Origin of the sequence: Egbenema bharatensis FJBBOT/2019 (assembly GCF_048077055.1) — a bacterium.
GTDB classification, from domain to species: domain Bacteria; phylum Cyanobacteriota; class Cyanobacteriia; order Elainellales; family Elainellaceae; genus Egbenema; species Egbenema bharatensis.
In genome coordinates, this window is sequence record NZ_CP182236.1 from 7,337,349 (window position 1) to 7,452,691 (window position 115,343).

General features: G+C 50.7%; 87 protein-coding genes, 1 tRNA gene and 8 pseudogenes (1 of these 96 only partly in view). 45 read left to right on the forward strand and 51 right to left on the reverse strand.

Features of this window, described 5'->3' with window-relative positions:
• On the forward strand, positions 1-717 hold the 3' end of the coding sequence (locus ACM1PF_RS34115) for a type I restriction endonuclease subunit R (protein ID WP_416671001.1). The gene continues 2,274 nt to the left of window position 1, outside the view; only the last 717 of its 2,991 coding nucleotides appear in the window; its start codon lies beyond the left edge, outside the window; the stop codon is at positions 715-717.
• 124 nt (positions 718-841) lie between these two features.
• Here ACM1PF_RS34115 and adhE read toward each other — a convergent pair whose 3' ends face one another.
• The 3 genes from adhE to petB all read right to left on the reverse strand — a co-directional run bounded on the left by adhE (position 842) and on the right by petB (position 5,768).
• Positions 842-3,529 (reverse strand): bifunctional acetaldehyde-CoA/alcohol dehydrogenase, encoded by a 2,688-nt coding sequence (gene adhE, locus ACM1PF_RS34120; protein ID WP_416671003.1) that lies wholly within the window; start codon positions 3,527-3,529, stop codon positions 842-844.
• Positions 3,530-4,479: 950 nt separating this feature from the next.
• Positions 4,480-4,962 carry a cytochrome b6-f complex subunit IV gene (gene petD / locus ACM1PF_RS34125; RefSeq protein WP_416671004.1) on the reverse strand — a complete coding sequence of 161 codons (483 nt, stop codon included), beginning with the start codon at positions 4,960-4,962 and terminating at the stop codon, positions 4,480-4,482.
• Positions 4,963-5,099: 137 nt separating this feature from the next.
• Positions 5,100-5,768, reverse strand: a complete 669-nt coding sequence (gene petB, locus ACM1PF_RS34130) for a cytochrome b6 (RefSeq protein WP_106175020.1) — start codon at positions 5,766-5,768, stop codon at positions 5,100-5,102.
• Between the two features lie 282 nt (positions 5,769-6,050).
• On the opposite strand from petB, the pseudogene ctpA reads away from it, so the two are divergent.
• Positions 6,051-7,285 (forward strand): annotated as a pseudogene (gene ctpA, locus ACM1PF_RS34135) (carboxyl-terminal processing protease CtpA).
• A pseudogene (locus ACM1PF_RS34140) lies at positions 7,275-8,535 on the forward strand (HD domain-containing protein). Before ctpA ends, ACM1PF_RS34140 begins: the two co-directional pseudogenes overlap by 11 nt.
• Positions 8,536-8,546: 11 nt before the next feature.
• On the opposite strand, the gene ACM1PF_RS34145 reads toward ACM1PF_RS34140, so the two are convergent.
• The 4 genes from ACM1PF_RS34145 to murG form a co-directional block, all read right to left on the reverse strand.
• A complete protein-coding gene (locus tag ACM1PF_RS34145; RefSeq protein WP_416671006.1) occupies positions 8,547-9,935 on the reverse strand; it encodes a bluetail domain-containing putative surface protein in 1,389 nt (462 codons plus the stop codon).
• A gap of 1,004 nt (positions 9,936-10,939) precedes the next feature.
• Entirely contained in the window at positions 10,940-12,745 is a 1,806-nt protein-coding gene (locus ACM1PF_RS34150; RefSeq protein WP_416671009.1) for a sensor histidine kinase, read from the reverse strand.
• Positions 12,742-13,767, reverse strand: a complete 1,026-nt coding sequence (locus tag ACM1PF_RS34155) for an ABC transporter substrate-binding protein (protein WP_416671012.1) — start codon at positions 13,765-13,767, stop codon at positions 12,742-12,744. The genes ACM1PF_RS34150 and ACM1PF_RS34155 overlap by 4 nt, the downstream gene beginning before the upstream one ends.
• Positions 13,768-13,944: 177 nt before the next feature.
• Positions 13,945-15,048, reverse strand: a complete 1,104-nt coding sequence (murG, locus tag ACM1PF_RS34160; RefSeq protein ID WP_416676931.1) for an undecaprenyldiphospho-muramoylpentapeptide beta-N-acetylglucosaminyltransferase — start codon at positions 15,046-15,048, stop codon at positions 13,945-13,947.
• A gap of 551 nt (positions 15,049-15,599) precedes the next feature.
• Here murG and ACM1PF_RS34165 point away from each other — a divergent pair.
• Positions 15,600-16,436 (forward strand): nuclear transport factor 2 family protein, encoded by an 837-nt coding sequence (locus ACM1PF_RS34165; RefSeq protein ID WP_416671015.1) that lies wholly within the window; start codon positions 15,600-15,602, stop codon positions 16,434-16,436.
• Here ACM1PF_RS34165 and ACM1PF_RS34170 read toward each other — a convergent pair.
• From ACM1PF_RS34170 to hpnH, 5 genes are all read right to left on the reverse strand, one after another.
• Positions 16,384-17,139, reverse strand: a complete 756-nt coding sequence (locus ACM1PF_RS34170; protein ID WP_416671017.1) for a cysteine hydrolase family protein — start codon at positions 17,137-17,139, stop codon at positions 16,384-16,386. The genes ACM1PF_RS34165 and ACM1PF_RS34170 overlap by 53 nt on opposite strands.
• A 59-nt stretch (positions 17,140-17,198) precedes the next feature.
• Positions 17,199-18,338 (reverse strand): glycosyltransferase, encoded by a 1,140-nt coding sequence (locus ACM1PF_RS34175; protein WP_416671020.1) that lies wholly within the window; start codon positions 18,336-18,338, stop codon positions 17,199-17,201.
• Between the two features lie 355 nt (positions 18,339-18,693).
• A complete protein-coding gene (locus ACM1PF_RS34180; protein ID WP_416671021.1) occupies positions 18,694-19,515 on the reverse strand; it encodes a calcium-binding protein in 822 nt (273 codons plus the stop codon).
• A 459-nt stretch (positions 19,516-19,974) separates the two neighbouring features.
• The gene (locus ACM1PF_RS34185; protein ID WP_416671022.1) at positions 19,975-21,222 is read right to left on the reverse strand and encodes an HlyD family secretion protein; all 1,248 of its coding nucleotides are present in this window, start codon (positions 21,220-21,222) and stop codon (positions 19,975-19,977) included.
• A 224-nt stretch (positions 21,223-21,446) separates the two neighbouring features.
• On the reverse strand, positions 21,447-22,469 hold the full coding sequence (gene hpnH, locus ACM1PF_RS34190; RefSeq protein WP_416671024.1) for an adenosyl-hopene transferase HpnH: 1,023 nt from the start codon (positions 22,467-22,469) through the stop codon (positions 21,447-21,449).
• Positions 22,470-23,020: 551 nt separating this feature from the next.
• Here hpnH and ACM1PF_RS34195 point away from each other — a divergent pair.
• Positions 23,021-23,959, forward strand: a complete 939-nt coding sequence (locus ACM1PF_RS34195; protein ID WP_416671025.1) for a hypothetical protein — start codon at positions 23,021-23,023, stop codon at positions 23,957-23,959.
• Here ACM1PF_RS34195 and ACM1PF_RS34200 read toward each other — a convergent pair.
• Positions 23,877-25,036, reverse strand: a pseudogene (locus tag ACM1PF_RS34200) (cysteine desulfurase family protein). The gene ACM1PF_RS34195 and the pseudogene ACM1PF_RS34200 sit on opposite strands and share 83 nt — an antisense overlap.
• A 239-nt stretch (positions 25,037-25,275) precedes the next feature.
• Here ACM1PF_RS34200 and ACM1PF_RS34205 point away from each other — a divergent pair.
• Positions 25,276-26,025: a lysophospholipid acyltransferase family protein gene (locus ACM1PF_RS34205; RefSeq protein WP_416671027.1), complete on the forward strand. Its 750-nt coding sequence runs from the start codon at positions 25,276-25,278 to the stop codon at positions 26,023-26,025.
• Positions 26,026-26,110: 85 nt separating this feature from the next.
• Here the strand turns inward: ACM1PF_RS34205 and ACM1PF_RS34210 are convergent, their stop codons facing one another.
• Together ACM1PF_RS34210 and ACM1PF_RS34215 are read right to left on the reverse strand one after the other, a co-directional pair.
• Positions 26,111-27,469: a glutamine synthetase family protein gene (locus ACM1PF_RS34210; RefSeq protein ID WP_416671029.1), complete on the reverse strand. Its 1,359-nt coding sequence runs from the start codon at positions 27,467-27,469 to the stop codon at positions 26,111-26,113.
• A gap of 4 nt (positions 27,470-27,473) precedes the next feature.
• Positions 27,474-27,968, reverse strand: coding sequence for a hypothetical protein (locus ACM1PF_RS34215; protein WP_416671030.1), 495 nt, complete (start codon positions 27,966-27,968; stop codon positions 27,474-27,476).
• Positions 27,969-28,169: 201 nt separating this feature from the next.
• On the opposite strand from ACM1PF_RS34215, the gene ACM1PF_RS34220 reads away from it, so the two are divergent.
• Together ACM1PF_RS34220 and ACM1PF_RS34225 are read left to right on the forward strand one after the other, a co-directional pair.
• Complete coding sequence (locus tag ACM1PF_RS34220; protein ID WP_416671033.1) at positions 28,170-28,943, forward strand: MBL fold metallo-hydrolase; 774 nt, start codon at positions 28,170-28,172, stop codon at positions 28,941-28,943.
• A 65-nt stretch (positions 28,944-29,008) separates the two neighbouring features.
• Positions 29,009-31,300, forward strand: a complete 2,292-nt coding sequence (locus ACM1PF_RS34225; RefSeq protein ID WP_416671036.1) for a GAF domain-containing protein — start codon at positions 29,009-29,011, stop codon at positions 31,298-31,300.
• A gap of 194 nt (positions 31,301-31,494) precedes the next feature.
• Here ACM1PF_RS34225 and ACM1PF_RS34230 read toward each other — a convergent pair.
• The 4 genes and pseudogenes from ACM1PF_RS34230 to ACM1PF_RS34245 all read right to left on the reverse strand — a co-directional run bounded on the left by ACM1PF_RS34230 (position 31,495) and on the right by ACM1PF_RS34245 (position 36,723).
• Positions 31,495-32,582, reverse strand: a pseudogene (locus tag ACM1PF_RS34230) (DUF6816 family protein).
• 75 nt (positions 32,583-32,657) lie between these two features.
• Positions 32,658-33,590 carry an alpha/beta fold hydrolase gene (locus ACM1PF_RS34235; protein WP_416671039.1) on the reverse strand — a complete coding sequence of 311 codons (933 nt, stop codon included), beginning with the start codon at positions 33,588-33,590 and terminating at the stop codon, positions 32,658-32,660.
• A 32-nt stretch (positions 33,591-33,622) separates the two neighbouring features.
• Positions 33,623-36,475, reverse strand: coding sequence for an aminomethyl-transferring glycine dehydrogenase (gene gcvP / locus ACM1PF_RS34240; RefSeq protein WP_416671041.1), 2,853 nt, complete (start codon positions 36,473-36,475; stop codon positions 33,623-33,625).
• Positions 36,469-36,723: a hypothetical protein gene (locus ACM1PF_RS34245; RefSeq protein WP_416671043.1), complete on the reverse strand. Its 255-nt coding sequence runs from the start codon at positions 36,721-36,723 to the stop codon at positions 36,469-36,471. Before ACM1PF_RS34245 ends, gcvP begins: the two co-directional genes overlap by 7 nt.
• A 344-nt stretch (positions 36,724-37,067) precedes the next feature.
• Here ACM1PF_RS34245 and ACM1PF_RS34250 point away from each other — a divergent pair, with 344 nt between their 5' ends.
• Together ACM1PF_RS34250 and ACM1PF_RS34255 are read left to right on the forward strand one after the other, a co-directional pair.
• Entirely contained in the window at positions 37,068-37,556 is a 489-nt protein-coding gene (locus tag ACM1PF_RS34250) for a hypothetical protein (protein WP_416671045.1), read from the forward strand.
• A gap of 23 nt (positions 37,557-37,579) precedes the next feature.
• Positions 37,580-38,062 (forward strand): hypothetical protein, encoded by a 483-nt coding sequence (locus ACM1PF_RS34255; RefSeq protein WP_416671048.1) that lies wholly within the window; start codon positions 37,580-37,582, stop codon positions 38,060-38,062.
• A 59-nt stretch (positions 38,063-38,121) separates the two neighbouring features.
• Here ACM1PF_RS34255 and ACM1PF_RS34260 read toward each other — a convergent pair whose 3' ends face one another.
• The 6 genes from ACM1PF_RS34260 to ACM1PF_RS34285 all read right to left on the reverse strand — a co-directional run bounded on the left by ACM1PF_RS34260 (position 38,122) and on the right by ACM1PF_RS34285 (position 41,919).
• The gene (locus ACM1PF_RS34260; protein ID WP_416676933.1) at positions 38,122-38,907 is read right to left on the reverse strand and encodes a restriction endonuclease subunit S; all 786 of its coding nucleotides are present in this window, start codon (positions 38,905-38,907) and stop codon (positions 38,122-38,124) included.
• 130 nt (positions 38,908-39,037) lie between these two features.
• Positions 39,038-40,066, reverse strand: a complete 1,029-nt coding sequence (locus tag ACM1PF_RS34265; protein ID WP_416670108.1) for an IS5 family transposase — start codon at positions 40,064-40,066, stop codon at positions 39,038-39,040.
• 46 nt (positions 40,067-40,112) lie between these two features.
• Positions 40,113-40,964 carry a restriction endonuclease subunit S gene (locus tag ACM1PF_RS34270; protein ID WP_416671051.1) on the reverse strand — a complete coding sequence of 284 codons (852 nt, stop codon included), beginning with the start codon at positions 40,962-40,964 and terminating at the stop codon, positions 40,113-40,115.
• A gap of 61 nt (positions 40,965-41,025) precedes the next feature.
• Positions 41,026-41,259 carry a type II toxin-antitoxin system HicA family toxin gene (locus ACM1PF_RS34275; RefSeq protein WP_416671053.1) on the reverse strand — a complete coding sequence of 78 codons (234 nt, stop codon included), beginning with the start codon at positions 41,257-41,259 and terminating at the stop codon, positions 41,026-41,028.
• Complete coding sequence (locus ACM1PF_RS34280) at positions 41,256-41,474, reverse strand: type II toxin-antitoxin system HicB family antitoxin (RefSeq protein ID WP_416671055.1); 219 nt, start codon at positions 41,472-41,474, stop codon at positions 41,256-41,258. The genes ACM1PF_RS34275 and ACM1PF_RS34280 overlap by 4 nt, the downstream gene beginning before the upstream one ends.
• A 199-nt stretch (positions 41,475-41,673) precedes the next feature.
• A complete protein-coding gene (locus ACM1PF_RS34285) occupies positions 41,674-41,919 on the reverse strand; it encodes a ribbon-helix-helix protein, CopG family (RefSeq protein ID WP_416671057.1) in 246 nt (81 codons plus the stop codon).
• A 111-nt stretch (positions 41,920-42,030) separates the two neighbouring features.
• Between ACM1PF_RS34285 and ACM1PF_RS34290 the strand changes: the two genes are divergently transcribed.
• On the forward strand, positions 42,031-42,225 hold the full coding sequence (locus tag ACM1PF_RS34290) for a hypothetical protein (RefSeq protein ID WP_416671058.1): 195 nt from the start codon (positions 42,031-42,033) through the stop codon (positions 42,223-42,225).
• Positions 42,226-42,313: 88 nt separating this feature from the next.
• Here ACM1PF_RS34290 and ACM1PF_RS34295 read toward each other — a convergent pair whose 3' ends face one another.
• The 7 genes and pseudogenes from ACM1PF_RS34295 to gcvH form a co-directional block, all read right to left on the reverse strand.
• Positions 42,314-42,796 (reverse strand): DUF3368 domain-containing protein, encoded by a 483-nt coding sequence (locus ACM1PF_RS34295; RefSeq protein WP_416671060.1) that lies wholly within the window; start codon positions 42,794-42,796, stop codon positions 42,314-42,316.
• A complete protein-coding gene (locus tag ACM1PF_RS34300) occupies positions 42,793-43,077 on the reverse strand; it encodes a UPF0175 family protein (RefSeq protein ID WP_416671061.1) in 285 nt (94 codons plus the stop codon). Before ACM1PF_RS34300 ends, ACM1PF_RS34295 begins: the two co-directional genes overlap by 4 nt.
• 26 nt (positions 43,078-43,103) lie before the next feature.
• On the reverse strand, positions 43,104-44,573 hold the full coding sequence (locus tag ACM1PF_RS34305) for a class I SAM-dependent DNA methyltransferase (protein WP_416671064.1): 1,470 nt from the start codon (positions 44,571-44,573) through the stop codon (positions 43,104-43,106).
• Between the two features lie 35 nt (positions 44,574-44,608).
• Positions 44,609-45,034 carry a type II toxin-antitoxin system VapC family toxin gene (locus ACM1PF_RS34310; RefSeq protein WP_416671066.1) on the reverse strand — a complete coding sequence of 142 codons (426 nt, stop codon included), beginning with the start codon at positions 45,032-45,034 and terminating at the stop codon, positions 44,609-44,611.
• A complete protein-coding gene (locus ACM1PF_RS34315) occupies positions 45,027-45,323 on the reverse strand; it encodes a type II toxin-antitoxin system Phd/YefM family antitoxin (protein ID WP_416671068.1) in 297 nt (98 codons plus the stop codon). The genes ACM1PF_RS34310 and ACM1PF_RS34315 overlap by 8 nt, the downstream gene beginning before the upstream one ends.
• A 153-nt stretch (positions 45,324-45,476) precedes the next feature.
• Positions 45,477-48,855, reverse strand: a pseudogene (hsdR, locus tag ACM1PF_RS34320) (type I restriction-modification system endonuclease).
• A gap of 317 nt (positions 48,856-49,172) precedes the next feature.
• Positions 49,173-49,559: a glycine cleavage system protein GcvH gene (gene gcvH / locus ACM1PF_RS34325; RefSeq protein ID WP_416671071.1), complete on the reverse strand. Its 387-nt coding sequence runs from the start codon at positions 49,557-49,559 to the stop codon at positions 49,173-49,175.
• Between the two features lie 499 nt (positions 49,560-50,058).
• Here gcvH and glgX point away from each other — a divergent pair, with 499 nt between their 5' ends.
• Positions 50,059-52,182 carry a glycogen debranching protein GlgX gene (gene glgX / locus ACM1PF_RS34330; protein WP_416671073.1) on the forward strand — a complete coding sequence of 708 codons (2,124 nt, stop codon included), beginning with the start codon at positions 50,059-50,061 and terminating at the stop codon, positions 52,180-52,182.
• 33 nt (positions 52,183-52,215) lie between these two features.
• On the opposite strand, the gene ACM1PF_RS34335 is transcribed toward glgX, so the two are convergent.
• The gene (locus ACM1PF_RS34335) at positions 52,216-52,887 is read right to left on the reverse strand and encodes a DUF2834 domain-containing protein (RefSeq protein ID WP_416671075.1); all 672 of its coding nucleotides are present in this window, start codon (positions 52,885-52,887) and stop codon (positions 52,216-52,218) included.
• Between the two features lie 220 nt (positions 52,888-53,107).
• Here ACM1PF_RS34335 and ACM1PF_RS34340 point away from each other — a divergent pair, with 220 nt between their 5' ends.
• Positions 53,108-53,563: a cupredoxin domain-containing protein gene (locus tag ACM1PF_RS34340; protein ID WP_416671077.1), complete on the forward strand. Its 456-nt coding sequence runs from the start codon at positions 53,108-53,110 to the stop codon at positions 53,561-53,563.
• Positions 53,564-53,747: 184 nt separating this feature from the next.
• Positions 53,748-54,188: a MarR family winged helix-turn-helix transcriptional regulator gene (locus tag ACM1PF_RS34345; protein WP_416671080.1), complete on the forward strand. Its 441-nt coding sequence runs from the start codon at positions 53,748-53,750 to the stop codon at positions 54,186-54,188.
• 221 nt (positions 54,189-54,409) lie between these two features.
• Here ACM1PF_RS34345 and ACM1PF_RS34350 read toward each other — a convergent pair whose 3' ends face one another.
• From ACM1PF_RS34350 to ACM1PF_RS34370, 5 genes are all read right to left on the reverse strand, one after another.
• Positions 54,410-55,798: a (Fe-S)-binding protein gene (locus tag ACM1PF_RS34350; protein WP_416671081.1), complete on the reverse strand. Its 1,389-nt coding sequence runs from the start codon at positions 55,796-55,798 to the stop codon at positions 54,410-54,412.
• A 43-nt stretch (positions 55,799-55,841) separates the two neighbouring features.
• A complete protein-coding gene (locus tag ACM1PF_RS34355; protein ID WP_416671084.1) occupies positions 55,842-56,690 on the reverse strand; it encodes a class I SAM-dependent methyltransferase in 849 nt (282 codons plus the stop codon).
• Positions 56,691-56,716: 26 nt separating this feature from the next.
• Positions 56,717-58,030: an FAD-binding oxidoreductase gene (locus tag ACM1PF_RS34360; RefSeq protein ID WP_416671086.1), complete on the reverse strand. Its 1,314-nt coding sequence runs from the start codon at positions 58,028-58,030 to the stop codon at positions 56,717-56,719.
• Positions 58,031-58,477: 447 nt separating this feature from the next.
• Positions 58,478-58,603 carry a photosystem I reaction center subunit IX gene (gene psaJ / locus ACM1PF_RS34365; RefSeq protein ID WP_416671088.1) on the reverse strand — a complete coding sequence of 42 codons (126 nt, stop codon included), beginning with the start codon at positions 58,601-58,603 and terminating at the stop codon, positions 58,478-58,480.
• A 26-nt stretch (positions 58,604-58,629) separates the two neighbouring features.
• Entirely contained in the window at positions 58,630-59,115 is a 486-nt protein-coding gene (locus ACM1PF_RS34370; RefSeq protein ID WP_416671089.1) for a Photosystem I reaction center subunit III, read from the reverse strand.
• Positions 59,116-59,424: 309 nt separating this feature from the next.
• On the opposite strand from ACM1PF_RS34370, the gene tsaD reads away from it, so the two are divergent.
• Positions 59,425-60,486 carry a tRNA (adenosine(37)-N6)-threonylcarbamoyltransferase complex transferase subunit TsaD gene (gene tsaD, locus ACM1PF_RS34375; protein WP_416671092.1) on the forward strand — a complete coding sequence of 354 codons (1,062 nt, stop codon included), beginning with the start codon at positions 59,425-59,427 and terminating at the stop codon, positions 60,484-60,486.
• A 49-nt stretch (positions 60,487-60,535) separates the two neighbouring features.
• Here tsaD and ACM1PF_RS34380 read toward each other — a convergent pair whose 3' ends face one another.
• Complete coding sequence (locus tag ACM1PF_RS34380; RefSeq protein ID WP_416671094.1) at positions 60,536-61,525, reverse strand: alpha/beta fold hydrolase; 990 nt, start codon at positions 61,523-61,525, stop codon at positions 60,536-60,538.
• Positions 61,526-62,187: 662 nt separating this feature from the next.
• Here ACM1PF_RS34380 and ACM1PF_RS34385 point away from each other — a divergent pair.
• From ACM1PF_RS34385 to ACM1PF_RS34395, 3 genes and pseudogenes are all read left to right on the forward strand, one after another.
• Positions 62,188-63,828, forward strand: a complete 1,641-nt coding sequence (locus ACM1PF_RS34385; RefSeq protein WP_416671097.1) for a serine/threonine-protein kinase — start codon at positions 62,188-62,190, stop codon at positions 63,826-63,828.
• Positions 63,829-63,889: 61 nt separating this feature from the next.
• Positions 63,890-64,186, forward strand: coding sequence for a DUF3493 domain-containing protein (locus tag ACM1PF_RS34390; RefSeq protein WP_416671099.1), 297 nt, complete (start codon positions 63,890-63,892; stop codon positions 64,184-64,186).
• 235 nt (positions 64,187-64,421) lie between these two features.
• A pseudogene (locus ACM1PF_RS34395) lies at positions 64,422-66,250 on the forward strand (FAD-dependent oxidoreductase).
• A 34-nt stretch (positions 66,251-66,284) separates the two neighbouring features.
• Here the strand turns inward: ACM1PF_RS34395 and ACM1PF_RS34400 are convergent.
• Positions 66,285-67,718 (reverse strand): class I SAM-dependent methyltransferase, encoded by a 1,434-nt coding sequence (locus tag ACM1PF_RS34400; protein ID WP_416671101.1) that lies wholly within the window; start codon positions 67,716-67,718, stop codon positions 66,285-66,287.
• 235 nt (positions 67,719-67,953) lie between these two features.
• On the reverse strand, positions 67,954-69,363 hold the full coding sequence (locus ACM1PF_RS34405; RefSeq protein WP_416671103.1) for a recombinase family protein: 1,410 nt from the start codon (positions 69,361-69,363) through the stop codon (positions 67,954-67,956).
• A 405-nt stretch (positions 69,364-69,768) separates the two neighbouring features.
• Here ACM1PF_RS34405 and ppc point away from each other — a divergent pair, with 405 nt between their 5' ends.
• The 8 genes from ppc (at position 69,769) to ACM1PF_RS34445 (ending at position 76,704) form a co-directional block, all read left to right on the forward strand.
• Positions 69,769-72,837, forward strand: coding sequence for a phosphoenolpyruvate carboxylase (ppc, locus tag ACM1PF_RS34410; protein WP_416671106.1), 3,069 nt, complete (start codon positions 69,769-69,771; stop codon positions 72,835-72,837).
• Positions 72,838-72,956: 119 nt separating this feature from the next.
• Positions 72,957-73,568, forward strand: coding sequence for a rhomboid family intramembrane serine protease (locus ACM1PF_RS34415; RefSeq protein WP_416671109.1), 612 nt, complete (start codon positions 72,957-72,959; stop codon positions 73,566-73,568).
• Between the two features lie 152 nt (positions 73,569-73,720).
• Positions 73,721-73,912 carry a hypothetical protein gene (locus ACM1PF_RS34420; protein ID WP_416671110.1) on the forward strand — a complete coding sequence of 64 codons (192 nt, stop codon included), beginning with the start codon at positions 73,721-73,723 and terminating at the stop codon, positions 73,910-73,912.
• Positions 73,913-74,500, forward strand: coding sequence for a ribosome maturation factor RimM (gene rimM / locus ACM1PF_RS34425; RefSeq protein WP_416671112.1), 588 nt, complete (start codon positions 73,913-73,915; stop codon positions 74,498-74,500).
• Positions 74,501-74,553: 53 nt separating this feature from the next.
• Positions 74,554-74,862, forward strand: coding sequence for a hypothetical protein (locus tag ACM1PF_RS34430; protein WP_416671115.1), 309 nt, complete (start codon positions 74,554-74,556; stop codon positions 74,860-74,862).
• A gap of 37 nt (positions 74,863-74,899) precedes the next feature.
• A complete protein-coding gene (locus ACM1PF_RS34435; RefSeq protein WP_416671117.1) occupies positions 74,900-75,499 on the forward strand; it encodes a hypothetical protein in 600 nt (199 codons plus the stop codon).
• Positions 75,500-75,566: 67 nt separating this feature from the next.
• Positions 75,567-75,848: a hypothetical protein gene (locus tag ACM1PF_RS34440; RefSeq protein WP_416671119.1), complete on the forward strand. Its 282-nt coding sequence runs from the start codon at positions 75,567-75,569 to the stop codon at positions 75,846-75,848.
• A gap of 607 nt (positions 75,849-76,455) precedes the next feature.
• Positions 76,456-76,704, forward strand: a complete 249-nt coding sequence (locus ACM1PF_RS34445) for a hypothetical protein (RefSeq protein WP_416671122.1) — start codon at positions 76,456-76,458, stop codon at positions 76,702-76,704.
• Between the two features lie 53 nt (positions 76,705-76,757).
• On the opposite strand, the gene ACM1PF_RS34450 is transcribed toward ACM1PF_RS34445, so the two are convergent.
• Positions 76,758-77,906: a 2OG-Fe(II) oxygenase gene (locus ACM1PF_RS34450; protein WP_416671124.1), complete on the reverse strand. Its 1,149-nt coding sequence runs from the start codon at positions 77,904-77,906 to the stop codon at positions 76,758-76,760.
• Positions 77,907-78,063: 157 nt separating this feature from the next.
• Here ACM1PF_RS34450 and ACM1PF_RS34455 point away from each other — a divergent pair, with 157 nt between their 5' ends.
• Positions 78,064-78,468: a hypothetical protein gene (locus ACM1PF_RS34455; RefSeq protein WP_416671125.1), complete on the forward strand. Its 405-nt coding sequence runs from the start codon at positions 78,064-78,066 to the stop codon at positions 78,466-78,468.
• A 166-nt stretch (positions 78,469-78,634) separates the two neighbouring features.
• Here ACM1PF_RS34455 and ACM1PF_RS34460 read toward each other — a convergent pair whose 3' ends face one another.
• Entirely contained in the window at positions 78,635-79,465 is an 831-nt protein-coding gene (locus ACM1PF_RS34460) for an ion transporter (RefSeq protein WP_416671127.1), read from the reverse strand.
• 289 nt (positions 79,466-79,754) lie between these two features.
• Here ACM1PF_RS34460 and ACM1PF_RS34465 point away from each other — a divergent pair, with 289 nt between their 5' ends.
• The 3 genes from ACM1PF_RS34465 to ACM1PF_RS34475 all read left to right on the forward strand — a co-directional run bounded on the left by ACM1PF_RS34465 (position 79,755) and on the right by ACM1PF_RS34475 (position 84,110).
• On the forward strand, positions 79,755-81,080 hold the full coding sequence (locus ACM1PF_RS34465) for a hypothetical protein (protein WP_416671128.1): 1,326 nt from the start codon (positions 79,755-79,757) through the stop codon (positions 81,078-81,080).
• Positions 81,081-81,191: 111 nt separating this feature from the next.
• Complete coding sequence (locus tag ACM1PF_RS34470) at positions 81,192-81,464, forward strand: GlsB/YeaQ/YmgE family stress response membrane protein (RefSeq protein WP_416671131.1); 273 nt, start codon at positions 81,192-81,194, stop codon at positions 81,462-81,464.
• Positions 81,465-82,145: 681 nt separating this feature from the next.
• The gene (locus ACM1PF_RS34475) at positions 82,146-84,110 is read left to right on the forward strand and encodes an alpha-amylase family glycosyl hydrolase (protein ID WP_416671133.1); all 1,965 of its coding nucleotides are present in this window, start codon (positions 82,146-82,148) and stop codon (positions 84,108-84,110) included.
• 464 nt (positions 84,111-84,574) lie between these two features.
• Here ACM1PF_RS34475 and ACM1PF_RS34480 read toward each other — a convergent pair.
• Positions 84,575-84,666: transfer RNA gene (locus tag ACM1PF_RS34480), tRNA-Ser, on the reverse strand.
• 374 nt (positions 84,667-85,040) lie between these two features.
• Here ACM1PF_RS34480 and ACM1PF_RS34485 point away from each other — a divergent pair.
• From ACM1PF_RS34485 to psaX, 6 genes are all read left to right on the forward strand, one after another.
• Positions 85,041-86,144, forward strand: coding sequence for a CHAD domain-containing protein (locus tag ACM1PF_RS34485; protein ID WP_416671135.1), 1,104 nt, complete (start codon positions 85,041-85,043; stop codon positions 86,142-86,144).
• Between the two features lie 195 nt (positions 86,145-86,339).
• Entirely contained in the window at positions 86,340-86,780 is a 441-nt protein-coding gene (locus ACM1PF_RS34490; RefSeq protein ID WP_416671136.1) for a response regulator, read from the forward strand.
• Positions 86,781-87,254: 474 nt separating this feature from the next.
• The gene (locus ACM1PF_RS34495) at positions 87,255-89,597 is read left to right on the forward strand and encodes an ATP-binding protein (protein WP_416671138.1); all 2,343 of its coding nucleotides are present in this window, start codon (positions 87,255-87,257) and stop codon (positions 89,595-89,597) included.
• Positions 89,557-90,012 (forward strand): response regulator, encoded by a 456-nt coding sequence (locus ACM1PF_RS34500; RefSeq protein ID WP_416671140.1) that lies wholly within the window; start codon positions 89,557-89,559, stop codon positions 90,010-90,012. Before ACM1PF_RS34495 ends, ACM1PF_RS34500 begins: the two co-directional genes overlap by 41 nt.
• Positions 90,009-91,976, forward strand: coding sequence for a hybrid sensor histidine kinase/response regulator (locus tag ACM1PF_RS34505; protein ID WP_416671142.1), 1,968 nt, complete (start codon positions 90,009-90,011; stop codon positions 91,974-91,976). The genes ACM1PF_RS34500 and ACM1PF_RS34505 overlap by 4 nt, the downstream gene beginning before the upstream one ends.
• A 439-nt stretch (positions 91,977-92,415) precedes the next feature.
• Complete coding sequence (gene psaX / locus ACM1PF_RS34510; protein ID WP_416676935.1) at positions 92,416-92,523, forward strand: photosystem I protein PsaX; 108 nt, start codon at positions 92,416-92,418, stop codon at positions 92,521-92,523.
• A gap of 386 nt (positions 92,524-92,909) precedes the next feature.
• On the opposite strand, the gene ACM1PF_RS34515 is transcribed toward psaX, so the two are convergent.
• On the reverse strand, positions 92,910-93,680 hold the full coding sequence (locus ACM1PF_RS34515; protein ID WP_416671144.1) for a CIA30 family protein: 771 nt from the start codon (positions 93,678-93,680) through the stop codon (positions 92,910-92,912).
• Between the two features lie 136 nt (positions 93,681-93,816).
• Here ACM1PF_RS34515 and ACM1PF_RS34520 point away from each other — a divergent pair, with 136 nt between their 5' ends.
• Both ACM1PF_RS34520 and ACM1PF_RS34525 read left to right on the forward strand, forming a co-directional pair.
• The gene (locus tag ACM1PF_RS34520; RefSeq protein ID WP_416671147.1) at positions 93,817-96,642 is read left to right on the forward strand and encodes a M48 family metalloprotease; all 2,826 of its coding nucleotides are present in this window, start codon (positions 93,817-93,819) and stop codon (positions 96,640-96,642) included.
• A 141-nt stretch (positions 96,643-96,783) separates the two neighbouring features.
• On the forward strand, positions 96,784-97,866 hold the full coding sequence (locus ACM1PF_RS34525) for a tetratricopeptide repeat protein (protein WP_416671150.1): 1,083 nt from the start codon (positions 96,784-96,786) through the stop codon (positions 97,864-97,866).
• 34 nt (positions 97,867-97,900) lie between these two features.
• Here the strand turns inward: ACM1PF_RS34525 and ACM1PF_RS34530 are convergent, their stop codons facing one another.
• Positions 97,901-101,395: a DEAD/DEAH box helicase gene (locus ACM1PF_RS34530; RefSeq protein ID WP_416671151.1), complete on the reverse strand. Its 3,495-nt coding sequence runs from the start codon at positions 101,393-101,395 to the stop codon at positions 97,901-97,903.
• A gap of 787 nt (positions 101,396-102,182) precedes the next feature.
• Here ACM1PF_RS34530 and ACM1PF_RS34535 point away from each other — a divergent pair.
• Both ACM1PF_RS34535 and ACM1PF_RS34540 read left to right on the forward strand, forming a co-directional pair.
• Positions 102,183-102,425: a hypothetical protein gene (locus ACM1PF_RS34535; protein ID WP_416671154.1), complete on the forward strand. Its 243-nt coding sequence runs from the start codon at positions 102,183-102,185 to the stop codon at positions 102,423-102,425.
• Positions 102,426-102,514: 89 nt separating this feature from the next.
• A complete protein-coding gene (locus ACM1PF_RS34540) occupies positions 102,515-102,691 on the forward strand; it encodes a hypothetical protein (protein ID WP_416676948.1) in 177 nt (58 codons plus the stop codon).
• A gap of 36 nt (positions 102,692-102,727) precedes the next feature.
• On the opposite strand, the gene rppB is transcribed toward ACM1PF_RS34540, so the two are convergent.
• Together rppB and rppA are read right to left on the reverse strand one after the other, a co-directional pair.
• Positions 102,728-104,077 (reverse strand): two-component system sensor histidine kinase RppB, encoded by a 1,350-nt coding sequence (gene rppB / locus ACM1PF_RS34545; protein WP_416671157.1) that lies wholly within the window; start codon positions 104,075-104,077, stop codon positions 102,728-102,730.
• Positions 104,064-104,771, reverse strand: a complete 708-nt coding sequence (gene rppA, locus ACM1PF_RS34550; protein ID WP_416671158.1) for a two-component system response regulator RppA — start codon at positions 104,769-104,771, stop codon at positions 104,064-104,066. The genes rppB and rppA overlap by 14 nt, the downstream gene beginning before the upstream one ends.
• A 199-nt stretch (positions 104,772-104,970) precedes the next feature.
• Here rppA and ACM1PF_RS34555 point away from each other — a divergent pair, with 199 nt between their 5' ends.
• The 5 genes and pseudogenes from ACM1PF_RS34555 to ACM1PF_RS34575 form a co-directional block, all read left to right on the forward strand.
• Complete coding sequence (locus ACM1PF_RS34555) at positions 104,971-105,648, forward strand: DUF305 domain-containing protein (protein WP_416671161.1); 678 nt, start codon at positions 104,971-104,973, stop codon at positions 105,646-105,648.
• 215 nt (positions 105,649-105,863) lie between these two features.
• Positions 105,864-107,480: an efflux RND transporter periplasmic adaptor subunit gene (locus ACM1PF_RS34560; RefSeq protein WP_416671164.1), complete on the forward strand. Its 1,617-nt coding sequence runs from the start codon at positions 105,864-105,866 to the stop codon at positions 107,478-107,480.
• 3 nt (positions 107,481-107,483) lie between these two features.
• Positions 107,484-110,635 (forward strand): annotated as a pseudogene (locus tag ACM1PF_RS34565) (efflux RND transporter permease subunit).
• Entirely contained in the window at positions 110,601-111,233 is a 633-nt protein-coding gene (locus ACM1PF_RS34570; protein WP_416671167.1) for a hypothetical protein, read from the forward strand. The pseudogene ACM1PF_RS34565 and the gene ACM1PF_RS34570 overlap by 35 nt, the downstream one beginning before the upstream one ends.
• 292 nt (positions 111,234-111,525) lie before the next feature.
• Positions 111,526-111,621, forward strand: a pseudogene (locus tag ACM1PF_RS34575) (WD40 repeat domain-containing protein); the annotation flags it as partial.
• Between the two features lie 95 nt (positions 111,622-111,716).
• Here ACM1PF_RS34575 and ACM1PF_RS34580 read toward each other — a convergent pair.
• From ACM1PF_RS34580 to ACM1PF_RS34590, 3 genes are all read right to left on the reverse strand, one after another.
• Positions 111,717-113,105 (reverse strand): peroxidase family protein, encoded by a 1,389-nt coding sequence (locus ACM1PF_RS34580; protein WP_416671169.1) that lies wholly within the window; start codon positions 113,103-113,105, stop codon positions 111,717-111,719.
• A 223-nt stretch (positions 113,106-113,328) separates the two neighbouring features.
• Positions 113,329-113,523: a DUF4278 domain-containing protein gene (locus ACM1PF_RS34585; protein WP_416671172.1), complete on the reverse strand. Its 195-nt coding sequence runs from the start codon at positions 113,521-113,523 to the stop codon at positions 113,329-113,331.
• A 306-nt stretch (positions 113,524-113,829) separates the two neighbouring features.
• Positions 113,830-115,134: a calcium-binding protein gene (locus ACM1PF_RS34590; RefSeq protein WP_416671173.1), complete on the reverse strand. Its 1,305-nt coding sequence runs from the start codon at positions 115,132-115,134 to the stop codon at positions 113,830-113,832.
• Between the last annotated feature and the right edge of the window lie 209 nt (positions 115,135-115,343).

Here is a 115,343-nt window from a genome sequence, read left to right on the forward strand (position 1 = left end):
ATTGCAGCCCTCTATCTCAGAAGAGGTGAAAAAGCCAGTCAGCTACAGCCCTTACTTAGAAAAATCGTAGGGCGCTATGAGTATATTCCTGAATCCGAACGGCGGTTAGAATTCAAGCATCGGCTCCGTTCCTATACTCGCCTCTACGCTTTTCTTTCTCAGGTCATTACTTTCAAAGATGCCGATTTAGAACAGCTTTATCTATTTGTCAGACTCTTGTTCCGTGCCCTACCTCAAGAGCGGGAGAAAACCAGCCTACGGGCAGCGGAATATGCTGATTTAGAAAGCTATCGCATCCAGAAAACCTTTAGTGGCAAAATTGGCTTACAGTCTGGAGCCGGAAACCTTGATCCCCTCTCTGATCTAGACAGTGCTGTGATAAAAGACCCTGAAAAGGCTGCCCTTTCAGAAATCATTGCTGAAATTAATCAGCGATTTGGAACTGACTTTACTGAAGCAGATCGCGTCTTCTTTTCTGAGTTAAAAACCCGGCTTTCAGAGAATGAAAGCTTGCAAGCCAGTGCTAAAGCTAATACAAAAGAAAACGTTCAACTCTTGCACGATGCCCTATTTAACTCTATTCTTCAGACCATGATTGACAGTAACTTCGAGATGTTCAAGCGGATTAATGATAACGAAGAATTTGGACAGATTATTAGAGCAAAAATTTTTGATCAGGTTTACCAAGAAATCTTGGATAAATTGAATCAATCATAATTAGCCCATTCTGATATGGGTCGTCGTTCTTTGATAAAGGCAGCCTAACTGCGGTGGTGCGGACGGAACAGAGGTTGTCGGCAAAACGCCAAGTTATCTGCCGCCGCACAACTTCACCGTTAATCTACACTGATGTCACCAGTCCATCATCATAAACCGCCTCCACCTGAGGCAGTCGAGCATCCACCCATCGCCCTTCATAGGCGATCAGGTATAGCTCCTTCAGATCCCGGATCAACGGATAGCGAGGATTGGTTCCCGTACACTGGTCATCAAAAGCTTGTTCCGCCATTTCCTCAACCTGAGCATAGAAGGTGTGATCGTCAATGTTCACCGCTTCCTTGATGGTTAACGGAATATCTAGCTGTTGCTTCAGCCGATCGATCGCCTCCACCAATCGCTCGATTTTCTCCTCATCCGTGTTTCCGCCCAGGCGCAGGTAATCCGCAATTTGGGCATATCGCCATTTGGCATTGGGATACTTATACTGCGGGAAGATCGCCTGCTTGAAGGGGACATCCGTGGCGTTGTAGCGAATCACATGGGTAATCAGCAGCGCATTGGCTAACCCGTGGGGGACGTGGAAGGTGGAACCCAGCTTGTGGGCCATTGAGTGGCAGATGCCCAGGAATGCATTTGCAAAGGCCATCCCGGCGATCGTCGCGGCATAGTGAACCTTTTCGCGCGCCTTCGGATTATTTGCGCCTTCCTGATACGCCGCAGGCAGATATTTCATCAGCAACCGAATGGCTTCCAGGGCTAACCCGTTGGAGAACTCAGAGGCAAACACGGAAACGTAGGCTTCCAGGGCATGGGTCAAAGCATCCACCCCACCGTAAGCCGTCAACCGTTTGGGCATCTGCATCACCAGTTCTGGGTCAGCAATGGCCATCGTGGGGGTCAGGGCATAGTCCGCCAGGGGATACTTGATGCCGGTGCGATCGTCTGTCACGACGGCAAAGGGAGTCACCTCTGATCCGGTTCCTGAGGTGGTGGGAATGGCCACCATGATTGCTTTCTGTCCCAACGGTGAGACTTCGTAGACGCGCTTACGGATGTCCATAAAGCGAGTCGCCAGGCCATCAAACTCCACATCGGGCTGCTCGTACATCAGCCACATCACCTTCGCCGCATCCATGGGCGATCCACCCCCGATCGCAATGATCACATCCGGTTGGAAATTGTTGATTTCTGCCAGCCCTTTATGAATGGTGGACAGGGACGGATCGGGTTCCACATCGTAGAAAATTTGGAATTTAACCTGAATTTCCTCCAGCACGGTCGCCAGATGATCAGTAATCCCCATATCAAACAGGGGCTTATCCGTGATGATGAAGGCCCGTTGGTGTCCTTTTAGCTCACGTAACGCCACGGCCAGACTACCGTACTTGAAATACACCTTCGGCGGCACCCGGAACCACAGCATATTTTCCCGTCGGGCTGTCACCGTTTTAATATTGAGCAGATGTTTGGGCCCAACGTTGACGGAAACCGAGTTATCGCCCCAGCTACCGCAGCCCAGGGTCAGGGACGGATCCAGTCGGAAGTTGTACAAATCCCCGATCGCACCCTGGGATGAAGGCGTGTTGATCAGCACCCGCGAGGTTTCTACCGCCGCCTCGAATGTATGAATGTGTCCTTTGTTGGCGGGATCGGTATACAGCACTGCCGTATGCCCCCGTCCACCAAAGGTTACCAGGGCTTCTGCCTTTGCCACTGCATCCTCAAAGTCTTTGGCACCGGTACATGGCCAGGATGGAGAAAGCTTTTCGTAGGAGAAGGGTTCCTGCGAGCCAATTTCCTCGACTTCGGCAATCAAAACTTTAGGCGGAGCGGGAATCAGGTTTACCCCATCGTTGGTGATATTGACCCTGGAAAGGGAGATTCCGGCCAATCGGGCGATCGTTTCTGGGGTTTGTCCCACCACTGCCGCATTCAAATGACCGTCCTTGAGCAGCACCTCTGCTAACTGTTGCTGCTCTTCCGCTGCCAGGAAATACGCACCTCGATCGCGGAACTCTGCCTTGACTGCTTCATAGACCGAATCCACCACAATCACCGACTGCTCACTGGCGCAGATCATGCCATTGTCAAAGGTTTTACTCAGCAGAATCGACGACACAGCCATCTTGATGTGAGCGGTTTCGTCAATCACCGCAGGCGTATTACCCGCCCCCACTCCGAGGGAAGGATGCCCCGATGAGTAAGCCGCCTTCACCATACCCGGCCCACCCGTCGCCAAAATCAGCTTAATATCGGGATGCTGCATTAACGCCTGGGATAGGGGAACCGTCGGTTGATCAATCCAGCCAATAATGTGTTCAGGCGCACCCGCTTCTACTGCTGCATTGAGGACAATTCGGGCGGCTTCGATCGAGCATTGCTTGGCGCGAGGGTGGGGTGAAAAGATAATGGCGTTGCGGGTCTTTAAGGCAATCAGTGCTTTAAAGATGGTGGTGGAGGTGGGATTAGTGGTAGGGACAATCCCCGCTAAAATTCCGACGGGTTCAGCGATCGTTTCAAATCCAAAGGATTGATCGGCTTCTAAAACGCCGCAGGTTTTTTCATTTTTGTATTTGTTGTAGATATATTCAGACGCGAAGTGATTCTTGATCACCTTATCTTCAACTAACCCCATTCCTGTTTCCTGCACGGCCATTTTTGCTAAGGGAATTCGTTGGGCATTAGCAGCCATTGCGGCTTTCTTAAAAATGGCATCAACCTGAGCCTGACTAAATGTAGCGAATTGTTGTTGAGCGGCTTTAACAGATTGAATCAGGGCTTGAAGTTCTTCAATGGTGGTGACTGGCATCAGATATGATCCTCTTGATAGGAAGCAAATACGAAGCAATTGAGTGGAGCAAAACTTGTTGAGCGGAATGAACCAACCGTCTAACGGAGTGGAAAAAGTCCTGTCGATTCAAAGCTAAAAAGTGGCAATCAAATCATTAGGTCAATGATTAGGGGGATAGTGGCTAAGTCTGTCAATGTTACTCGGTGAAATGTTACTCGGTAAAATGTTACTCGGTGAAATGTTACTCGGTAAAAAGTCAACAAACGATAATCACTACATCACCGATTCAGCTACGTGAGAGCCAGGAACTGAAGCACGTCTATATAGAACAAATGCGATCGGACAGTCAATACGAGCTTGATGTAGCCTGAGTTTTGATGTTCTCCTGAAATTCAACGTTCCGATCAAAACCAAAAACGGGGAAACTGCTTCAACCGAATAATGGACTTATGCAACCCTACACTTGTTTAAGTTGCGCTCCGTCAATGCCCTAACAACTCCATCCTATTGCCAGGATATCGAGTCAATCCAAGTTGATTGGGATTCGTTAGATTGGTTTAAGAAAGCAAAAATGCTGCACTAAACGGCTAAAACTTCTGTTGTGCTGAACACGGTCTAGCATTGCCACGCTGAGCAAACCCTTGATTCTGGCTTGCTACATTAAAAGAGCTTCGCCAAACTTAAATTAACTGTCGTAAAACAAACGCGGCAACGATGCCTGGGGTAAATCTCAGTTTTGCGATCGATTGACAGTCCCGCTGATGCTTGCGCTACGGATGGGGAATTGTCGGGATATGCTCTAGCCCAGCACTATTCGTTGATCAAGCTCCTGGAGCGGGTAAGGATCAGGTGAAATTCATACAAAAATAGACATCTGCGATAATCTCACCGTCCGATCGTGACTCAGAGATTATTACAGATGTCCAATATCAAACGGAACCCATTGAGCGCAGTGCTCCGTTTTAGTTCTAGAACAAGCCCAGCGTCAGGGACTTGTCGATCGGGAAGGTTGCACCGATTCCCAACCACAGCGTCACAACCGTTCCAAACAGAAATACCGTGGTCGCAACGGGACGACGGAAGGGGTTCTGGAACTTGTTCACGCTTTCAATAAAGGGCACCAGCATTAAGCCCAGGGGAACTGCTCCCTGACAGGCGACACCCAACAGTTTGTTCGGCAGAATCCGCAGAACCTGGAACACAGGGTACAGATACCATTCCGGCAGAATTTCCAGCGGGGTCGCAAACGGGTCAGCCGGTTCACCGATTAACGCTGGATCGAGTACCGCCAACGAAACCACGCAGGCGATCGTTCCCAAAATTACCACAGGGAACACGTAGAGCAAGTCGTTGGGCCAGGCAGGCTCACCATAATAGTTGTGGCCCATGCCCTTCTTTAACTTCTCACGCAAAACTGGATCAGCAAGATCCGGTTTCTTCAAGGTTGCCATGACTTCAGTGATCTCCTTATAAGCTCAGGTTCGACAAATGGGACGGGAAAAATGTATTGGTATATTTCTACAAGCTATCTCAGATCAGCTTACCGAACTGTGGTAGTCAATACCTGGAACATTTTCCACAACAGGCGTTACAACGGGCCAGAAATCCCTTGCTTGCGGATCATCAGGAAGTGCAGCAGCATGAAGACCGCAATCAGCCAGGGTAGAACAAAGGTGTGCAAGCTGTAGAAACGAGTTAGCGTTGCCTGACCGACACTTTCGCCACCACGGATGAATTCCACCATTAACCCACCCACAACAGGAATAGCACTGGGGACTCCAGATACGATCTTCACCGCCCAGTAGCCCACCTGATCCCAGGGGAGAGAGTAGCCCGTTACGCCAAACGATACCGTGATGACCGCTAGAATAACGCCCGTCACCCAGGTCAGTTCGCGGGGTTTCTTGAAGCCACCCGTCAAATAAACCCGGAAGACGTGCAGGATCATCATTAACACCATCATGCTGGCAGACCAGCGATGAATCGAACGAATTAGCCAACCAAAGTTAACCTCAGTCATTAAATACTGAACAGATTGAAATGCTTCGGTTACTGTTGGCTTATAGTAAAAGGTCATTGCGAAACCAGTGGCAAACTGGATCAGGAAGCACGTGAGGGTAATTCCACCCAAGCAGTAGAAAATATTGACGTGGGGGGGGACGTACTTGCTGCTGATGTCATCTGCGAGAGCCTGGATCTCTAGACGCTCCTCAAACCACTGGTACGCCTTCGAGTCGGTTACTTGCTTAGTAAACATGAAACAAATGTTCCAAGGGTATTATGTCTGTCAATAAATTTAACATAGCTCTAAGGTACATTTCATCTTGCCAGGCTTGAGTTGAGCAGGGTTTTCCAACAATTTTGATAGGATGACATCTTAACCCTATTCCTTCTCTCCCAGCTTAAAATTTGCCCCTGCTCCTTGAGGCGAAGCGTAATTCGCCCTTCCCCTGTTCCCTTGTATGGGCGAAGCGTGATTGCCCCTACTGCTCTACTCCCCCTATAGCCGTCAACTGCTCCTGCACTTTAAGATTGCATTATGAGACATCGGATTCTTCAAATAGGATTATTGTTACTGCTGCTGAGTGCTTTGCTGTTGGGGAACATGACCCCAGCCAATGCCTTTACAGAGGAGCAGCGACTGATTGGCGAAGTGTGGCGAATTGTCGATCGCGCTTACGTGGACGACACGTTCAACCATCAAAACTGGTGGCAGGTACGGCAGCGCACCCTGCGGCAACCCCTCAACGATCGGGAAGCAGCCTACGGGGCAATTCAGGACATGTTGACGAGCTTGGGTGATCCGTTTACGCGGTTGTTGAAGCCGGATCAGTACCGCAGTCTGCAAACCAATACTTCTGGCGAATTGACGGGAGTAGGGCTACAAATCGCCCAGGACAGCGAAACGGGAGAACTGCGGGTGATTGCTCCCATTGAAGGGTCTCCGCCGAACAGGCTGGATTGCTGCCCCGCGATCGCATTCTCAAAATTGATGGGATTCCGACGGTGGATCTAACTCTGGATGAAGCGGCAGAGCGGATGCGGGGAGCGATCGGCAGCAAGGTGATCCTCAGTGTGGTTCATGCCGATGCAACGGAAGTCGAAGAGATTCCAGTCGTGCGGGATCGAATCAGCCTGAACCCGGTGTACGCAGATTTGCGAGTTCTTCCTGAGGGCGAAAAGGTGGGTTACATTCGCCTGAGCCAGTTTAATGCCAACGCAGCGGTAGAACTGGAAAACGCCATTCAGCAGTTGGAGGCGGAAGATGCCAACGGCTACATTTTAGATTTGCGTGGCAATCCGGGGGGATTACTCCAGGCGGGAATCGATATTGCGCGGCTCTGGTTGGAGAATAGCACGATCGTCTTTACCGTCAACCGCAACGGCATTCAAGATAGCTTTACCGCCAGTGGAGCTGCCCTGACGGATGATCCGCTGATTGTGTTAGTGAATCAGGGAACGGCCAGTGCCAGCGAGATTTTAGCGGGCGCATTACAGGATAACGGTCGTGCTCGTTTAGTTGGAGAACGCACGTTTGGCAAGGGCTTGATTCAATCCCTCTTCAGCTTGTCCGATGGCTCAGGGTTAGCGGTGACGATCGCCCGGTATGAAACGCCTGCCCATCATGACATTAATCGTCAGGGGATTATTCCAGATCTGGTCGTGCCTCTCGATTCCATTACCCGTGACCAAATTGCAACCGCAGCCGATCGCCAGTATCAAGCCGCCATCGAGTTACTGACTCAACCCTCGGTGGTCGCTGATGCTGCCTAGCGTGGGACGTACCTATCATGATCCTTTGCACGGAGCCATTTCCTTAAGCCAGGGTGATCCGACGGAGGCTCTGCTGATTCAACTGATTGACACTCCTGCCTGCCAGCGTTTGCGGCGGATTCGGCAGCTCGGCGGCCAGCGTCACGTTTCACGGGGCAGAGTCTTCCCGGTTTACCCATTCCCTCGGCGTAATGGCGATCGCCCGTCGAGCCTTCGATCGCCTGGCCCAAACCCATCCCCAAATTCGACCTTACCGATCGGTAGTGCTCTGCGCGGCCCTGCTTCATGACCTGGGCCATGGCCCCTTCAGCCACACCTGCGAAGAAATCTTTGGCAGCCAGCACGAACATTGGACGCTACGAATTCTGCATGAGTCGGAACCCATTTTTCGCCTCATTCACGGCTTTGATCCAGCGTTGCTAGATCAGATTCAGCAGGTTTACCAGAAACAGCATCCGATTCCCCTGGTCTGGCAGTTGGTCAGCAGCCAGCTAGACTGCGATCGGTTGGATTATTTGATGCGGGATAGCTACTTTACTGGAGCTTCCTATGGTCGGCTGGATCTTGATCGGATCCTGATGGCTCTGCGGTATGACCCGGATAGTCAGCAGCTTGTGGTAGCAGAGAAGGGCATGGCAGCGATCGAGCATTACCTGATTGTGCGGTACTTCATGTATGCCCAGGTGTATAACCATCCCAAAAACCTGGCGGCCACCTGGGTACTGGAGCGCGCCTTTCATCGGGCCAAAGAATTGTTAGCCATGGGCAAGCTGAACGCGGATGAGATCGTGACGGCATGGCTTCAGCAGGACTGTAACCAACTGCCCTTACAGCAGTATCTCGATGCCGATGATGGTGTATTTATCTACCACCTTCAGCGATGGCAGCACCATGCAGATCCAATTTTGGCGGATCTCTGCCGCCGATTTATCGATCGAGATTTGCTCAAAGCGCTGGATGTCAGCCAGCTTTCCGATAACCATCAGCAGCAATTGCTAGAAAACGTCCAGCAACGGCTCAAACCCTTGGGACTCGAGCCGCTTTACTATACTGGACTCCGCACAACCCTCAGCCGGGGCTATACCCTCTACCAGCAGGGAATCAAACTCCTGACCAGTACGGGGTTACAGGAGATCAGCCAGCGATCGCCCCTGGTGCAAACCTTGATCCAACCCTGGCAGCGAAGCTGGCTCCTCTATCCCCGTGAAATCGATCCAGAACGTTTAATCGGATGGGCTAAAACTCGCTAGTCCAAGACTCACTAGGCAAAGTACTGAGCAGCTGGCAGCACACCACGACGTAAATCGCCAGGACGCACCTGAATGCCTGTCACTTCAACTAAAAAGTCATTGGCAGGGGAGAAGGAGCGATTGCCATCATTAACCGAGATGAACGATCGGCTGCCCATGCGGAAGAAGACTGCTTCATTGGGACGAAGGGCCTGGTTGCCTTTGCGTCGGAAGTCTTTGTCTGCATACGCGCTGCGCACTGCCCGATTCAGATTTCTACCTTTAAACCGTCCTGCATTAAAAAATCTTCTGGGACGTTCAATCGTGTCCAGATTGTTGTCAAAGTCGAGCTTGATGCGATCGCCCTCCCGCTGGTTGAAATCTGTAATCCGGGTCAGGCGACGAATTGTAGAAGTCCGGAGTGCCGCTCTCCGGTTGGGACCAGAGAAAATGAACAGGTCAGCACCACCGCCACCCGTTACATCTGCACCGACGGGAGCTGAACCAGGGGGGAGACCCGCCGCTCCACCGTCTGCAATGGGTCGTCCGGTGATCGGCGTAACTACGAGGAGGTCATTGCCGACTCCACCCACCAGGCTGGGACGAGCCGGATTGCTGCCCCCTGTTCCTGAACCAATTCCAGCACCACCACCAGTCGTTCCGCTTCCGCCTGAGCCAACCCCCCCAGTAATCAGCCGATCTTCAAAGGACACATCGATCGGAGTGCCGTCCAGCGTTGTTACTCTAAAATTATCGACTTCGTGAATGTTCGTTGCGGCTCCTGTGCCTGCGGCAAACCCAAAGCGGAAAAGGGGAGGCAATGCTTCATTTCCAGCATCGCGGATGTTCAGTTCAAGCACCTTTTCGTCGGGATCATCGGTTCTACCATTTCCGTTTAAATCTAATGAAACGGTGAGATTGCCATTTTGATCCAGCGTAATGTTAGCGGTCCGGCGGGAGTTGTCGCGGTTTGCGCCCGGAGCAATGTTATCGAGCTGAATTTGATTTAAGGACTCAGTTCCGCCCAGGTAGTTGTAGGCGGTTGCTTCACTGCCCCGCACAGCGATCGAATTGGATCTTTGTCCAGGGCCACCAATCCGTTCACCTAAAGTGGAAGAGAAGTTGCCAAATGCATCAAATCCAATTCCCAGATAGCCTCCCCTTAAGCCAGGCTGCTGAAATCCAATGTTTTGAGCATACCCCAGGGAACCTCCCAGCCCTCCACTCTGGGTCGGTAGTTGTGTGCCATCAACAAAGAAAAAGCTGATGCCATCACCACCAGTCGTTCCACCCAAGGAAGATGTTCCACCATACATAAAGAAATCAAAGGTGATGGAAAGCCCTTGATTGGAATCAACGGTATTGCGAAACAGTACGAATCCCGATTGATTTGCTTCAGCTTCTGTAAGTCTTAATACCATGATGTGTTGTTTTGAGTGTCAATAAAAAGATGGGTAGACAACGATCGAAGGGAGAGAATCAAGAGCTGCAACGAAAGGGAAGGAGCTTCAAAATCCTGCTTCTTTTGACTCTACAGGGAATTTCAAAAAGCATCAGGGAAAAAACTGATTTTTTGATTGATTTCATCTGAATTTAATCAGCTTATTTAATTCTATGAACTAATGGTGAACTACGGGGATTTATTCGTTTATATCCGTAGAATAATTCCTGAAGTCACGTTGATAAAATTGATAAAATAATTTTTGCTTTTTGAAGATTTATTTGAGATTTATCAGCGATTCTGCTTCAAGGACTGAATATCCTGAAGGATGCAAATTGAATAACCTGTAATTCTTGTGGGGTAGGCAACTTGCTGCCCAGTCTAAAGAGGTAGAATGATTGCACGGGTTATTTAATTTACATTCCTAAACCAGTCCTGGTAAGGATTCATAACGGGAGCATCTCATTAATGCAAAACGAGTGATTTCTGTAGCACAGGCATCTTGCCTGCCAATGAAATATACATAGCATAAATTCAAAATTGAGATACACTCTATCAGATTAGTAAAGATTAAATTTGAAAGTTGAGATTAGTTGCTAGAATTGATCGAAATTCAGGCATCAATCTTATAGAATGTTTGAGAAGTGATCTGTCAAATATTCAGGTATTTAGATCCCCCTAGATCTCCCTTCAAAAGGGGGACTTCGATCCGGTTCTCCCCTTTTTTCAGGGGGTAGGAGGGATCTAAACTGTCCGTGTCTCAAATTGCATGAATGGGATGCGCCCAACTCATTTGCATTGGTGAGATGTGCATCGGTGAGATGCTCCCATCTATGTTCAGTATTTCGCTTTACTTTTTATAGTAGAACACTGATCCGTACTAATTGATACCAAAACTGGCTGCTCTTGTTTCTTTCTTTACAAAAGCAGCTTGAACGACTGTATTCAGTGAAATTTCAACGAAGGTGCAGCGGTAACCTAACCCTATTCTGATTTCGTACTGACCCCTGCCCCCTCCGTACCGATCCCGATCGCCCTGGAATTTGTCTGCTGCACCGGAATTTCAATCACAAACTCCGTGCCCTGCCCGATCGCCGAAATACAGTGCAGGCTTCCCTGGTGGCGATCGGTCACAATCTGGTAGCTGATGGACATGCCCATGCCCGTTCCCTTACCAACGGGTTTTGTAGTGAAAAAGGGATCAAACAATCGCTGCTGTACGGGTGCTGGCATTCCTGGGCCATTGTCAATAATATGGATGGCGATCCGATCGTCTTGAATCGGCCGGGTTTGAATGGTGATCTGGCTGGGCTGAGCTGCTATGTCCTGTTTCGATCGCTGCATATTTTGTTCATCTAATGCATCGATCGCATTACTTAGGATATTCATGAAGACCTGATTCAGTTGCCCTGCGTAGCATTCAATCTTGGGCAGTTGGGCATAGTCTTTGATAATTTGAATGGGGGGATGATCAGATTTTGCCTTCAAGCGGTTATGCAGAATCATCAGCGTACTATCCAACCCTTCGTGGATATCCACATCTTTGACTTCGGCTTCATCCAACCGCGAGAACGATCGCAACGACTGGACAATTTCCCGAATGCGATCGGCCCCCACTTTCATAGAAGCGAGCAATTTGGGTAAATCCGACTGAAGAAAGTCCAGATCAATTTCTTCTTCTTTGTCTTGAATGGTCGGGATGGGCGGAGTGCATTGCTGGTACAGGCGAAGCAGATCGAGCAAATCCTCGATGTAGTGATTGGCATGGTGTAAGTTGCCATGAATAAAATTCACGGGATTATTGATTTCGTGAGCGACCCCTGCTACCAGTTGCCCTAAGCTAGACATTTTTTCGCTTTGAACTAACTGCGTTTGGGCTTTGCGGAGTTCCTGAACGGTGGCTTCTAGCTGATTCGACTTCTGCCGCTCCCTGGCTTCACTTTCCCGCAATATCGCTTCCACCTGCCGACGTTGGGTAATTTCTGCCTGCAACTGATCGTAGGCTTCTAACTGTTTGAATACCGTATCGAAGGTTGTCGCCAGAAATCTAACTTCATTGGGCGGCAGATCTGGCGGTAAGGTAAATAGCCCCGTTCGCTTACTCTGATTGACGGCTTGATTCAGGCTGTTTAAGGGATGAAGGACTTGCTGTTGGAGTAAGCGCGCCATTAAGAGCAGCAGTAGGACGATGCCAATCACCAGGGTAATGGTAGAAGTCAAGAAGGTTTGTTCGGCATCCTGCCGTAATTGCTGGAGATCCAGAATCACGACCGCCAGACCTCGTTGACCCACCGTGCCAAACAACGTGCTTTGAAACGGCAGAATTTGAACTAATGCAGCCTCACCATTCAGCTTAATCTCCTGACTGACATCGGCTCCCCTTTCTAATGCCTGATCCATAACGGGTATCAGTTCAGGATGAACCTCAGCATAGATACGACCGTGGGGAATCTGTCCACTTTGGGCGATCGTCCTTCCGTCAGGGCTAACGATGGCAATTTCTATCACTGCGGGTAGCGTGGCATAGTTCTGAACCACTCGCCGGAGAATACTTTGCTCCTCTATCTCCAACAAGCCCTCTATCGAAAACTCCAGGGATTGGGTAATGGTTTGGGCCCGTTCTTCTGCCTGTCGTCCTAAGTCAACCTGAATCAGCCGATGGTTGATCCAGAGCGTTGAGATTCCTACTGTAGCAATGGATAGACCAAAGCCTGCCAGCAATTGTTGCCCTAAGCTCGTTTTTCGTTCAAGTCCATACCGTGTCATCCCACGGCTGCGCTTGTGCTTCATTTCGCTCGTTCCTCAAGGGCCAGGGATAACGGTTCTGCGCTGAATTCAATATCGTTACGGGGAATGCGCCCATGCCGTGGATCGGCTTCTAATAGCTGAATCAGGCTGGTGCTAGCAGTTTTGAGTCCGTCTTGCTGAAACATCTGCTGCTGCATGACAACATCACCCTTCTTCAAACCGGCATAATCACTGCCAAACGACTCACCACTTTGCCCCAACGCTTCCCCCACTGCGGCAAAAACCGTATCCGGTGTCGTATCGATCGCCTGCATCACATCCAACCAGGTGGCAACGAATGCAGCCAGTTCAGGCTTTTTGGTTTGCAAGACTTCTGAGCGAGTCATCACTCCATCAATCACCAGGCTATCTAGATCGGCTGTGGTGTGGGGAATCGAACCATCGATCGCGTCAGCCGTTTCCCCCAGCATGGGTTCCCATAACACAGCAGCATCCAGCCGTCCGGTTCGCATCATTTGGGCAGCCGTTTCGTTGGAAACATCGACAATATTGACCTCTGAGGGTGGAACCTGATGCAGCTTCAGGGCTTCTAACAAAATCAGGTGATTCACCGTGCTGAGTTTTGCCCCCACCTGCTTGCCTCGTAAGTCCGCGATCGATGCCACACCGGGTTGAGCCACAATGCCATCGGCTCCATGGGAAATGTTGCTGACGAGCATAAACACAGGTTTATCGTTGCCTGGATCGACCTGCATCGTATCCCAGAGGGAAGCAAAGGCCAAATCCAGGGAACCCCGTAATACGGCCCGGGCAGAATCCTGCTGGTTTTCAAACCGGATGAGTTCAACGTCTAACCCATGTTTCTGGAATAAATTTGCGCTCTGGGCATACAGGATAATGTCAAATCCGGGCCACGTGGTCACACCGACTTTGAGGGGCTTGAGATTAGCGGTTTGTCCGGGACTGCATCCGGGCAGCAATCCGATGGTGAGGGTGAAGGTTAAGGCTAAAGTAAACCAGCCAGCCAGGGAGACAGGTGGGCGCAACGATCGCAGCCAGCTCATTCTATTTTGCAGCTCGTACTGAATCCTTCCGAACGCGCTCAATGTTTCCTGAAACATCTCCTGAATCTCCATTGCAGCAATTTATGACCGATCGCATTTAGACCTAGCGTTCCCAGTCTTTTGCAAACTGCAACAAGGAGAAACTGCAACAAGGAAAAACCGTGATAAGGTGAGGCTTTAAATTTTGATCAGCGTTTGGATTAAATCAGCGAGTTGTTCCGCACTATCGACGATCGCCAGCTTGCCCATTGCCTCCGCCATCTGTCCCAGAACGTCCGGGGATTGCAGCAGATACAAAACTTTACTTTGCAATAGGTCGGCTGTTAATTCATTCTGCTGAAACAGAAGTGCTGCGCCTGCCTGGGCAAACGCCTTCGCATTGTAGGTTTGGTGATCTTCGGCGGCGTAGGGATAGGGAATCAAAATTGCCGGGGATTGGGTCACTGCTAATTCCGTCAGCGTGCCAGCCCCCGCCCGACTGATGACCAGATTTGCCCGTTGGAGAATGCCAGCCATATCCCCATAGAAGGGCAGGGAAAGGTATTGGGGATGGCTGAGGGACTTCGCCTCTGGATCGCTTTCCCCCGTCAAATGCACCACCCAGATTCCCGCATCAAACCAGGCAGGGGCACACTGACGAACCAGCCGATTCACTGCTACGGCTCCCTGGCTGCCTCCCACCACCACGATTAAGGGCGCACCGTCAGGAATGGGTAAATTCAGCGGTTGAGACTCTGCCAAAGCCGATCGAAATTGAGAACGGACTGGCGTTCCGACGTGAACCGTTTGGGCACGGGGCAGGTATTGGGCCGAGTCCGTAAAACCGATCGCTACTGCCCGACAAAAGGGACTCAGCCAGCGAGTGACTTTACCCGGTAGCAGATTCGATTCATGGAGGATCACAGGCAACCCCAGGGAACGGGCCGCCAGGATGGCCGGAGCTGCAATATATCCTCCCGTCGTGAATACGCCCTGAAATTGTCCCTGTCGCAAGAGTTGCCGAACTTGCAGAATTGACCCGACTAGACGACTAAAAATCTTCAGGCTTCCCAAGCCCAACCGTTGCTGAAATCCTGTCACCGCGATCGTGTGAAGTGAATAGCGATCGGGCACAAGCTGCGTTTCCAGGCGATCGGGGACTCCCAACCACTCAATGTCGTAATCCGGCAGTTGTTCAACCGTTGCCAGGGCTGGAAACAAATGTCCTCCAGTTCCGCTGGCAGCGACCAACAGCTTGGGGCGAGAAGAGGTTGATGATCCGGCGGTTGTAGCCAAGGGGATTCTCCGTAGCAAATCGCTTTCAGATTTTAAGGTTTCGCGTCTAGATTTTGCACCTTTTTGCTGCAAGTGGATCATTATTTCTGAGAATTTTGATGGGGTGCGATCGATTCCCGTAGCGCAGGTATCTTGCCTGCCTGTCAGTGATTTCTAAAGCAGGATACCCCCAACTGATATCCCAACTAAAATATCCCAAAAAGCTAATATCCCAAAAAACTGAGTCCCAGATGCTAATTTGCCCCAGAACCCAGACACAGTATTCTCATTCTTGTGTTCTAGTTTACAAGAGTTTGAAGTGTTGCAGTATGGGGCGAAACAGTCGTTACAAATTGTGAACTTCATCAAAATTTGGCTGACAATCCTCGAAAAAAGGCGCGAAAAAAGAGGCGTTAAACTGGCTGAAATTTGTTAAGCTGCAAATCACGTAATGACAGCTCTCGATTAGACAGACCTGGCCCATACCTATGCACCACCCCACCTCGATCGCCTCCTTTTCTGCTAGATCTGCGGGTTCTCTGATATCCCGAATATCTCGACCCCAACGTCAATCCTTTATGGGTCAAACCTTGCGCTGGGTTCCGTCGGTTCTGCTGGGTTTGATGGTGAGTTGGGCGGGAGGAGTTTCGGCACAAGTCGCTCCTGGTGTGCCGGGCGATCGATTGGAGATGGCTCAGTCCGCAGACGGTACAGCTCCGGCTGAAATTGTGGAAACGCTGACTCAAATTGATGCGGCGGCCAATCAAGCTGATCTGGAAACAGTTTTGCGCTTCTATAGCCCCAACTTCCGAACCTCTGACGGGTTGACCTATGAGAATCTGGAGCAAAACCTGGCAGAACTCTGGGAGCGATATCCCAACCTGACTTACCAGACGCAGCTCAATTCCTGGGAGGCAGATGGGCTGGCGATCGTGATTGAAACCACCACCACCATTACGGGGAGTCAATCCAATGCCGATCGTCCTCAGACGTTGAACTCCACCATTACCTCCCGACAGCGGTTGGAAAATTCCCTGATTGTTGAGCAAGAAATTTTGTCTGAGCAAACCCAGGTGATGATTGGCGACAGTCCGCCAGTGGTTGAAGTACTTTTGCCGGAACAGGTATCGATCGGGCAAACGTTTGAATTTGATGCAATCGTTCAGGAGCCTCTCGGCAACCGGCTGTTACTCGGAGCGGCGATCGATGAACGAGTGCAGTCAGAGGGCTATTTTGCGGCAGTGCCAATTTCGCTGGAAGTCCTGTCATCCGGGGGACTGTTCAAGCTGGGTCGTGCGCCTGCCGCTCCCGATAGCCACTGGATCTCAGCGGTTTTGATCCGGGAAGACGGCATTACTACAGTCACACAGCGGTTACGGATTGTTCGTCCGGGGGGCGCATCATTGTTGCGGTAGGGAGAGTTGGGGATTGAGGTGCGGGGGTGCCAATGGTGAGACGATCCAGGCAGGATAGTACATCATCCGTAGTGCCGACCCAACCAACAATTCCACCCTGGGCGCAGACCATTTCCAGGGTTGCTTGCTTGAAGGCGGGAAAGTAGCTTTCAGTAGCATCTTCAACGAGCAGACACTCATAGCCGCGATCGTTGGCTTCACGCATGGTGGTTTGAACGCAGACCTCAGTGGTGACTCCAGTAATCAGCAGGTGGGTGATGCCTTTTTCCTGGAGGTGCGCTTCCAGGGAGGTGTTGAAAAATGCCCCCTTGCCCGGTTTGGGAATGATGACTTCATCGGGTAATGGAGCCAGTTCAGGAATGATCTGATTTCCAGGTTCTCCCAACACCAAAATCCGTCCCATGGGGCCAGTATCACCAATTTTCAGACTGCCATGACCGCGATCGCGCTTGGAGGGCGGACAATCGGATAGGTCTGGTTGATGCCCTTCCACAGTTTGAAAGATCGGCAGTTGGTAACGACGAAAGGCCGTCAACAACCGCTGCACGTTGGGAATAATCGATCGCAACCGACCGACTTCATTACCTAAAGCATCCCCAAATCCCCCTGGTTCGATAAAGTCGCGCTGCATATCGATAATCAGGAGTGCCACTTGATGGGGGGAGGGAAGAGGGTAGGGATAGGGTTTTGCAGGAATTTCCATTTTGGGCTTCGGGAGTAGAAAGGTGGGAGTAGAAAGGTGGAAGTTGGGAATCGGGGACTTCAGGACAATGGTTTGATTAGACCATCGCCTTCAATCCGGAGCCACCGACCGCGCCAGTGAACCTTGCTGCCCAATGCGCCAAGGGCCCAGATGACGAGACTTAAACCATCTCTGAGGGGCAAAAGCCAGAGCCAGCGCAGGAGTTTAGGACAGTTCAAGAGCACCATAGACAGAATCGCTTGCATGAGCCGGACGGCGATCGTGATTAAAGTCAAAATCACAGCCCAGGGTTGAAAACCTGTGATCAGCAAGAGTGGTAAGCAAAATACCACACCATAGCAAAAGATGATTGTGTAGTAGATTGCACCTCGATTGAAACGAATGGTTCTGGCCCAGCGAAGTTCGCGCTGAAACAGTTGGCGGATGGTTTCCCGTCCCGTGTCTGATTCCAGTAAGTAGTGGGATAACTCTACCCGGTAGCCTGCCTGGGCTGTGCGTTTTCCCAGGTTATAATCAGAGCCAATTCGGTTTAACTGAAGCCCTCCGGCTGCAATCAGGGCATCCTGCCGCATGGCGATCGTCGCTCCCACGGCAAACCGTAGCCCTCCATCCATTGCCCGCGCAATTAAGGCACTGGGAATAAACTCGCAGCAGCGACCCAATGAGGCCAGGGCTGCACCCATAAATTGCGGATTGTGTCCCAGGAAGGCACAAGTCACCATGCCCACCTGAGGATCCGCTAAGGGATCCGTAACGGTGCGAATGTAGTCTGGACTGACCTGGATATCACTATCGACGAAAACAATCCACTCGTAGCGCATTTCTTCCAGCAAGTAGGTGAGGGTGCTGTCCTTATGGTTTACGCCACGCGGTTCTAACCCCACGAACAGGCGAACTCGATCGGGAAAAGTTTCAGCCAGCTGTTTGAGGGTCGGAACGGCAGGATCAGTCGGATCAACTACGCCAAACAACACTTCATAATCGGGATAATCTTGCTGGCAGAGGGCAGTCCAGTTTTCCCAGGCTCCCTCATCTAACCCACAAACCGGAACCAAAATAGAAACGCCAGGAGTCGATCGCAGATCCCCCCCTGAGGGCGATGATACAAAAAAACGCCAGGTAAAAACGGCGCAAGCGAGATAAAAAACGATCGAACCTGTGATTAGGATCAAGAAAAGAGATAGGAGCAAAAGCATCATGCATTGGCGTATGGCAATTCTCTAAAATAGCGTACCAAATGCCGATGAGCTGATTGCAAAGAATCTGGGAGCAGACTCAATGTCTAACCCCCAGATATCTTGTTTGGGTACATCCCTTCTGACTGTGCAACTGTAGGTCAACAGCACCCTTAGGATCATGAATTAAATAACCTGTAAAGCGTTTTACTTCGTTGACTGGGCAGGCAAGACTTCGGCTTGAGCTCAGTCGAAACGCTGCCCACTCCACAAGAATTCCAGATTATTCAGTTCGCATTCCTTAGCGATAAGATGCCTGCTTCACGGAATTAACAGTGTACAAGGGGGATGGCTCTTTTTTGAGTTATATTAGCGGCACTTAGATCTCAGTATCCGGCGTAAGGTCAGGGGATGGGGCACTGAAGCCAACCTGTCCCACATTTGCTCTCCGCACTCTGGCATCAACAATTACTGCCACAAGATTTCCCTGAAGGGTCACAAAGGTATCCGCTACGGTTCGTGCCCCCCGGTTAGCAAAGTTGCCGTCTTCAAACGTATAATCTCTACGACGATTGAGCAAGTTAAGCTCATCTTCCCCTACTTTGAAGTCCCAAATAATCGAAAAGGCCTGATCGCCGGTTGTGGAGCCAGGTCTGGCCGCAGGAGTCCGGGCACGTCGTCCCCCACTGTAGTTTGTAAACAGGTTAAAGGTGTTGGTGCCAGCCCCCCCGTACATTTCATCCCGCTCAAGCAAACGCCCACTCCGTCGGACTTCATGGGAGTTGATAACGTCATCGCCTTCGCCACCAGACAGGAAATCTGAACCCAATCCACCAATCAAGGTATCGTTTCCAGCATCCCCAAGGAGGATATCATCGCCTGCTCCCCCATCCAGGTAATCATCCCCAGCTTCTCCCTGTAACACATCGTTGCCACCATCCCCATAGAGCACATCGTTGCCGAGTCCGCCCAGAATGGAATCATTTCCTTCCCCACCAAACACGGTATCATTCCCGTTCCCACCGTTGATCGTGTCGTTGCCGTCCCCAGCTTCGACATAGTCATTACCAGCACCAGCATCAATCAGGTTGTTGCCAAACTCAACATAGATATAATCTGCACCTGCATCTGCCAGGATGATGTCATCTCCTGCAGTACCCAACAAAGTATCTGCTCCAGACGTACCCAAAATGGTTGCCATATGAACATTTCTCCTTATTGCTAAATAATTTGTTTTACGAAGAGATGCAAACCGCAAACAGCCTAAATTAGGCTTCAGCCGTGGTGAATCACTGAAACTGCGCTCACCCTATTTGGGAGAGCATCCGAGAGCAGAAATTTAGAGTGCGTCGAGGCGATTACACTTCAGTATTTCTTGGGTGTAACAGCAAACCCTGCATCGAATTTGGTTTGTGCTTTCGGTAGAAAACTCAACGAACGATCGCAACCGTAACAGTGATTACATTCACTGCTTCTGGGACTGAAAGATAAATCCGGGAAGATTTGAAAAATTCTAAAAAATACTCAAAATTGAGGCTGAAGCGGATTATTAGAAGATGATCAAGCCCTAACTGGACAATTCGGATTTCAAATTCTACAACCGCGAAATTGCGGTTGTTTATGTAGCGACAAGCTGAGAGTAAGAAGGAGTGGCGAGGTATTACTGGCGGTTAGGATTGAGTACGATAGTGCCCTCAATGGATTGACCAGGCATGACAAACACGTTGGGATTGTAAATATGCAGCTTAATTCCAGTGGCGGGTTGGGTGCGATCGCCTATATTAGCGACTTGAGACTGGGCAAGATCCAGCGGATTCACGGCCACAACTTGACCTTGCAGGGGATGATTGGGGTGCAGATCCAGAAAAACCTTGACGTGCTGCCCGGCTTGGAGTTGATCGATTGCCCCTTGCAGACCGGTTCCTTCCAGATCAACCCGGTCTAGCCTCACTGCGATCGATACAAGTTGCTGTCCGGGCTGAACGGTGGCTCCTGGCTCCACGAAATGATGGCTGACCACGCCATCCACCGGACTAACAACCGTCAAAGCCGATCGTTGGGCTTCCAGGTCATGCTGTTGTACCCGCAATTGGAACGCTCGCTCCTTGGCATCTGACAATCTGGCAAGCACCTCAACCCATTGGTTTCGCAGGCGATCGAGTTCCGGACTACTAATGTAGGGGCTTAGACTGCTACTGAGCGCACGTACCCAACTGCCTTGGGCTAACCGCAATTGTTGTTCCAGACCACGTACCTGTGCCTCCAATTGCGTAAGCCGTCGTTGCTGGTTTTGATAAAACTGCGAGTTGGCATAGTCGGGATTGCTAGTGTTGGCGACCGCTGTTCTTGCCCGCTCCAAATCGGCTCTCGCTGTGGCCAGTTGGGCTTCAACGCTCACAATCTCTCGATCGGCATTTCTGACCTGCTCATCCACGACCCGATCTTCTGGATACAGTGCCAGATAGGCATCCCAGAGATCTTTTCTCAAGGCTTCTCGCTCTGCCTCAACCTGATGTTCTTGTTGCACCGCTGTCGCTAGTTGAGCCTGGACGGTATTCAACTGAGCCATCAGTTGCGCATCATCCAGTTGGGCGATCGCCTGCCCACGTCGGACGGCTTCACCCGGTTGGGCAATCATCCACTGGATTTGACCCGATGCCGAAGCGACTACGGCGCGTTCAACCCCCTGAACCTGGGCACTAAATCGGACGGTAGCCGCTGGCAGTTGCTGCGTTGCTGGAGGTGGGATTTCTTCTAAATCGGAACGGGCAATATAATAAGCGGATACGACAGCACCAGCGGTGAGCGTTCCCAGGAGCAATACAATACTCCAGGGAAAGGCATGGCGATCGCGGGAGGCGACCTGCGGGGAGGCAGGGCCAGTAGGAGGGGAAGTGATCGATTTCATCAGTCTGCTCCTGAACCTGTGGAGGCTGGATTGTTACTGCAATTGACAATAGAAGCGGTCAAGTCACATCAGGTTCTCTACTTTGAGTCTAGAGCAAATGCCAGGAAAGATTTGTGAGGCTTCGTTAAAGCCCTGTTAACTGGACATTAGATGCAGCAGAAACCAACCCAGCCTGATTTGAGGTCTGAACAGAGGTTGTGGATAGAGGAAGTTCCCAGAGCCAGTTATGTCCCCATTCCCAGCAAAGCCCCGATCGATCGTCCGATATTGGTCGGTTCCATCGCATCCAGGGCTGCCGTCGGTTCATAGCCACAGTGCACCATACAGTCCGCACACTTAGGATTGCCGCTCTTAGAGCCGTACTGTTCCCAATCCGTTAGTTCCAGCAACTCCTGAAAGGTTGCGTAATGGCCTTCATTCAGCAGATAGCAGGGTTTTTGCCAACCCAGAACGCTGTAGCTGGGGCTGCCCCAGGGAGTACATTCGTAGTCCTTCTCGCCAAGCAAAAAATCGAGAAACAGGGGACTGTGATTAAAGTTCCAGGCTTTCTTACCCGTTTTGTAGGGTAAAAGGATCTCACGGAAGAGGGCACGAGTCTGCTCTCGCTTCAGAAAATGGTCTTGATCTGGAGCCCACTCGTAGCTGTAGCCCGGAGAAATCATCATGCCATCCACTCCCAGTTCAGTCAGAAAATCAAAGAATTTCTGCATTTCCTGAGGATTGGCCCCGGCAAAGATGGTGGTATTTGTGGTGACCCGGAACCCTTTCGCCTTGGCGGCCTGAATTGCTTTAACCGCAGTATCAAATACGCCCTTGCGATCGACGCATTGATCGTGCAAGTCTCGCAGTCCATCTAAATGAACGCTGAAGGAAAAGTAGGGGGATGGCTGGAACTTGTCCAAGCTTTTCTCCAGGAGTAAACCGTTGGTGCAAAGGTAGACAAACTTTTTGCGATCGACCAGTCCTCGCACAATCTCATCGATCTGAGGATGCAGGAGCGGTTCTCCTCCTGGAATTGAAACAACCGGCGCGCCACATTCTTCCACCGCTGCAAAACACTGTTCTGGAGATAGATTTTGCCGCAAAATTTCTGTGGGATGCTGAATCTTACCACAGCCACTACAGGCTAAATTACACCGAAACAAAGGCTCCAGCATCAGCACCAGGGGAAACCGTTTGCGTCCTTTGATGCGTTGCGAAACGAGATACTTTCCAACTTCGAGAGCTTGCAACCAATGAATTGACATACGTGATCCGTCCACTCCTCTTTTTAAATAGCTAATCTGATCATTCGATCGGAATTGCAGTATCCAAATTGAACTCTAAACCCCTTCAGAAATTCTCAGATAGCAGCTACCAGGGTCGGCAAATGCAGAAGCATCGCGTGCTTTCGCCTGATATTGACCACTATACCGAGACAACCTGCTGCTGACTACTGAAACGAAGATAATCTATCCATTAGGGTGAGGTTTGTCTGCTGTCCCACCCCAGTCAGAAAACCCGGTGAACTGCAATTTTTGCAACTGCAATTTTTGCAACTGCAATTTTTGTCACTCGTCCGGCTCCCGCTGATAGAAATAATCAATGCATTGCATAGATTGTTCGTAATTTGTCCGATCTCTGCTGCTCTGGGGAGGGTAATGAACTGTTTTACCTTAATCAAAGCTTATTAAACCTTTCCTGAACGGATGGGGAACGGTTGAATGATGGAATAATCCTGCACCTTCTTTGCACAATTGATATTTCCACATCCTTGCTCCTTCACCAAAGTTAAACCCCTCCGGAGGATAGGTTAACCATGTTCAACCTAACGTCATTTACTCAAGCTGATATGTATCGCTGTGCGATCGCGGTGCGTAATATGGATGCAGACTCCAGCAGCATGGAAGAAACGGCGAATCGTATTGTTCGTTACCTGTACGAGAATTTGATTGATGCCAAAACTGGGCGACCGTCCTGTACCCTGGTTCGATTTTTCAAAACGCATCCCTATGGCGAACTGACAGCAGACTTGCAGGAGGCAGCCCAAGCCATTCTCAAAGGACGTTCTGTTTTACGAGCGACCAAATGTCTGACCCTACTGGCAACCGCTGGAGATGAGCCATATTGGAATGTGAGACAGGAATCAAAGGGACATCAGGCGATTCCGTTGATGGATGAAGACTTCGTTTATCGCGCGCCCATGATTCTGCAACTGATTCAACAGTTTGGCTTAGAGGTCAGCTCAGTCATTGATCCATCTCCGACGCTGATTGAAGATACCGCACGGATGAACTTTAATGTGTTCTATGTCCCTAAAGCATTAGACAGTCCCTATATTCCAGCCCAAAAGGAATTTGTCGTGCCTTACAAAGTGCAATCCGTTTTAGGCTTTGGTGGTATGCTACCTTCAGGAAATCTATTTGCCATTATTTTGTTCAGTAAGACAGAAATTCCGCCAGAAACAGCCAGTTTATTTAAGTGGGTTTCTGCCTATATTCGGATTGCTGCCGCTAAGTTCGATCGCGGCCAGTTTTTGCCCCCCAGGGTATCCCCCGGCTTGCCCCCCCAGCCATTCCCCAGTTCGTTCCCCAGCTTGCTGTCACTCAGCCATCATAGCCGCAGCCCATTCAGCCAACAAAGCAGAATGCTTGACAGGTTATTTCTTCACAATTCTAAGCTGATCCTCCCCGCCGGAGGGCTTGAATCGTATCGATCGCCTGTGCTGCCACTTGCTCGATCTGGGTTGCTGTATTGAAACGACCGATGCCAAATCGAAGGGAGGCGTAGGCGAGTTCTGGCGATCGGCCCAGAGCTTGCAGAACATGGGACGGGGCAATCTTGGCAGAGGTGCAGGCTGAACCCGAAGACACGGCAACAAATGGCTGAAGGCCCAGGATAAGCGCCTGACCATCAACCCCTTCGACGCTGATGTTGAGATTCCCTGCTAGCCGTTGCGTGGGATGCCCGTTTAAGTGAATACCGTCCAGGGCTTGCAGCAACTGCCATAGTCGATCGCGCAGGTGTTGGATGCGTTGAGATTCCACCGCCATGTTGGCAATTCCCAGTACCACGGCTGCGGCAAACCCAACAATCTGGGGGGGATACAACGTCCCCGATCGCATTCCTCGCTCATGCCCTCCCCCATGCAACTGGGCGGATAGTTTGACTCTGGGATCCCGTCGTCGGACATAGAGGGCCCCGATACCTTTGGCCCATAGACTTTATGCGCCGTCAGGGACATCAAATCAATCTGCATAGACTGCACATCCAGGGGGATTTTGCCGATCGCCTGGGCCGCATCGGTGTGAAGTAAAACCTGATGACGATGACAGAGAGCCCCAATTTCCGCCAGGGGTTGCAGTACGCCAATTTCATTATTCGCCGCCATGACCGACACCAGCACCGTATCTGGACGAATCGCCTTTTCCAATTGCGCCAGATCCACTAACCCATTGGGCTGTACGGGGAGGACTGTCACCTCAAACCCCAGAGATTGCAGGTAGCGACAGGGATCAAGAACGGCATTGTGTTCTGTGGCCACGGTTACAAAATGTCGTCCCTTCGCAAAGTAGGATTCCGCTACGCCTTTGATGGCCAGATTATTCGCCTCCGTTGCACCACTGGTAAACACAATCTCTTCAGGAATGGCACCGATCGCTCCCGCAATTTTTTCCCGTGCTTGCTGAACGGCGGCCTCCGCTTCCCAGCCGTACAGGTGTGTGACACTTGCTGGATTGCCAAACTGCTGGGTGAAATAGGGCAACATTGCCTGTAGAACGCGATCGTCTACGGGGGTGGTGGCGTGGCAGTCAAGATAAATCGGGCGAGTCATGGATGGCAGGTAATTCAGCAGATAATCCAGCAAATAATCCAGCAATCAAAAAGATTTCAGGGATGCAGCGATGCTTGATACTACACGCCTTGCCCTCATCCCTCCCCTTCAGTATAGATAGCCTGGTATAGACAGCGACAGAACTGTCCTTCTGATAGAAGAGAGCTAAGATAGCAGCAATTAAGGTATAGGTACGGAAACATTTTGACAACCTCCATCCGCACACAAATCTGGTTTCTATGGTTCTGCTCCGACTCCATAACTTCACTCAACCGACCGTGTCCTCTCCTACTTCCTCCGCTGTTCAGTCTCGCTTTTCACCCTGGTTAACTCCCATCGTTTATTTCTTAGGCTGTTGGTTTGTGCTACCCGCCTATTTTCGGATGCGTATTACCGGGCAAGAGAACATTCCTGAGGATGGGCCGGTTATCCTGGCTCCAACGCATCGATCGCGGTGGGATGCCCTGCTGGTTCCTTACGCTGCCGGCCGGTTTGCCACAGGACGAGACATACATTTTATGGTGACCTCAGATGAGGTGAAAGGGTTCCAGGGCTGGCTGATTCGTCGCTTGGGTGGGTTTCCCGTCAATCCCCGTAATCCTGGCATTGGCAGTCTGCGGCATGGGGTGGAAGTGTTGCAAAACCGGGAGATGATGGTGATTTTCCCAGAGGGTGGCATTTTCCGAGATAAGGAACTGCATCCCCTGAAGCCAGGTCTGGCCAGGTTGGCGATTCAGGCAGGAGCAAGTCAGCCCGATCTAAACGTCAAAATTGTGCCGGTTAACCTTGACTACAATCCGCCGATTCCCAAATGGGGATGCAAGGTAAATGTTTCTATCGGAAAACCGATCGAGGTTTCAAAGTATTTGCAAGGGAACGTGAAGCAGAACGCTCAAGCCCTGACGGATGAAATGCGATCGGGACTGACTCAACTCATCGAGCAAAACCAGATTGCTGAATCTGGTGAATTAGCGGAATCGAATTGCTAGTCACGGATAATACGACCCGTAGAGCAGGCTTTCAGCTTGCTTAAAAATACTGTACCGAGGTCTACTAGCAAAGCCGATCGAATGGTCAGTATCGCTCAACCAATAATCGCGCTTCCGCCTCCAGGGTAAATTCCTTCAGGTGATTCCATTCTGCTCGGCGGACGGCAAGAAAGGCTTGAGCCAGTTCAGAGCCTAAGGTATCCAGCAGCAGGCGATCGTGGGCTAAATGATCGATCGCTTCATCCAGGTGTTCCGGCAAGCGATCAATCCCCTGCTGCAATCGATCGGCTTCAGGCATGTATCCCGGATCAATCGATACGGGTTCTCCCAGGGTTAATCCCTGGCGTATTCCATTCAACCCAGCCGCGATAGCGCTCCCCAAAGCCAGATAGGGATTAGCAGTCGCATCGATCGTTTTAAGTTCAATGTGCGTGGGGCTGGGAGCCGTGGGATTGCTGGGAATCCGCACCGCCGCTTCACGGTTATCCTTTCCCCAACAGCGAAAGGCTCCACTCCAGAAATGAGGCTTTAACCGCCGGTAGGAATTGACACTGGGGGTGGTAATCGCCATCAGGGCCGGCAGATGCCAGAGGAGCCCCGCCACAAAGGGCTGGGCGATCGGGGATAACTCTCCAGGCTGGGAGTCGTCTGGAATTAAATTTTTTCCCTCACGCCACAGGCTCAAGTGGAGATGGCAACCACTGCCTGCCTGGTCTGCAAATAGCTTTGGCAAAAAAGAGGCGCGTAGGTGGTGCCGCAGGGCTACGCCTCGCACCGTTTCCCGAAAAACAATCTGGCGATCGGCGGCTCCCAGAGCATTGGTGTAGCGAATGGCGATTTCATGCTGCCCCGTTCCCGATTCTGGATAGTACCGCTCAACTGGAATCCCCTGCGCCATCAGAGCTTCGGTGATGTCATGAATCACGGTCTGATTTTGATCCATGCCCAGGGTTGAGGCAAAGGCCGTCTGATCGGCTGGAGCCATTTCCTGATCCGATCGCAGCAGGTAAAACTCATTCTCAAACGCGGCCATGACTTGTAGCCCTTCTGTCTCCGCTGCGGCAATCATTCGCTGCAAAAAACCGCGCGGACATAGGCTCCAGGGATGCCCCTGACTGATCATATTACCCATGACGCGAGCATGACCGGGAGCATAGGGCAAAGGCTGAAACGTAGACCAATCGGGAGCTAACCAGACCTCTCCCACCGGAGTCAACCCGCTTTCCGGCACCACCGCATCATACATGACTGGAATGGCCTGCTGCGCCTGGGAAATGCTCACCCCGTGAATCTGATGCTCCTCTAGAAAATCGGTATGGAAGGCTTTCCCGCGAATCATGTTGGCGTTGTCGCACCATAGCACCCGCACAAAGCGAATTTTCTGGTCTTTGATTTGATGCTTTACACGGGAGAGAAACTCGTTGGTTTGAGGGGCAGAATTCATGGTGCTAGTGGTTCAGCTTTTCCCAAAATTGTTGCATGATTCGGCTGGGGGAAGGATCGGATTGGGAACGATCTGAGGCGGTTTCAGTATCGGCTGCTCCAGAGGCAGGTTCATCCAGAATAATTTGTACTCCGACTCCATCCGCCCCAGAATTTGTTCCGGAATTTGTCTCAGAATCTACCCCATTTGTTCCAATGCCAGAAAACGGATCAGGGGAAACCGAGGAACCTGACCCATCGGTAGATGGATGATCGGGTTCCGGCAATGGAGGGCGAGTCCCATTTTCCTGGGAATTGGCTTCAGGAACCTCTGGAGTGATGGCTTCAGAAGACCCAGGCAGGGCAGGCACGATCGCCGGTCGTTGAGGAGTCAGGGTCATCCAGTCAAACGATCGCTGCACAATCACCGAAACGGTTGCAGTCAGGGCGATGGACAATAGCCCCAGGCAGCCGCGCCCCAGGAAGTGACCTAATCCAGATTTAGAAGAATTGTGTGTCATAGCCAACTACGTAAAACCAACAGAACCGATCGAATTAATGCTTTATGATACGACTCGGTTTCCAGGTTGGACGCTGGCTCGTGCCATTTTGGATTTTGGATTTTGGATTTTAGATTCTGGATTTTGGTTGAGGGCGAATTGGGCAGAGGTTCATTCGTAACATTTTGTTAAAATCTGATCAGGAGATTTTCAGGTTTTGGAATGCATTTAACGTGGCTGGATAATAATGCCTGGCTGATTGAAATGGGGGGACAGCGGATTTTGCTGGATCCCTGGTTAGTAGGAGCCCTCGTCTTTGGCAATATGCCCTGGTTGGTGAAGGGAGTCTCGCTTCAGCCGCGATCGATTCCTGAAAACATTGATCTGATTCTGCTGTCCCAGGGATTGGAAGATCACGCCCATCCTGAAACCCTACAACAACTCGATCGTCAGATTCCTGTGGTGGCTTCCTCTAACGCTGCTAAGGTGGTGGAGAAACTGGGGTTCAGGCACATCACTCCCCTACCCCACGGCGCAGAGCAGACAATCGCCGATCGCCTTACGATTCAGGCGGTTCCGGGGGCTGTGGTTGGCCCATTTCTGACGGAAAACGGCTACTTGATCACCGATCGCTCAGAAAATATCAGACTTTACTACGAACCCCATGGCTTTCACTCAGAGACGCTGCAAAACCTGGGGCCGGTGGATGTGGTGATCGCGCCTATCGTGGCCTCAAAACTGCCTGTGGTAGGAGCGATCGTGCAGGGGGCAGAATCCGCTCTGCGGGCTGTGGAGTTGCTTCAGCCGCGCTTCATTCTACCAACGGCGAATGGTAGTCAGGTAAAATTTGAAGGATTGATTGGGCCGTTGATTACGGAAGAAGGGAGTGTGGAGGAATTCCGGAGGTTGCTGGTGCAAAAGCAGTATGCAACGCAGGTAATTGCCCCAAATCCTGGAGAACGATTTGAAGTGGAGCGATCGGCAATTGACCGTTAAACTAAGAAGTATTCCTTCAGAGGGATTACATGATTATCCTCGATTGGGTTAACTTCTGAAACCGAATGAGTTCTGCGAATCAAAATGGGTTGTGTGTTGGGCAGATGAACGCCGGAGAGCCAGAACGGGGAAACCACTGGCAGAAAGTTCTGGATGCTTGTTTTATAGCAGCTTCTAGCCTATCGGTTGGTGTTCTGCTCGTGGATGAGCAATTTCGCTGTATTCAAAGTAATTCGGTTCTGGCGGAGATCAGCGGGTTGACCCTGGAGGATTGTCAGGGCAAGTACCTGCGAGAAGTTCTGCCTGATTTTTCTACGGCACTGGAGCAAACCTGTCAGCACGCTTTAGAAACCGGAAATTCCATCACGGATCTCAACGTTGAAACGGGTACACCATCGTCTAAACGTTGCTGGACGATCGCTTGTTTTGCTGTTGCTCGCACTCGTATGGTGAGTCTCTTTTTGTTGGAAACGACTTCCCTGATTCCATCAGAGTCTTCTCTGCATGCAGCTGAAGTGCGGTTTCGGGCGATGGTGCAAAACGCCTATGACATGATCAATGTGGAGATGCTCCGGCAGCAGTTTGAGCGCGAGCGTTTAATTAACAAGATTGCGATGCGGGTGCTTCAGACCCTTGATCTGCAAGATATCCTGGATACTGCTGTCACCGAGATCCGAACATTTCTGCAAGCCGATCGCGTCATCATTGCCCGCTATATTGGTGAAAGCTGGCATCTCATCATGGCCGAGGCGATCGGAGAAGGTTTGGCATCCTGTCTGGGCAAGAATGTGAAACACGCTCAGCTTGGGGAATATTTAGGACTGAACCAACAAACCATTCAGGCAGCAACCGAGCACCTGATGTCATTGCCTCTGTCTGAGACAGCTCCAGAGTGGATGGCACACTGGCAGATTCGTTCTCGACTGACGATGCCGATCGCTTTTGGGGAACAGCGTTGGGGCGTGCTGGTGGTGCATCAGTGTGATGGAGTGCGGCATTGGGAGACCTTTGAGGTTGAATTATTAGAACGATTATCGACTCAGTTAGCGATCGCCATTCAGCAGTCTGAACTGCATCAACAAATTCAGCACCTGAATGATGATTTAGAAAATCAGGTGACGGCCCGTACCGCAGAGTTGCAGGTGGCGTTTGAATTTGAAGCGACTCTCAAACGAATCACCGATCGGGTACGGGATAGTTTAGATGAAGATCAAATTTTGCAGGCGGCTGTCCGGGAATTAGCGTTAGTTTTAAAAATTAGCGGTTGCAATGCATCCATGTATGATCTGGATCAGCGAGCTTCAACTACCTGCTACGAATACACCACTTCTATCTCTCCCTATTTAGGACGAGTGGCTCAATTTTCGGCGGTACCAGAACTGTATAGCCAACTTTTGGGAGGGCAATATTTTCAGTTTTGCTCCCTTGTGCCTAACCCGGAGCGGGGGCTGGTTTCGATGCTGGCTTGCCCGATTCGAGATGATCAGGGGGTGATTGGAGATCTCTGGCTAATTCATCATAAAGAGTATGCCTTTAGCCCGCAGGATATCCGATTAGTAGAACAGGTGGCGAACCAATGTGCGATCGCCATTCGTCAAGCCAGATTGTATAAAGAATCGCAATCTCAGGTTAAAGAACTCGAACGATTGAATCAGCTCAAAGATGATTTTCTTAGCACTGTTTCCCATGAATTGCGGACTCCGTTAGCAAATATCAAAATGGCGATTCATATGTTGAAGGCAGCCCCCACGCCGGAGAAGCGAGAACGCTATATGAATATCCTGGAAGCGGAATGTAGTCGTGAAATTGAGTTGATTAACGATTTACTGGATCTACAGAAACTCGAAAATGATTCCTATACGGTTGCCTTAGAACCTATTCACCTGCAAACCTGGTTGCCAACGGTAATTGCGCCATTTATTTCCCGTGCCAAAAATCGACAACAGGTACTCAACGTTGAAGTACCCAGTGGAATGTCTGCATTAATGTCCGATCGCAAGACATTAGAACGAATTCTGGCGGAGTTATTAAATAACGCCTGTAAGTACACCCCACCCCAGGGAAGAATTACCTTAGAGGTGAGTCATGTGGTAAATCTAGCAGTCAGTCCCCATGCCATGACCCGGTTTGCGGTTAGAAATGAAGCCAATGTCCCGGCGGCAGAGATTCCTCGGATGTTTGAGAAGTTTTATCGGATCCCCAAGGCCGATCCGTGGCAGCAGGGGGGTACCGGTTTGGGGTTGGCCTTAGTCCAAAAGTTAGTGGAAACCCTCCAGGGCAGCATTCATGCCAGCAGTCAGAATGGGTGGACAACGCTACAGGTGGATTTACCAGTGTTGGGGAAGGCAGCGGAATAGGGTCAGCTTAGACCATTCAGCTTGGATCATTCAGCTTGGGTCATTCAGCTTGGATTATGAATTCAACCTGTCAATCGTTCTGCTTGGTTGACTGGGCGGGCAGGATGCCCACCCCACAAGAATTTTAGATTATTCAATTTGTTCAATTTGCATTTCTTAGACAAATTTTAAGGAGGCGAATCAGACAATCTGCCTCAGGTTGATAGATTGCTCCGATCGCTGGGATTGGCTCTGCGAAATTCCATCTGATAACGATACAGGGCGACCGGCCGCGAGGGGGCAAACAGATTATCTGTGGGGAAGGTTTTGAAGTAATCAGGATCCTGGGGCGATAGGTAAATGGCTGTCACCTGTTCCGCTACGATGTCAGGGCGATCGTCGCCGGAAGGGGCATCCTTTTGAGGCGGGAAATAGGTATAGGCAGTGGTATTTTCGACTTCGTTAAAGTAAATATCGGCAATGCCCAGGAATTCCTGCTGAAAAATTTCAGTGGTGATGAATTGATTCGGCGCAGGCGACTCTGTATCGCGCCCTGTAACCGTAGACAGCAAACGACGATCGTTTTTGAGCAGGGTAATCTGACGATTGGGATTCTTCGGATCCAGCTTCACCGCCAGCACAGCATCTTCCCCCAAGTAGGCCTGCGCAGACTCAATCCATTAAAAGCGCGATCGGAAATAATCGATGTTGTGTCGCCATTCAAAGGATTCAAAATCGGCTGGAGAAACATCTGAATCCCTTCGGGCTGTTCCTCTACAAACCGCACTGGAAAGACGATCGGCTGATTCAAAAACCGTTGGTTGCCCTCAAAGCCTGGAGTCACCAGTTCTGGAGCCAGAGGAGCCTCCATATCCACCAGAGTTGTAGTGACTACCCAATCCCCTGCAAACCATTCTGGGTAAATCAAATCTCCCTTGGCAGACTGCACCAACGGTTTTCCCTGCCAGTCGGGAAAGCGCGACAATCGTGCTGCTAACTCACCTGCCTGAGCCGTGCCACTACAGAACAGCCATAGAAGCAGGAGTGCCAGGAGCCAGAAGAGTTTTTGCTTGTATCGCATGGGAGGACTGAGGACTGAGGACTGAGGACTGAGGACTGAGGACTGAGGACTGAGGACTGAGGACTGAGGACTGAGGATGAAGTAGGAAGTAGGAATGAGAGATGACTCTTGTGGGGTGGGCATCTTGCCCGCCCAGTCAGCCCCAAAGGACTGAGAACCAACAGTTGATGACAACTCTTGTGGGGTGGGCATCTTGCCCGTCCAGTCTGACTCAAAGGACATAGACCACAGAGAGTTCGCCTTTATGTTAGCGTTTTACCCTTTACTTTCCCATACTCGATCGCTCTCCACCCATCCTCAAGGGGATGCGGCAGATTGACAATGCTTAATAATGGCCGCATTCACCACTTCAGGATTGCCACTCGACGCGACATGACCGCAGTTGGGCACAATCTCAAAGCGGGAATTGGGGAGCCTGGAATGCAGTAACCTGCCATTTTCGATCGGAAACCAGCGATCGTGATCAGACCACAGCACCAGGGTGGGACAGGTGACTTTGGGGAGATTATCCTGAATGGTTTGGATCAGGTTCGGTTGCTTGCGGTGGAAGCGATCGATTTCCTGTGCGGCAAGCTGTAAGTCGGCGGCAAACTGAGTCAGCGTACCGGGGATGTGCAGGTAGGGATAGGTGAGCCAGTAGATGTCCTCGTCGGCAATTTGTGAGGCATCCAGCACGACTTCTCGACGGATCAAGCGAGTCATGGACTGGACGATCGGGTTAAAGGGGCGAACCAGTTGGTTTTGATCGACCCATTCCACCAGGGGTAGGGGTAGGGCAGAGAGCGATCGCATACTGGAACTGGGTAACTGCTGCGGAAATACGGGGGCATTAATCACTACCAGGCGATCGACTTGATCTGGATAGGATTGGGTCAGGGCGAGGGCGGTTAAGGCTCCCAGGGATTCGGCGGCAATCATCACAGGCGAGTCGCACAGGGATTGAATCACCCTAAACAACTCAATCACTTGATGGCCAATCACTTCTGGCAGGGGTGGCGTTTCTGAGAAACCATAGCCCTTGGCATCAATGCAAATGATGCGAAAGTGGGCTGATAAGGGTTGGATACTGTGCCGCCAGTTATAGCTCCAACTGCCAATCCCGTGCAGCAATACCAGCGGTTGACCGGAACCTGCTTCTCCATAGGCGATCGCCACTTTACGACCACTGGCATCGGGAATGGTCAGGGTTTGTCGCCCGTTGGGAAAGTGTTGTTGCCACCAATCGGTCATGATGCATCCTGGGGAAATCGGTCAAACAAAATTTACTCGTAAGCGTCCATCGGCAGGCAGGAACAAACTAGATTGCGATCGCCGTAGGCATTATCAATCCGATCGACGGCTGCCCAGAATTTGTTTTCCCGTGTCCACTGGGTGGGATAGGCGGCCCGTTCGCGGGAGTAGGGGCGATCCCAGGAGTCGGTCAGCAGGCTGGATGCAGAATGGGGTGCGTGCTTGAGCAAATTGTTTTTCGGATCCACCTGCCCTGATTCAATCTCTCGAATTTCCTCCCGGATGGCAATCATCGCCTCACAGAAGCGATCGAGTTCCTGCTTCGACTCACTTTCGGTCGGTTCCACCATCACGGTTCCCGCCACCGGCCAGGACATGGTGGGGGGATGGAAGCCGTAATCAATCAGCCGTTTCGCCACATCCTCCGCCTCAATGCCAACGGACTTTTTGAACTGCCGCAGGTCGATAATGCACTCATGGGCAACTAAGCCATTCTTCCCCTTGTATAGAACTGGATAATGTCCCTCCAGCCGCCTGGCGATGTAGTTGGCGTTGAGGATAGCGACCTGGGTTGCTTTCGTCAGTCCAGAGGCTCCCATCAGAGCAATGTACATCCAGGAAATCGGCAGGATGCTGCTGCTGCCCCAGGGCGCGGCGGAGATAGCCCCGGTGGGGGAGTCAGGTAGGGGTGAATTGCCATTCGCCTGTTCAGAAGAGAGCGGAGTGGGGGAAATCACCGCATGACCCGGCAGAAAGGGTGCGAGATGAGACTTGACTCCGATCGGCCCCATACCTGGGCCACCGCCTCCGTGGGGGATGCAGAAGGTTTTGTGCAGGTTGAGGTGACAAACATCGGCTCCAAAGTCGGCGGGACGGCATAGACCCACCTGAGCGTTCATATTGGCTCCATCCATGTAAACCTGCCCCCCGTGGTCGTGAACGATCTGGCAGATTTCCAGAATCCCTTCTTCAAAGACTCCGTGGGTGGAGGGGTACGTCACCATCAGTGCTGCTAGATTGTCCTGATGTTTCTCGGCCTTTGCCTTCAGGTCGGCAATATCAATGTTTCCATCTGCATCACAGGCGACAGCTACTACCTTCATGCCTGCCATCACTGCGCTGGCTGGATTCGTCCCGTGGGCTGATTCCGGGATCAGGCAAATGTTGCGATGGGATTCACCCCGATCCGCGTGGTACTGCCGGATCACCAGGAGTCCGGCATATTCTCCCTGGGAACCTGCATTGGGTTGCAGAGAAATCGCATCAAATCCAGTGATTTCCGCTAGCCAGTCCTCCAACTGCTGAAACAGAACTTGATAGCCCCTGGTCTGCTCTAGAGGGGCAAAGGGATGAATCTGGGCAAACTCTGGCCAGGTGACGGGCAACATTTCCGAGGTGGCATTCAGCTTCATGGTGCAGGAGCCGAGGGGAATCATGGCCGTGGTCAGGGACAGATCCTTCGTCTGCAAGCGATGGATGTAGCGGAGCAGTTCGGTTTCAGAGTGATAGATATTGAAAACGGGGTGGGTGAGGTAGGGTGAGGTGCGGAGGAGTGAGGAGTGGGGAGGGAGGGGTGAGGAGTGGGACGTGGGGAGTGGCGAAGTAGGGGCGAATTGCGATTCGCCCTTACAGGAAGTGGCGGAGGTCGAGAAAATTTGTAGGAGATCGGTGAGGTCTGGCTCGGTGGTGGTTTCGTCCAGGGCAATGCCGATCGCCGCTGTGCCGATCGCCCGCAGGTTAATTTGATTCGTTTTCGCCCGTTCCAGAATTTCAGTCTGGCGATCGCCCACTTCCACGCGGAGGGTATCGAAATAAGGTTCGGAGCCGAGGGTATAGCCCTGCTGCTTGAGTCCGGTGGCCAGGGTAGCGGTGAGGGTGTGGATGCGATCGGCGATTCGTTTCAGTCCCGTTGGGCCGTGGTAGACGGCGTACATACTGGCCATGATGGCGAGAAGGACTTGAGCGGTGCAAATATTGCTGGTGGCCTTGTCGCGGCGAATGTGCTGTTCGCGGGTTTGTAGAGCCAGTCGCAGGGCAGGACGACCAAAGGCATCTTTGGAGACTCCCACCAACCGTCCGGGAAGCTGGCGTTTGTAGGCTTCTTTAGTGGCGAAGAAGGCGGCATGGGGGCCACCGTAGCCCAGGGAAACTCCAAAGCGTTGAGTATTGCCGACGACGATATCCGCGCCAAATTCCCCGGGTGGTTTTAAGAGCGTCAGGCTTAATAGATCGGCCGCGACGGTTACTAATGCTCCAGCGGAGTGGGCCCGATCGATAAAGTCTTGATAATCATAAATCGCCCCATCGGTGGCTGGATACTGGAGCAATGCCCCGAAAATGGGCTGATCAAACTCAAATGTCCGGTGATCGCCAATTACCACCTCTATCCCTAAGGGTCTGGCGCGAGTTCGTACTACATCGATCGTCTGGGGATGACAGGCTGCTGATACCCAGAAAATATTTGCCTCTCCCTTGTGCTGACCATAGCTGAGGGTCATGGCTTCGGCCGCAGCGGTTCCCTCATCCAGCATGGATGCGTTGGCGATCTCCATCCCAGTCAGATCCATCACCATCGTTTGGAAGTTGAGCAAAGCCTCCAGGCGACCCTGGGAAATTTCCGGTTGATAGGGGGTGTACTGGGTGTACCAGCCCGGATTTTCCAGAATATTGCGCTGAATCACCGGGGGAGTAATGCAGTGGTGGTATCCCATGCCGATGTAGGAGCGGAAGACCTGATTCTGTGACGCGATCTGCTTCAATGCTGCCAGCAATCCGGCTTCACTCTGCCCTGCTCCTAATTTCAACGATCGCTTGAGCCGAATGGCGGTTGGAACGGCTTGATCAATTAATTCATCCAGCGAGGCCAGCCCCAGCACCTCTAGCATTTGCTGGATCTCGGCCTCCCTTGCCCAATGTGGCGTGACTCAAAATCTCGATCGGGGTGAGCGGTCAGCAGCGATCCCACTGCCTTAGAGCCATTTTGCCCATCTGGCTTCGCCTTCACGCCAACTGGACTGTGCCGATCGTCACCATGATTGACATGATTGACACCATGATTCGAGACATCAAAACCATTCACCGCACTGCTGGAGGAAGTGCCATTTTGGGAGTCGATCGAGAACTCTGGGGACATAGGAACGCTGAACTCACGAAGTAAGGTAGAGAATTACAGGATAGTAAAGTTCTAGCTATTTCTGAAACAATTTGCAACAAAGCAGGGAGAGGCAAGCAAGGTAGAAAAATAGGATGTCAGTTTATCAGCCCACTGAAACGGCTGCGGCGACGGGGGCGATCGGGTCTATGGTTGGGAGGATTTTTACAAGGAGCGTTTCTTTTATACAGAGCGATCGCATTTTTCCGATACCCGAAGCATTTGAATGGGAATTCTAGCTCTATGGCAAACCATTGCGATCGTTTTAGAGGGTGAGAATGAATTTGTTTAAGATGCTTGGGTTGGCGGGCTTTACGAGTGTTGCTTTGTCTCTTGGTTTTGGACAGGCGGCTCAGGCCGAGTTGCTGACATTAGGTGAGGCAGCGGGGGGACAGGTGGTACGGCTAGATACGGCATCCATTACTCGCAATGGCAATTCTGGGAGTTGGTGGGGTGGGTTTACCTATTACCTGGGTGGAGAGCGCATTGATGCTGAGGTTCATTGTGGGCAGGGGACGTGGTATGTGGATGGACAAAGCTATACGCCGCAGTCTCGAACTACGGAGACGATGATCAGGTTGGTTTGTTCTGCAAGGCAGGTTACGGATGAGGCGAGAGGGCCAGATATGGCATACATGCTGGTGTTTGATCCACCTTCTAATGTGCGATCGTCGCCAGGGGGTTCGGTGATCTGCATGATTGATCGAATGGAGATTATTCGTGTGTATGTTGAACCGCGTGATGGGTGGTTTTTGACGACGGCGTGTGGCAGTTCTGGTTGGATTCATGAAAGCCAAATTCGGGTTTTTCGTTAAGGGTTGACAGCAACAAAAGGACTATGATGACAGCAGAGAATTTTTTACATATCACTTTGTCTGAGGGAATAAGAATTATCAAAGAGCATCTTGAGGAGCAGGAGCATAAGGAAAGAACTCCAGATGGACTTAGCCCAGAAACGCTTACCCTGTTTAGATGTTTCAAGGATGCCTATGACGGTCGAGATCTTAATAAGTTATCTCAGGTCATTTCCTTATCCTATAGCGGAAATTTCTACGGAGCTAGTAACAAGGAGGAGCTTCTTAATTTTTTTGAGAATGTCTTTGATAATCTTCCAATGGCAATGGCTCCAAAGCTTCAGATAACAGTACATAAAATTCTTGACCAAGATACATCTTTATTTCAATGTATGGTTGATTTCAAATCTCGTTTGACTGTACTGGGAGTGCCTGTAGCTAATTTCGATTCTGGTATTGTGTTGTGTAAGTCTGAACCTGAAGGAAAACACGGCATCTGGAAACTGACTAGTATTGAAACTGTATAACCTTTGCTGCGATAAAGTTTGTTTGTGAACGATGCTGATAGAAAAGATGGGACTGTGAGCTAATCTAACCCTGGCAAGTCCAATTGATTATCAGTCGTCTTCTTTCGCTTTCCCCTTGCTGATCGCCGCTTTTTGGTTTCCTGCGATGCTTCTCGTTCTGCCCGAATTCGATCGAGTAGCACAGAGGCAGGTTCATCGTTGGGGTCTTGCTCGACAAGTTCACCCCGGAAGGCTTTGGCAAGAATGGATTGATTGAGGCACTGAAGGCTTTCAGAGCAAAAGTCTGATGTAGAGATGAGCCTTTTCAATGCAGAGAATTGATTACCTACAATTTCTACTATTGCTTTCTGTTCAGCAACAGGAGGCAAGGGAATAGGCGTAGATTTCAAGTCAGAACCAGCTATTCCGTGTTGTCCCGCTGAAGTTTTGATGTGTTGCTCAATATGTGCCCTTGAGACTCCAACGTTACATACTATTTCCAGAAATTTGGGCAAGCAAAGATCTTTATTTACTAGCCGTCCACGAATTAACTTATCGGGATAAAGTAGCTTATCTACTCTCTCAGATACTAAACCACAAACTCCTACAAAATGCTGATTTCCGTTATAGCGAGTGAACAAGATGTCGCCAGCTTCTATTAAGTAAGAATCTATCTCCTCAGAACTATCTGGTCGATAAAAACGGACATCATCAATATTTACTTCCATTGCTCGAACTGCCGAGATTCTTAAGATTGGAATTCCTGGTAATTCGTCTGCTGGTTTTCTGGCAAGTCCATTTCGGAGAGAATATAGAAGCTGATCTAAGGATACCCATTCCCAAGTGTCAGGGGAACCTCGATTAATTCATTTTGAGGTAAGATTGGGTCTCAAATGAGACAAAGAACAACGTTGTGCTGATAGTCATGCAATCAATTCTTCATTCCATGCAGCCAACAGAACACTCCAATGCACCCCTACGCTTCAATTTTCTGCCTCAGCAAGGACATTGAGTCTGTAAAAACGTGTAGCGTACAAAGTTGTAGGTCAAGTTTTTCAACCCTAGCGTTGCCTTCGCTCTCACTAGACCAATCGAACGGATGAGCTTGCCTCCCATCTGCATCGTCCACCGACCAAACACATGCTCGACTCTGGCACGAGTTTTGGATTTGTCACGATTGGATTGCTTTTGCGCCTCACTGAGGGGACGATTGCGATAAGCCCGTTCATGAATTTGGCTCTCAAAGCCCATTAGTTCTAAAGTCTCCTCAATGGCAGCACTGCGATAAGCACTGTCTGCCCAAATTTCATCACTCTGGTTGTCTTCATCGAGTAATGCTCCTAACACTTGAGAGTCATGCACTGAGGCATCTGTAACCGCATAACGACGAATCAAACCGTACGCTGCATCGATGCCAATGTGGTCTTTATAGCCGAAGTAACTCTTATCCCCCTTTTTCGTCCAGCGCGCATCGGTGTCTTTTTGAGCGCGGCGATGCGGTTGATCTTGCCACTGTTGGGGGGTCTTGCCCTGCTTGATCTGCTCGTTTTCTTTGTCGCTGTTGTGTTGTTTGGGGACGGGAATCAGCGTCGCATCGACGATTTGTCCACCTTTAGCTGCATAGCCTTGCTCAACGAGATAGCCATCAAACTGCTCAAACACTGCTTCAATCAATCCTTGTTCACTCAGTTGTTTGCGAAACAGCCATACCGTTGTGGCATCGGGAACTTCATCGGCTAAGCCAAAGCCCATGAATTGCATGAACGATAGTCGGTCGCTCACCTGATACTCTAATTCTTCGTCGCTAATGTTGTACAACTGTTGCAGCACCAACAACTTAAACATGACGACGACATCCATTGCTTTACGACCCGCGTTGCTCTTGCGAGGTTTATTATGAATTTTCTCTAGAGTCGGGCGGAACTCCTGCCAGGGAATAATTTGATCGAGCCTCATCAGTAAATCTTTTTTCTGGTTCAATTTGCTCTGACGTTTTTCCCACTCCCAAACTCCAGTTTGGCTCATTGTTCCCTGCTCCGTTCTAACCTAATGTTATGATCTCATAGTAGTCTCAATTTAAGACGCTCCTGAAACAATTTTTCGAGGTTCCCTCAGGTAAATTATTGACACCAGAGATGTCTGGCTCAATCGGTTCTGAATACTTAACTTTAGAACAATTTTTTCCCTTAGCTGCTAACTCATCAAACCACAAGGAGTAACGATCGCTCCTAATCCTCGCCAACAAAACCGAAGCGGGTTCAACATCTGGGTTTTCTTCGCGCCAATCGGCTGTTAAATCACCTCGAAAAGCAGCCGCAAGGACAGATTGACGAAACCGATCGCACAACTTCGGTACTTCTTCGAGGGCTTGTTTTGCAGCTTGATGGCGATCGCGCAACTCCTCAATCTTGGCAACAATCCGCTTTTGCTCATTGAGTGGTGCGATGGGTATTGGTAGACTGGGTAAAGTGCTTGTATTAATGTATGGTTGGTCAGACCCCTGTAAGTTATTACGAATTAATTGAATAAATTCTGGAGAGCTTGTGTAGGAAAAAAAGAAGTCTCTCATCTCATCTAGAAAGAGATTAAATCGGGCTACTCTTTGATAAAGTATTGCAGGTGCATCCTCTTTTTGAAGACGAGCTATTTTCAATAAATCATTCAAAATCGGGCGATTCAAAGCCATTACAATATCATTTTTTTCTAAAACCAGTTCTGGATATTTAGCTAAAAAATCCTCTGGTAAAAAGTTCTGTTGATCCCATATAACTTTGCCAAAAGATACATTAGCAATTTGAAGAAGCCTGATTCCAGAAGATGAATAATCTTTTTTCTTAAAAGCTTCGCCTGAAAGAATTACTAGAATATCAGATAACTTAACCCATTCCCAACCTTCAGGAAGCTCAAATAGTTCGTCACTCATACCTTCAATTCAAAATTAGAAAATCAAAACAAAGATGGGGAAGGGCGATCACTCATCTCCCTCACAGCCCTTCCAATTCACGCAAAAATTCATCTGGGCTTAGCTCAATCTCCCTCAGAATTTCCCGAATCAGTGGACGGGCAAGATCTCGACCTTTGTGATAGGGAACTGTTGTCGTTCTACCATCCGGATGACGATAAAAAACGTGGCTTCCCTTTTGTCTAATTGCCTCAAACCCTAACTTTTTCAGCAATTTTTCCATCGTCTGAAAATTGACGATCGGCAAACGACTCATGCACTTACCTCAATCTGCTGAATGCCCACAAATCGTGGCAAATCCTCTAAATCACTGCCATATTCTTCAAGGCAAAGTTCCAGCACTTCCTTAAGATTCACCTGCAATTCGTCCAGGCTTTCTGCTTGTGTATGCGCGCCTGCAATCCCTGGAACAATACCCACATATAACTTTGTTTCTGGATCGTATTCCACATAAGCAGTAAATGTTTTCATCAGCTTCACTCCACTAATCAATTCAAAAGTAGAAAACCAAAATCAAAGATAAAGCGGGGCGATCGAGCCTCTCACTTCTCCTCTCCAATCCTCCACACTTTATACACACTTTATACGTTTTGTGAACTGCCCTGAATACTCTCCTCATATTCAGCAATCACCTTTTCTAACTGTTTTTCCTGTTCATCTAGCTGCTGCATCAGCATCCGTAGGAGAGCCTTCTGACTGCGAACAGATTCAACCTGAAGGCGTAAAGCTTTCCCATGAGTTTCAGATCTGGGGTGATTTGAATGGGGTAAAGCGGGAGCGTCCCCTTGCCAATCTGATTCACTAACTCCGATCGGCTCACCCCCATCTTCTGAGCAATTCGATCTAACCCCTCGATCGCCTGTTGCTCCAGAGTCATGTTCACTCTGGTTCGGGTTTCGTCCTGACTTTGGCTCATTTACAGGCTCCATGCGATACACACTCCAAATTTAGTCGTAAACGCTACGAATGGGTATACACATTATGATATTCTTTTGATCGTAAAAGATACACATTATACACACTGAAAATGACTCGCCTTCAACCCTGGCAAATCATTGCCGTCTTTCCCGGACTCAAACCCAAGCCGATCGGGCGTACCCACAATCGCGCCGATGCAGATGATATGGTGCGGTTTTTGCAGCGCAAAGTTCCTACCGGGGCATTCTATGTCGTGTTTGACCCCACTGAAACGATTCATTCAAATTCAGAACATCAATATTGAAAGACGAGGCAGGGCGATCGGCTGGCAATGTCTTCGCTACAAGGTGCGATCGCAATCGTTAGCCTCTTTCCTTTTCCTGTTGTGGGGTCTATTCTTCATCCTGAAACTCCTTAAGAAGTCGCTGAATTAGCTGAGGAGAGGCTCGAAAGGTTGTTTGCTGTAATTGGGCGATCGCTTCTGGAAAGCTAATCAATCCTCGTTTTGCGGCAGTTCCTAAAATGCCGAGAACCCCAATAATGAATAGATTTCGTTCCAGGGCAAGTTGTCTTGCGGCTCTGTCATCTAATAAAAGGAGGTCTGCCTTTAACTGTTCTGCCAGGGCGATCGCCTCTCGTTCTCCTAAATCCAGATCATTTAAAGCAGTGTCAATCTCTTCTGTAACCGCTTGAATCTCTAACCAATCAGGCGGATGAGCCATCCAGCTTTTGACCATTTCTGGTGCATCTGAATTGAGTAACTCAGTACAAACGCTTTGAGGAATGACGACCCGCCCATACAGTTGCGGTAATAGCTCAACTAAATTGATTAATAGGAGATAGCACAAGGGCGACGTATCCGAAACAACGATCATGCAGGTCTCAACTTTCCCTCTTGCTCTAACTGCTGCATTGTCAGCATATCTTGTTCAAAATCGGCTTCGTCATAGTTGAGATACACCCCTTTCGCCTTTAGGAAAGCATCTGCATCCAATCGGGTTCGTAGCCCCAGTAACTCGCGCACCTTGCCTGTACTAATTGCCCCTTCCCGATAGGCTTCAACCACCATAATTTCCAGTAGCTTTCGCTCTAAATTGCCCCACTTCGCCTGTAAGTCGTGGGCAACCCCATCAGGAATCTGGATTTGAATTTCCATAAACGCCCTCCCTATCGGTGTTGTTCCTATTCTAAAGTCGGCAACCCCACCGAAGAACTCACCGCCTCTGCTGCCTCCTCCCCTTCCAGCAACACCATTAGCGCCTCCATCTCCTTCGTCGCCACCCGCAGCTTCTCCATAATCTCCGCCGCGATCACCTCCGGTTCAGGCAGGTCATCCCCCGACTGCAAACTCTCATCCCGCAGCCAGGAAATATCCAGGTTTTCATTGCGCTTACTGATCTGCTCCCGCGTAAAGCAGCGGAACCGCCCCTCTTCCCCCAGATCCACCCGATCGCTCTGCCCGTTCGGGTCATCCCCATAGCACTGCTCAAACTCCGCAAAATGCTCACGAGTCAGGGGAATACGCTTCCCAAAGCTCGGCATATTGGTTCGCATATCGTAGATCCACACCGCTTTGGTATTGCCCTTCTCGGTTTTCCCACGCTGGAAGAACAGCACATTCGTCTTCACCCCCTGCGCGTAAAAAATCCCCGTCGGCAACCGCAGAATCGTATGCAAATTGCACTTATCCATCAAATCCGCCCGGATCGATCGCCCCTGCCCATCTTCAAACAGCACATTATCCGGCAACACCACTGCCGCCCGTCCCCCTGGCTTCAGCGATCGATAAATGTGCTGCAAAAACGCCAACTGCTTGTTAGAAGTGGGATAGGTAAAGTCATCCCTGGTCGGCATCCCTCCACCCTTCTTCGTCCCAAACGGTGGATTCGTCAAAATCACATCGGCTCTTCCCAACCGTTGTCCTTCCGGAGACAGCGTATCCCCCAGATCCACTGCCCCTTCAATCCCATGCAGCAACATATTCATCAACAGCAACCGATGGGCATCCTGCACCAACTCCATGCCATAAAACGCCTGATGCTGCTGAAACGACTGCTGTGCCTCCGTCCAGTCAAACGGGTCATGCTCTTGCCGAATATGGCGATCGGCAGCAATCAAAAACCCACCCGTCCCCGCTGCTGGGTCTTGAATCAGTTCTCCCGGTTGCGGCTTCACCAACGCCACCATGCAATCAATCAACGGTCTGGGCGTAAAATACTGCCCCGCTCCCGACTTCTTCTCATCCGCATTCTTTTGCAGCAACCCTTCATACAGATCGCCAAACTCATCCCGATGCTCCGAGAACCAGTCCAACTCATCAATACTCGTCACCAGCTTCTTCAGGATGCGCGGCTGCTTCAACGATGACTGAGCATTGGCAAAAATCGCCTGCACCCGCCTCGACGACTCCTCAGACCCCAGCATGAGCAGAAGCGATCGATAAAACTGCAATTGATCCACTCCATCCTCGCTAACCAGATCGCCCCAGCGATACCCCTCCGGCAACTGCTCCTCCGCCCCCGTCTCCTGCGCCATCTTGAGAAACAGTAGGTAAGTCAACTCTGTAACGTACTGCAAATACGTCACGCCATCATCCCGCAGGACGTGGCACAGGTTCCAGAGCTTTTGAACGATATCGGAGGTTACAGCCATAGATTACACAGGGAGTTGATAAAGAAAGGGAAAAACTAAGCAGCGAACCAATTTTCCAGTCGCAGATCTTGAAAATCCTGGTAATCTGCGATGTTATTGGTCACAAGGATCAAGTTATGGACAGCCGCGATCGCTGCAATCTGTCCGTCTATAAACGGAGGGGTGCGACCAAGTTGAGTGAGCCGCGATCGTTCGGTAGCATGCCACTGGGCTGCATCGAAATCATAGGAAAGCACCGGAATAGAGCGGGCTAGCAGGGAGGTGATGTAAGCTTCCAGCTTGCGTCGTCGCTGGGAAACAGGTAGACGATAGCAGCCAAACATTAATTCATGCAAAACAACAGAACCCGTTGCAACGCTTTGGTAGTGCTGTTCCAACTTACTCATGACGGTCGGACTCGGTTGCAGCTTCGTGGGTTCCGAAAGAATATTGGTATCCAGTAGAAAACGAGATTCACTCATCAAAACTAAAATCCCGTCCTGGTGATTTGTCTCTTACATCCTGAAAAATCTCATCCGGGTCAATATCAATATTGTCTGACAGGAGTTGTTCACGAAATTTAACTAATCCCTCCCAGAAGTTTGGCTTTGAAGGCATTAATCGATCGTATTCCTCAGCAGAGAGAATCACCGCTACCCGTTTACCCCGTCGCGTTAACTCAACTGGAATTCCCTGTTCTGCTTGGTGAACTAATTGTGGTAGATGATCACGAGCGTGGGCGATCGAGTACTGGGAAATAGAATCAGGCATAAAAATGGCAATGGCTATCTCAATGGCTATTTTAATTGTACGAACACATCTGCGGTCACTCACCGTTAATTTGTCACGCCATCATCGCGCACGAGGTGGCAAAGGTTCCAGAAGTTTCGGACAGACGGTTACATGGGTGCAACTTAGCGTTCTTTAACCTGCATCCTCCTGCCACAACCGATCGCCAATCTCCTGCAAAATTGCCTCAAGCTGTCCGTTAAAGGTCTTGTTAAGCCGATCGAACCCACCTCCCTGAGATTTGAACTCGCCCTTATCCAAGGCTTCCCGATCGACAATTACCTCGGCTCGCAGTTGTTTCCCAATCCGCTCTAACCAACGTCGCTGTAAATCCGTCCAGGAACGGCTAGTCAAAATCTTCTCCATTGCCCGATCGACTCGCTGACTATAGGGAATCAGTGGATCACCCAGAGCCGCCCGACGGATAAAGCCAATAATCGATGCTGCAATGTCCTGGTTGCTCGTCTCCCGCCATGCCACCTGGAGATCGGTTTCTGAATACCTTGCCTCTGCCAATAAAAGCCGCAATTCCTTCAACTGCGATCGCGTCAGGTCACGGGGGCGTTGCGTCACCACCATCAGAGCCGGGATCTCATTCAGATTTCTTTGCAGGAATGCCGTAAAGCTTTCCAGGTAATCCTCTGGCTTCTCCGCATTGCCATAGCCCCGTTCAAAGCCTAATAGCTCATCCTCATGGCGAGAAATCAGTACAGACTGCGTTCCCCCATCCCGGCGATCGAGAATCTGGGCAATCGTCTGGCGTTGCTGAAACCAGTCTCGCAGTTGGTCAGGGTGGCTCTGCTTCAGATGATCCATCAGATCTGGAACAGACATTCCGGCGATCGCCTCCAGTTCTGCTCGGCTACTGTCGCTGAGATACCGCTGTTTCCGTTGGATCTTCGTCAGAAGTTGATCGATAACTCCCTCTACTGCATCTAGAGCCGTGACCGTGTTCAACTCATCCACTAATTGGGTAAAGGAAATTTTGGGATTAACGACGACAGGCTTCATCTCGGTTATGGGGGCGATCGCCTCATACAGCCGCACCGCATCAAAAATCCGAAATGGCTGCTTCTTCGTCCCATCATCAAAGGTGCACAGCCGGGTAGCTCGTCCCAACATCTGCTCATACAAAATCCGAGAATTGACCCGCCGAATAAACACCAGATTGCAAATGGCAGGCACATCAATTCCTGTGGTCAGCAGGTCTACCGTCACCGCAAACTTGGGATTAACCTCATTACGAAACTTGCGAATAAGTTCCAGCGGGTTAAGGGCAGCCCCCGTAATCTTGGCAACGATGTCCTCTTCAAGATCGCCATACTGGTTCGCCAACGCTTCCCGCAGTTGGTTCACCACGATATTAGCGTGCTCATCCGTAACACAGAAAATCAGCGTCTTTCCGGGCAGAAATGGGTCAATATGCTGCAACAGCGACTCACAAACTACTCGGTTAAAGTCTTCTGTCACCACCCGTTTGTTAAACTGCTCAATCTCAATTCGCACCTGATCTGGGGCGTGGGTCAGGTCGATCCGTCCCGTCTGAGGATTGAAAAACTCCATCGGATCGCCCTGCTGCCAGGTAATGCCATCCTCAGACAGACGAGTTCTAATCCGAATCGGCGGCTCATGGTTTACCAGCCATTCATCTACAACCGCTTCTCGATAGCTGTACTGAAAAACCGGCTCACCAAAAATCTGAGTTGTATGCAGTGCCGGAGTTGCCGTCAGTCCAATCTTGACTGCATCAAATTGATCCAACACTCGTCGATACTTGGAGACATAATCGTTGAAATCCCGAAACTCCAACTCCGCCTCGCTCAACTCCCGATCGAGCAAGTATCCCCGATGACATTCATCCACCACAATGCAGTCATACTGATCCGCCGTTGGCACAGATGCATCATCAGTGGGATAAAGAATCCGTTTCACCAGGCTCTGCACCGTGGCAATATGCACCTTCGTATCCCGATCAGTCTCCTTCTCACCTAATTCCTTGATCTCAAAAATGTTCGCGAAGGTCTGAAGACTCTCCATCCGGGTATCCTTGAAAGCATTTGCCGCCTGTTCCCCCCAAGGCAGTGCGATCGACCAGAAACAGCACCCGTCGGAATCGTTTGGTTTTCAATAGCCGATAGACCAGAGCAATACAGGTCTTCGTCTTACCCGTGCCCGTTGCCATTGCCACCAGCAGTTCCCGTTGTCCTTGCTCCAACGCACCTTCCACCGCTTTGATCGCACGAATCTGATACTCTCGCAACTCCACCCCATAGTTGAAGCCTTCCTGGGCAAGCTTTTGATGAGATTGCTCAATATCCTGATTGAGCGTATCGACTAAGCCTTGAGGAGAATACCAGGATTGCAGCGGATAGCGACGATTTTGAGGACGACGCACATCCTTAAACCAAATCCCACTCTTCGTCCGCAACTGCTGCAAAAACTCGCGCCCATTAGTGGCAAAAACAAACGGTACTCGATACTCACCCCACGGTTCACCGGCATAGGCAGCATCGCCATGCAGCCGCAATCCTTTGCTATACCGCTCCGCCTGGTTCAACGCATCTTCCGACACATCTCTACTCTGGCGTTTGGCTTCCACCACCGCGATCGCCTGCAATCCCACAAACAGGGCATAATCTGCCCGTCGTCCCCCCGCTGCGGGCCACTCCGCAATCGCCAAATTCCTACCCTTCTGAGGACGGGCACCTTTAGCAAACGTTAACTCCTCGGTGTCTACTTCCCATCCCGCCGATCGCAGTTGAGCATCAATCAGCCGTCGCGTCTCTCGTTCATCTAAAACCAGTTCCCATTCAACCGCCTGTGCCTGCGTTACAGTTTGTTGAAAGGTTTGAGTAGACTGCGCCTGAGCCGTCACCTGAATCTGTTCCAGGTGTTGAATCACTGCCTGCTTTTCTGCTTCTGCTTCCGCAGCCAGTTCCTCTGCTTGGATGCGTCGCTGCTCTTCCTGAAGGACTTGAGCTTGAGCCAGTTCTGCGTCTGATAGACTTTTCTGAACCTCCTGTCGCAACCGCGCTAACTCGTCCTTGAGGGATTGGGTCTCCTGCTGTGGATCAGATGGGGGAATAAACGGACCTGGATCAAAAGCGCGTAGGCGTAGCCGCTCCTCTGGAGTTTCGCCTGTAAAAACTTTGTGAAACCAGATGCCTAGAAACCGAGCATATTTCAATCCGCTCAGAGCAGCCCGTTGGCTTCCAGACAAACTGTGGGTTGCCGCATTGCCCATCTTACGAAGTTCATGGAACAGCCGATCGACATCTCCTTTGAGTACACCACGATCGCGCAATCGACGCAGCAAATCCACCTGTTTCTCATCAGTTGAAACGTACAGCCCCACGTTGGCAGCCGTTAGCTGTGCCAAAAGCTCGCCAAACTGCCGCAGCTTGATCAGGCAGGTATTCGGATCATCTGTAAAGTACCGTTCAGCTAATGCCCCCAATCGGACAAGCTGCGTATCGTGGATGGCAAGAAATGAGAAATTTAACGATGCTGGCATGGCTTTGCTATTGAAGAGCATCTATCCAGTCCATCGGGGCAACCAAAAATAACATCCCCCTTTAAGTTGCCCTGATTAAACCCGTTGTAGCCCACCTCAAATCAACTTGGTGTAGGAAATCGATAAAAACAGCAAGAAGCTTCCGGATCCCATCTATAGATTTGGTGAGTACCCATAACCACCCATCACCCTCTTCTGTCACTTGACCAATCACTGGACAAAAGAGGGATCAGGCTCAGCTTGCAAATGTCTGGGATTGAAGAGAAATTCAGGACGGGCGTTCTTCCTCCTTCCCTCCTCTCTCTTCCTCCTTCCCTTCACCCCTCCACCTGCTCCTGATACTCCGTTGCGGACAGGGCATCATCCAGCTCATCTGGATCGTTGATCCGAACTTTGAGCATCCAGGCTTCACCGTAGGGATCCTCTGCTAGTTGTTCTGGGGTATCCAGTAGGGCATCGTTCCGTTCAATGACCGTTCCAGATACAGGAGCCTTTAGATCTTCAACGGCCTTGACGGATTCCACTGTGCCAAAGGTTTCTCCTTTTTCCAGGGCATCCCCCACTTCCGGCAGTTCCAGGAAAACAATATCTCCCAACTGATCCACAGCAAAGGCGGTGATGCCGATCGTCGCAATTTCACCGTCCAGCCGAGCGTACTCATGGGAGTCGAGATACTTTAAATCATCAGGATATTCCAGAGCCATACCGTTCCTTCTTTGTTAATCAGTGTCACAGATCGAGTCTTGGTTCTTAGAGGATGTTTTAGAAGTGTCAGTTGCTACCCGAACCACCCCCTAAATCCTCTCTCAGTCCTCAGTCCTCAGTCCTCAGTCCTCAGTCCTCAGTCCTAACCTAACAGTTTCCTGCGTTGATATTGCACCATTGATATTGCACCAAGGAAAAGATGATATTGCTACTTCTTTCCCAGAATTAAAATGCTTAGATAAATTAACAAATCTCACAATAGACCAACCGACAAAACGACTGAATCTGAACTGAATCTGAACCGACGGAACCGAATCGCCCCTATCTGAGCGATCGTTTTATCCCTCGCGCTTCAGTGTTTATTCCTGTTCGATCGTTGTCCAAAGTGTGGCAAGCTTGTAGAGCTTTGTGATTTGATGGCTGGGTTTGTTGAAGTAATTGACCCTGATCCTTACGGAATGGGCTAAGAAGGGAATTTTGTTGAAGCATCTGCAACCTATGAAAGTGCATCATACTTACACCTACGGAAATTTTGTGCTGTTGCGCGGACAGCCCTTCCCGTTTGGCGCGAGGCCGATTATGGGCGGGGTGAATTTTTCGATCTATTCCAGCTATGCAACGGCAATTACGCTGGTGTTATTTAAGAAAGAAGCACCGGAACCATTTGCTGAAATCCTGATTCCCAGAGAGTTTCGCCTGGGGAATGTCGCCTGCATTACCGTAATGGGGCTGGATTACGAAGATATTGAGTATGGCTATCGGGTGGATGGGCCCTATGACCTGAAGGCTGGCCATCGGTTTGACCGAAGCAAAATTTTGCTGGATCCCTACGCTCGCAGCATTAGCGGGCGGGATGTTTGGGGAGATACGGCCAGGGTGGATGATGTCTATCCTTACCGTGCCAGGATTGTTGAAGATGATTTTGATTGGGAAGGCGATCGACCGCTAGAAATTCCCGAAGAAGATCTGATCATCTACGAAATGCACGTCCGGGGCTTCACCTGCCATCCTTCCTCCGGGGTGGAATCGGCCCATCGGGGCACCTTTGCCGGGTTGCAGGAAAAAATTCCCTATCTCAAATCCCTGGGGGTCAACTGTGTTGAGTTGATGCCCATCTTTGAGTTTGATGAGTTGGATAATCCCCGCCACAACCCCCTCACGGGTGGACGGTTGTTTAACTACTGGGGCTACAGCACGATCGGATTTTATGCCCCTAAAGCGGGCTATGCGACTTCTGGCAAATTGGGTGGACAGTCTGAAGAGTTGAAGGCCCTGATTAAAGAGCTGCACCAGAATGGCATTGAGGTGATTCTGGATGTCGTGTTCAACCACACGGCGGAGGGCAATGAGAACGGGCCAACCATTTCCTTCCGGGGACTGGATAACAAAACCTACTATATGCTGACCCCCGAAGGGTTTTACTACAACTTTAGTGGCTGCGGCAACACGCTGAATTGTAACCATCCCGTGGTGCGGAATTTTGTGCTGGAGTGCCTGCGCTACTGGGTGTCTGAATACCATGTGGATGGGTTTCGGTTTGATCTGGCATCGATTCTAGGACGGGATCCCCAAGGCATTCCCCTTCAGAATCCGCCCTTACTGGAAAATCTGGCGTTTGACCCGATTCTGGCTAAGTGCAAACTGATTGCTGAGGCCTGGGATGCAGGTGGACTGTATCAGGTGGGATCATTCCCGGACTACGATCGCTGGGGCGAGTGGAATGGCAAATATCGAGATGCGATTCGCCGCTTTCTCCGGGCCCGTGAATCCTTGAAGGAAGTTGCTTTGTGCCTTCAGGGTTCGCCTGATCTGTATGAAATGGCGGGTCGTCGGGTCAGTAGTTCGATTAACTTTGTGACTGCCCACGATGGTTTTACCCTGGCGGATTTAGTCTCTTACAACAACAAGCACAACGAGGCGAACGGGGAAGACAATCGGGATGGCGCGAACGATAACGAAAGCTGGAACTGCGGCGTAGAGGGGCCGACCACCGATCCAGAGATCAATGCGCTCCGGCAACGGCAAATGCGAAATGCGATCGCCATTTTGATGGTGAGCCAGGGAATTCCGATGATTCTGATGGGCGATGAGGTGGGGCACACTCAGCAGGGTAACAACAACGCCTACTGTCACGACTCTGAACTGACCTGGTTGGATTGGAATCTGCTGAAAACCAACGTTGCTTTCTTCCGATTTGTCAAAAACTGCATTGCCTTTCGCCATGTCCATCCGGTAGTACGTAACCGAGTCTTCTTTCGCAATAAAGACTACATGGGTAGTGGCTATCCAGACATCAGTTGGCACGGGATGAAAGCCTGGAAGCCTGACTGGTCAGACGATGACGATGAAACCCACACGCTGGCCTTTCTGCTCTGTGGCAAACACGCGAAGGAAGGCACCGTCAGGGATGACTATGTCTATGTGGCAATGAATATGCACTGGGAGGCGCACGGGTTTGAGCTGCCCAAGCTACCGCCCGGAATGAAGTGGCATATTTTTGCCAATACCACCATGCCTGCCCCCGAAGATATTTGCGAAGTTGGGGCGGAACCGGAGTTACCCGAACAATCCTGGATTATGGTCGGGGAGCGATCGGTGGTGATTCTGGTGGGAAAAGGGTAGAAATCTGGAGTCGAAGTACGAAGCATGAACCCCCTAACTCTGCATCACGGTTTCTCCCGTAGTAGCCACTTCTGCACTCAAGGGGGGACGCAGCGACACATAGGCTAACGCGCCCAGCAGCGGCACCAGGGTAACGGCCCAAAACCAGCGGCGATCGGTCAAGCCCCGTCGGGTCATATCATCTGCCAGCAGAAAGGGAAACAGCAGGCAGAGCAGGCAAAAATCCAGACTCATGACATGAATAAAGCGGCTCGTTTGCCACTGTTGCCCAAAATCATTCCAGTCTCCCTGGGTGACTCCGTAGAGCAACAGAGCGATCGCCCCTACCGCCAGCAATCTTCCCGTCCACCGAGAATCCCAGAACTTCAGCCAGCCATTCTTTTCCCCCGCAAACAGCGGATTAGGTTGCCGCAACGCCAGGTAGGGCAAGAGGGCAAACGCACCAACGCCAAAGGATGCGATCGAGAATAGCCAGGCTGGAATTTTCTGCATCTGCCCATCGCTGTACAAAAAACAACTATAGATTAAGGGCAAAACCCCCATGATGTTGAACAGGGCAATGATCAAAGGATTAATGCCGGAAAAGTTTCCCGTGGATAGGTTTTGAATTAATGTAACGGTATCAGGTTGGTTGGGCGGGGCCAGGGCAAACGCATAGGTCAGGAACGTACCCCAAATCAGCCACAGGAGAATTTTTCTACTCATTTACGTGTTACTCTGTCGTTCCTATGATTGTAAAACTGAGCTTGATGGGAGGTATCTGTCAGATTGGAGAATATGCAGATTGGAGAATATATTGATGATTTCCGTAGCGCAGGCATCTTGCCTGCCAGTGAACGATTCATCATGCAAATGCACAAGTGGGATATACCCATCAGCTAGAACTAGCTACAGTCAACAAGCTCGATGAGAAGGAGAATTTCTGATGCAGAAGCATTTGCCAATTATCCTGGGGTGGATCCTCGCTCTGCTCGTGTGGGGAACGGTGGGACAAACTGAACCGATCGCCCAGGCGGCTCCGGCTCCCAGCCAGCAAGAACTGATTACGGTACAAGTTCATTTGGGCAATGGCGCAAACGAGCTAAAATTTGAGCCGAATCAATTGGAGTTTGAGGCCGGAAAACGCTATAAGTTAGTCCTTGATAACCCCAGCAATGTGAAGCATTACTTTACCGCCAAAGATTTTGCCGATGTGATTTGGAGTCAAAAGGTTGAGGCTGGCAATGTGGAAGTGAAGGGAGCGATTCATGAACTGGAACTAAAGCCAGGAGCTGTCGCCGAATGGGTGTTAATTCCGCTCAAACCCGGAACCTATGAACTCCATTGCTCAGTGGCAGGGCACGCTGAAGCTGGCATGCGCGGCACGATTCATATTTCCTAATTCCGTTTCCCCATCCGGTATTTTATCCAAATCAGCCGCACCATTCATATTTCTTAATTCCAGCATTTTCTCCCATCCAATGTACTCTCAATCTCCAGAGCCAGGGTTTTTGAGGTTTTCCCAAAGTTCGTTTGATCCCCCTTGGTAACTGCTATAATACCCTCTGATTTACTGATGATATCCATTGACACAATCCTGGCAGAATACTAAGGCTCCCCGCAGCATCGGTTATCGGATTAAGCTGCTTTCCCAACTCCTGACCCGTCAGTTTCAAGACAAAATTGAACCCTATGGGCTAACCCCCTTCCACTGGGTCGTTTTATGCTGCCTGTGGGAACAGGATGGGTTGGCCACTTCAGATATTGGCGATCGACTGTGTCAGGTGGGCGGTACGCTGACAGGCGTGATCGATCGGATGGAGGAACGGGGGTTGGTACGACGAGAACGAGATCAGCGCGATCGGCGGGTTTGGCGGATCTGGCTGACGGACGATGGCCGAAAACTCGAAGAAATCTTGCCACCGCTGGCGATCGAAATTAATGAGAAAACGCTGCATGGATTGTCTGAAGCAGAACGGCAGAATCTTTCTCAGTGGGTTGATGTGATGATTGCGAATCTTTCTTAAGAGTGAGGAGTGAGGAGTGAGGAGTGAGGAGTGAGGAGTCAGGAGCCAGGAGTTAGGAGTCAGGAGTGAACATTCTGTAGCGCAGGCATCCTGCCTGCGTCATGGATTAAATAACCTGTAAAGCGGTTTGCGTTGCTGACTGGGCGGGCAAGATGCCCACCCCACAAGAATTCTAGATTATTCAGTTCGCATTCCCTGCATTCGAGAGGCTGTACCGATCGCTAGCTCAGGTATTCGTTCAGGGCATTTCCCCGAATGGACGCATCCAGGAGCTTGATCGGGTGCAGAACTGGGATGGATTTTTCCTGGGACTCTAGATGTTTCATGATTTGGAGGGAACAGCCAGGATTGGCCGAAGCAATGATCGTTGCTCCGGTGTTTAATAGGTTTGTCACCTTTTGCTGCCCCAATTCCTCTGCCACTTCTGGTTGCAGCATGTTGTAAACTCCCGCACTGCCGCAACACAGGGCCGCATCGATCGGCTCTCGTAGCGTTACACCCGGAATTTGCCGTAAAAGTTCACGGGGTTGCAGACTGATTTTCTGACCATGCAATAAATGACAGGCATCCTGATATACGATCGTCAGGGCTTCATCCTGGAGGGGATGTAGGGTTGCAGTCAGTCCCACCGCACTGAGGAATTCCTGCACATCTTTAACTTTCTGAACAAAGTCCTCGGCTTTCTCTCGATAATCGGGATCATCCTGGAGGATGCGATCGTATTCCTTCAGGGTGTGCCCACAGCCAGCGGCATTAATAATGATTGCGTCCAGATTCTCACCCTCAAAGGCATCGATCATCTGGCGGGCCAGGGCTTGACCCTGCTCCTCCTGTCCCTGGTGGTAGGGCAATGCAGCACAGCACCCCTGACTTTTAGGGATGACGACTTCGCAACCGTTTGCGCTTAACACCCTGGCAGTGGCTTCATTCACCTCACTAAAAAATAGTCGCTGCACACAACCCAAAATCATGCCCACGCGATACCGTTTTTCGCCCTGAGCTGAAATCACGGTGGGTAAGGTGTCCTGAAAGGCCTTAGCGGTGACAGATGGCAACAGCGATTCCATGGCCGCTAACCGGGGCGCAAATTTTTGTAATAAGCCAGTGGACTGCACCAGTTTGGGAAGCCCCAGCTTTTGATAAATCGCCAAAGGATAGAGCAACACCCGCAGTCGATCGGGGTAGGGAAAAATTGAGAATAGGAGCTGACGAAACAGTCGATCGCCCAAGCCTCTGGAATGATTTCGCTCAATTTGGGGACGGGTATCGGCAATGAGCTTGTCGTACTGTACGCCAGAGGGACAGGTGGTGACGCAGGCCAGGCAACCCAAGCAGGTGTCAAAATGCTCCACGGCGGCCGGGGTGAGGGGAACTTCGCCTTCGTTGATGGCATCCATCAGGTAAATCCGGCCTCTGGGCGAATCGGTTTCCTTGCCGATGACGCGATAGCTGGGGCAGGTGGAGAGACAAAACCCACAATGCACACAGGCATCAATCAGCTTGGGGTCAGGGGGATGATCCGCGTCGAAGCTGGGGGCAAGTGGCAGGGTGGGGTTGTCCAAATCGGAAGGGTTGGGAATACTCGCAATTTTGGGAAGGTTCGTCGTCATGGCTCTATCTGTAGGGTGCGTTCAATTCGCATTACTTTTGGCATTACTTTTGAGCAACCAGTCCGTACATCAACGGTAAATTTGGTTTATCTGGCGGAGGAAACATTTGGCGATTAGAACCTTCTTGCATTTGCTTGAAAGGTTTCCAGCCATTGGAGTAGGGATATTCTTTGAAGACTTTGAGAGTGAGTCCAGCTTCCAAAAGCGCGGTGAGAATGTCGCCAATGCTCCATTGAAACTCATGGGATGGATAGGGATTTTGAAACTGCTCAATGCCATCCTGGTAATCTGGTGCGAGTCCCAATTCTGACTCTGCGACATAATCCCCTACACCATCATCCCAGGACATCGGTTGACCATTGGCAAAGTAGGGAAAGACGTGATTCCAATCCTCATCGAAGATCATCGCAACGGGATGAAACTCCACCATTACCAGCCGACCTTGCGGACTCAGGACTGAGGCAATTCCTTTCGCCCACAGATTTAAGTTCGAGAGCCAGCAGATCGCCCCATAGGAAGAAAACACCACATCAAACCGTCTGCCCTGCTGAAGGTTTGATTCAAACCAGTCAAATAAATCTGCCCGATAAAATGTAGCTGGAATGCCTGACTGTGCTGAAAGCTGTTGAGCAAAGGCGATCGCTTCATCACTAATGTCTATTCCTGTCACCGTAGCACCCAATCTCGCCAAACTCAGCGTATCCTGCCCAGCATTGCATTGCAGATGCACCAGGGATAGACCCGCGATCGTCCCCAACAACTCTTTCTCTTCGGCAAAAAGCGTTGAGCCACCCTCCCGAAAGAACTTTGCCTGATCTCCTTTGTGGCTATTGTGGGCCCTGGTTGCTTCATTCCAGGACAAGCGATTTGCTTCATGCAGTTCTTTTCTCAAAGGACACCCCACCACGCTAAAAAGGGTCAAATTCCACCGACAAATCGCCCCGGACTAAACAATTTTTCTGGATCAAACTGGTGCTTAATGCCTCGCATCAACTCCATCGCATTGCCTGGATACCCCCAAACATCGATCGACTGCTTGAAGGCAACCGGAGCCTCTCGAATTGTTAGAAAGCCGCCCTGTACCTGACAGCGATCGCGCATTTGGTTCAGCACATCTGAGGGTAAGGTGGAGCGAAACCGCAACAAACCCAGTCCACTTGCAGCATGGATCATACCCGTCATTAACAATGGAGCCAGCGTACTCACCTGTTCCAGCATCCCAACGGCATTCGATGGTAATACTCCTATTTTGCAAGTAATTTCCACTTCTTTGGGGCGCGTCCCCATCTGTTCTTGCAATTGTTGCCATAGAGCTGCTTCATCTTGCTCCTTTAGAACCCCAGCCTCCAGCATCAACGCCTGTCCCATCTGCAATACATAGTCAGCCTGTTTCTCGACACTGACCTCAATACCCTGGAAGCGAACCGCCAACCCCATTCCTTCCCCTCGATCGAGGGCCGCAGTCGTCACCGGAGCCAGTAGTTCGATCGCACTGGGAGACAGTCCAGAAGCCAGAAGGGTTGCAGTCACCTGAGCAATTTTTTCTGCCTCACCTGTCAAAACCACCGATCGAGACGCAGGTGGTAGGGGATAAACCCGAAACGTCACCTGGGAGATTACGCCTAATGTCCCGTAGGAGCCAGTGAACAACTTCATCAGGTCATAGCCCGCCACATTTTTAACGACTCGTCCCCCTGCCTTTGCCACCTTGCCATCGGTGCGGACGATCGACAGTCCAATCAACAAGTCCCGAATGCCACCATACCGCTGTCGCAGGGTTCCAGTATCCGCCGTGGCCACAATCCCACCCAAAGTAGCTGATTCAGGATAGGCGGGATCGATCGCCAGAAACTGCCCTGATTTCGCCAGAATGTTCTGAAGATCTGCCAGCTTCATCCCTGCCTCTGCCGTCATCGTCATATCGCCAGCCGCGTGTTCAATCAACCGATCGAGCCGTGCCGTACTCACCACCAGTTGAATTCCCTCCGCCAATCCGCCCCAGTGCAGCTTACTCCCACTACCGCAAATCAACAGCCGCCAACGGTTCGATCGGGCACAGGCAATCACCTCCGCCAGCTCTGCCTCAGTCTGGGGATACACAATGCCCTCGATCGGAGAATGGGGTACAACTGCCTGGGAAAGTTGCGATCGCAGCTCTGGTGTCACCGCATCCCAGGGGCAGATGGCATCAGGATTGAGTCGAGATTCGAGGGTTTGAGCGATGGGGGGCATGGGGGGTGGGGAGTGAGGGAGTGGGGAGTGGGGAGTGAGTCAACTCTTGTAGGATGGGCATCCTGCCCGTCCAGTGAACTCATTCTTGTGGGATGGACATCCTGCCCGTCCAGCGAACTAACGCTTGTGGGATGGACATCCTGCCCGTCCAGTGAACTCATTCTTGTGGGATGGGCATCTTGCCCGTCCAGCGAACTAACGCTTGTGGGATGGGCATCTTGCCCGTCCAGTGAACTAAGTTCTTGTAGGATGGGCATCCTGCCCGTCCAGTCAACAAAACCTCTGAACAGCAAGAGACGATCGAACGGGGTAAGTATTGCAGTTCTAAAAACCACAACCACTAATCCAGATCGATCGTCTCAAACCATTATCTATCAAAGACTTCAGATCCAGGACTGAGTACGGCACTGCACCAAGCCAAAATCTAGAAGCCAAAATCCAGAATCCCTAGAGGGGATGGAACAACAAATCGGGGAAGAACCGATTGAATTCAATCAAAATACCCGCCGTGATAAACATCCAGATGGTTGCTAGAACAGGGGCAGTCGATAAGTACTTCAGAAAATATTGCATGGGCATCCTCCAGTATGGAATGAAAACTACCGGGGTGAAACAGGAATTTTGCTGTCTGGAACCGTGAGCTTACCCGTTGTGAACTCCTGCAAAGCTGCGAGGGGCCAGGCAAATCCGGTCAGCATACACTTGACGGCCAGAGGCACATCAATAATGATTTCCCGCATTTCGGGATCTTTTTCACCCCGAACGGCAATCAAGTAAGCACGACCGACCCAGCCAATCCATCCGGCAATATAGAGGAAAAGAATGCTGGGAATCAGGAACTCACCGGCATGATTCAGACGACCATCCACAACAAGGTGGGGCAGTCCATCGTTACCGCAAAGCAAGTTGGAATTGCCATAGGCTTCAAAACGGGCCTTCGCCTGCTCGGTTTTCGCATTGGCTGCGCGAGCTGCAAAAGCCTTGGATTCACCACAGGGGGTTAGTCCTGCCACATCCGCTGAAGCAGAGGGAGCAAAGTTAAGCCACAGAAAAACGACTAGGATTAGAGCAAACAATCTTCGCATGGAGTTGTTTCCCTTCTGTTTACAAAGATCAAAAAATTCGTACAAAACATTAAGTTTTTTGTACACAAAGGTTGGACTGTCAGAGCAATCATACTCCCAAGGTAGACACAGGTTAGTTAAGCTTTTAATAGAAGTTTACGTAAGCCTGAATTTGAACCAAGATTCAAGCTCAATAGCTACTACAGCTTTTGGGAACGATCGCTCCCGCTGAGACAAGAATTAAATATTTCTTAACAAAATTAGATTAGCTTATGTTACCCTGCTTCACCACGGTTTTCCTGTGGTAGTTCAGATAGTAGTTCAGAACCAATGACAGTCGTTTTAGGTATTGAAACCAGTTGTGATGAAACTTCTGTGGCGATCGTGCGCGATCGGCAGGTTCTCAGCAACATTGTGTCGTCCCAAATTGAGATCCATCAGCAGTACGGTGGAGTCGTTCCAGAAATTGCCTCCCGTCGTCACGTAGAGATGGTGAATTGGGCCATTGAACAGGCGATGCAGGAATCCAATTTAACCTGGTCAGAAATTGACGGAATTGCCACCACCTGCGCTCCTGGACTGGTGGGAGCTTTATTGGTGGGAGTCACGGCTGGAAAGACCCTGGCAATGCTGCACCAAAAACCTTTTCTGGGAGTTCACCACCTGGAGGGACATATTTATGCATCTTATCTGAGCGAACCCAGCTTGCAACCGCCGTTTCTCTGTCTGCTGGTTTCTGGTGGCCATACCAGCCTGATCTATGTCAAAGCCTGCGGACACTATGAAACCCTGGGACAAACCCGCGATGATGCGGCGGGAGAAGCGTTTGATAAAGTGGCTCGACTGCTCAACCTGGGGTATCCGGGCGGCCCGGTGATCGATCGCCTGGCTCAGTCAGGTAATCCCCATGCTTTTTCCCTACCAGAAGGGCAGATATCACTTCCCACTGGCGGATTCCATCCCTACGACTCCAGCTTTAGCGGCCTTAAAACCGCTGTACTTCGCCTCACCCAAAAACTCCAGCAGGAAACCGACTCCCTCCCGATCCCAGATCTGGCGGCCAGCTTTCAGGACACCGTTGCCAAAGCATTGACCAAACGCACGATCACCTGTGCTGTGAACTACGGGTTGAACCAGATTGCGATCGGCGGGGGGGTTGCCGCCAACAGTGGTCTACGCCATCACCTGCAAACTGCGGCCCAAGCCCACAACTTCACGGTCTACTTTCCACCCCTGAAATACTGCACCGACAATGCAGCCATGATTGCCTGTGCCGCCGCCGATCACCTGAAGCAGGGGCACACTTCCCCCCTAACACTTGGGGTTCAATCCAGAATGGCAATTTCTGATGTGATGAAGCTGTATGAGCCAGTTGGAGGGAGCAAAGGTTAGACCGGCAGGCAAGATGCCTGCGCTACGGCTACTCCCCACTCCCCACTTCCTACTCCCCACTCCCCTCATACTTTGCCAAAACCGATCGAATCTCTGCCACGACTGCATCAGGTTGTTCGACCATGGCCAAATGACCACAGTTGGGGATTTCGCTGACGTTTTTGCCGCAGCACTCAAAAGAGGGATGGAAGCTGGCCAGGTGGTGAACATACTTCGGTTCCATGATGGTGTCATCGGCTCCAGCGATGAAGTGAACGGGTTGCCGGATCTGGGAAACCACTTGCGGTAGACAATTGACCTCTGCTTCCGTCGTAGAGTCGAGCAAAGAGCCGATCGCTGCTTCAGGTAGAGCCATCAGCAAATCCAGCAGCCGCTGCCGTCCCCATTTCCGTGATAGGGGTTGAGCCACGTTCATCCGTGTTAAGGCCATATCCAGGAGCGGAATATAGGAAAGCCAGCGAGGACGGTACTTAACAAGCTGTTGCCCAGCCGCCCGAAACCGCTCAAACTCCTCCTTGAGATAGATTCCCCCACCGGAATTAACACAAATCACCCCCGCAATGCGCTCTGGAAACTCGTGTGCTGACCAGAGGGCGATACTTCCCCCCAGGGAGTGGCCCACGAGCCAGGCATTAGAAATCCCCAGTCGCTCCAGCAAGACATTAAGATCCTGTGCATAGGCAGCGGGAGTGTAGTTCAGAGGGACAGGCTCTGACGCAGGAGAGGCTTGAATGGACTGACTCAAGGGTGAACCATTCCCCTGACTGGCAACACCGACGGAAGCTCGCTCCCTAACAGAATGAGGCAGTAGGGTCTGGGTTGATTTCACTCGCACACCTAGCGTTGGTTGAGAAGCTCCAAACCCCCGTAAATCATAGGCAAGGCATTGATAGTCGCAGGCTAATTGCTGAATCACGGGTCGCCAATACTGACGACTGAGAAGCCAGCCATGAAGAAAGACCAAAACGGTGGGAGATTCCGTTGGGGCTGACAGTTCGTAAGCATGGGGAAATCCCAAAATATCAATGGTTTTGACCATATAAACACAAGGGAACCTTCGGCTGCTAGAACGCAACAGAGGGATACGCGGTGCGTCGTCAGCAAAACAATAAGTTTGATTCTATCTCTATGATAAGTTCGGAATGGCAATGTTTCCAAGCGATCGCATGAGTTGGTGAGCAGGAAAATTGGGCAAACGATTTTTAGAAAAACTTCCGGGGAAAATGTCCGGGGCGGAGGAAGCAGCCTGGAAGAAGAAAACAGGGGAAGCCTATCTATGGAGTATCGCCCCTTAGCATTCTGGGCGAAAATCGGCTAAAACCATAGAAATGTAAAAAATCTACCTTGGCTAAAGGCTGTTTCTACTCAGATCTATTTCTATCCAATCCAGTTGGTTTTTCTCCGTAGTTTCCAGTAGCTATGATGGCTGTGGTTTCACCTGTACTTCGACCAAACTGTAAATTTATGGACATTTATCTGGTCTTTAAGCAAAAGCATTCAAACTTTAGCAACTCTTCAAGAGATTTACCGGGGGAATGGCACTTCGCCAGGGATTTGTTGGAAAGATAATGGTAGGTAAGGAAACAGATTCTGAAATTTACCTCTGCCTCAAGCTGATCTGGTGCTGGCAGGGATGAGTTTTTGAAATGGATCGACCTGGTATGCAATGACACTTGGTGATTGAAGAGCGAGTGATGCCGCATGAGCTACTGCTTAAATCCAGCCTGTACAAACCCAGAAAACTTAGCCAACACCGAGCTATGTCAGGCTTGTGGCTCCAAATTATTGCTACGCGATCGATACCGGGTCGTACAGGCTTTAGGCCAAGGCGGGTTTGGAGCCACCTTCTTAGCGAAAGACGAATCTCTGCCGGGCAGTCCCTACTGCGTGATTAAGCAACTGCGTCCCGCTGCCACATCGCCCCATGTGATGGACATGGCGCGAGAATTGTTTAAGCGCGAAGCAAAGACGCTGGGCAAAGTGGGCAACCATCCGCAAGTGCCTCGCCTTCTGGATTATTTTGAGGCCAATCAAGAATTTTATCTGGTTCAAGAATATATTAGTGGATCCACCCTTCAGCAGGAAGTGCGGCGATCGGGCCCCTTCAGTGAGGCGGGCGTGAAGCAATTCTTGAGCGAAGTTCTGCCGATGCTGCAATACATCCACGGTCAGCAGGTGATTCACCGGGATATTAAACCCGCCAACCTGATCCGGCGTTCCCAGGATAAAAAGCTCGTGCTCATCGACTTTGGGGCCGTAAAGGATCAGGTCAATCCGGTGCGGGCAGGAGCTTCTGAACAAACTGCCCTCACCGCCTACGCGATTGGCACCCCCGGCTATGCGCCTCCAGAACAGATGGCGATGCGCCCCGTCTATGCCAGCGATGTCTATGCTCTGGGAGTCACTTGCCTCTATCTGTTGACTGGGCGGGCCCCCAAGGATATGGACTATGACCCAGCCACCGGGGAAATTATGTGGCGAGAACAGGTTCATATCAGCGATCACTTTGCGGAAGTGCTCCAGAAAATGCTGGAAGTGTCTGTGCGGCATCGCTACCAAAATGCAGTTGAGGTTCTGCGGGCTTTGGATTTGGAACCCTATCTAGACAGCCTGGCCCAGAGTATGGTGACGCAGCCCAATCGGACATCCCGACGCAATGGCTCCTTGCCCTCCTCCTCTGAGCGCAGTGATGGGTCTGGTTCTCCGCCCTCCTCCCCTTCAGCCCGTCTTGCCGCCGCCATTCGGGCCCGTCATTCCCATAAAGCGCAAGAGAATACCCACGCTTCTGAAGCGACAAGCCTGCAATCGGGATCTTCCCATCGGCGCACTATGATGAGCCGTCCTACGACCAGTGCCACAACTCTCTCTAATGCCAAAAGTACTGGAGGTCAGCGAGCCTCGATCGCCCTCACCAAGTCCACATCCGAAGAGGTGATACTGTCCTACAACAAGGGCAACCGCGACTTCACCTGCCAGGACTTGAGCCAACTCAGCTTCCCAAAAGCGGATTTCTCCAGTGCCAACTTCCACCAGTCCAAACTGCAAAAGGTTAACTTGCAAGGGGCAAACCTGTTTAATGCCGATTTTGGCCGTGCTAGCCTCAGCCAGGCAATTCTGAAAAACGCCAATCTGGCCAGAGCATACCTCAGCTATGCCGATTTAGCTGGAGCCGACCTGCGAGGGGCCAACCTCAGCTATGCCTACCTCAGCAATGCCAACTTGCGGGGCACGAATTTGTGTGGGGCTGATTTGACGGGGGCTAAAATATCCGATGAACAATTGGCACTGGCGCGGACGAATTGGGCAACGATTCATCCCAATGGTAAGCGGGGTCTCTGGTAGGTTCAGCTTTTTGGGTGAGCTTAACGATAGGCTATAAAGGTGATTCTTCTGAAAGCCTTTCATGACAGACAAATCCTCAAAGCCTAAGGTTAAGCGAACCCAAGCGGCCCAAAAGCTCGACCCAGAACTATATGCCCAACTGAGAGCAGAGCTGAAAACCCCCTACAAAGGACTACGACAGTTTGTTTACTTTGCCTGCGGGGCCTCTGGATTGATTGGGGCCTTCATTTTTCTGACGCAGCTAATTGCTGGAAAGGATGCCAGCGTGATCCTGCCTAACTTTGCTCTGCAAGTGGGAGTGGTAGCTCTGATGATCTGGCTCTTTCGTCTGGAGCAGCGCACTAAACCCAAAAAATAATCTTTATTTACATTGTTTGGATCCACGAATTCTTTGATCCCCAGCTTCCAGGCTTTGATCCCCGCCCTTTAATTAAGGAAATCTTAAAAAAACCGAGGAAATCAAAAGTCGCTGGCAAACTAGTTAAAGTTCAAATGGGGTCAGCCAATTTAAAGACCTTAACTATATATCTCTGTGAATACCTAATGTGAAGCGTCGGTTCCCAAAGTGTGGGCTGACGCTTTACATTTTGCCTATGGAAAAAATTACGACAGATGTATTGGTGATCGGTGGGGGAACGGGGGGAACGGCAGCGGCGATCGAAGCGGCCCGACGGGGAGCGCGAACGGTTTTAGTCAGCGAGTTTCCCTGGTTAGGGGGAATGCTGACGGCAGCGGGGGTGGCTGTGCCCGACGGGAATGAATTGGCGGCGTTTCAGACGGGAATCTGGGGGGCATTTTTGCGGGAATTGTTTCACTATCAGCCGCAGGGATTGGATCATGCCTGGGTCAGTTTCTTTAGCTATGAGCCGCAGGTTGGGGCAAAAATTTTTGCCCAGTGGGTGCGATCGCTGCCCAATCTTCACTGGATCTGCGGTCAGGTTCCCCTGGAAGTGTTGCGGCAGGGCGATCGCGTGATTGGCGCGAGATTTGAACAGTTGACGGTTTACGCCCATGTGACGCTGGATGGCACGGAACTGGGAGATGGGCTGGCTCTAGCAGATGTACCCTATCGCTGGGGCTGGGAGTGGCAGTCGGAATGGCAGGAACCGAGTGCGCCGATCGCCCCAAATCAAATTACGCAGCAGCATGCCGTTCAGTCCCTGACCTGGGTGGTCATGCTTCAGAAATTTGAACTAGATGCTCCTGAAATTGCGGCTCCCCCTGGCTATGACCCCGATCGCTTTGTCGGTACCTGGGAGGGTTACGGGGCTGAATCGTTCCTCAACTATGGGCGACTACCGGGCGATCGCTTCATGCTGAATTTTCCCCAATGCGGCAATGACTATGGAGTGGAGTTAGATCGGCTGATTCAATCGGAGTCTGCCCGGAAAGCGGTACTCCAGGAAGCCTACTGGCACTCGCAAGGCTATGCACGATTTTTGCAAGATCAATTGCACCACCAACTGGGGCGCAGGTACGGCCTCGCCAGGGCGGTATTTCCGACAGTTCCAGAGTCGTCAAACGGCAACAGCACCTTAGGGGGAGGAGCTTTTGCCTTACATCCCTACTACCGGGAAAGTCGGCGGGTTAAGGGGTTAGTGACCGTACGAGAGCAGGATATTTTACCGATCGCCGGGGGGCAAGTCGCGCCCTTACCCCCGAATCAGCAGGGACAGGTGGAGTCGATCGCCCTGGGAAATTATGTTAACGATCATCACTATCCTGGCTATGATTTTCCCTTAAAGCCAAAGGCCCTGCGCTGGGGCGGCCGTTGGACGGGGACTCCCTTCACGCTGCCCTATCAATGTTTGGTTCCAGAAGCGATCGATGGCCTGTTGGTCTGCGAGAAAAATAGCTCGATTTCCCATATCGCTAACGGTGCGACTCGGCTCCAACCCGTTGTGCTGGGAATTGGGCAGGCGGCAGGCATGGCGGCGGCCTTGTGTGTGGAGCAGGGTTGTCAACCCAGGGCGTTGCCGATTCTGGATTTACAAATGGCTTTGTTGCAGGATGCGATCGCCCCCGCTGCCCTGGTTCCGTTGTTTAACCTTCCCCCCATTCATCCCAACTGGCACCACTGGCAGCAGTACTATCTGCACCATCCTGAGAACTATCCGATCGATGGCATCTGTCCCGATCGATCCCCCCGGTTAATATTCCCTTGAGCCACAACAGTCAGGCGTTTACGGGTACGATCCAGGTTCAGGAGAACCAGGTTTATGAGTTTAACCTGACTGGATCTCATGACCCAATCGAACCGATTAACCTGGTGACGCTCCATGCTGCGATCCATCAACAGCTTCAAGCCTGTCAGTCCGGCCAACAGCTTCACCTGTGGGGACGCTGGAATCGATCGGGCAATTGGCTCCTGGTGGAACGCATGGAGGCGATCGAGGAAGGGCGCACAGCCGTACGCCCCTAGCGGGTACATTTTTCCGGATACCCCTTGCATCCCTTTACATCCCTGGAGAATCACCAGGTTCAATCAGCACGTACAGAAACGCATCCATTCGATTCACAACATCTTTTACTGCCTCAAAGGCATCGGTTTCCGTCAGAGGAGCCAGAGTAATGGGATCGATCGGTCTAATTTTGCTGTAGCGATCGACCAACACCTGCATGGACTGTGCGCCCTCCCAGAGCGGTAGTAAACAAGCTGCTTGGGTGGGTTCCAGGAAAACCGGGTTCAGGGAAGGGACTTTGATATAGCGACTAATTTCAAACCCTTTGCCGGACTGCACACAGTTGACCAACTCCTCGCGGATCTCATCTCGACGCAACTGAGGATGCAGATGCACGTTGGCAGTTTTCCAGCGTTCGTCATCCCATTCATCCACCGATTGTCCGGGTTCTCCAGGATGGGTACACCAGAAGTCAAACAAACGATGAATTGGGTTGAGCAGTTCGTAGGTATAGAGGCGTTCAGCCAGGGAGGCCGTTGCCAGACCCAACGCCCAGATATCCGGCAATTCCTCGGTGTTTTTGAATAGATCGGTAATATCCCAGTGTCGCCAGTTCAGCATACTGACAAATTCCAGATCGACGGCATCCAGCATCTCAAACACATCGGGAATCTTGTAGCCCGTATCCCCCACCAGAAGCATATTTGCACCTAAGCTCTGGCTCAGGGCATCCCCCGTCAGGGTATCAAATCCCTTGTTATGCCAGATTTGTGCCTTTAGTACCACGTGATCCTTGAGGGCAGTCATGGTGTCAACGACGGCGGCTTCCTCAAGTTCCTGGGGGGCACTGTCCATCAACCCCATGAAGCGAAAGAGTTCCTGGGCCCGGAAGAAGTTGGCTCGCTGGTAAGCACTGTGGAGATTGGTGCGAATCAGTCCATCAGGTTGCAAAACGGCTTTCATGGCGGCTAATCCGGCCGTTGGGTTGGGCAGAAGATACAGCACTTCATCGCAGTTAATGTAATCAAATTTCATCCCCAGCTTGGGTAACTCCTCAATTCGGAGCACATGAAATTCAGTATTGGTAAAACCGTGATGGGCTAACCGCTTTTCTGCCAGCTTGACTGACTCCTCAGACAAATCAATGCCGACAATCTTCGCGCCAGGGTTGGCTTCTGCCAGGATCAATGCCTTGTACCCACTGCCACAACCCGCATCTAAAATCACTTTCCCTTTTGTATCTGGAACTCGACGATGCCGCAGGTAGTAGCTCGTCACGAAGCTATGAAGGTAGAGCATTTCATAGGCATCCTTGGGCGAGTCATCGAGCGGCACTCTGGGATAGGGGCCATAGTTAAACTGCTGACGGATCTTGTTGATTTCTTCCGTCAGGGGAGACTCGATCGCAGGCGATTCAGAGGGGGAAAAGTCGGACTCGATCGCGTTTGTTTCAGTTAATTCATTGAGGTTTAAGACAGAGTCATCCATTGGGTTCAGGCTCCTGGAGTTGAAATGGGCGGTTGATGGACAGTGGACTCAAGCGAAGGGCGAAAAAATTAGCGTTAAGAACTTAGCGTTAGACCAATCAGCATGTGCAATAGTTTTGATAAAGGCAGTTTGCAACTTGAGTCGATCGATCAACCAGTGGCTTCCAGGTACAGGATGCCCGATTTTGTCAGAGAAGATAAACCAGGTTCATAGATCAATGCAAATCCAAGGCAAATTAAAAGATAAAAACAAGCTGGACTGCCCAGCCTGAGTCATGGCGATCGATCTGAATGTGCTGAATAAATTCTCGAAAGTAAAAGCGGCGTTCGGCTTCCGATAGGTCAAACCAAAACTGGGGGATGGACACCACCTGGGCGATCGTTTTGAGATTGACAGGGGGAAGTTGATCCAGGCGGGTAGAGAGGGCGGCAATCTCCGTTTGCAGTTTGTAGCTGCGGAGCTGGGCGGTTTCTGGATCCAGGATGCCAGATTCAACTAAATCCGGCAGTTGCTTCAGAATATCCTGCTTGGCTGATATTTCCGCTAGCCAGCCTTGCTTAATCCGATCGACATCGGGCAGGGCCGTATCCGCGACCGCCTGGGGAAGGGTCTGACAAATTTGCTGAATCGTTTGCTCCAGAACCGTCTGGTAGGGCAGTGATCGACATTTGGGCTGCTGAGGACAGGTGGTAGGGCAGAGATATAAATACGCTTTGTTTTTGCGAGGGGCCGTCACATGGCTCACTTTCATAGGCGATTGGCACTGGTGACAAATCACCAATCCAGATAGCGATCGGGGAGAGCTAGCCGTGCGAGAGGGCATCCGCCGATTCCGACGCAGGAGCCGATCAATCTGGGCTGCTTCCTCCCGCGACAGAATGGCGGCATGGGTATTTTGCACTACTTCCCCATTGTGGTAAGCCAGATCCCCGCGATACACCGGACTGGTCAGCCAGCGTTGCCCAGTGGAAACGGAAATTCGCTTGTTGTACTTCTTCTGCAAATGCCGCACACTACTTCGCAGGGAACCGTACAGCAAAAAATGCTCAAAAAATTCTTTGACAATTGGCGCAGTGGTGCGATCGATCGCATATCGTTCTTTGCCGCGACGGTAGCCATAGGGAGCTTTCCCTGGTGGGGGTAATGCCTTGACCCGGTTGCGGGCATGGCCCTGCTGAAGCCGACGGCTGCGTTGCCGATCCTGCAAGGTTTGCAACAGGTACAGTAAATCCGATCGCTGGATGTGCTGATAGCTAACGGTTCCAGGCGGTTCTCCTGAATGATTTGCTGCCTCAATCCCCCTCTCTTCGGCAGTCACCCTCCCTTCAGAAGTCACGATCAGCGGAATCTCCAGAGCCTCCAACTCCGCCAGTCGATCGCTAATCTCCTGGACTGAATCTCCCAATTCATCCAATCGCCGCATTAAGACACAGGCAACTACAGTAGACCGACAATCTGCAATTAGCTGCTGCAACTGTTGGCGATCGCCCATATCCTGGTAAACTCGGTCTATTCTATGTCCCCAGACTGATACATTAGGTACAGACTCCAGCAGGGGATCGCTGTAAGAGTATGCGAAGACTTCCCCTTCGCTTGCGGATGGATTGTAGTGGATATCGGGACTTTGATGTGGAGGAGCGGACATAGCGTCAGGCGCAAACAGACTAAACTCTATCTTAAAAACCGATCGGGTAAAAAGGGGCAGGACTGCCAGAGGTTTAGAGAGGGGGCAAATTCGATGGCACTTAATGACTCTTCATGCGGTAAAACCAAAGATGTAGTAGAGAATACAAAATCGTGTTGGAAAACCTGGAATCCTTACAAAATTGTATGAAACCGGGGACTGCGCTTCATTACCTGCCATGAAGGTGTAGAACAGCCAGAAAGCTTGACTTGTTTGAATTAGATCACTTCCAAGGGCAAACCTTTCTGGCAACACGCTGACTTGTTACGGTCTATTTTGCATACCCCCCTCCGACTACATCCAGGACTATAGATTTACATCTGTAAAAACCCATAAAATTTAATCAAACATTCTGCGGCAGAGACTATGAGTTCAACTCTTCAATTTTCGGATGATGCCTTTCGTTCGGGAACAGCGACCGAGTTAAAAGTTGATCAAGATTTAGCACCAGATTCAACCTCCGATCTGTTCTTGCGCCATCGTCTCAAAATTGTGGAGGATCTGTGGGAGGCTGTGCTCCAGCAGGAATGCGGTCAGCAATTGGTCGATTTGTTGCAACAGTTGCGATCGCTCCATTCCCCAGAGGGAGAAGTCCTCTCAGAAAGCGAGGAAACAAATGCCCTGAAGTTCATTGAAAACCTGGATCTAAATGAGGCGATTCGGACGGCAAGAGCCTTCGCCCTCTATTTTCAACTGATTAATATTGTTGAACAACACTATGAACAGCGTGGCCAACAGCAGCAGTACCGGGCGGAGCAACAGGCTGCCCTGCGAGAGGATTTGATGGGTAGCGGACTGATCCCTGATGAGTCTGACCCGGAGGCGAAAGGCAGTGTACTGCATGCCAATCTGCTGGAAAAATCTCTGAAGGCTCCCCCTCGTCGTGAAGTGGGAACGTTCCAGGCGGTTTTCCCAAAACTGCATCGGCTGAATGTGCCCCCTCGTCTGATTCAAGGCATGATTGATCAGTTGGATGTGCGCCTGGTCTTTACGGCTCACCCGACGGAAATTGTTCGCCACACCATTCGGGATAAGCAGCGCCGGATCGCCAAAATTCTGCGAGAACTCGATCGCGTCGATGAAGGGCTGACCTCGGCGATCGAGCTGGATGACTTGCGGGAACGGTTGATGGAAGAAATCCGCCTGTGGTGGCGCACTGATGAGTTACATCAATTCAAGCCGACGGTGCTGGATGAGGTGGATTTTACGCTGCACTACTTTGAAGAAGTGCTGTTTGAGGCAATTCCTCAGCTTTACCATCGGTTTTGCCGCGCCCTGAAAGGCACTTTTCCCCGATTGCGACCGCCCAAGCACAACTTCTGTAAGTTTGGCTCCTGGGTGGGATCCGATCGAGATGGTAACCCCTCTGTTACGCCTGAAATTACCTGGAAAACGGCTTGTTATCAGCGCAATCTGGTGCTGGGTAAGTATATTCAGTCGGTGAGTCATCTGATCAACTTACTCAGTCTGTCCCTGCACTGGAGCGATGTCCTGCCAGAGCTATTGGAATCTCTGGAGCAAGATCAGGTGCGGCTGCCGGAGGTCTATGAGCAGTTGGCGATCCGCTATCGGCAGGAACCCTATCGCCTGAAGCTGGCCTACATCCAAAAGCGGTTGGAAAATACCCTCGATCGCAGCATCAAGCTCTATAACGGGGACTATTTACAGAGTGAGCTGGTGGAGGTGAACCCGGCTGCAATTTATCGATCGGGCGAAGAATTCCTGAAGGAGTTACAGCTAATTCAGCACAATATTAAGGAAACGGGCCTGAGTTGCCGCGAGCTGGAAGCTTTAATTTGTCAGGTGGAAGTGTATGGGTTTAACCTGGCCCATCTGGACATTCGCCAGGAAAGTTCGCGCCATTCTGATACGCTGACGGAGATTGCGGAGTACCTGCAAATCCTGCCCACGTCCTACAATGACCTTTCCGAGGAGCAGAAAGTTCTCTGGCTGGCGACTGAACTGCAAACTCGTCGTCCCCTGATTCCGGCGGAGCTTTCTTTCTCGGATAAAGCAAATGAAACGATTCAAACCCTGCGCATGGTGCGAAAACTTCAGCGGGAGTTTGGCAACGAGATTTGTACCACCTACATCATCAGCATGAGCCACAATGTCAGCGATTTGCTGGAGGTGTTGCTGCTGGCGAAGGAGGCGGGGGTGTACGATCCGGCGACGGGAATGGGGACGCTGCAAGTTGTGCCGCTGTTTGAAACGGTGGAGGATTTGCAACGTGCGCCTGCGGTGATGCAAGAGCTATTTGAGTTGCCCCTGTATCGGGCCTTACTGTCAGGTGGATTTGAGGCAGAAGCTCATCCGGAATTGGCGACTCCTCCCCTACAGGAGGTGATGCTGGGTTATTCAGATAGCAACAAGGACTCTGGTTTCCTCAGCAGTAACTGGGAAATTCACAAGGCCCAGCAAGCCCTTCAGGCGATTTCGGAAAAGCATGGGGTGGCGATTCGGATTTTCCACGGCCGGGGCGGTTCGGTGGGACGGGGCGGTGGCCCTGCCTACGATGCGATTCTGGCCCAACCCGGTCGCAGTATTGATGGCCGGATTAAGATTACGGAACAGGGGGAAGTGCTGGCCTCTAAGTACAACCTGCCGGAACTGGCTCTGTATAACCTGGAAACGATTACCACGGCGGTGTTGCAAGCCAGTCTGCTGCGGAGCGGGTTTGATGACATTCAGCCCTGGCATGAAATCATGGAGGAGTTGGCGGCCCGGTCTCGATCGCACTACCGCAATTTGATCTACGAACAACCTGATTTTCTGGACTTTTTCCTCAACATCACGCCGATCGAGGAAATTAGCCAGCTACAGATTAGTTCTCGTCCGGCGCGGCGCAGTGGCGGTAAAAAGGATCTGTCGAGTTTGCGGGCGATTCCCTGGGTGTTTAGCTGGACGCAGATTCGGGTTCTACTCCCCTCCTGGTATGGCGTAGGCACAGCCCTCAAGAGCTTTTTGGATGAAGAACCAGAGGAAAACCTGAAGCTGTTGCGCTACTTTTACTACAAGTGGCCTTTCTTCAAGATGGTGATTTCCAAATGTGAGATGACCCTGTCTAAGGTGGATCTCAATATGGCGCAGCACTATCTGGAGGAATTGGGTCATTCTGAAGACCGCGATCGATTTGAGCGAGTGTTTCAACAAATTGTCAGCGAATACTATCTCACCCGTGAACTGGTTTTAAACATCACTGGCCATGAGCGGCTGCTGGATGGTGATCCGGATCTGCAACGATCGGTGCAACTGCGCAACAGTACGATCGTCCCTCTGGGCTTCCTGCAAGTGTCGCTGATCAAACGGCTGCGGCAACACAAGGCCACGGCGGCCGCTGGCGCAATTCGATCGCGCTATAGCCGGGGTGAACTGCTGCGGGGTGCTTTGCTCACGATTAATGGGATTGCCGCGGGAATGCGAAACACGGGTTGATGGGTTTGTAGTGGCTAAAATAGTGCTGGGAGTTTCCAGGATTGCGGGAATGGAGGTCAGGAGACCCGATTCCCCACTCCCGACTCCTGACTCCCTACTCCCTACCGAGAGGTAAATCCATGAGCCGTGATGAAGTCCGAGGGTTGGCCCGTGAAGTCAAGTCTCAAGTATTGATCCTGGGCGGTTTTGTGGCCCTGATGTGGGGGCTGGAAATCGTTGATATTTTCCTTGGTGGGACGGGTAGAACCTGCCGCGGGCTAAATCAGTTTGGGATCTTTCCGCGTCAGCTTGCTGGACTATGGGGCATTTTCTTCGCTCCCTTTCTGCATGGTGGCTTTGGTCATTTGATTGCCAATACGATTCCGTTTGTGACGCTGGGCTGGTTGGTGATGCTGCGGCGGACGGCGGACTTTTTTGTGGTGACGCTCGTGGCGATGGTGGTTGGCGGACTGGGAACCTGGCTGTTTGGTGCTCCAGGCTGCCACATTGGAGCCAGCGGCATCATTTTTGGCTATCTGGGCTATTTGCTGGGGCGAGGCTATTTCGATCGCAGTTTTGGCTCAATGCTGTTCTCAGTTGTTGTCCTACTAATGTATGGTGGTTTGCTCTGGGGGGTTCTGCCGATTCGGGTTGGCATTTCCTGGGAAGGGCATTTGTTTGGGTTTATTGGCGGCGTGGTGGCGGCGTGGCTGCTGTCGTCGGGATCGAAGAAGCGGGTTTATAGGGAGTGAGGAGTGAGGAGTGAGGAGTTCGGTAGGGGCGATTCGCGAATCGCCCGTACAGTTGGGTAGGTTGGGTTGAGGTATGAAACCCAACGAGTTGGGTGAGTTATGGGTGAAGGGAATTCTGGCGAGCCAGGATTGTGGATCGAATCCTTTGGGTCATGGTTCTGTCTTTTCGACTGGGCGGGCAAGATGCCCACCCCACAAGAAGCAGACAGCGGGCAAGATGCCCACCCCACAATGGCGGACAGCAGGCAAGATGCCCACCCCACAAGATGGCAGACAGCGGGCAAGATGCCCACCCCACAAGAGGCAGACGGAAGTTGTTAATCAATTGTTTAGAGTTGGCGTGAATGTGGTTAGAGATTGGCAAAATTGTGGGTGGTCAGGGTCTAAAGGGGGAGATGCGAGTTTACCCCAGTTCTGATTTTCCAGAGCGGTTTTTGGAGCCGGGACAGCGGTGGTTGCTTCATCCAGGGGCTGAGGAACCAGAGCCGATCGAACTCCTAGCGGGTCGCTATTTGCAGGGGAAGGGGCTGTATGTGGTGCAGCTTGCAGGGATTACCGATCGCAATCAGGCGGAGGGGTTAAGGAATTGCCGTCTGATGGTTCCAGAGTCCGATCGGCCGCCGTTGGAGGAGGATGAGTTTCATGTGCTGGATCTCGTGGGGCTGGTGGTGTTTGACCAGGCGACGCAGAGCCGGATTGGGGTGGTGGTGGATGTGCTGAGTGCGGGGAATGATTTGCTGGAGGTGAAGCTGGATCGGATGGCGGAACCAGATCTGGATCAAGTGCCTGCTGAGGGACGGAACCGTAAGGCAAAAGCGAAGTCGTCCCAAACGGTGCTGATTCCTTTTGTGAAGCCGATCGTGCCGGTGGTGGATCTGGTGGAGCAGCGGATTGAGATTACGCCGCCGGAGGGGTTGATTGAGGGTGGTTGATTGGGGATGGAGCGATCGCCAAACCACAAAGCGTTATTTCAGGAAGAGACTCAATGAGCAACTCAGAGAACTTAGAAAGCAGAGTCGAGTCCGTTGAAGTTGATATGCGGGAATTGAAACAGATTGTTCGGGAGACAGCCCGCAATGTCTCGGACTTGCGATCGGACTTAGCCACCCTTGCGGATATCGTTAACGCCAACCATGAAGAAGCCCAAGCGGAGCGAGCAGAAGCCAGAGCCGATCGAGAGGTAATCAAGGAACGGATGGATCGCTTTGAAGCCCAGGCCAACGCCGATCGCGCTTTGATGCTTGAGTTGATTCAGCGGTTGGGACAGGGGGGAAACGGAAGTAGCGGGAATTGATTGCGATCGGTTAGGGGGGAGCAGAGGAGATTTAATCGTGCCCTACAACAAATTCACTCTAAAGCAGGCACAGCAGTCCTTTGGGCTGCAAATCCGAGAAACCGATCGCCTGTTTTCTAGTATTACGCCAGTACAGCCTTCAGATTTGCTTCGTCAAACTCTGGCGAACAACATTTCACTGGCCACAGCGATCAATACTGAAGTTGCCCGATTTGGGATGCTGATTCAGCCGATCGTCCTGGAAGTGCGTCAACTATTAAGCCGGAAGGTCAGCGTCTTCTTTGGCACAGAATTCACCGTTGATCCAGCCCGCGATCTGTCCGGTTTTCCCGATGCCGTCATTAGTCGAGGAGCGGAACAGTTTTTCATTACCGCCCCTGTTGTCACGCTTGTTGAAGCTAAAAACGAGAACATTGTGGGTGGGCTGGGGCAATGTGCGGCTGAAATGGTCGCGGCTCAAATTTTTAATCAGCAGGAAGGGCAAGACATTCCTGCGGTGTATGGCTGCGTCACAACGGGAACCCTCTGGCGATTTCTGCGGCTGGAAGGGACTGTGTTGGCGATCGACCCGGTTGATCTTCCACTGGAACCCGTCGATCGGTTGTTGGGTATTTTTGTATCGATTTTGGAATCATGATTATGGAATCTCAGTCTTCACTAGTTGGGAACACTGATTGAACGAAATATTAGGAATCCAATTCATCATGTCAAAATTAATTCTGCAAGTCCGAACGAAAGATAATCTTCTGGAATTATTGGCTGCATCAGAATCCCGTGCATGGGTGGTAGCAGCAGATAAAATTAACCAGATTACCCACGTTCAGATCGTTAACTTTGATGGAACCCAAATGATCGAGGGTATATTCGATCGAAATGACAGTTATAGAAGCTCTGAAAACAAATTAGTGATCAAGTTTTTAGATGGACGCATTGTGAACTGTCGCGTTCAGTTTGATGCACAGAATCCAGTGCGTTACTTCACCTGATCCTCAGAGGATATACATTGCTGACTGGGCGAGCAAGATGCCCACCCCACAAGAATTCCAGGGTATTGAAAGCTTATACCTTACATTGCTGACTGGGCGAGCAAGATGGGGAGCATGTCATGTTTGCAAGTCTAACCCTCATCCCCTAACCCCTTCTCCCAATCGGGGAGAAGGGGAACCGGATCGAAGTCCCTCGCCCTTTGGGAGAGGGATTTAGGGTGAGGGTGACAAAAGTGACATGCTCCCGGCAAAATGTCCACCCCACAAGAATTCCAGGGTATTGAATTCACATCCCTGGCGCAGGCAAAGCCAGCCCAAAAAAAATTTCATCAAAGAGATTGACGGAATCTCCAGAATTCACTACGCTATTCGATTAAGGCGGCCAAATGCCCTGGTGTACGTGTGCTGCCGATCCTCAGGAATTCAGCGTGACCAAGTGGTGAACCAAACACCACTCAGCCACTAACCCGACAGACAAGTTACCAGCGAGTCTGTACAGGCTAGGGTTTATTTTAGCTGAGGTTTTACCAAGGTTAAGACGGGTTCTGGACTGGTGGGGAAAACTGAGTTCCTGAGTTTCCTCCCTTAACACTCAAAGGAATTTCTCATGACAGGTGAAAACTTCATATTCAACTCTGGCAGCGAATCCGACTCATTGCCCCATCGGGAGTTGCCCCATCGGGAATCGATCAAATTAGTGGCGATCGGTTCCCATGAAGGCGTGAACGAAATCATCCACCACCTGCACGTCCTTAACTTCCGCGATGCCACCACCTGGAGCCGTTTTCTCCCTACGCCCAATCCCAACGAGGTGATGAAAATCAACACCCACTACCGCATTCGCAGCCAACGATAACCTGATCAAATCCGAGGGCATATCATAGCCAAAACTATGCCCTCCTCCCGCCTTCACTTCTCCCCCTTCACCGGATCGATCGGCAAATTCCCTGCCGCAAAGTCCACCCCGGACCCCCCCTCCCGCTGAATCTTTTGAAGCGTCTGTTCCCGAAACTGTGCTTCCATCTCACCATAGAAGAAAGAGAGCAGCACAAACCGAGTGCCCCTGGTAACGGGTGTTACTTCATGGAGCAAAGAGCAGGAAAACAGCACCGCTCCCCCTGGTTCTGGACTATATAGATCGGTGCCATACTCTGGAAACCGCAAACATCCGCCCTCATAGCCATCATTCAGATTCAGCGTCATGGCAAACCGACGGTGGATCATACCCACATTCGTGTTATCTCGATGGCGACTGAAGAACCCCTGAGACTGGTCATCATAACAGGCCACCAGATACCGCTCGAAGTGGGAGATGCGATACTGAAACGCCTTTTCAACTTCCGGTCTGACCCGTCGCCCAATGTAAGCATTAATCTGCTCCAACAGTTGGGCATCCGTAACCATCCAATCCCGTCGCCGCTTGAGGTTGCGATCGATCGCCACCTGTACCTGATTGCCCTGCGATCGCATCACCCCCGACTCCGTTCCTCCATCCGCCCGATAGAGCTGAATGAGTTGCTGACAAAACTCCGGCGACAAAACATTTGGCACAAACAAAGCTGGGGCCACCTGTTTAATCTGGCGAGGAGGCTCAGGCTGAGGCAGATTTTTCACAACAGACAACACCCGATCGACGTGCTGCCTATGGGTTTCCAGGGGAATCACTGCCAGCACCCGCAGATTCTCATCCAAAATAAAAGTCGTTGGATCGTAGGCAATTCCCCCCGTTTCATCCAACTGACAGACCCCATAGCGAATGCTGAGATCCCCATCCAGATCCCACAACCACCGGAAAGACTCCGACGGTTGAACCTGCGCTTCCAGTTGGCGATCGTTAGGATCGATCGACACCCCCAAAAAAGTAATGCCTGCCTGCTGCAACTGCGCCTTTGCCCGCAAAAAACTAGCGACAATGGGCTGAATTTGGGGATTGCTGGCACTACCAAAGAAAAATAGCACCGATCGATAACCGCCAACTGTTAGATCTGGGGCAGACGTGGCGATCGGTTGGGAAATAAACCAGGGAGCTGGATCACCAACGCTCAGGGTAGACATCATTCAACCGTCAGAAACCATTTGCCCTCTGAGTTTGAACAAAATTGGCTGGACTGTCAATGGTAATCGCAAAGGAATCGTTAATCTCATTCCTTGATCGGTGAGGGAAGACGTGAGTAAGTTAGTCTGAGAGTAACGTTGCTTACCTATCGTCCGAACTATGTCTTTTTTGCCTCCCAACCACTCCAACGGCAATGGCAATGGTAGTAGACCATTCAATCAACCGACTAACGGTAACGGACGATCGCCTGAAGAATCGCCTTATCTGCCTCCTGAGGATCGGGGTGGAGATCCGGGGGGAGATCATCACAAAGAGCGCAGTCGAGTGGGTGGAGAACGCAGCGACAATCAAGGTGACGATCGCAAGCCTGAGCAAATGCCTGACAAGCTGAATCCCGATCGGGTTCGGAACATCAAACAACAGATGAATCGACTGTATATTATTTTGGTTGTGGTGGGACTGACGATCGGATTGGTGGTTTCCGTAGGAGTTGTCGCAGTCATTCAGCGGTTAGGACTCACGGAAGTGGTGCCGATTGGTGAACCGAATCCGCCTGCCGACTAGAGATTCAGTAACTAGAGATTCAGCAACTATAGCTATCCTCCGTAGGATTTGAACGGGGTGCAGGGGTAAAACCCTGGCGTGGGGGCGTTGCCCCTAACCCCTTGTTCACAAACAATTTGTGAACGCTATAGAGATTCAGCTTCAAACCAGAACCTCGCCCCTCCCTCTATTCTGCTGAAGTCCGATCGGCTGGCGTGTGGATATTTTTGCCGCAGTGCGGACAGATCGCGTCCTGGCTCTCGTGTTCGAGTTCAAATTCCTCAGTGAAACCGGAGGCGAGAATACTGGTGGGCAGGGCAAACAAACCAATGCCCAAAATGGAAACAATTCCGCCCAAAAACCTCCCCAACGGCGTGATCGGATAAACATCGCCATAGCTGACTGTCGTGAGGGTGGAAATGCCCCACCATAGCGTTGCAGGAATACTACCAAAGGCTTCAGGCTGGGCGTTGTGTTCAATCAAATACATCAAGCTTGAAGCAATGAGCAGCAGAATCAGCACTGTCATTAAGGAAATGTAGAGAGCTTCCCGTTTTCGATAAAACACCCGCAGGATGCTATGGAGCGATTCAAAGTAACGACCCGCCTTAAACACCCGAAAAAACCGAAAGGCTCTCAATGTAATTAAGGATCGTGCCGGTAGACCAAGGGCGATCGCCAGATAAAAAGGCAAAACAGCAATCAGATCCACGATCGCTAACGGTGTCACCATCCAGCGTAGTCGCCCCCAGACCGGATGACGATAATGGGGAGAAGTGGTGCAGCACCAGAGCCGCAGCAGATACTCAATGGTAAAAACCGTCAGAGAAGTCTGTTCAAATCCGCTAAATAGCCCCGAAAACTCGATCCGCACTTCATCAACGGTTTCAAGGACTAAGGCCAGAATATTAAAAAAAATCAACGATAAAATGATGCTGTCGAAGATGCGGCTGCCCAGGCTGTCAGTTCCCGTAGTTTCTACAATTTCAAAGGTTCGACGTTTGAGATAGCGATACATACCTGTTCAGGATGGCTTTGTGAGCAAAGAATGAGCGCAGATCTTGACTTCGCTCAACCTGCACCACCACTTCCATTATGGATTGCTATAGCCAGCGATCGGACTTCCGGCGGTGGGTTGCGGCTGCACTCAACTGTACTTAACTGGAGCGTACTGCTGCTCATACTGACGGTTAAAGCGATGCTCCTCTCGCCCAGGACAGAGTTCGATCGCCGTTAAATTCTGTCCAGAGACATTCACTAACCTGTCTTTCGAGTGATACGCTGCAAGAAAGATTGGTCACTAACCTATGGATAAAGTATTGCAACGGGCCCAAGAACTGAAAGAAGAACTAACTGATTTTGTCCTGGATGCAGAGGGTGAGCTTGCCGTTGCCCTGGAAACCTTTAGTGCTGACCAACTGACTCGCTCTCAGCAGCAAAATATGCATCAGCGGATGATGGTGGTCGATCGCTTCATCATTGAAGGGGAAGTGGCAGAGCAAACGCCGATCGATCTGTTTATGCAAAGCCAGCCCAAGCTTGCTAAGGCCGATCGCCAACTCCTGGAACAATGGCGGCGTAGCTTTGTTGGGTTGTTTGCCATCGTCAAAATTCTGGCGGATGGTTTTGAGTTAATGAACTGGACGACAGAAAAGCACTATAGCGTCAAGCAAGCTGATTCCCAGGCTCTAAAAGACATGGAGCGGTTGAAGGAAGGCGAAATTATTCTGGCTCAGATTGCGCCGATTTCCGATACAGAATGGATGTTCTTTAGCCCCTGGACTTCCCTGGGCAAACTGGGCAAACCCAAGCTAGCCGTAGCGATCGGCAACTTCAAGGACAACTACAAAAATCATCTCTATAGCGATGCGCCTGATCTACTGGAAGAAGCCTGGAAATCAGTCGAACGATATCATACGGACTTTGTGGAATTCTTTGGAGCCGATGAAGTAACCCTGTCCGGGTATGAACTGGGTAAAAAACTGACGGAATTCCAGGAAATTTTGACTCAGAAGAACTTTGATGCTGCCGGAATCGATCGCTCCAAGTCGCTGGAAGAACTGGCCGCAGAAGCTGGCGTGTCCCAGGAAGAGCTAGATGAAACCGCAGAGGCGATCGGGGCAGATCCCAAAACTATGTCGGCAGCGTGGAAGCAGCAAGCCGCTAACAAGATGGCTGCTCCTCAGGTGGAACTGCCGCCCAAGCTGAAAAAAGCGGAACAGGTGACAGCCCTGAGTCATCCTCGCTGGGGACAAATGTTTTTACCCAACTATGCTCCCCTTAAGGCAATTCTGGAAGCACCCGATCCAGAAAATGGCGATGTTTCGCTGGTGCAAAAATGTTTGAAAGACGCTGAAATGAATGCCTTTGTTTGGCATCGATTGACCCGGCAATATCCCGATGCCATGGAAACGGTATTACAGGCTGCCCTCGATCGCCCGAATTTCAAATTGGCAACCGATTTAGATCCCCTCCTGGAAGAATTTGACAAACCGTTGGATACGGATTTGCCTGAAATTGCCAGCGTGCCAATTCATCTGCATAACTTGTTTCAAGAAGCAGTGGTAGAAGTTAACAAAAGTAAATCCAAAGGGAAAACCAAGAAGAAGAAAGTAGCGGGATTTCAGAGTTAATTCTCTCTTACGGTTTTATAGGCTCTATCCTGGGACGGAAGAGGGATTTGTAGTCCAAGATATATTCTTGAATTGTAAGTAAAGAGGAAAACTCTTCAGGAGGCTTAGGAAATGAATATTATCGCTTGGATTATTTTGGGTTTCTTGGCTGGTGCGATCGCTAAACTGCTTTATCCTGGACATCAGGGTGGCGGTATTCTAGCCACAATCTTGTTAGGAATCATCGGTGCATTTGTAGGAGGTTCCCTGTTCTCCTTATTCACAACAGGGACACTTCAAATGACAGCAGCAGGTCTGAGTATTCCTGGATTGATCGTCGCCATCATCGGTGCAATGGTCGCTATCTTCATCTGGGGTCTGGTTACTCGTCGGACTACTGTATAAGCCTTGCTTCTGCATTCTGAAGTACTCAGTGTGTCAGTCCAATGGTTACGTCAGGGGCTAGTCTTAAGCTGCTACTGATTCCAGATCATTAATGTTTAGTACCACTGTAGAAGTGTTTCTTCACCTTGAATCTTTGTCTGTCTAGTTTTATTAGCTGGCAGAAGAGATTGCTCCGAAAATCAGGTTTGGAAGCATTAGTGCTTATGCCTTCACAGTTAGTCCCTGTGGAGGCCATTTTTTTGTCTATACTTTTTGGCTTTGAGGGGAGCATCCCACTGAGACAAATTGGCTCATTTTTTCGTAGCGCAGGCATCTTGTCTGCCTGTTAGATAGCTGCCATGTAAATGCAAAATTGGGATCACCCCCTCCATTGCTGGATCAGGTTCTCATCGTTTAATCAATAACGCTTTGTTAATGGCTCAAAATCTATATCTATAGGCATAAATTAGAAAGCACTTTTGGGGAATTTATAAAACTTATGATAAGGTTCTAACTAATTTACTCCAGAATTCTTTCCTCCAGAATTCAACTAACGTATTTCGTGGAGAAAGATGTCGAGGGTTATCTTGCATCCAGGCTGAAAACGCCACATTTGTTTGGATTGGGGTGACTCAGTTTGAATGAAAGAATTCACTGCGATAGAGTAAACCTGTTTTCAAACCTCCTTACCTGAGTATTTCTATGGCAGAAACTCCTCAACCCGCTCAACTCCCAACTGACCCACTTAAACCTGCACCCGCCCAAGTCTCTCCTGAGCAATACGATGTCACCAATCCTCAGGCGAAGGTCGAAACGTTAGAGGAACAACCCTCTGATATTGATATTGACCTGGAATTTCTTTACACCAGGGATATTGAATTTAGGCAAGAAACAATTTATTTCCTGGTGGTCGATCGCTTCTATGACGGTGATCCCAGCAATAACGAAGGGCCCAATCCAGAACTGTATGACGAAACCCGGCAAGATTGGGGCAAGTACTGGGGCGGCGACTTGCAGGGAGTGATCGACCAACTGGATTACTTAAAAAACCTGGGTATTACAGCGATCTGGCTCACCCCTTTATTTGAGCAAATTGAGGAACTATTCTGCGGTAATGCAGCGATTCATGGCTACTGGACGAAGGATTTTAAGCGGTTCAATCCTCGGTTTTTGGGGGTGGGTGAAAACAATTCTCTGAACAAAACTCAGGATAGCCGCGATACGGTGTTCGATCGCCTGATTGCAGAATTGCACCACCGCAACATGAAGCTGATTCTGGATATAGTTTGCAATCACAGCACCCCTGAAACGACGGGTGGCAAAGGCGAACTCTACGATGATGGCGTGAAGATTGCCGACTTTAACGAGGATGAAAAGCACTGGTATCACCATTATGGTGAGGTGGTGGACTGGGAAAACGACTGGCAAATTCAAAACTGTGAACTGGCGGGGTTAGCCACCTTTAACGAAAACAATACGGAGTACCGCAACTACATTAAAAGTGCAATCAAACAATGGCTCGATCGCGGCGTAGATGCCCTGCGGGTGGATACCGTCAAACATATGCCGATCTGGTTCTGGCAGGAATTCAACGCCGATATTCTGTCCCACCGCCCGGATGTGTTCGTGTTTGGGGAGTGGATTTATAGCCATCCTGCCGATGATCGATCGGTGGAGTTTGCCAACAATTCTGGCATGACGATTCTAGACTTTGGGCTGTGCGTGTCGATTCGCGCGGCCTTGGGGCAGGGAGCCGAAGATGGATTTTACTTAATTAAAGACGTTCTGGCCTTGGATCATCACTACAGCGGAGCCTTAGAACTGATCACCTTTATCGACAACCACGATATGCCCCGGTTTCAGTCCCTCAACCCTGATCCAGAAATGCTCAAGGTTGCAATGGTGCTGATTATGACGACGCGCGGCATTCCCTGCATCTACTACGGTACGGAGCAATACCTCCATGACGACACTGATGGTGGTGATGATCCCTACAATCGCCCCATGATGGAGTCCTGGGATCGGGAAACGGAGGTTTATCGCGCTATTCGTCTGCTTTCTGGGTTACGCCGACTCAACCCGGCCGTTTCGATGGGGGGGCAGTGGCAGAAGTACATTACGCCAGATGTCTATTGCTATGTCCGTCGCTATCGGGATTCTCGCTGTTTTGTTGCGCTGAACCGGGGAGAAGCCGTGACGTTGGATGAGGTGGTGACGGAATTCCCGGATGGGGAACACACCTGCGTCATTACCCACAATAAGTACGAAGTTCAGGACGGCAAAATTCAAAATCTGACTCTGGAAACGCGAGGGGCGATCGTCCTCAGTCATGTCGGAGAACGAGTCAAGGCCCAAACGATCGTCCGGGCCCAGTTGAACGGGGTGCAAACCTTACCGGGTGAGCAGATTGTCGTGATTGGGGACTGTCCCGAACTGGGCAACTGGGATATTTCCCAGGCGTATCCGATGGAGTACATTAACTCCAACACCTGGTTTGCTGAAATTCCCTTTGATGAAAGTGCAGGTAAGTTGATCAGCTATAAGTACGCCATGCTGCGGGAAGGACAATCACCCCTGCGGGAAAATCTGGTGGCTCGACGGTGGGTGATTGCGCCGGAAGGTACGGTGAAGTGGCGGGATACCTGGGCTTCGGGGCGAGAGTCTTGATCGGATGTATCCCAGTTTTGATATGGCCCAGTTTTGCCTTTGCATGACAAAATCGGTCACTGGCAGGTCAGATGTCTGCACTACAGATGTCTGCACTACAGTGATCGATGGGAGCATCCCATTTATGCAAATTCAGTAGATCTAAAATGGGTTCGTTTCACAGTGAGCCCTGGGGTTGATCCTCCTAAATCCCCCTTAAAAAGGGGGACTCCAACCCCTCTTCGGTTTGTGCTACGCACACGCTCCGCGAACAGTTCCCCCTTTTCAAGGGGGGCTAGGGGGGATCTAAACAAGGTTTATGATCTACTGAAATTGATCGATTTCAGTAGCGCAGGCAGCTTGCCTGCCAGTGAACGATCCATCATATAAATGCAAAAGTGGGATACACCCTGATCGATCGCCATCAATCGATTCCCCTGCATGAGTCTTATCTACCCAGATGATATTGTGATATGAGTATCAAACGGAGAGGGAGGGATTCGAACCCTCGGTACGGCCTTTCGATCCGTACAACAGATTAGCAATCTGCCGCTTTCGACCACTCAGCCACCTCTCCCGGTGGTAAAGCTTTACCATAATAACAGATCTTGAAGCGAGCGCAATAGGTTGTGGGGTGGATGCAGATTTTTTGGTGAAGAATGGCTGAACCTGGCATCCTCATACTGCGGGGTGAGGAGCATCCTCCCTGGGCAGAAACCGTGATCCATTAAAAACCGTAACCAAAGCCAGATCTGAATGAAGTTAAGACTGGGTTAATATTAAAGTTGCGCAGGTAAATATTGTACCGAGGACACGGTTCATGCTCCTGAATAGAAGGTGTCACTCGGTGAGTTTGAATTTGATTCGGTGAGTTTGACTGGATATGCGATCGACTGAAATCGTTCGCTTTATTACCTGCACGAAGATAGGCAGAGTATTGGGTAGGCAACTATGAAACGTGCAAAAAAACAGGAGAAAAAAGCTGAGTTGCAAAATGAGTCGCAGTCTGAGGCGAAGGCTAAAGCTCAAACTCAGTCTAAAGCTCGCGGCAAAACGCAGTCTAAAACGCGATCGCCTCAGTCAAAACCTGCCAAAAATGGTGCAGAACCCCGTTCCACTACCGTAGGTGAGTTTGCCTGTCAGGTCATTGCCGAGCAGTTTGAGCGGATCACAAAGCAAACGAAGCGCGTTTTGGCGGATCAAGATCCTGAACCACTCCATCAAATGCGAGTTGGTAGCCGTCGTTTGCGCACTGCATTACAGGTGTTTGAGTCGGCGATCGAAATTCCTAAAGTGGCGAATGCAAGACGGTTGCGCGATCTGGCTAGAACGCTGGGTGAACTGCGGGATTTGGATGTGCAGATGGCCAGTCTGGGCGAATCGTATTTGCCCAATTTGAACGGCAAAGAACAGAAAAGGTTGGGCGATGTTCTAGATTCCCTGGGGCGACAGCGCATTGAAGCGTTTAAGCAGGTAGAGTCTGCCTTAACCAAAAAGCAGTACCAACAGTTGAGAAATGCATACAAAACCTGGCTCGAACAGCCGCAACTAACTAACCTGTCCCAATTACCCCTGACATCAGTTCTCCCCGACCTTCTCAGTCCGCTGTTGTCAGAACTATTACTCCATCCCGGCTGGTTCATCTCGATCGATGATGTATCTGAAGAAAACAGCGAAGTCCTGCATGATTTGCGAAAGGCTTGTAAGCATGTTCGGTATCAGGCAGAGTTTTTTGTCTCGTTCTACGGAGATGAGTTTGGCGATTGGGTGAAGGAAATTAAGCAGTTGCAGGATGATTTGGGGCTGTTGCAGGACACACAAGTTTTGAAAGACTTGTTGAGTCGGGAGTTAGGCGATCGATCGAAAATGCCTGGATTGAATGCGTTGATTCGTCAAGAACAGAAGGCATCTCTATCAAAATGGGAAGAGGTGCGACAAAAGTATTTAGACACTGGATTCCGTTACCATTTACATGAAAGATTGCTGCAACCTGCCGATCGCGCTACTAAAGTCCATCCCGAATTAATAGAACGACAACCCGCCGAACAAAACTAGCTGAAGTCGCTGAAGTCGCTGAAGTAACGACTTGTTAAGTTGCATCGGGACAAAAGCGTTTATAGTTTGGATAAGGTGCGATCGTTGAGCTACCCTCAGCGATCGTACGAGCACTGATGAAGGTGCGGTTAGAAAACGCAACTGCCAGGGGTATGGACTCCTAAATAGTTGGAGAAACGCTTGGGGATAGGATGCATGGATGAGGGCATTAGAGAACGGCTGATCCTCGTGGTTGAGAACAATGCAAGCCATGCCCAGTTAATTGAAACAGTGTTGAAAAACCATCCAGCGTCTTATCAGGTCGTGATCGTCTGTGATGGCATTCAGGCTCTAAATTTTCTACAGCGGCAGGGAGAGTATCAGAACGCACCTCGTCCGCACTTAATCTTGCTGGATTTAAATTTACCCCGTAAAGATGGGCGATCGGTTCTGGCAGAAATCAAAGCGGATGATGACTTAAAACGAATTCCGATCGTTGTTTTGACTGCTTCCAGTAATGCAAATGATGTTTTTACCAGCTATGCTCGTCAGGGCAATTGTTATGTCATCAAAGCAGATGATTTTGAGAGTTTATCGGCGATCGTCAAGCGAATCGAGGAATTTTGGCTGGAGATTGTCACGCTACCGTCAGAGTAGTTTTTTTAAGCGATCGAGATTGGGCACTGTTCATCCCTGAGGGGCAGACTGTGCTCCGCGAACACTCTTCCCTCAAAATAAATAACTTAATTGTTTACATCTATTCAAACTTAGAAATATTCGAGCAATAATTCAAAAACCCCATCCCCTGGACTTCTGCGATATCCTCTAAGCATGAGCAGAGTAAAATGCTCTGACCTCTGCAAAGAGTCGGAAAACAGTCAGATTTACGTACGGGGAACTTAAAGGCTCAAGTTGATCGGAAATTTCTATCCCTGTTCCGTATCGGTATTGGAAGCAAATCTATATTGAAGGTAGTCGATCGTGATCGTGCTAAACCTGGCTAAACGATTTTATCCAAAAATCAGGTTTTAGTTCAGCTTTAAATCGCTTCAGCATTCAGAGTCTCTTAATGGAGCAGTGTCGAATCATGGTGTTGCCTTCTGCTCATTTCATCAAGAATTTGGAGGACAAATGGTAGAAGCCAATGTTTGGGCCGGAAATGTAAGTTTAAGCTCGAATGTGCCCCACGTTGATATTACTCAACTCAAACAGCCGCCAATTCATACCTTGATTCAGGTGCAGCCGCATGGGGTGCTGCTGATCTTGCAAGAACCTGATCTGACGGTACTGCAGGCGAGTAGTAACACCTTCGCCCAGTTTGGCATTACGGCCCAGGAGATTTTGGGTACACCTCTGGAGGATATCTTCGATCCCTTCCAGGTCGATCGCCTTAAGGAAGGATTGGCCGCTGATAATCTGGATCTCGTTAATCCCAGTAAAGTCTGGGTGAGAAAGCGGGGACGGGGCGATGATTACCAGGTGTTTGATGCCGTTTTCCATCGCAGTATCGACGGGGTTTTGGTACTGGAATTAGAACCTGCATTGACGCAGGAAAATATTCCGTTCCTGAGCTTCTATCACCTGGCCAGAGCATCTATTAACCAGCTAGAAGAAACTTCCAATCTGCGGGATTTCTGCCAGATTATTGTCCGGGAAGTCCGCAAAGTGACCGGGTTCGATCGCGTCATGCTGTACAAGTTTGACGAGGAAGATCATGGTGAAGTGCTGGCGGAAGAAAAGCTGGACAGCATGGAATCCTATCTGGGGTTACGCTATCCCGAATCAGACATTCCTCGTACCGCCCGGAAGATGCTGGCTGCAAACTGGATTCGCGTCATTCCCAATGCCAACGCCGAACCCGTCAGCTTGTTCCCAGGCGTGAATCCGCTGACCCAGCAGCCGACGGATTTAACCCATTCCATTCTCCGCAGTCCCTACCCCTGCCACATTGAATATCTACACAATATGGGTGTGGGGGCTTCTTTGACGATTTCTTTGATCAAAGATCAAAAATTGTGGGGACTGATTGCCTGTCACCATCTCACTCCCAAGTATGTTCCCTACGAACTGCGGAAGGCTTGCGAATTCCTGGGGCGCGTCATTTTCTCTGAACTTTCCACCCGTGAGGAAACGGCGGATTACGACTATCGGATGCGATTGGCCTATATTCAATCTGTCCTGGTGGAACAGATGTCCCAGGAGGATGTGTTTATTGATGGTCTGGTTAACCGGCAGCCCAGCGTGTTGGATCTGGCCAATGCTCAGGGCGCGGCAATCTGCTTCAACGGCAACTGGACGACGATCGGCCGAACTCCCAATGAAGAAGATCTGAATTTCCTGGTGCAGTGGTTGGCCAAAAACGTGGAGGGTGAAGTCTTCCATACGGATGCGTTGCCTCACCTGTACTCGGATGCGGAACGATTTAAGGATGTGGCCAGCGGATTGTTGGCAATCCCCATTTCCAAGCGGAACTATGTGCTGTGGTTCCGTCCGGAGGTGATTCAAACGGTGAACTGGGGTGGCGATCCCACGAAGGCTTTTGAGGTGAAGCAGACGGAAGGTGGAACCCGCCTCTGTCCCCGGAAGTCCTTTGAGCTATGGAAGGAAACGGTGCGGCTGAAGTCGCTGCCCTGGAAACAGGTGGAAGTGGATGCAGCCCTGGAATTGCGGAAGGCGATCGTTAACATCATTCTGCGGCAGGCGGATGAATTGGCCCAACTGGCTCAAGATTTGGAGCGATCGAACGCGGAACTGAAGAAGTTTGCCTATGTCGCGTCCCATGATTTGCAGGAGCCGTTGAATCAGGTGGCGAACTATGTGCAGCTTTTGGAGATGCGCTACGAAAGCCAGCTCGATGGCGATGCCAGGGAATTCATTGAGTTTGCCGTGGAAGGGGTGAGCCTGATGCAAACCCTGATCGATGATGTGCTGGCGTACTCCAAGGTCGATCTCCAGGCGATCGAATGGCAGTTGACGGATGTGGAATCGCCCCTGAACCATGCCCTGGGCAATCTGCGCGGTCGGATCGCCGACAGTGGAGCGACAATTACCCATGATGCATTACCAACGATCGTAGCGGATGGCACACAGCTCATGCAGCTTTTCCAGAACCTGATCGGCAATGCTATTAAGTTTAAACAGCCGGATCATCCCCCTCAAATTCACATTGGGGCGGAACGGCAGGAGGACGCATGGCTCTTTTCCGTCAAAGACAATGGAATTGGCTTAGATCAACAGTTCGGCGATCGGATCTTTGTCATCTTCCAGCGGTTACACACTCGTGATGAATATCCCGGTACGGGCATGGGTCTGGCCATCTGTAAGAAGATTGTGGAGTGTCATCGGGGCCGCATCTGGGTTGAGTCGGAACTGGGACAGGGAGCCACGTTCTACTTCACCATTCCTGTAGGGGGGCGCGATCATAACCATGCCAATGGACGAGACAAGCAAAGTTATCTTTTTGGTCGAAGATAACCGAGGCGACATTCGCTTAATCCAAGAAGCATTGAAAACGACTGCGGTGCAGTGTCGGGTTGTCATTGCCAGGGATGGCATGGAGGCGATGGCCTATCTCCGGCAGGATGAGGATCATCCGGATGCGGTGCGTCCGGATCTGATCCTGCTGGATTTAAATTTGCCCAAAAAGGACGGGCGGGAGGTACTGGCTGAGATCAAGGCCGATCCCCAACTGCGGCATATCCCAGTTGTGGTGTTGACGACCTCCCGCAATGAGGAGGACATTTTCAAAAGCTATGATTTGCATGTCAATTGCTACATCTCCAAGTCGCGGAATCTGAGCCAATTATTTAAGATAGTCAGAGGGATTGAGGAATTTTGGTTAGAGACAGCGACCTTGCCTCCGCTCGAGGGGCAATCACCAGCGCAGTGAAGGTATTACTAATCGAGGATCATTTAGCAGAAGCCAGATTGTTGCAGGAGTTTCTCAAGGGGGCAGCCTTCAATCAGTTTGCGCTGTCTCATGTGCAGCGATTACAGGATGCCCTGAACCATCTGACGAACGATCGCTTTGATGTAATCCTGCTGGATTTAACCTTACCCGATAGTCAGGGATTGGCATCGCTGGATGCCTTGACGCGCTATACCCCCAATGTTCCGATCGTCGTACTGACCAATACCAACGATGATGAGCTGGCGGTATCTGCGGTACGGCATGGGGCCCAGGATTACCTGGTGAAGCGATCGGTGAATCAGGATATTCTGGTTCGATCTCTGCGCTATGCGATCGAACGGAAACAGGCTTCTGTTGCTTTGCGGGAAGCGAATGAAGCTCTGGAAATTCGGGTGCAGGAACGGACGGCAGAACTGGCGCGGACGAACGAGCAACTCCAGGCGGAGGTACACCATCGTCAGCGAGTCCAGGAACGGCTGGAACTGGCCCAGAAAGCCGGAAGAATTGGCTCCTTTGAGTGGGATTTGACGACCAATCGCGTCACCTGGTCCACTGAACTGGAAGCGTTGTATGGTCAACCAGCCAACACCTTCAACCATCGCTGTAGCTCGTGGTTACACACGGTTTATCCTGATGATCAAAGCCGGGTGGATCAGGCTTTGCAGCAAGCTGTGCGGGAAGGAATCCCCCTGGATACTGAGTTTCGGATAGTCGATGCGCAAAATCAGGTGCGCTGGATTGCGGCAAAGGGAACCGTTTTTTATGATGAGAACCGATCGCCCCTGCGAATTATTGGCGTTCACATTGATATCACTAACCGCAAGCAGTCGGAACAAAAGATTGCCGAACAGGCCGCATTATTAGACATCTCCACCGATGCGATTTTTGTCACGACCCTGGACTACCGGATTTTGTTCTGGAATCAGGGTGCAGAACGACTGTATGGCTGGGGGAAAACGGAAGTTTTAGAGCGGAATGCGATCGATCTGCTGTATCCCCCTGAATTGTCCACCTTACCCCTTCAAGATATCCAGCAGACATTAAGGCGGGATGGAATTTGGCAAAGTGATCTGAAACAAGTGACGAAAACGAGCAAGTCGCTACTCGTCCAGAGCCGCTGGACTCTGGTGCGGGACGAGCACGATGAGCCAAAATCGATTCTGATTGTCAACACGGACATCACTGAGAAAAGGCAGCTTGAAGAACAATTCCTGCGGGCCCAGCGATTAGAAAGTTTGGGAACCCTGGCCGGCGGCATTGCCCATGACCTCAACAACGTTTTCACTCCCGTTCTGGCTATTGCCAAACTGATGCCGCTTCGTATCCCAGATCTGAGTGAGAAAAATCGTCAGATGCTGCAAACTCTGGAACATAGTGCCCAGTGCGGCGCGGATTTAGTCAAGCAGATTCTCCTGTTTGCGCGAGGCGTGGAGGGAGAGCGGCGATCGCTTCAGGTGGGAGTAGTTTTGGGAGAAGTGGAAAAAATGCTGCGGCAAACTTTTCCGGCAACCATTCAGATTCAAACTCACGTTGCCCCAGACTTACACCGAGTTTTGGCTGACCCGACTCAACTGCACCAGGTTTTGATGAATCTTTGCGTCAATGCGCGGGATGCCATGCCCAACGGAGGTAGCTTAAAGATTTCTGCTGGAAATTTTGAAGTGGATGAGCAGTACGCCCGCCTTCATTTAGATGCCAGCCTTGGCTCCTATGTAATGCTGACGATCGCAGATACCGGGACAGGCATTACCCCAGAGGTGATCAACCATATTTTTGACCCCTTTTTCACCACGAAGGAAGTCGGTAAAGGGACAGGGCTGGGGCTGTCGGCTGTGCTGGGCATTGTCAGAAGTCATGGCGGCTTTATTGATGTGCAGAGTGAGGTGGGGCAGGGCAGTCACTTTCGCGTGTTTCTCCCGGTGCATGAGGAGGCTGCGGACTAGGGCGGCGATCGAACGGAGCGGTGTTGGGGGGACAGGGTAGCGGATCCTGCGATGACGGCGATCGCCAGGGTCGTCGTGCTAAGTTTTGCTGAGGAAATGACTGTAGGGCATATCTTTTGATGAATAATTAACAAATAATTACAGAACTTCTTAGCATCGAACCTGCGGTTGGATGGAGCGGTGGATGGAGCAAGCTGCCCAGAAAACCAGGTTAATTGAGATGTGCTGTAATTGCCCACTTGACTTTCGGGAGATGATTTTGAGCCAGGGTTGAGAGATACTGATTCTGTCTAAGCTCCATCCTTGAGGCAGACCGTTCATCTTACTTCCACCTCAAGGTTTGACTCTGGGAGTCCTACCCCTATTGCTCCGTCAATTTGTTCATTCATTGAAAAAGAGGAGAACTTGATTTATGACATCCAAACGAGATATCCCTCCTATGACTCCATCGGGTAGCGCACCTTATCCATTCCGCGCCACCTGGGCCCTGGTTTTACTCGCCATTAACTTTGTGGTTGCTGCATACTATTTCGGTATTCTCAAATAGCAAATATCTTGAGGCGATCCACGGCATTTCAAGTCCCCACTTGAACCCTGGATAGCATTGATTCAGATTAAATCTCCAGGAGAGAATGGCATTAATATCGAACTGGTGACTGTAGCACGGTTGGACTGTCAGAGGCTGCGGTACACAGGAGGGCAATCCTGCCCCCGATCGATAGGGCTATTCTCCCTGGAGTTTGTGCAGTCACGCATTGGGCAAATCATGGCTGCGAGTGCTGCTAATTCGTATTTGCAGGACTGCTCAAATCGTTTACGCCCCTATCGTTTGCCTTGCAGGCTGAAAGCGTAATTCTTGTGGGGTGGGCATCTTGCCCGCCCAGTCAACCAGGCAGAAGGCTTGATAGGTGATTGATATCACGATCCTAAGTCTCAACTGCTGCTGGAGCCATAGGCCTGAATCGATTCCACCTGAATCTGGAAAAAACCAGCTTGAAAATGAGGATTCAACTCACCATCGTATTCAAACTTACTCAGCATCAGTTGCATCGCGTAGATTTGAGTTGGATCTAGAGGAGAATTGCTGACGGTTTTCGCTCGAAAGACCGGAGTGAAGGCACTGAAAGGAATTTGCACCGTGATCCAGCGATCGGCCACCGTGTCGAAGGAATAGCAGTGGGCCACCCCATCCCAGCGCGTTTCCGTACGCAGCATGAATTTGTAGCGATTGCCATCTCCCTGCACCCGCAGTTCAATCCCATCAAATTCGGACAAATTCAGGGGCGGGTCAAAGTTGCGGGTGCGAACCGACGCAAATCCCCCAGAGTTGGCCGTTGAAACCGTGCCAGAGAAAATCGCCGTTGAGGCACCAATCTGAATGCCGCTCTGGCTGACTCCTCCCATCACCACATCATCTAAAGCGCCCCAAACATCTCGAATATCGCTGGAAGGCTGGGTAAAGTCGAAAATGGGACGATGGGTCAGCATGGCGTTGGTATCCTGAGGAAGGGAAGCAGGCGGTGTAGCTGCATGATAATCCAGGGTGGAGCTGTCTACCTTCGGATCGGGACGACTGCCAAACCACTGCTGAAACCAATCCCACTGGCTCAAAAATGGTATAGCTCCAAAGAAAGATAGGGTTTTGATAAACCGACCGAAATCCCACTGCGATTTTTGGCGATCGGGTGGCTGATTCGCTGTCATGATTTCCCCTGCTGCTTTTAATGCGATATTCCTATCCTAAAAAATATCTGCCCTGTTTCCATCGACCTAAAGTTTGCTAAAAGAAAGGGGCAAGTAGGGTACTCTACCCTCGAATCACCCATCCCGATCGAGCATTATGAGCAATTTCTCCGACTCGTCTGCTGCGGGGACTCCGGCTGACCGAAGTGCAAAGTCTACCCAGGCAAAGGCCGAATTAGAAGCTGGATTATCCGCCCTAAAGCGCAAAGACTATCGAGCCGCGATCGACTATTTAGAAAGGGTTTGCCAATCCGCCATTGATATCACTGTATTGTCTAAGGCGCAGATGGGTTTAGTGAAGGCTTATGCTCAAACCGGAGGGGTGAATGCTGCTACTGCCCTCTGTCGATCGCTCCTCAGCAACGCAAATCCCCAGGTCAGCGCGTGGGCAAACCGTACTCTGCAAGAACTGTCTCGCCGATCGGCTGCCTCCTCTCCTCTGCGTTCACCGGACTCGACTCCTTCTGAGTCCCCCAAGGCAGTTCCCGATCGGGCAACTCCCGAATTAAATTCAGATCTCACGGATTCAGATCTCACCGATTCAGATCTTGCGGATTCAGATATCACCGGATTTGTGCCGTTTCAACCGCCTACGGCTAGTTCCCCATCCGTCGATGCCACGGGCTTTACCCCCATAGGGCAACCTCCCGCCCAACAGAAGCGGGATGGCAGTAGAGAGCGTAACCGATCGAGACCACAATCAGTGGGGCATCATGGTTCGGTAGATGATGAGGAAAAGCTTGATCTGGCGGCTTATCTGACGGAGGGAGATGCAGCAGATGCCTCCCCTACAGCAGTCGGTCAGCCTGGGGGAGGGTTGCTCCGCGAGCAGAATGATTTTGATAATTTTAGTGATTTTGATCAGGACGAGATCGAAGATCTGTCCGCCTATCGATCGGACTCAAGCGATGGAGCCATGCTTGGATCTAATCCTGGATCTAAGACTGGATCTAAAAATGGATCTAACACGCCGATCTCTCCAGTAGAAACACCTGAACGGGCTGAATTGGAGGCGGATCAGCAGGTCGTCCGGCCCCAACCCTCCAGACCATCGACCGGGCGATCGACTTCTGAGGCAGTCCGTCAGGCGACCGTGGAAAGTATTCCCTGGCGGCAAGCAGGCAGAGCGCAGAAGTGGAGCAGTTTGGGGAAAGTGGATCTGTCCAAGCTCTGGGGCTTGCAACTACTGACGGGGGTGCTTTTGGTGGGGTTGGTGACTGCTCTGCTGGGGGTCAGTCAGGTTATCTTAAACGGCATACTCTGGTTCTTCTCCTGGATTCCCTTCTTGCGATCGGTGCGGTTCTATGGCGATCCCTTCTGGTTTGTCGTCATCACTCTGGGTCTGCTGCTCCTGGCGGCTCCCTGGTTGCTGGAGGGGATCCTCAAGCGGGTGTACCATCTCAAAGCCTTCAGCCTCGAGCAGCTCGGAACCTTCAGCCCCGAAGCCATGCGCCTGATCAAGCGGGTCTGCAATCAGCGACGACAACCCGTTCCCAACCTGGGGATTGTCCCCACAACGGCTCCCCTGATCTTCACCTATGGCTATCTGCCCCAGCACACCCGAATCGTGGTTAGCCAGGGAATGCTCGATCGCCTCAATGATGATGAGCTGGCTACTTTGTATGCCGCTGAACTCGGTCATATCACCCACTACGCCACGGGGATTCTCACCTGGGTCACACTGGTGATGCAACTCCCCTACTGGGTCTACTGGTCAGTGGCGACCTGGGGGAACCAACAGCGCGATCGGGTGCTTCAGTCCGTTGGTGTGCTGGTGTCTGCGATCGCCTATGGGGTGTACTGGGTTTGTCGATGGGCTGGACTCTGGTTGACCCGGGCTCGACTGTATTATGGCGATCGGGTATCTACGGAGCTGACGGGTAACCCGAATGGACTAACTCGCGCCCTCCTGAAAACCACGATTGGCATTGTCCAGGAGATTCAGCAGCAGACTTACACCCCTCCCCTGCTGGAAAGCCTGGAGCTATTACTACCGATCGGTGCGCAGAATGCCCTGACCCTGGGCAGCGTTTACCCCCATCATCCCACCACCGACCTGCTGGAATGGGATCGCAGCCATCCCCATCGCCGCTGGTTAACCATCAACAACAGCCATCCTCCCTTGGGCGATCGGCTGAACCTGCTGACCGTGTACGCCCAGCACTGGCGACTCGAACCTGAATTGGCATGGCGGCAGGAATCCCCACCGACTCCCTCATCCCCTCACCCATCCACCCCTCTTCTCCTCCAGGGTTCTCCCTACTTCGGGGCCCTCTTTGGCTTACTGGTGGCCGCCTGTCTATGGTTAATCGGTTGGATTGCCTACGTCTATCGCTGGTCGTGGCTGGACTGGATTTGGCTCGATCGTCAGGTGCTCCTGATCAGTTGCCTGTTGCTCGGATTCGGGGTGGGTTTGCTGCTGCGAATTAACCCAGCCTACCCCGATACCAAACGACTGCCAACGGCTAGCCTGGACTGGGGGGACTGGTTGAGCCGTCCCAATGCCATGCCGATCGACAAAACCCCGGTTCGCCTCCAGGGATACCTGCTGGGAAGACCCAAATTTCTCAATCGCTGCTACCAGGACTTGATGTTGCAAACCCAAACCGGCTTGATTCGCCTCCACTACACCTCCAGAGGGGGCTTCCTGGGGAATCTGATTTCCCAATCGCCGCGCCCGACTGATCTGGGAAAAAATTCCAGCCTGGGCAAAAATTCTAGCCTGGGCAAAAATTCCAGCCAAACTTTCACCGAACCGATCACCGTAACGGGTTGGTTGCGTCGAGGAGCCACCCCCTGGCTAGAAGTCGATACCATCCAAACCCAGCGTGGGACTACCGTACGCAGCGGCCACCCCACCTGGTCGGCGATCGTCGCGATCCTCAGTGCCCTCCTCGGCATTTACTTCCTGTTTCGAGGCTAGCCTCGTAGGGGTGAATCGCAATTCGCTTTTGCTCCATTCGCTTCTACCCCACAAGGGATGGAATGAGCTGGCAGGCAAGATGCCTGCGCTACAAATTTAATTCCCCACTCCCTACCCCTCACTCCCTACTCCCTACTCACCATGCTTGAAGAACTCGCCGCTGCCTTCGATCGCCAGGACTACAAAACCGCTGCCTCCCTGCTGAAACAACTGCGTCAAAGCTCCCCCGATAGTCTCTGGGTCAAGTTGTATGCTGGGCGACTTCAGGAGGTGTCTGGGAAACCAGCGGCGGCGGCGGCGGCCTATCGTCGAGTGTTGCAGAATACAACCAATCCGAAATTGGTGCGCCAGGCCCGGGAAGGGTTACAACGCTTGAAGAATGCCCAATCTAACAGTCCATCCCCTGCCGTTGCCGATCTGGCGGATCCGGGAACAGGCTTTCTGGTGCTGGAACCGATCGCCCCGGAGGCGCGTCAGGTGGCGGCTCAGGCATTTGCCCGGATCATGAAGCTGGATCCCTACACGGCCCGGTTGATTCTGCCCAGTCGGGGGTGGAAGCTGTACCGGGTGGGAGGTTTCAGGGAAATGCAGCGATACACCCAGGAGCTTTGTCGGAGCGGGATGCCAGCCTTCTGCGGTTCGCTGGAGGCGATTCAAAAAATCCGCGTGTTTCGGGTGCAGTATTTTGAAGCGGCTTCCCCTCAGGTCAAGGTCGTTTGTCAGAATGAAGCGGATGAGCTGGGTTCCCTCAGTTTCCAGTGGTCGGAGGTGGCCAATCGAGTGGAGGGAATGCTGCCGATTTTTGAAGATGTGGTAGATTTGGGGGCATTTAACAAGCTAAAGCGGAAAGAGCAAACCCAGGATTTTGCCCAGATTATGGATTTACATTTACCCCGACGAGGCTGTATTTTGCGGCTGTGCGATCGGTCTTATCAGTTTGATCAGGGGGTGGTGTTTGATGCCAGTCAGGATGGAGCAATGTCAGTGGCTCAAACCACAACGCGCATTCGCTGGAATAAGATGCTGGCATTTTTAGATAAACGATTAACGAATATTCCCATCTGGTCAGATTTTTCGGTTTTTGCCGACAGTGCGTTAGAACATCTGGACTTTGTGACCAGTCTGCGCCCTTATGTGGATGTGCTGCGGAAAGCTCCCTCCAACTGGGATCCCGCGTTTCAACTGTACAGTGGGCTGGTTTATGGCTATCCCAAACAAGGTTGAGTTATTGATCAAATTTGGGTAATTTTAATCGGGCTTACCCTTCATCTTCATCATCAATCACGGCAGCCCGATCGAGTAATAACAAATTCCTCAACGCATCTGTATCTAATTCCGTTAGCCAGTTTTCTCCCGTTCCCACCACCTGCTCTGACAGAGCTTTTTTGCTTTCAATGAGTTCGTGAATCCGTTCCTCCAGCGTTCCGGTTGATACGAACTTATGCACCTGCACATTGCGGGTTTGCCCAATCCGAAACACCCGATCGGTTGCTTGATTTTCCACGGCTGGATTCCACCAGCGATCGAAGTGAAAGACGTGATTGGCGCGGGTCAGGTTCAACCCTACTCCCCCTGCTTTGAGGGAGAGAATGAAAATTCGGGGAGCCTGGGGATCATTTTGGAAGCGATCGACCATTGCCTCCCGCTGATTTTTGGAGGTGCTGCCGTAGAGGAAAAACACCTCTCGCTGGAACCGTTGCTCCAGGTAGCTTTGCAGTAATTTACCCCACTGGGCAAACTGGGTGAAGATCAAAGATCGATCGCCTTCGGACAGGACTTCCTCCAGCATTTCTTCCAGGCGTTGGAGTTTACCGGAATGGTTGGGGAGTGGGGAGTGGGGAGTAGGGAGTAGGGCTTTTTCTTCCTCATCGCTGTCTTCTAAACCTTTGAACAGGATGGGATGGTTGCAGACTTGCTTGAGTTTGGTGATCAGTGCCAGGATCATGCCGCGCCGTTGGATACCTTCGGCGGATTCGATGTTGACCAGGGATTGATCGACGAGTTTTTGGTAGAGGGCAGCCTGCTCGCTGGTGAGGCCACAGAAGACGGTCATTTCCTGTTTTTCCGGCAGATCTTGAATAATGGAACGATCGGTTTTGAGTCGGCGCAAAATGAAGGGCTGCACCAGGGAACGCAGGGTTTGCAGGGAAGCGGTGTCGCCATAGCGTTCAATTGGTACAGCAAAGCGACGCTGGAAGAAGTTTTTGGGCCCTAAATACCCTGGATTCAAGAAATCGAGAATCGACCAGAGTTCTGCCAGACGGTTTTCCACGGGGGTTCCAGTTAAGGCAATGCGGAATTGGCTTTCGAGTTGGCGCACAGCCTGGGATTGCTTGGCATCTGGGTTTTTAATATTCTGCGCCTCATCTAAGATGATTCCCTGCCAGTCTACGGTCTGAAGATGCTTGATATCTCGCTGCACTAACGAGTAGCTGGTGATGACTAAATGTTTATCTTTGACTGCCTTGGCAAAAGCCTTACCCTGCGATCGTTTGTCGCCATGATGCACCAGGGTTTTCAGGCTGGGGCCAAATCGTTTGACTTCCCGTTCCCAGTTACCCAGAACGGAGGTGGGGCAAACCAGCAGCGTCGGCTTTTCTAAAACCTCGTTTTCCTGGAGGTGCAGCATCAGGGCAATGAATTGAATGGTTTTCCCTAAGCCCATGTCGTCCGCCAGGCAGGCCCCCAAGCCCCATCGCTCCAGGAAGGCCAGCCAGGAAGCTCCCCGCACCTGATAGGGCCGCAGTTCTCCCTGGAAGGAGTCTGGAACCGGAATTGGCTCAACGCTTTGATTGCCCTTGGTCAGGGTGTCGATCAGCTCTTGCAGGGTTCCCGATGCCTCGAAGCCCACCACTGGGAGCTTTTCAATCATCTGAGTGTCGCCAGTACTGATCCGCAGGGCATCCTCCAGGGATAGAGACATTTGATCCTTGCGGCTATCAAAGAAAGCCTGGGCCGCCTTCACATCCTGGGCGCGAAACTCAACCCATTCCCCATTAATTTCCACCAGGGGCGTATTCTGAGCTACGAGGCGATCGAACTCTGTCTTGGTCAACCGCTGGCCGCCGATCGTCAGTTCCCACTTAAAGTTCAGCAAACTTTGCAGCCCCAACCGCTGATTTTTACCCAGCTTAGGCGGTTCTGCCTGTACCCGTAACCCCAGCCGATTGGCCCAACCTTCCTGACTGGCCAGACTGGGGGGCAAAATCACGCCAAAGCCGCTATCCTGAAGTCGCCAGGCGGTTGATTTAATAAACTCATACACCTGCAAGGGATGCAAAGCGCAGGCGTGGGGCTGGGATTCCTGGAGGCTGGGTTCCAGTACCGGATACAGTTTGGAGGCAAACCCTAAGCCCGCCAACAGGGTTTCCTGGGGTTGCTCAATCACTCGCCCCATATAGTCCAGCCGTTCTACGGGATTATTCCATACAGTACGCGCACTGATTAAAAGTTCTGGATCGTTGGCGGCTTGCAGGAAGTACTCCAGCGTCCAATCCGTTTGCCCCGTCGTTGGGGGTTGGAGATAAAAGCAGGTGCGAAAGGCGTTGGTCTGGCTCAGTTGCCGTTGAATTGGGGCGATCCAGTTGGTGAGGGCGGTGTCCAGTTGCTCAATACGGGGGCGTTCAGCCGAGAGGACAGGTTCTTTGCTGAGGGCATACAGCCATTCCCGCAGGGGTAAATCCTTGGGGAGGGGGGCTGTAGGCAGGGGATGATTGGCGGCAACGGTGCGAACCTGATAGTCGATCGCCTGGTTCAAGAAACTGAACAAAATGGCCTGGGGGGAGGGAAAGGCATCCTGCTCCCCATAGGTACGGCAGATACCAGGCATTTGATGGGCAAATTTTTCTAGCCGCGCCTGATCGATGCCGCTGTCAATCAGCACCTGCCAGTGCGCCAGTCCCCCACCTTCTGAATCAAGGGATAGTCCTGGTAAAAATTTGTTACGGCTCAGGAGATCTAAATGCCAGCGGGCAACGTGAGACCAAAAGCGGAGGTCTGCCCCCAACCAGGACAGGGTTTCATCCTGAACGGAACTGAGGGGAAGGGACTGGAGCAGTTGCAGGGCTTCAGCAACGGTGAGGCGAATCCCCTGAGTTTGCCAGGAATAAAGGCGCAGGGACGAAGAGTCCGGCTGGTTGTTGCGCGCTCCATTGTGGGCTGAATCAGAATTGCGATCGGCGGCGGAATGTTGGGGAATCAGGGCAATGCCGTCCGATTCATTTTGCGGCTGACAATAGGTGGGCAAGCCAACGGGGAGGGTTTGCCAGCGGGGATGCGAAACTGGTGCCTCATCCGATTTGCGTTTCCGAGAGGCGGTTTCCGATGAGCGGGTTGGGGAGGATTGAGCCGATCGCGCCTTAGAGCGGCCTTTCGCTTTGGCGGGTGCTTCCAGGGAAAAATCGGCAACGGCCCAGTTGAGCTGGCGGAATTGATGCAGCGATCGAAGTAAGTCGGTGAGTTCTTCGATCGTCATGGTGAAGGGATGGGGCAGAGGAGAGTGAGGAGTGAGGAGTGAGGAGTGAGGAGGATCTGCTGAATTCTGGGGTTGGGAGTCCTGATCGTCACCAGAGGCGATACCAGAGGCGATCGCTTCGATTTCCACTGGCTCAATCTCCACTGGCTCAACTCGTCGCCAGACTTCTCCCCAAATCAAAAAATAGCCGCCTGCGTTGGAGCTGGTTGCGCCTGCGGCGGACTGAGCAAAAGCTTGTCCCTGGGGGGGAGAAATCCAACTACCGTGTAGAATCGCCATGCCAGTGTGCAGTCTCCAACGATCGTCGCCAAATCAAACTAGTTAACGAAATTTAACAGAAAGCGGAATGACTAGGGTTTGCAGACTCCCCTCAGGTTGTGTCTGTCACCCTATCTAAGCCCCTTCCGCATAGTCAGGGCTGCGTCAATTAGGACTCATTGTATCGAACGCTTCCCCTTTGTTGCATGAAGAGATTTTAGAACTTCCGTTATGCCTGTTCTAACCCACTGAAGAATTATGGATTAAATAACCTGTACAGTACTCTACCTTACTGACTGGGCGGGCAAGATGCCCACCCCACAAGAATTTCAGGTTATTAAATTTCAGTAGATCACAAACCTTGTTTAGATCCCCCCTAGCCCCCCTTGAAAAGGGGGGGAACCGAGCCGAAGAGGGGTTGAAGTCCCCCTTTTTAAGGGGGATTTAGGGGGATCAACTCCAGGGTTCACTGTGAAATGAACCCATTTTAGATCTACTGAATTTGCATTCCTAAAAAAAATTCGTCAAAAAGATTGACGGAATCTCAAGAATTCTCTACGCTATTCGATTAAGGCGATGAATCCCCCTGGTGTGGTAAAAACGTCGCTGGCTCTCAGGAAGCTGGCGTGACCGAGCGGTGCCAACAACACCACTCAGCCACTAATCCAACAGACAAGCTGACAACGAGTCTGTACAGGCTGGGGTCTATTTTAGCTAAGGTTCGTCCAAGGTTAAGCGCGATTCTGGTTTGGTGGGGAAAACTGGGTTCCTGAGTTTCTTCCCTCCAATACTCAAAGGAATTCTTTCCATGACAGGTGAAAACTGCATATTCAACTCCGGCAGCGAATCCGACTCGTTGCCCAATCGGGAGTTGCCAAACCGGGAATCCATCAAGCTTGTGGCGATCGGCTCCCATGAAGGCGTGAATGAGATCATCCATCAACTGCACGTCCTCAATTTCCGCGATGCCACCACCTGGAGTCGCTTCCTACCCACGCCAAATCCCAATGAAGTGATGAAAATTAACACCCACTATCGGATCAGGAGGTAAACCGTTTGATTCATTGCCGTGCTTGATCCATTGCCATTATGATCCATTGCCATTAATTGTTGTAGTGCGGGCATTTTGCCCGTGATCGGATGCTGTTCAGCGCAGATGAAACCATCAAATTATGGGATGTTCAGTCCGGGAAATGCTTAAACACCCTGAGAGCCGATCGCCCCTACGAAGGCATGAACATTGCAGGTGTGACTGGGCTAACAGATGTCCAAAAGAATACGCTGAAAGCATTAGGGGCGATCGACATAGAGATCTAACTTCATCCAGCCTTTTCCGAAGATATGCAATATCTATTAAGAAATCTGTAAAGGTAAGCGAACCGTAAATACACTGCCCTTACCAATATCACTCTGAACCTGAATCTTGCCATGATGGGCTTGTACAATGGCTTGAGCAATGGATAATCCCAATCCGGCTCCACCCGTTTTCCGAGAGCGATCGGAATTCACCCGATAAAACCGATCAAAAATTCGAGATTGCTCTACCAAAGAAATTCCGATACCTGTATCTTTCACAGATAGTATGGCATTCTCTTCCTCCTGGTTCAACTGCATGATTACTATTCCTCCCGGTGGTGTGTATTGCATCGCATTAGTCATCAAGTTTGCGAACGATCGATAGAGTTGTTCTTCATTACCCAAAACAATCAGAGTCTGAGAAGTTTGGATGTCTGCTTTCAAGATAAGATCAGAGGCGATCGCCAATGCAGAAAACTCCTCAATTAGATCTTCAATCAGAGTATTCAGACAGCACAAGCTAAGGCGAATTACGTTACCTTGTAAATCCAGTCGGGAGAGCAACAACAGATCCTGAACAAGATTAGAAAGCCGATTATTTTGTCGTTCAATAATGCGAAGTGTATTGCGAACTTCTGATTCAGAAAGCTCAGGCTCATCCAGCGTAAACTCAACCGTTGAGCGGATTGCAGCTAAAGGTGTACGAAGTTCATGGGCAGCATCTGCTGTGAACTGCTGAATCTGACGGTAGGATTGATACACAGGACGCATGGCGACACCAGACAACCACCAACTAGCCCCCGCAACCAACAACATCGCAATGGGTAAACCAATAATTAGCGTCCATCGAACGCGAGCCAGATGGGTTTCATAAGCCTCTAAGGATTCTCCCACCTGAATATAACCCCAAGGAGATTGGTTGCGGGTTTTGAGAAACAAAGAGACTTGCCGATAGGAAGTTCCATTTCCTGCCTGAAGCGTTTGCCAGGAAGGTGCGGGGATTTGCAGAGAAACTCCTTCAGGTTGTTGCCCTACAGTGGCAAGAATTTTTCCATTCGGATCGACGAAGCGAATATAGTAATTTTCTTGTTGCACAACCCCAGCAATATGTCGTTCTGCGATCGGGGCTTGTTCTGGGCATTGCGTACCGTTTACACAGACCAACCCTGGTAGAAAATGGTCAACAATCGGCTCTACCTTTCCTGGTTGCTCTAACACAGGTTCAATTCCATCATGTAAAGTCCCTGCAACCGTTGCGAGTTTGCGGTTAAGGGACTCCCAGTGTTCGTGTGCCATTGATTCATAGAAGCCAAACCCACAGGCTGCCAGAATCAGCCCCATTGTTCCGGCATATAGACCAGCCAAGCGTTTGCGGGTAAGGGAAAAGGCATGATTACGATTCATCATAAGAAGGCGTATTAAGACGATAGCCAATGCCATGAACGGTTTCAATGATTCCTTCGCAGCCATATTCTGCTAGCTTTCTTCGTAAAAGCCGCATCTGGGCAGGAACAACATTACTACCGGGTTCTGCCTGCATGGACCATACCTGATTCACAATTTGATCGCGGCTAAGAATTTGATTAGGATGCTGCATAAAATACTCCAAAAGTTGAAATTCTTTGGCAGTTAGAGGAATAGTTTGGGAATGGGTCGCACGGTCTGTAAAGGCGATCGTAAAGGTGCTGTAGTTCAAAGTTAGGCATCCAATTTTGAGTTGCATAGGTTGCAAATGTTGCGATCGTCGTTGTAAGGCACGAACGCGGGCTAAAAGTTCAGCATTGCTGAAAGGCTTGACCAAGTAATCATCGGCTCCAGCATCCAGCCCTACCACTTTGTCTTCAATCTGGTCTTTGGCAGTCAGCATCAACACTGGCACAGCATTCTTATTTGCCCTTAAGCGTTGACACAGTTCTATCCCTGAAAGTCCGGGAAGTAACCAATCGAAAATTACAACCGTGTATTGTGTCCATTGATTTTGCAGATACTCCCAAGCCGCATTGCCATCCATTACGCGATCGACAATATATTTCTCCCGCAGTAAGGTGCGTTCAATAATTGCGCCTAGGTCAGGTTCATCTTCAACCAATAAAATTCTCATACTTGAACAATTGAACTAATCTTTTCGCATGGAAATATCAAGCAACTATCGAGAAATTAACATCCAAAAATCAAATCAAAGTGAAATTTTGCTTCAGAAGATAAATTCACAATTTCATCTCAATTTTATATTCAGGCGACACAGTGGAGTTGGTGAGCCATTTGGCTCTACTGCCACAATTTTAGGAGATCGCACACGCATGATGATTTTTGGAAAAATGCTGCTGGCTGTCATTTTTACAGGAACTCTTGGGCTAGTATCCTGTAGCCCAGAAAGTGTTGTTAGCCAAGCTGCCGAAGAAAAGACTGCGGCGGAGAACCTGGCGGAAGCAAACATGCCACCGCACCAAATGGACGGTATGAGGCATGGCTCTATGAGCCTCGGTCCAAAGGATGAATTCTTTGATTTACGGTTTATTGATGGCATGGTGCCACACCATGAAGGTGCTGTGTTAATGGCGCAGGAAGCATTGCAAAAATCTAGTCGCCCCGAAATTCTTGCCCTGGCAGAAGCCATTATTGCTGCTCAGGAAGTGGAAATTAGCCAGCTACAAGATTGGCGCAATGAATGGTATCCCAATGTGGAAGAACAACCCGTGATGTGGCACGACAGCATGAACCATATGATGCCCATGACCGAAGAAATGCGTGATGCAATGCGAATGACGGAAGACTTGGGGGAAGCCGATGAGCAGTTTGACTTGCGCTTCATTAACGCAATGATTCCTCACCATGAAGGTGCGCTGGTCATGGCACAAGAAGCACTGGAAAAGAGCGATCGACCTGAAATTCGTCAAATGGCTGAGGATATCCTCAGTTCTCAACAGCGCGAAATTGACCAAATGCGGCAGTGGCGTAGCGATTGGTATGGCGAATAAAGGGTAAAACCCGATCGCATGAAGACCAAGAACCACTGTTTTTTGCGGAACCCTGCCACAATTTCATCTCAATTTTATTTTTGGCTGATAATCTTTGCAGCCAGATATAGTTGTTTGTCGAAGTTGGTCTGTTGATTGTGATCTATTGACTGTGATCTATTGACCGTGGTCTACATCTGTTGGTTTGTGATAACATCGCGTATTTCTTAAATACTATGCCTTTCATACCTGCTAGCATTCGCATCCGTTGGGAAAGCCGTCTCGCTTTTGTGCTGTTGGGGATGGTGTTGGTTGCATCCCCGCACCTTGCATTTGCCCATGTTGGGCATGATCACGGTGAAGAATTTCAGCAAGGAAGTAGCCAGCCCGTAGGAGGGGTAAGGGTGGATGCACAAACCGCTCAACGATTGGGGCTTTTGGTGGAATCTGTATCTAAGGAGTTTTTAGACGTTGGAATTCAAACGACTGCAACGATTGAAACCCAGCCAGATCAGCAGGTGGCGGTGAATGCACCGATTAATGGAACCGTAACGGAGCTGTTGGTGCAACCGGGCGATCGGGTTGAGCGAGGGCAACCTGTGGCGGTGGTAGTTGCTCCTGAACTCATTGAGCTACGAGTGAATTCTCAAAGCAATCGTGCCCAAGCTCAAGTAGAATTGCAACAGGCGCAAACCAACTTATCCCTTGCCCAACAAAACTATGAGCGGCAGGTTGCTATCGCTGATGCTGAAATTGAAGCAGCACAGCGACAGTTACAGTTTGTGCAGGAGCGTTACGATCGCGATCAGGAATTGGTAGAAGCTGGGGCGATCGCCCGACAACAGGTTTTGGCTTCCGAGTCAGACTTAGCGGCAGCTCAAAGCCAACTGACCCAGGCAAACAGCCGCAAAGCAGTATTGGAAGCTGAAGCCGAGATTGATCGAGCCAGGGCATCTTTAGAAGCCGCGCAAACCCAAACTCAACTCAGTGCAGCCACCTACGAAGCTCGTTTACAGCAATTGAATAGCCCCGCTAGCAATGAGGGATTTGTTACTGTTGTTGCGCCCATTTCGGGCACAGTTGCCGAGCGCACAGTAACGCTAGGTGAGGCAGTAGAAGAAGCCGTTACGCCCCTAATCCAAATCATTAATGGCGATCGTCTTTTCGTCACTGCCAACGTCTACGAAAAGGATTTAGCGGCTGTTACCAACGGGCAACGGGTAAGGGCAACTGTGGCAAGCTTGCCGGGACAAATATTTGAGGGGCGAGTTGTCGTTGTGGGGGCAAGGGTCAACGGCGAGACACGCAGCATCCCCGTTACGGCAGCACTCGAAAACAGCAATGATCTGCTAAAACCAGGGATGTTTGCTGAGTTGGAATTGTTGGTCGATCGTACACTTACTGCTGTGCTCACTGTGCCCACCACGGCTTTACTGGAAGCGGATGGACGTACTCTCGTTTTTGTACAAAATGGTGATGCCTTTGAACCTGTAGAAGTAACCATTGGACGCAGGGCAGGCGATCGAATTGAAATCATCAACGGACTGTTTGAAGGCGATCAGGTGGTAGTACAAGGGGGCTTACAGCTTTACGCCCAATCATTGCGGGGAGATGTACAAGATACACCAACAGCAGCCATAGAAGAACCTGGTGAGGCTGCTTCTGGAGGGTTGCCTTGGTGGACGCTGTTGCCCGTGAGTGGGGTGATTGCCGCAGGAGCATTTGTGGCAGGACGGAGAACTCGTCGTGTAACGCCTCCCATGCCGGGGGGAAGCCGAGTCACCCTGGAGGAGTTAATGGAACCAGAATCTCCCAAAGCTCCAGAATCTTTAGAAAAGGCAGGGGTCGAATAAACCATGCTGAATGCAATTCTTAAATGGTCGATCGCGAATCGATGGATCGTCGTTATTGCTGCTGTGTTAATTACCCTATTGGGGATTCGCACAATCAGCCAAATGCCTTTAGATGTGTTTCCCAGCTTTGCACCGCCCCAGGTGGAAATTCAGACCGAAGCCCCCGGACTTGCGCCGGAAGAAGTGGAATCATTGGTGACATTGCCCATCGAAAGTGCAGTGAATGGGACTCCGGGGGTCACGGCGGTGCGATCGACCTCGGTAGCCGGAGCCTCAGCCGTGCGCGTTGTGTTTGGCTGGGATACCGATGTATATCAAGCACGACAGCTCATCACCGAACGAATTCAGCAAGCCCAAGGGCGCTTACCCGAAGGTGTAGAACCCCCACAACTTGCTCCACTCAATTCGCCGCTAGGCATCATTTTGGAGTATGCGTTTACGGCTGAGAATACTTCCTTAATGGAAGTGCGGCGCTTGGTCGATCGCCAAGTCACCAATCGACTGCTGGCAGTGCCAGGAGTAACGCAAATCACGGTTTTTGGGGGTGAGGAACGACAGTATCAAGTTCTGATTCAGCCAGAAAAGCTGAGTGCTTTTAACGTCACCTTGGATGAAGTGACTGCGGCAGCGGCAAGGGCAAATACCAATGGAGCGGGTGGATTTTTGATTGATGCAGATCAGGAAGTTCTGATTCGAGGGATTGGCAGAATTGAAACGATCGCAGATTTACAGCAATCGGTCGTTGCAACTCGCAATGGCACTCCAATTTTGCTACAGGATGTGGCACAGGTGACGCTGGGCGCAGCACTGCAACGAGGAAACGGTAGCCTGAATGGCGAACCTGCCCTGGTAATGCTCATCAACAAACAACCCCTGGCAGATACGCTTACCGTCACTCAGGCAGTGGAAGATGCGATCGACGAAGTGGGTCCTAGCTTGCCAGAAGACGTAGCAATTCACCGAACTTTCCGTCAAGCTGATTTCATTGAGGCATCAATTCATAATGTGCGCGATTCTCTACGGGACGGCATCATTATTGTTTCAGTGATTTTGCTGCTGTTTTTGATGAACTGGCGCACAGCAGTGATTACCCTCAGTGCCATTCCCATGTCGCTTTTGATTTGCCTGATTTTACTAAACTGGTTTGGCTTGAGCGTCAACACTATGACCCTGGGTGGATTGGCAGTGGCGATCGGCTCGGTAGTGGACGATTCGATCGTCGATATGGAAAACTGCTATCGCGGATTGCGGCGTAATCAACAGTTGGGCAATCCTAAGCATCCGTTTCAAGTGGTTTATGACACTTCAGTGGAAGTGCGAACCAGTGTGTTGTTTTCCACGGTCATTATTGCTGTGATCTTTGCGCCGATCTTTTCCCTGACTGGGGTAGAAGGTCGCATCTTTGCGCCAATGGGTATTGCCTATCTTGTGGCAATTTTTGCTTCCACCCTGGTTGCATTGACTCTCTCGCCCGCCCTCTGCGCCTTTTTGCTTGCCCATAGCCGCCTGCCAGATGACGAAACCTGGGTATCTCGTTGGAGCCAAAAGTTATACCATCCTGGCTTGTTGTTGGCTTTAAACCGTCCACGTCTGATTTTATTGGCAGCGGTCGCAGCTTTGGTCGCTTCGCTGGTGGTGTTGCCCTCGCTAGGGCGGGTTTTCTTACCTGAGTTTCAGGAACGATCGCTCGTTGTGTCAATGAACCTGTTCCCTGGCAGTTCTCTTGCTGCCACCGATCGCGCTGGGCTAGCAATCCAAGAAGCATTTCGAGACAACCCACGCTTTGAAACCATTCAGATGCGATCGGGGCGTTCCCCTGGTGATCCCCATGTCGTGGGGTCAAACTTTGCAGAGTTGGATATTGAACTGAGTGATGAGGGCATGAACGATCGGGAAGCGACCCTTGATGCTCTGCGGGATGAGTTTGCCAAACTCCCTGGTGTTCCTGCCAACGTGGGTGGATTCATTTCTCATCGCATGGATGAGGTGTTGTCAGGGGTGCGGAGTGCGATCGCTGTCAAAATTTTTGGTTCTGATCTCAACGAACTGCGCCGATTAGGGACTCAAGTCAGCGAAATTATGGGCACAGTGGATGGGGTGGTGGATCTGCAATTAGCTCCCCAATTGCCGATTCGTCAGCTTCAAATCCAGTTCGATCGCGCTGCTGCCGCTCGCTATGGGCTAACAATGGCACATTTATCAGAAACAGTAGAAACTGCATTGAACGGGCGAGTTGTCTCCCAAGTTTTAGAAGAACAGCAATTGTTTGATCTGGTTGTTTGGTTTGAGGAGAGTGCCCGTCAAGACCTCAACACTATCCGCAACTTGTTGATTGATACTCCTGGTGGTCAGAAAATTCCCCTGGTGCAACTGGCACAGGTAGACTACGGTACGGGCCTAATTCCATTAGCCGTGAGAATGTGTCTCGGTTGATTGTGGTGTCTTCCAATGTTGCCGATCGCGATTTAGGCTCGGTAGTTGCAGACATTCAAACCAAAGTCCGAGAGCAGGTGCAGTTTCCTCCGGGATACTTCATTCAGTACGGTGGACAGTTTGAATCAGAGCAACGAGCAACCCAAAACCTCCTGGTTTTCGGGGCTTTGGCGATCGCCATCATTGCGGTATTGATGTACTTCACCGTCCAATCTTTTCCCGCAACTGTGATGATTATGCTCAACCTGCCCTTGGCGATCGTAGGTGGCATTTTTTCGGTGGCGATTGGCGGCGGCATTCTGTCGGTAGCTTCCCTGGTTGGGTTTATTACTTTGTTTGGGGTGGCAGTGCGAAATGGATTACTACTCGTAGACAACTACAACGCCAAACTTGCCTTAGGAATGCCGTTAAACAAAGTGATTTTTCTGGGATCTAGTGAGCGACTCACTGCAATTTTGATGACTGCCTTTACCTCTGCCCTGGGAATGTTGCCCCTGGTGATCAGTAGTGGTCCAGGTCGGGAAATTTTGCAACCTCTAGCGATCGTGGTTCTGGGCGGATTATTTACTTCAACTGCATTAACCTTGCTGGTATTGCCTGCCCTGTATGCCCAATTCGGACGATGGTTGGTGCCCAAAGCTGAGGCAATTGATATTCATCACCCAACTGAGCCTGAGCCATTGGCAAATGAATATCAACCAAAATCGATCGAGCGTGTCTAAATATAATGTCGTTGTGTTTTGCTTGAGGTATATTATGCGTTCATCTTCTGAGTCATTTTCCATGTTCAACCAATCATCTCTTTTCTGCAAACTGGTGTTGTTTAAACTGGCGTTGTTTTCAACAGTGATCAGCCTTACCGCTTGTGCAAACAACTCGCCGCCTCAAAATTCCACAGATGTGGATTCTGCAACAGCATCCGAAACAGCAGTCAATTCTCCGGCAGAACCAAACGCATCCACTACCTCTGCTGAAGCATCTGTGTCTACAACAGATCATTCCGCACCTGCACAGGGAGGGCAGGTTGTGGAAACGGGCAAATATCACATGGAATTTGTTCCCTTAACTGAGGCAGACGGGGTTCACCTTGACTTTTATTTGCAAACCGGAGATGACCATACCGCGATCGCTGATGCTGACGTAACCGCGCAGGTGCAGCTTCCAGATGGCACTCAACAAGAACTCCCGATGGAATATGATGCAGCAGGAGAACATTACTTTGCTTTCCTCCCTAGCCAAGCTACAGGAGAATACAGGGTTGTTGTACTCACTGATATCAATGGCGAAAAAGCAAATGGCAGATTTGCTTTCACCAAATAGGCACTGCTAAGATTTTGCGTCAAGCATCTTTATCGATTCTGCAATCAATTGTGGCGCAAGCGTTTCCCCCTCCATTCATGACTCCTGCGAAGGGAAGAGCAGGATAGCTTCCCTCGCATAGGGTAGTTGTGACAGTAGAAGCAGATTTTCTACTGTGAATTGTTTAAGAAATAGACATAACGGCTAATTGGGCTTGGGCTGTCTGCCTTAGTCCCTCAACCACTCGCAATCTGCTGGCAAGTGGGAGTACCACTGTACCGCGAAACTGTAGGATGTACCGTCTGGACAGCTATTGAATATGTTGAATAGTCACACAAGTTGGACATGGGCAGTTAGTTTCAATCCAGATGGCACTCAACTGGTCAGCAGCCGTACCGATCGCATGGTGAAGCGATGGAATGTACTATCAGGAAAGGGGTTCATGCCAAATAGGGGCAATTCATCATCACCCCTACCATTCAGGCTTAAAGATAGGCAGACTCGCTACGCCACCCCAGCAAACTTCAGCAGGTCAGTCATTGTGAAATCACCATCCGTTCCCAGCGTTGGTTTCCAGGTCGGTTCCTGCGCCAAGAATGACAGATTGTCGGCTTCCAACAGTCCAATGAAAACTTCCGCCACGATGCGACCGCCCACCGGGCCAAGGGTTTGACCATTGCCCAACTTATCTGCTTCCCGGAGCACATAGAACCAGAGGGGCGTACTGTTCTCCAGACCTGCGCCAACGGCTGCTACATCCGCCAGATCAGTCTCAGTCAGAGCGGCAATCCCCATTTTGCGAGCGACTGCCTGCCCCGACGGCAACCCAAAGGTCAGATGACGCAGCAGGTTACGCTGGGCCAGGGAAGCTGGGTTAGAGGGCATATTGGGCGGAATAAACGGCAGTTGGAACAGGGGGCGAGAGATGGTGGTATCAATCCGCTGACTGTTTTGAGGCGTAATGGACTCATCCAGTTCAAAGAAACGTCGCCAGTCAATTACTTTACGGGTTTCTAATCGTTTGCCACTGGATAAATCATCGCCACTACTACCGGGAGGCACAAAGATCGCTGCCCTAAAGGAGTCGTTCATAATGTAGCCGCCGCGTACCTGACTGTGACCAAAACGGTAAGCCGCGACCGAAAACTCTACGGGAATATAAGGTTCGCGCCGCCAGTGCCAGTGATAGAACCGTCGGCCTCGGTGCAGTATTCGATCGACCATCTCTTGACCCACCAGCAGGGGCAGAAATTCGTGCAGCACAATCCACTGGTAGTGCCAGCGCACCAGCTTTTGAGCTTGATCAAATAATTGACCCGGATTAGTGCCTCCTGCCTTCAACTTGTCGATGACTGCATTGTGGAACTTGATAAAAGCTAGATGGAGCTGCGATACGATAATGTTTTCGTCGTTGCGGGGGTCGCCCAGGAGCGCAATTTCCTGACTGTTGCGGGGTAAATCGTGGGGAGCATCCGCATCGATTAATAACTTGCCGCGGTTTTCCGGGCTACTGTCATATAAAAAGGGAGTTGCTGCTGGGCCGGCACCATAAACACTGTCTAACTCAAAGGCAGGTGTACGAAAGTTTTCGATCGCCTCTGGATCTGTTTGTCGTTCCAGGCTGGAGGTTGGATCAAAGGTCAGATCGTGATCAATGAACTGTCCCAGAAACGTAAATCCGGCGGGAATGGTCGGGTTATCGGGATTATTACCAGCGCCAGGATCCATCACCCCTTCACTCCGACCCAACTCCATCAGAGCATTGCGAACGGCGGGAGTATCCTGGGCAAAGGGACGCACACAATGAAACATTCTGCCAAATCGCCCTCGTGCCGGAATCCGCACCTGGGGAGGAAGTTTATCTCTCAGATAAAATTGACCGTGGCGTGTCATATCGGTACCTCATAGAAAACTCAATGTAGATGCCCCTATCATGGCAACCAGGAGAAGGGAAGCGAATGACCCGCGCGGGTACTTTTTGCTGAGATTTTTCTACGCTCCATCGGTTTGGAATTGGGTAATGGCGATAAACTTTCCAATCTGCGGTTGACGATCGCCGTGTTCCTAAAATACTCCTGACTGTTTCCTAAGATATTCCTTGTGCTTTGTATTACAGCTAACGTGCATAGGAAGTACCCATGAAATTCAGCTTCATTCGCAGGAATGTTTGTTGCGGACGACGGAAGGAGTGAATGGGGAATCGCAAGCCTCGATAGGTGCCGATCGCCTCAATGTAGTTAGATTCACCATAGGTGGATTGGGCATAAGCTGGATCGACGTGGTAGGTTGCTCCGCGATATCTGAGTTGCATAGTAGAAATCTCCTAAGTGAGATGAAGGGTTTTAGAGGATTATTGATGGAGGTTAAAAATTAAATTGGGTCATTGCGATCGGTCGAGCGTTCTCTGGCAAGAAAGATGCCTGCGCTACGGATTACCCGGTTATTTGCTGAACTTCCATACAGGGGTTAAAGGGCTTCTCTATAGAGGAATTCTGAACAAACTCTAAATCCAGGAAATTAATTTGTGTAGAGTAGACGATCGCCCCATTGATTGAGGCGATCGACTTGTTTAATAGAACCTGCTTGAGCCTGGTTACATCATCCTAATTGCAGTTGGTTATGCACCAGGAACAAATTGGAAGTCTTGCGTCAAGGTGACAGTTGTGTTGTCTGCTACGACTCCAACCAACATATTGGTTGGTTTGTGGAAGATAGCTATATCATTCAGCGAACCTCTCACACCTGCCGTATCAGCTAACCTCAGTAGATAGTCACTCGCTTGTCCTTGAACGGAAATCTTATCGCCTTGGGCGCGGCTAAAGTCTTCAATGACGGCGTATCCCTGATTATTTCGGTAGAAATCCTTGAGGTAGAAGGTGTCTGCCCCTGCACCACCGACCATCGTATCGACTCCACCACCCAAGCCGATAAGATGATCATTGCCATCACCACCCACCATCCGGTCTGACCCGGTGCCACCGATTAGCGTGTCGTTATACTTTCCGCCCAGCAAGGTGTCATTACCTGCCGCTCCATCCAGGTAGCTACCTGAGGTGGCATAGCCGTTATTCGCTATAAGCGTATTGTCGAAGCGGTTACCTACAGCACCAGTCGTTCCACCATGAAGTTGTACTCTTTCAACAAATTGCAGATCATCGGACATTCGATAAGACTCATTCAGAGGTTGCCCGTTCTCAATCAAAAAGACCATGAGCGTATCGGTTCCTTCATTGGCATATTCAATGATTACTGGTGTGTTGTTGCTATGAATGTGGTAAGTATCATTGCCTGTTCCACCATACAAAGTGGTTCCAGCACCGCCGCTTAGAGTATCGTTGCCTTCACCACCGTAGAACGTAGAGCCACTATCACTACCATATAACCAATCATCACCAGCATCTCCATAAATGGTATCTTTACCACCCCCTCCAACAATCGTGTCATTTCCGCCGCCGCCCCGGAGTTCGTTGTCCCATCTGTTTCCCTCAATTCTGTTGGCTTGATTATTCCCAATTCCAACAATCCCAACCCCTTTAGTTGCATCATTCATCAGGGTCAAGTTTTCAACAAAATTAGGTAAAACGTATCGTCGAGCATGGGATTGTACCCAGTCAGTCCCCTCGCCATCGCGCTCAATGATTTGATCTTGTTCACTATCGACAACATAAGTATCATTTCCTTTGCCGCCAATCATGCGGTCATTACCAGTTCCCCCATCCAGGGAATCATCTCCATCTAGTCCTACCAATGTGTCGTTGCCAGAGCCGCCGAGTAAGGTGTCGTTTTTTCCTCCCCCCGTTAGGCTGTCATTTCCAGCACCGCCATCAATGTGCCAGCTATCCCACCATTTGATGGGCCAAATTCCTGATTGTTCTGCTGTGATTGTGTCGTTGCCAGAGCCGCCACTTCTTCTCGTAACCATTGAAGTTTCTCCTTTAATTTCTTGTTTGAGTTGGGTGCAGTATTTTTTGTACTTGCGTTAGCGTTGGTGTATGCAGAGAAGTTATAGAAGATTAACCGAGTGCCTCAATCAGTATCGATTGCCTTCAGTAAGTTCGCTTTACATCCGTAGATTGAGTGTAATGGCGGTTAACTTTATCGGTCTAATACATACTTAATTGAATCAACAGT

Bases quoted from the DNA above. Each gene is read 5' to 3' on its own strand.
- ACM1PF_RS34275 (WP_416671053.1), bottom strand. From the start codon at position 41,259: ATGAGTCGTTTGCCGATCGTCAATTTTCAGACGATGGAAAAATTGCTG.
- ACM1PF_RS34500 (WP_416671140.1), top strand. From the start codon at position 89,557: ATGGACGAGACAAGCAAAGTTATCTTTTTGGTCGAAGATAACCGAGGC.
- ACM1PF_RS34415 (WP_416671109.1), top strand. From the start codon at position 72,957: ATGAGCCGTGATGAAGTCCGAGGGTTGGCCCGTGAAGTCAAGTCTCAA.
- ACM1PF_RS34440 (WP_416671119.1), top strand. From the start codon at position 75,567: ATGTCAAAATTAATTCTGCAAGTCCGAACGAAAGATAATCTTCTGGAA.
- ACM1PF_RS34585 (WP_416671172.1), bottom strand. From the start codon at position 113,523: ATGCAACTCAGATATCGCGGAGCAACCTACCACGTCGATCCAGCTTAT.
- ACM1PF_RS34280 (WP_416671055.1), bottom strand. From the start codon at position 41,474: ATGAAAACATTTACTGCTTATGTGGAATACGATCCAGAAACAAAGTTA.
- ACM1PF_RS34265 (WP_416670108.1), bottom strand. From the start codon at position 40,066: ATGAGCCAAACTGGAGTTTGGGAGTGGGAAAAACGTCAGAGCAAATTG.
- ACM1PF_RS34390 (WP_416671099.1), top strand. From the start codon at position 63,890: ATGACAGACAAATCCTCAAAGCCTAAGGTTAAGCGAACCCAAGCGGCC.
- ACM1PF_RS34270 (WP_416671051.1), bottom strand. From the start codon at position 40,964: ATGAGTGACGAACTATTTGAGCTTCCTGAAGGTTGGGAATGGGTTAAG.
- ACM1PF_RS34495 (WP_416671138.1), top strand. From the start codon at position 87,255: ATGGTAGAAGCCAATGTTTGGGCCGGAAATGTAAGTTTAAGCTCGAAT.
- ACM1PF_RS34295 (WP_416671060.1), bottom strand. From the start codon at position 42,796: ATGATCGTTGTTTCGGATACGTCGCCCTTGTGCTATCTCCTATTAATC.
- ACM1PF_RS34285 (WP_416671057.1), bottom strand. From the start codon at position 41,919: ATGAGCCAAAGTCAGGACGAAACCCGAACCAGAGTGAACATGACTCTG.
- ACM1PF_RS34175 (WP_416671020.1), bottom strand. From the start codon at position 18,338: ATGATGCTTTTGCTCCTATCTCTTTTCTTGATCCTAATCACAGGTTCG.
- ACM1PF_RS34350 (WP_416671081.1), bottom strand. From the start codon at position 55,798: ATGACGACGAACCTTCCCAAAATTGCGAGTATTCCCAACCCTTCCGAT.
- ACM1PF_RS34540 (WP_416676948.1), top strand. From the start codon at position 102,515: ATGCTGTTCAGCGCAGATGAAACCATCAAATTATGGGATGTTCAGTCC.
- ACM1PF_RS34380 (WP_416671094.1), bottom strand. From the start codon at position 61,525: ATGGTCAAAACCATTGATATTTTGGGATTTCCCCATGCTTACGAACTG.
- petB (WP_106175020.1), bottom strand. From the start codon at position 5,768: ATGTTTACTAAGCAAGTAACCGACTCGAAGGCGTACCAGTGGTTTGAG.
- ACM1PF_RS34405 (WP_416671103.1), bottom strand. From the start codon at position 69,363: ATGTCCGCTCCTCCACATCAAAGTCCCGATATCCACTACAATCCATCC.
- ACM1PF_RS34205 (WP_416671027.1), top strand. From the start codon at position 25,276: ATGGTTCTGCTCCGACTCCATAACTTCACTCAACCGACCGTGTCCTCT.
- ACM1PF_RS34170 (WP_416671017.1), bottom strand. From the start codon at position 17,139: ATGGAAATTCCTGCAAAACCCTATCCCTACCCTCTTCCCTCCCCCCAT.
- ACM1PF_RS34515 (WP_416671144.1), bottom strand. From the start codon at position 93,680: ATGACAGCGAATCAGCCACCCGATCGCCAAAAATCGCAGTGGGATTTC.
- ACM1PF_RS34180 (WP_416671021.1), bottom strand. From the start codon at position 19,515: ATGGCAACCATTTTGGGTACGTCTGGAGCAGATACTTTGTTGGGTACT.
- ACM1PF_RS34210 (WP_416671029.1), bottom strand. From the start codon at position 27,469: ATGAATTCTGCCCCTCAAACCAACGAGTTTCTCTCCCGTGTAAAGCAT.
- ACM1PF_RS34555 (WP_416671161.1), top strand. From the start codon at position 104,971: ATGATGATTTTTGGAAAAATGCTGCTGGCTGTCATTTTTACAGGAACT.
- ACM1PF_RS34310 (WP_416671066.1), bottom strand. From the start codon at position 45,034: ATGAGTGAATCTCGTTTTCTACTGGATACCAATATTCTTTCGGAACCC.
- ACM1PF_RS34255 (WP_416671048.1), top strand. From the start codon at position 37,580: ATGATGACAGCAGAGAATTTTTTACATATCACTTTGTCTGAGGGAATA.
- ACM1PF_RS34455 (WP_416671125.1), top strand. From the start codon at position 78,064: ATGTCTTTTTTGCCTCCCAACCACTCCAACGGCAATGGCAATGGTAGT.
- ACM1PF_RS34490 (WP_416671136.1), top strand. From the start codon at position 86,340: ATGGATGAGGGCATTAGAGAACGGCTGATCCTCGTGGTTGAGAACAAT.
- ACM1PF_RS34165 (WP_416671015.1), top strand. From the start codon at position 15,600: ATGGGTCAAACCTTGCGCTGGGTTCCGTCGGTTCTGCTGGGTTTGATG.
- ACM1PF_RS34580 (WP_416671169.1), bottom strand. From the start codon at position 113,105: ATGACACGCCACGGTCAATTTTATCTGAGAGATAAACTTCCTCCCCAG.
- ACM1PF_RS34470 (WP_416671131.1), top strand. From the start codon at position 81,192: ATGAATATTATCGCTTGGATTATTTTGGGTTTCTTGGCTGGTGCGATC.
- glgX (WP_416671073.1), top strand. From the start codon at position 50,059: ATGAAAGTGCATCATACTTACACCTACGGAAATTTTGTGCTGTTGCGC.
- adhE (WP_416671003.1), bottom strand. From the start codon at position 3,529: ATGCCAGTCACCACCATTGAAGAACTTCAAGCCCTGATTCAATCTGTT.
- ACM1PF_RS34185 (WP_416671022.1), bottom strand. From the start codon at position 21,222: ATGAAATCGATCACTTCCCCTCCTACTGGCCCTGCCTCCCCGCAGGTC.
- ppc (WP_416671106.1), top strand. From the start codon at position 69,769: ATGAGTTCAACTCTTCAATTTTCGGATGATGCCTTTCGTTCGGGAACA.
- psaJ (WP_416671088.1), bottom strand. From the start codon at position 58,603: ATGCAATATTTTCTGAAGTACTTATCGACTGCCCCTGTTCTAGCAACC.
- ACM1PF_RS34340 (WP_416671077.1), top strand. From the start codon at position 53,108: ATGCAGAAGCATTTGCCAATTATCCTGGGGTGGATCCTCGCTCTGCTC.
- ACM1PF_RS34220 (WP_416671033.1), top strand. From the start codon at position 28,170: ATGCATTTAACGTGGCTGGATAATAATGCCTGGCTGATTGAAATGGGG.
- ACM1PF_RS34370 (WP_416671089.1), bottom strand. From the start codon at position 59,115: ATGCGAAGATTGTTTGCTCTAATCCTAGTCGTTTTTCTGTGGCTTAAC.
- ACM1PF_RS34225 (WP_416671036.1), top strand. From the start codon at position 29,009: ATGAGTTCTGCGAATCAAAATGGGTTGTGTGTTGGGCAGATGAACGCC.
- ACM1PF_RS34560 (WP_416671164.1), top strand. From the start codon at position 105,864: ATGCCTTTCATACCTGCTAGCATTCGCATCCGTTGGGAAAGCCGTCTC.
- ACM1PF_RS34235 (WP_416671039.1), bottom strand. From the start codon at position 33,590: ATGACCGATTGGTGGCAACAACACTTTCCCAACGGGCGACAAACCCTG.
- ACM1PF_RS34215 (WP_416671030.1), bottom strand. From the start codon at position 27,968: ATGACACACAATTCTTCTAAATCTGGATTAGGTCACTTCCTGGGGCGC.
- ACM1PF_RS34460 (WP_416671127.1), bottom strand. From the start codon at position 79,465: ATGTATCGCTATCTCAAACGTCGAACCTTTGAAATTGTAGAAACTACG.
- ACM1PF_RS34445 (WP_416671122.1), top strand. From the start codon at position 76,456: ATGACAGGTGAAAACTTCATATTCAACTCTGGCAGCGAATCCGACTCA.
- ACM1PF_RS34570 (WP_416671167.1), top strand. From the start codon at position 110,601: ATGAATATCAACCAAAATCGATCGAGCGTGTCTAAATATAATGTCGTT.
- ACM1PF_RS34300 (WP_416671061.1), bottom strand. From the start codon at position 43,077: ATGGAAATTCAAATCCAGATTCCTGATGGGGTTGCCCACGACTTACAG.
- ACM1PF_RS34475 (WP_416671133.1), top strand. From the start codon at position 82,146: ATGGCAGAAACTCCTCAACCCGCTCAACTCCCAACTGACCCACTTAAA.
- ACM1PF_RS34315 (WP_416671068.1), bottom strand. From the start codon at position 45,323: ATGCCTGATTCTATTTCCCAGTACTCGATCGCCCACGCTCGTGATCAT.
- ACM1PF_RS34400 (WP_416671101.1), bottom strand. From the start codon at position 67,718: ATGGATGACTCTGTCTTAAACCTCAATGAATTAACTGAAACAAACGCG.
- ACM1PF_RS34335 (WP_416671075.1), bottom strand. From the start codon at position 52,887: ATGAGTAGAAAAATTCTCCTGTGGCTGATTTGGGGTACGTTCCTGACC.
- ACM1PF_RS34525 (WP_416671150.1), top strand. From the start codon at position 96,784: ATGCTTGAAGAACTCGCCGCTGCCTTCGATCGCCAGGACTACAAAACC.
- ACM1PF_RS34430 (WP_416671115.1), top strand. From the start codon at position 74,554: ATGAGCAACTCAGAGAACTTAGAAAGCAGAGTCGAGTCCGTTGAAGTT.
- ACM1PF_RS34360 (WP_416671086.1), bottom strand. From the start codon at position 58,030: ATGCCCCCCATCGCTCAAACCCTCGAATCTCGACTCAATCCTGATGCC.
- rppA (WP_416671158.1), bottom strand. From the start codon at position 104,771: ATGAGAATTTTATTGGTTGAAGATGAACCTGACCTAGGCGCAATTATT.
- gcvH (WP_416671071.1), bottom strand. From the start codon at position 49,559: ATGGCTCTGGAATATCCTGATGATTTAAAGTATCTCGACTCCCATGAG.
- rimM (WP_416671112.1), top strand. From the start codon at position 73,913: ATGTGGTTAGAGATTGGCAAAATTGTGGGTGGTCAGGGTCTAAAGGGG.
- ACM1PF_RS34485 (WP_416671135.1), top strand. From the start codon at position 85,041: ATGAAACGTGCAAAAAAACAGGAGAAAAAAGCTGAGTTGCAAAATGAG.
- ACM1PF_RS34530 (WP_416671151.1), bottom strand. From the start codon at position 101,395: ATGGCGATTCTACACGGTAGTTGGATTTCTCCCCCCCAGGGACAAGCT.
- rppB (WP_416671157.1), bottom strand. From the start codon at position 104,077: ATGATGAATCGTAATCATGCCTTTTCCCTTACCCGCAAACGCTTGGCT.
- ACM1PF_RS34150 (WP_416671009.1), bottom strand. From the start codon at position 12,745: ATGAAGCACAAGCGCAGCCGTGGGATGACACGGTATGGACTTGAACGA.
- ACM1PF_RS34465 (WP_416671128.1), top strand. From the start codon at position 79,755: ATGGATAAAGTATTGCAACGGGCCCAAGAACTGAAAGAAGAACTAACT.
- ACM1PF_RS34305 (WP_416671064.1), bottom strand. From the start codon at position 44,573: ATGGCTGTAACCTCCGATATCGTTCAAAAGCTCTGGAACCTGTGCCAC.
- ACM1PF_RS34145 (WP_416671006.1), bottom strand. From the start codon at position 9,935: ATGGTATTAAGACTTACAGAAGCTGAAGCAAATCAATCGGGATTCGTA.
- ACM1PF_RS34590 (WP_416671173.1), bottom strand. From the start codon at position 115,134: ATGGTTACGAGAAGAAGTGGCGGCTCTGGCAACGACACAATCACAGCA.
- ACM1PF_RS34450 (WP_416671124.1), bottom strand. From the start codon at position 77,906: ATGATGTCTACCCTGAGCGTTGGTGATCCAGCTCCCTGGTTTATTTCC.
- petD (WP_416671004.1), bottom strand. From the start codon at position 4,962: ATGGCAACCTTGAAGAAACCGGATCTTGCTGATCCAGTTTTGCGTGAG.
- ACM1PF_RS34520 (WP_416671147.1), top strand. From the start codon at position 93,817: ATGAGCAATTTCTCCGACTCGTCTGCTGCGGGGACTCCGGCTGACCGA.
- psaX (WP_416676935.1), top strand. From the start codon at position 92,416: ATGACTCCATCGGGTAGCGCACCTTATCCATTCCGCGCCACCTGGGCC.
- tsaD (WP_416671092.1), top strand. From the start codon at position 59,425: ATGACAGTCGTTTTAGGTATTGAAACCAGTTGTGATGAAACTTCTGTG.
- ACM1PF_RS34290 (WP_416671058.1), top strand. From the start codon at position 42,031: ATGACTCGCCTTCAACCCTGGCAAATCATTGCCGTCTTTCCCGGACTC.
- ACM1PF_RS34420 (WP_416671110.1), top strand. From the start codon at position 73,721: ATGGTTCTGTCTTTTCGACTGGGCGGGCAAGATGCCCACCCCACAAGA.
- ACM1PF_RS34245 (WP_416671043.1), bottom strand. From the start codon at position 36,723: ATGTCCCCAGAGTTCTCGATCGACTCCCAAAATGGCACTTCCTCCAGC.
- ACM1PF_RS34535 (WP_416671154.1), top strand. From the start codon at position 102,183: ATGACAGGTGAAAACTGCATATTCAACTCCGGCAGCGAATCCGACTCG.
- ACM1PF_RS34155 (WP_416671012.1), bottom strand. From the start codon at position 13,767: ATGAGCTGGCTGCGATCGTTGCGCCCACCTGTCTCCCTGGCTGGCTGG.
- hpnH (WP_416671024.1), bottom strand. From the start codon at position 22,469: ATGTCAATTCATTGGTTGCAAGCTCTCGAAGTTGGAAAGTATCTCGTT.
- gcvP (WP_416671041.1), bottom strand. From the start codon at position 36,475: ATGCTAGAGGTGCTGGGGCTGGCCTCGCTGGATGAATTAATTGATCAA.
- ACM1PF_RS34385 (WP_416671097.1), top strand. From the start codon at position 62,188: ATGAGCTACTGCTTAAATCCAGCCTGTACAAACCCAGAAAACTTAGCC.
- ACM1PF_RS34195 (WP_416671025.1), top strand. From the start codon at position 23,021: ATGTTCAACCTAACGTCATTTACTCAAGCTGATATGTATCGCTGTGCG.